We start from the raw sequence: 115,343 nt of genomic DNA on the forward strand, positions 1-115,343 counted from the left end.
TCGGCAGGCCGTAGATCACCATCATCCGCACGCCCATCACACGGCCGCGCAGATGCGCACTGGCCGTCCGCATCAGGATCACGGCGGCCGAGATCATCGACATGCTCTGCGCGATACCGGCGAGTACGAGGCAGGCCATCGCCACCGGCATGGTCCTGATTTCGACGAACACCAGCAGCATGGCGTACCAGGCCAGTGTCGCGCCGATCAGAAGCCGGGCAATGCGCACTCCGCTGACGAGGCTGAGCGTGATGGAGCCGATCAGCGAGCCAACGGCGAAGCTCGCCGAGAGGTAACCAAGGCCGGTCTGGTCGGTGTGAAAGATCTCGCGGGCGATGTAGGGCAACAGTCCGCCAGTGAAGGGAAATGCAGTGAGATTGGCCAGGAAGGCGACGCACAGCGCCGCACGCATTCCCGGGCCATTCCAGGCGTAAACGATGCCTTCCTTGAGGTCGCCCAATAGTCGCGACACCGCATGGCTGTTTGCCGGAAGATCGCTCGTGATGACGGTCCTCTTGGGGCGGGTCAGGCAGAGCATGAGAAGCGCGGCCACGAAGTAGAGGCAGGCGATCGCCACATAGACGAGGCCGATGCCGAGGACGGCGAACAAGCCGGCGCCGGTCAACGCGCCGGCGATGCGCGCGCTGTCCTGCGTGGTGCGCGCCACGCTGATGGCGCCCACCAATTGCTCGGCCGGCATGATCTCGGCGAGCAGCGCGCCCCGGACGCCGAGATCGGAGGGACGAATCAGGCCCATGATCGCGACGATGATCATGACACTCAGCGGCGACAGATGACCGGTCAGCGCCAGAACCATGATGGTCGACGACAGCACCGTATAAGCAAGACGCATCACGACCAGGAGATCGCGATGGCCCATGCGATCGCCGATCATGCCGAACACCGGCGCGACCAACGTCCCGACGAACTGGAGCGAAGCAAGCACGGTGAGCAGCAGCACCGAGCCGGTCTCGACCAAAATGTACCAGCCGAGCACCAGCGTCTCCACCTCGAACGCCCAGGAGGTGAGCAGATCGGACGGCCACTGAAAGCGATAGTTGCGGATGCGGAATGGCGCCAGCGCGGAAGGTCGTGCGGCTGTGCTCAAGGCGCGATGGCTCGTATCACGGCGATTCCCTGCCTTGTTATTGTTCTTTGCAAGCGTAGCGCTGGCGGCGTTCATGTCAATTGAAGCTGCCGCATGGCGTCATGCTCGACGACAACGGGCGATTCGCCGTGCGCCAGCGACACTGTCGGCCCGGCTGCAGGCCCGTTGTTGCGGCCCTCGATCTGCCGGCGAGGTCACACAGTTTTCATTTTGCTGTGGCCCTAGGAGACGGTGGGCGGGCGGACGGAGCAATTGCGGCATGTTGGTATTTCGGCATGGTTTGACTGCGCGGCTGTTGGGTTTCTTGCTTCTCGTGGGCATGGTCGTATCGCCCTGCCGGGCGGGTCCGCAGGACATGCTGGCGTTGATGCAGCGCATTACGTCGCTGGCGAAGGAGGGCCGCTACGGCGAGGCGGTGGGGCTTGCGCGAAAGCTCGTCGGTGAGGCCGAGAAGAGCGCGGGCCGGCAGTCGCCGCTGACGGCAACCACGCTGGTGGTGCTGGGTCAGTCGCTCCAGGCGCAAGGTGAGACGACGGAGGCTGAAGCCGTGCTGCGGCGGGCTCTTGCGATTCGCGAGAAGAGCCTCGGGCCCAATCATCCAGACGTCGCCGCCGTGCTCGGCACGCTCGGCCAGATCGAGCTCGGCCTGAACCGGCTGAGTGAGGCCGAGCGGGATATGTCACGCGCCATCGCCATCAACGAGAGCGTGCTGGGCTCCGACCATCTCACGACGGCCCTTGCGCGCATGCAACTCGGCAATCTCCGTCACCGTCAGATGAAGGAGACCGAGGCGCTCGACATGTTCAGTCGCGCGCTCGTGGTCTTCAGGAAGACTTCGGGGCAGGCTGACATCATGATCCCGGTGACGCTGAACAACATCGCGGAGGTCAATCGCGCGCAAGGCCGGTTGCAGCAGGCCGAAGCGAGTTTCGCCGAAGCGCTCGCGCTTCAGGAGAAGCAGCACGGCGCGGACAGCATCTATCTGACCGCGACGCTGAGCAATCTCGGCGAGCTCCGGCGTGCGCAGGGCCGGCTTCAGGACGCCGAGCAATTGGCCCGGCGGGCTCTGGCCATCAGGGAGAAGACGCTCGGGCCCGATCATTCCGACGTCGCGGCGAGCCTCAACAATCTCGCTTTGGTGTTTTCGCGAGAAGGCCGGGACGCCGAGGCCGAGGGGCTGTTGACGCGGGCGCTCGCCATCCAGGAAAAGGCTTTCGGAGCGGCGCATCCGAACGTGGCGACGGCTCTGAACAATCTTGCCGAGGCCTGGGCCCATCTCAATCGCAAGCAGGAGGCCGAGCAGATCTTGCGCAAATCGCTCGCCATACGCGAGAAGGCGCTCGGTCCCGGGCATCTCGACGTTGCCATCGCTCTCGACAATCTGGTGACCTTGCTGAGCGACGGTGATCGGTACGCCGAGGCTGAGCCGTTCGCGCGCCGCTCGCTTGCGCTGCGCGAAGCCGCCCTCGGCGCCTCTCACCCGCTGGTCGCGAACAGCCTGAACAATCTCGCCGTCATCCTGGACAGCACCGGCCGGGCGCAGGAGGCCGAGCCGCTCCTGAAACGCGCGCTGGATATCCGACTGCACGCGCTCGGCGAGACGCATCCGGACGTCGCCTCTAGCTTGGCCAATCTCGGCGCCCATTTTCTCGATTTGCAGGACTGGCCGCAGGCGCGCGCCGCATTTGCGCGGGCGGTGGCGATCCAGAGCGCTCGCCGCGTCGCGGAGTTCGGTGAAGAGGGTCGCAGCGACCTCAAGGCCCGTGAAGACACCAATCCATATCCGGGATTGATCACCGCCGCCTACAATCTCGCGCGCGCCGCCAGTGACGAGCAGAGGAGCGCCTTGCGATCGCAGGCGTTCGAGGCGGCGCAGTGGATCGGTGACGAGCAGGCCGCGCGCGCGATTACCGCGATGTCGGCCCGCATTGCCGATGGGCGCAATGATCTGGCGGCCCGCGTCCGGGAGCGGCAGGACCTCGGCACGCAGGCGGCGGCGACCGACAAGCTGCTGGTGGCGGCGATCTCGCAAGCCAATGTCGCGCGCGATGCGGCCGCAGAACAGGCGCTTCGTGCCCGGGCCTCGGCCCTCGCGGATCAGATTCGGGAATTGGATCGTATGATCGCCATCCAGTTTCCGGACTATGCGGCGCTGGTGACCAGGACGCCGATCGCGATCGAGGACGTCCAGAGGCAGCTTCGTCCCAATGAGGCGGTGCTGCTGTTTGCGACGACCTCGCGCGCGACGTTCGTCTGGACCGTGACGCGCTCGGATGTGCGCTGGCATGCCGCCGATCTCGGCGAGAGCCAGCTCAAGGAGACCGTCGGCGCGCTGCGCTGTGGTCTCGACGCGGAGGCATGGCTGGACAAGGCATCCATGTGCCCGCAGAAGCTCGGCCGCAATGCTCCACTGGGCGCAGACGAGCCGCTGCCGTTTGACCAGGAGCGCGCCTTTGCGCTTTACCAGGCCCTGCTTGGTCCGGTTGCGCGCGACATCGACGGCAAGGAACTGATCCTGGTGCCGTCGGGCCCACTGGCGACGCTGCCTTTCCAGGTCCTGCTGACGGACAAGCCCGTGACGGGTGGAGACCTCGCGAAGGCCTCCTGGCTGGTCAAGCGATTTGCGACCACGGTCTTGCCGTCCGTCTCGAGCCTCAAGGCCCTGCGCCAGGTCGCCCGCAGGAGCACGGCATCGAAGCCGTTCCTCGGCGTCGGCAATCCCACGCTGGATGGCGATGGCCGCAGCGAGCTTTCGATCTCGCGCGCCACGCTGGCGCGCCAGATCCAGAGCTGCGCCGTCATCCCGACGCAGGCTACCAAGGTCGCACAACGGAGCCTGCGCGCCGTCGACGCGCTGTCGGGTGCCACGGCGGACATTGCGCAGCTCCGGCGCCAGATGCCGCTGCCGGAAACCGCGGTCGAATTATGCGCCGTGGCCGACAGCTTCGCGCCGGTCAAAGGCGATGTCGTGCTCGCCAATGATGCATCCGAGACGAGGATGAAGACGCTCAGCCAGAGCGGCGATCTCGCGAAATACCGCATCCTGCATTTTGCGACGCATGGCGCGCTGGCGGGGCAGGTGCGCGGCTCGATCGAGCCCGGGTTGATCCTGAGCCCGCCGGCGACCGCGACGCAAGCCGATGACGGCTATCTCTCCTCGTCGGAGATTTCGGGCCTCAGGCTCGATGCCGACTGGGTGATCCTGTCGGCGTGCAACACCGCCGGCGGCCAGGCTGCTAATTCCGAGGCCTTCTCCGGTCTCGCGCGAACCTTCTTCTATGCGGGCACGCGTGCGCTGCTGGTCTCGCACTGGGCGGTCAACTCGGATGCCGCGGTTGTCATCACCACCGGCACGATCGATGCCATCAACGCCCATCCCGACATCGGCCGCGCCGAGGCGCTGCGCCGCTCGATCTCCGTCTTGATTGCGAGGGGTGGCGCGAATGCGCATCCCGGCATCTGGGCGCCGTTCGTGCTGGTGGGCAATACCTCGATGTAGCGGCCCGATGGATCAGCGCGTCGGGGCCGGCTTGCGCTCTGCCAGCGCCGTGGCCATCGCCGAGATCAGCGGACGCATGAAATAGGCGTCTTCGGCCGGCGAAACGTCGGTGCGCAGGCCGTGAGCGGCGAGCTCGCCCGACACCGCCGGGCCGACCGACGCGATCAGCGTCCGTTCGAGACCGGCGCGCAGCTTGGCCTCGCTGCCATGCGCCTTTGCCGCCTCGATCAGGCGGCGGACCTGGCCGAGATTGGTCAGTGCGAGCGCATCGATCCGCCCCGCGGCCATGTCGTCGACGGCGGCGACGATGTTAGCATCGGCTGCGCTGGAATCGTAGACATACGGCAGCACCGTATCGATCGCGGCGCCTTGCGCGGCGATCGCGCCGGTCAGCGCGCTGTGGTCCTTGTCCGGATAGAGCTGCAGGCCGAGACGCCGTCCACTGAGGTCGAGCTTGCCCAGCATCTCGATCACGCCGTCGGTGGTCGGTTTCTCCGTGGTCTGCTGCGCCTCCAGACCGACCTCGCGCAGCGCCTTGCCGGGCTTTGGGCCCCGCGTGAATTTCCGCGTCTTGGCGAGCGCCGCAACGAGCGCGGAATCGAGCCCGCGGGCGCGGGCAAGCTTCATGATCCGCCGCAGGCCTTCGCCGGTCATCAGCACGAGGTCGTCAAGCGGCTTTTCGATGGCGCGGCGGATCCAGGCCTCGACCGGGGCCGGGTCCGGCGCATCGTGGATGGCGAACATCGGGCATTGCACGATCTCGGCGCCTTGCTCGGCCAGCAGCTTTGAAAACTGCGCCTCTTCGCGCGTTTCCAGGATCAGGATGCGGGTGCCGTTCAAACGGTCGGCCATGGGGATTCTCCGGTGGTCATTCGCAATCGTCCGTTCATCCTGACTCCGCGGTTGGGATTGGCGCAAGGGCAGGGTCGGTGCTAGAGCAGGGCGCAACTCGCGGATCGTTCCGCTGCACAATCCTTCATCAAGAGCCAAGCCCGTCCATCAACATGCCCGATCATCAATATGTTCTGACCTTGTCCTGTCCGGATCGACCCGGCATCGTCTCGGCGGTGTCGACGTTCCTCGCCCACAACGGACAGAACATTCTCGACGCCCAGCAGTTCGACGACATCGAGACCAAGAAGTTCTTCATGCGCGTCGTGTTCACTGCGGCCGATCTCGCCGTGGAACTGTCGGCACTGCAGACCGGCTTTGCGGCGATCGCCGAGCGGTTCGGCATGGAATGGCAGATGCGCGACCGGGCCGCGCATCGCAAGGTGATGCTGCTGGTGTCGAAGTCCGACCACTGCCTGGTCGACATCCTCTATCGCTGGCGCACCGGCGAATTGCCGATGGTTCCGACTGCGATCGTGTCCAACCATCCGCGCGAGGTCTATGCCGGGCTCGATTTCGGCGGCATCCCGTTTCACCATTTGCCGGTCACCAAGGAAACCAAGCGCGAGCAGGAGGCGCAGGTCCTCGATCTCGTCGCCAAGACCGGCACCGATCTCGTCGTGCTCGCCCGCTACATGCAGATCCTGTCGGACGATCTGTCGGCGAAGCTTTCGGGGCGCTGCATCAACATCCACCACTCGTTCCTGCCGGGCTTCAAGGGCGCAAAGCCGTATCACCAGGCCCATGAGCGTGGCGTCAAGCTGATCGGCGCCACGGCCCATTACGTCACGCGCGATCTCGACGAGGGCCCGATCATCGACCAGGACGTCGAACGCATCAGTCATCGCGACACGCCGGAAGATCTCGTCCGCAAGGGCCGCGACATCGAGCGCCGCGTGCTCGCCCGCGCGATCCGCTACCATCTCGACGATCGCGTCATCCTCAACGGCCGCAAGACCGTGGTGTTCGTCGATTAGCGGATAGTGAGTGGCGAGTAGCGAATAGAAGGGATGGCCATTTCGCCACTCACTATTCGCCATTCGCTCCTTAACGCACCGCGCCAGCCGACGTCGTCGCTGCCGCGCCCTTCTGCGCCTGCTCTTCCTTCTCGCGGTCCGCTGCCGGCAGCAGCCGCTTGCGTTCGCGCTCTTTCATGTAGGCGTCGTATTGCGGGGTGCCCGGACGCGGCGGGGCGTCGGCCGGCAGGCCGCCGGCCCATTGCGGGATGGAGTCGCCCATGCCGGCGGAGAGCCTCTCGTTGACCGTGCCGCAGCCTGCAAGGGTGGAAGCGAGCAGGGCGACTGCAGCGATCGAAAGCGGACGGGTGCGCATGGACATCTTTTGGGTCGTGCCCGATCGGGCCTGGATGCTGAGCGCCGGATGGCGTCAGCGGCAAACCATAGCTCTCAACCAGTAAAATTGGCCTATTCAGCGGTAGGCGAGAATGTATACATGATAGGTATTATAATACGCAAATTTTGACCTTGAAGCCCGCGTTTCAGCTGATACGGTATACATTACGTGCTTACGTTTAGTGGTTTGGGGGCAGCGTAACGAGGGGCCTCACCGCGCAGTCGTGAGATGTCCAGATTCTGCAAGTGAGAGGCGGAATCCTCCATCCACTGCATCCTGCGGCCTCCTTAGAGTGGCGCGTCAACGAGCCATCGCCACCCGGTCAGGGGCTTTTTTGTTGACAGGACCATCTTCTTTGTACAATCGTACAAATCTCTCCCGCCGACGTCGAGAGCGGATCACGCGGCTTGCGCCGAATGGTCGCCCAACGTCCGATTGACAACGGGGTTGCAGAGGACGCCATGTGGCCGCACGGCATGGCTTGTCCGTAAGTAAAGAGCGGCAAGGACCGGGCACTCGGTCCGGCTCACAAGAACGCAGGAATGAAGGGGAGGGACATTTGATGTTCGAACGCAAGATCTTTTCGCGCGCCGCGGCAGCGGCCGCCATCGCAAGCTTCGCGGCCGTCGCGCCGGCCAAGGCCGAGGACACCGTCAAGGTCGGCCTGATCCTGCCGATGACAGGCGGCCAGGCATCGACCGGCAAGCAGATCGAGAACGCGATCAAGCTCTACATGCAGCAGAAGGGCGACACGGTCGCCGGCAAGAAGATCGAGATCATCCTCAAGGACGACGCTGCGATTCCGGACAAGACCAAGACCGCGGCGCAGGAGCTGATCGTCAACGACAAGGTCAACTTCATCGCCGGCTTCGGCGTGACGCCGGCCGCCCTCGCGGCCGCGCCGCTCGCAACGCAGGCCAGGATCCCGGAAGTCGTGATGGCGGCCGGCACCTCGATCATCACCGAGCGTTCGCCCTATATCGTGCGCACCAGCTTCACGCTGGCGCAGTCCTCGACCATCATCGGCGACTGGGCCGTGAAGAACGGCATCAAGAAGGTTGCGACGCTGACCTCGGACTATGCGCCGGGCAATGACGCGCTCAATTTCTTCAAGCAGAACTTCACCGCGGGTGGCGGCGAGGTCGTCGAAGAAGTCAAGACGCCGCTCGCCAATCCCGACTTCGCGCCGTTCCTGCAGCGCATGAAGGACGCCAAGCCCGATGCGATCTTCGTGTTCGTGCCGGCCGGCCAGGGCGGCAACTTCATGAAGCAGTATGCCGAGCGTGGCCTCGACAAGGCCGGCATCAAGGTGATCGGGCCGGGCGACGTCACCGACGATGACCTGCTCAACAACATGGGCGACGCCGTGCTCGGCACGGTCACCGCGCATCTCTACTCCGCGGCGCACCCCTCGCAGATGAACAAGGATTTCGTCGCAGCCTACAAGAAGGCGTTCGGCAATCGTCCGGGCTTCATGGCAGTCAGCGGCTACGACGGCATCCACCTGATCTACGAAGCGCTGAAGAAGACGAATGGCGACACCGACGGCACCAAGCTGGTCGAAGCCATGAAGGGCCAGAAGTGGGAGAGCCCGCGCGGCCCGATCTCGATCGACCCCGAGACCCGCGACATCGTGCAGAACATCTACATCCGCAAGGTCGAGAAGGTTGACGGCGAACTTTACAACGTCGAGTTCGCGACCTTCGAGGCGGTCAAGGATCTCGGCAAGACCAAGAAGTGACGCGCGAAAGCGCGTCGTCCCGGAGCGCGCTTCGCGCGCATCCGGGATCTCGCCCCACTCCAGCGTCGTGCCCGGGCTTGTTCCGGGCATCCACGCAAAGCCCAAGAAGAGAACGGCCAGACAACAACGTGGATGGCCGGGACAAGCCCGGCCATGACGAGACGAGCAACTCCAAGCTGACGCGATGACCTCCATCCTCACCAACCTGTTCGATGGCGTTGCCTACGGCATGCTGCTGTTCGTGCTCGCTTGCGGGCTTGCGGTCACGCTCGGCCTGATGAACTTCGTCAACCTCGCGCACGGCGCCTTCGCCATGGCCGGCGGCTATGTCTGCATGGTGCTCGTCAACCGGATGGGCTGGCCGTTCTTCGCCGCGCTGCCGCTTGCCTTCGTCTCGTCGGCGGCAATCGGCATCGCGCTCGAGCGCACGCTCTACCGCCACCTCTATACGCGCAGCCATCTCGACCAGGTGCTGTTCACCATTGGTCTTACGTTCATGTCGGTCGCCGCCGTCGACTACATCCAGGGATCATCGCGCGTCTTCATCAACCTGCCGGCAGCGCTGCAGGGCCAGTTCGACCTGTTCGGCGTCGGCATCGGCCGCTACCGGCTGATGATCATCGTGATCTGCGGCCTGCTCACCATCGCTCTGCAGATGGTGCTGGCCAAGACGCGCTTCGGCAGCCGGTTGCGCGCCGCGGTCGATGATCCGCGCGCCGCGAGCGGCCTCGGCATCAACGTGCCGCAGGTGTTCGCCTTCACCTTTGCCTTTGGCTGCGGACTCGCCGGTCTCGGCGGTGCGCTGAGCGCCGAGATCCTTGGCCTCGATCCGTATTTCCCGCTGAAGTTCATGATCTACTTCCTGATCGTGGTGACCGTCGGCGGCTCCTCCTCGATAACAGGCCCGTTCCTGGCCTCGCTGCTGCTCGGCATTGGCGACGTCGCCGGCAAATATTACGTGCCGAAGATGGGCCCCTTCGTGATCTACACCATGATGATCGTGATCCTGATCTGGCGCCCGAACGGCCTGTTCGGCCGCACGGCCGCGCGTTGAGTTTGCCGATGAGCGCTGCTTCCGACGTCGGATATCACGCCCAGCGCCAGGCACGCTGGACTTACGGAGAAGCCGCCTTCTGGCTGATCGTGCTGGCCTGTGGCTTCGTCTTTCCCACGCGCTATCTGATCATGACCGACATCCTGCGGCTCGCGTTGTTCGCGATGTCGCTCGATCTCATCCTCGGCTATGCCGGCATTGTCTCGCTCGGCCACGCCGCCTTCTTCGGCGTCGGTGCCTATGCGGCGGGGCTTCTCGCGCTGCACGGGATCATCAACGAGCCCGTGCTCGCGTTGATCGTCGCCGGCCTTGCCGCAATGGTGCTCGGCTTTGCCACCAGCTTCCTTGTGATCCGCGGTGTCGACCTGACGCGCCTGATGGTGACACTCGGCATTGCGTTGCTGCTGGAAGCACTCGCCGAACGCTTCTCCAACATCACCGGTGGCACCGACGGCCTGCAGGGCATCGAGATGCAGCCGATCTTCGGCCAGATTCCGTTCGACATGTTCGGCAAGGCCGGCTTCTTCTATTCGCTGGCTGTCCTGTTCCTGTTGTTCCTGTTCGCCCGCCGCGTCGTGTATTCGCCGTTCGGCCTGTCTCTGCGCGCGATCAAGAACAACCCTCTGCGCGCGGCGGCGATCGGCATCCCCGTCAACCGCCGCCTGATCGCCATCTACACGCTGGCGGCCTTCTATGCCGGCATTGCCGGCGCGCTGTTCACCCAGACCACGGCGATCGCCTCGCTCGACGTCTTCGCCTTCGAACGTTCGGCCGACCTGATGCTGGTGCTGGTCATCGGCGGCACCGGGTATCTTTATGGCGGGCTGATCGGCGCGGTGATCTTCCGCATGCTCCAGGAATTGTTCTCCACCATCACCCCGCAATATTGGCAGTTCTGGATCGGCCTCGTGCTGGTCCTGATCGTGCTGATCGGCCGCCAGCGCCTGCATCGTTGGGTGCTGTATGTGCCCAACCTGGTCATCAGGCAGGTTGTGGGACGTAAAGCGGTCGTTGCCGTGCCGGAGAGCGATTCATGACCATCGCGCTCGAAACCCAAAATCTCGAAAAGCAGTTCGGCGGCCTGCGCGTCACTCGCGATCTGTCCTTGAGGATCGAGCAGGGTGCCCGCCACGCGCTGATCGGTCCGAACGGCGCCGGCAAGACCACGGTGATCAACCAGCTCACCGGCGTACTCAAGCCGAACTCGGGGCGCATCCTGCTCGAAGGCCAGGACATCACCGATCTGCCCGTACACAAGCGCGTGCTGCGCGGCCTGTCGCGTACCTTCCAGATCAACCAGCTCTATCCCGACCTGACCCCGCTCGAAACCATCGGCCTTGCCGTCTCCGAACGTCTCGGCCATGGCGGCGACTGGTGGCGGCGGATGGGGACGCGCAGCGACGTCAACGGCGAGATCGCCGATCTGCTCTCGCGCTTCCACTTGCTCGACGTCATGAACGAGCAGACCCTGACGTTGCCATACGGCAAGCAGCGCCTGCTCGAGATCGCGGTCGCGATTGCGGCCAAGCCCCGCGTGTTGTTGCTCGACGAGCCCGCTGCCGGCGTGCCCGAGAGCGAGCGTCACGATATTCTCGCCGTGGTCGGCGCGCTGCCGCGCGACGTCACCGTGCTCTTGATCGAGCACGACATGGACCTCGTCTTCTCCTTCGCCGACCGCATCTCGGTGCTGGTCTCTGGCGCGCTGCTGACCGAAGGCCCGCCCGAGCAGGTCGCGCGCGATCCGCAGGTCAAGGCGGTCTATCTCGGCGAGGAGGCGGTCAATGTCTGACCTGCTCGCGATCGAGGCATTGCGCGCCGGCTATGGCGAGGCGGTGGTGCTGCCCAACATGTCCTTGCGACTCGCCGAGGGGCAGGTGCTGGCGCTGCTCGGCCGCAACGGCACCGGCAAGACCACGCTGATTAACTCCATCGTCGGCGTCACGCGCCGCTTCTCCGGCTCGGTCGCGCTCGCCGGCACCGACGTCACGAGCCTGCGGCCCGACCAGCGCGCGCGCGCCGGCATCGGCTGGGTGCCGCAGGAGCGCAATATCTTTCGTTCCCTCACGGTCGAGGAGAACATGACCGCGGTGGCGCAGCCTGGCCCCTGGACGGTCGAGAGGGTCTACGAGATGTTCCCGCGGCTGAAGGAGCGGCGGAGTAATTTTGGCAACCAGCTCTCCGGCGGCGAGCAGCAGATGCTGGCGATCGGCCGCGCGCTGACCTTGAACCCGAAAGTGCTGCTGCTTGACGAGCCGACCGAAGGCCTTGCCCCGATCATCGTCGAGGAGCTCTTGAAGGCGATCGGGACCATCACCCGGGCGGGCGGCATCTGTTCGATCATCGTCGAGCAGAATGCCCAAAAGATTCTGGGGCTCGCCGACCGCGTTGTGATATTGGAGCGCGGAACGATCGTCCACGACGCTCCGAGCGCCGCGCTGAAGGCCGACCCTTCGGTCCTGGAACGCCATCTCGGCGTCGCCGGGGCGGCGGCCCACTAAACTAAAATGTCCAGGGAGTAAGACATGCAGCGAACCAAAGCCCCCTTCCGCGCCGACGAGGTCGGCAGCCTCCTGCGTCCGGCCAAGATCAAGGAAGCCCGTAGCCGGCTCGAGAAGGGCGAGATCTCGGCTGACGATCTGCGCAAGATCGAGGACATGGAGATCGAGAAGGTCGTGCACAAGCAAGCCTCGGTCGGCTTGAAGCTCGCGACCGACGGCGAATTCCGCCGCTCCTGGTGGCATTTCGACTTCCTGGCCAAGCTCACGGGATGCGAGCTGTTCCATCCCGACGCCGGCATCCAGTTCGCGGGCGTGCAGACCCGTCACGATGCGGTGCGCGTGATCGACAAGCTCGACTTCCCCGCCGATCACCCGATGCTCGACCACTTCCGCTTCCTGAAGAAGGTCGCCGATCAGGCCCACGTCACCGCCAAGATGACGATCCCGTCGCCCGCGGTGCTGCACTTCCGCGGCGGCCGCAAGTCGATCTCCAAGGACGTCTATCCCGATCTCGAGGCCTTCTACGAGGATCTCGGCAAGACTTATCGCAAAGCCGTCAAGGCGTTCTACGACGCTGGCTGCCGCTACCTGCAGTTCGACGACACCGTGTGGGCATACCTCTGCTCGCAGGAGGAATTGCAGAAGGCGCGCGAGCGCGGCGACAATCCGGACGGCCTGCAGCAGATCTATGCACGCATCATCAACTACGCGCTGGCCGAGAAGCCCGCCGACATGGTGGTGACGACGCATGTGTGTCGCGGCAATTTCCGTTCGACCTGGATTTCCTCGGGCGGCTACGAGCCGGTGGCCGAAACCATGCTCGCCGGCACCAATTACGACGGCTACTTCCTGGAATATGACAGCGATCGTGCCGGCGGCTTCGAGCCGTTGCGCTTCCTGCCCAGGGGCGACAAGGTCGTCGTGGTCGGCGTCATCACCTCGAAGTTCGGCGAGCTCGAGAAGAAGGACGACATCAAGCGCCGCCTCGAGGAAGCCGCCAAGTTCGCGCCGCTGGAGCAGCTCGCGCTCTCCCCGCAATGCGGCTTCGCCTCGACGGAGGAGGGCAACATCCTCTCCGAGGAAGAGCAGTGGGCCAAGCTCAGCCTGGCGGTGGAGATCGCCAAGGAAGTGTGGGGCAATTAAGTCTCGCACTGTCGGTTGCGTAGGTAGAGGCGAGGCCTCTCCACACACTCACTGTCATTCCCCGCGAAGGCGGGGGATCCAGTACGCCGCGGCCGTTCGATAGGCCGCGGCCCTCGCGGAGTACTGGATCGCCCGATCAAAGTCGGGCGACACCGGGCATGTGGCTGATAGCTCCGCGATCCTGACGTCACGACGCAAAAGCCCGCCCTCACTTCTCCGCCAGATACACCTCGCCCAGCAGCGACGAGTTCGACCACGGCACCTGCTTGTTCTTCGTGGACGAGACCACCTCCGCTCGCACCCGCGTCAGCATCTGCTGCACCTCCAGCCCTGGCGTGCCGATATGGCGGGACAACGCGGCGGAGAACGGTGAGTTGGCGCCTTCGCCGTCGAGTGCGACCTGGCCCGGCGCGGTCGCGAAGGCGATCAGCGTGCCGGCTCCCAATGTCGCGCCGCTGCCGAGGCTGGTCGGTGCTGCGAGACCGGAGGCGCCTTCGATGCCGCGATTGGCGCCGGCGCTCGCTACCTGCTGTGCCATCGGATTGTTGCGGCAGGCATCGAAGATCAAAATGTTGGTGCGCACCTGGTCGTCGAGGCCGGCCATGATCGTGTCCATGTCGATCATCGCGTCCGTCATGGCCGTGCCCGGCTTGAGCGCGACGTCGACTGGAATGAGATAGTTGTGGCCGTCGACCTGCACGCCATGGCCGGCATAATAGACCACCGCGACCTGCGCCCGGGCCGCCTCGCGCAGGAAGTCGCGCGTCATCTTCTGCATCGCGGGACGGTCCAGATCGATACCCTCCGACACGGTGAAGCCGATGTCGCGCAGGCTCCTGGCGACGGCGCGCGCGTCGTTGGCGGGATTGGGCAGCGCCTTGACATGCGCATAGGCGCCATTGCCGATGATCAGCGCCATGCGGGCGCCGCGAATGGCCGGAGTGGGCGAGGCGGCCGGTGCCGCGCCGGTCTGCTGCGCGGCAGGAGTCATCGCCGGTTGCGGCGTCGGTGAGGGCGCATCGCGCGGGATCGGGGCGCTCGCGTCCGTCACCAGCGACAGCCGCACCTTGGCGGTGGCCTGGTTGGCCTTGCTGCCGGCGTCGGACGCCACGATCGCCAGCGTCGCGTTGTAGTCGTCCCGCGCGCGGGCGTAGTCACCCTTGGCTTCATAGGCCAGCGCGCGGTGTGTGTAGCCTGAGATCAGCACGCTGTTCGGCGGCGTCATGATGTTGGCCGGCAACTTGTCCCTGGCGAGCCGGATCGCCTCGCTGCCATCGGCGATGGCGCGATCGAGATCGCCCTTGGCGCGCCAGATCGCGGTGCGGTTGATCAGCGGCTGCGGCAGCGACGGATCAAGCCGGATCGCCTGGTTGATGTCGGCGAGCGCACCGTCGAGATCGCCGAGTGCCTGCTTCGAGATGCCGCGGTTCTGGAACGAGAACGCCGATTTCGGATCGGCCTTGATCGCCATGTCGTAGTCAGCAATGGCCTTGGCGTAGTCGTGCTTGCCACGCCAGGCGTTGCCGCGATTGTGGAAGATGGTGCCGCTGGGCGGTCCGAGCTTCAGCGCGTCGTCGAAATCGCTGATCGCGATCTCGTAGTCGCCCTTGTCGTAATAGGCCGACCCCCTGAGATTGTAGGTTGCCTGGCTCGGATGGAGCCGGATCGCTTCGGTGGCGTCCGTGATGACCTTGGAATAGTCGCCCTTCTTGTTCCAGGCGACCGCACGCCAGAAATGGATCGTCGCCAGCTGCTCGCCCCGAAACACCTTCAGCGCGACGATCTTGTTGCAGGCATCGATCATCTTGTTCGCCGGCGTCGTGTCGGTGGTGCAGAGCGGCCCAAGCTGGTTGCGCGCCTGCGCGCCCGCGGGCGCGGACCACAGGAATGCTGTGAGGAGAGTGAGCGCGACGAGCAGGCGGCGCATGGCGATGGCTCCGTCAGAGGAGAAGCGCCTGTTTGTTGCCCGGCGGGCCGGCGGGGTTCATCCGCCCGGGTGCGCGAACAGGACGGGGAAGCCCAGATCCGCTATTCCCTCGGTGGGCAGAGTTTGCTAGGGAATGCGTCCCACTCCGTCTGCCCACCGCATCCCATCCATGAAGAACGACGAAATCCTGAGCCAGATCACGGAGTTCTGCCGCACGGCGGACATGGCGGAATCGACGTTCGGCCGGCGCGCGGTGAACGATGGCAAGCTGGTGCATCGCCTGCGCGAGGGCAAGCGCATCACCATCGACACGCTGGAGCGGATCCAGGCCTATATTGCGGCATCGACGACCGGTGGCCTGCCGCCGCCGCGGGGGCTTCAGGTGCCCCCGGAAAAGCGGGATCCGCGCGGCAATTTCCGCTTCTTCGAAAACCGGCAGAAATACCTGCTGTTCGTCCACACCTGCAGCGAGAAACGGGTGGTCGCGGACCGGGTGGCGCTGGAGCTCGCCTCGATCCATCCGCGCCCGCCGGCCCTGCGCATCTTCGACGCCGGCGTCGGCGACGGCACGGTGCTGGCGCGGGTGCTGCGCGCCACGCACCAGCGCTATCCTCACATGCCGTTCTACGTCGCCGGCAAGGAGCTCAGCCTCGAGGACCTGCGCCTGACGCTGGAGAAGGTGCCGGACCGCATTTTCGAGCATCCGGCGTCGGTGTTCGTCTTCACCAACATGTTCTACTCGGAAGCGCCCTGGCTCACGCCGGCATCGCCCGCGGCGGCGGCAGCGACCGTCTGGCACGAGGTCCCGCTGCGGGGCGCCTCGTCGGGCGTGTTCGAGCAGCAGATCGCAGAGCTTCGGCCCTTCCTGGAGCAGAACTGGCGCGCCGCGATCAGCCCGCGCACCGCCATGCCGCTGTACGAGCGGCCCGTCGTTCTGGTGCTGTATCGCGAGGATCACAGGTTCCTGCTGGATTCAACCATTCCACGACCGGGCCAGACCGAAGCCAATTTCGACCTCGTCATCGCGTCCCAGCCCTACCGCGCTTTGTCCTCGGTCAACTTCCGGGCCAAGCGGATCATCGCACCGCTGGCGCGGGCACTGCGGCCGGGCGGGCGGCTGATCGGGATCCACTCCCATGGCCAGGATCCAGGCATGGAAATGATCCAGGCGATCTGGCCCGGAGAAAATCCTTTCGCGGTGAGCCGTCATGAGCTATTGCGCGCCGTTAAGTATGAACTGGGATCGGTGGGCCGCGACTTAAATTTTAATGCATATGCGGATAACCGCTCGATCTTCAGGTATGATATGGAAGCGCTGCCCAACGAGGTGACCGGGACGATCGGAACCTCGACGGCCTTTGCAGCGTGGAATGCGGCGGTGTATGTCGCTCAGATTGAGGACGACCGGTTGACGGAAATGACTCAAAACGGCCGCACTCTGGATGCCGCCAGGGACGTGCTGCGAAAGTACAATGGGCTCTGGTTTCTCGACGAATCCTACGTCATCTCGCGCCGGCGTGATTGACATCTCCACAGGTAAACATCGCAAACGCCCGCCGGCTTAGCGGCGGAACAAGGGGTTACTGATGCGCGCGTCCTATCTCTTTACCAGCGAGTCCGTGTCCGAGGGTCATCCGGACAAGGTCTGCGACCGCATTTCCGACGAGATCGTCGATCTGTTCTACCGCGAAGGGCCGAAGGCCGGCATCGACCCCTGGCAGATCCGCGCCGCCTGCGAGACGCTCGCAACCACCAACAAGGTGGTGATCGCCGGCGAGACCCGCGGTCCGAAGTCGGTGACCAACGAGCAGATCGAAGGCGTCGTCCGCGGTGCGATCAAGGACATCGGCTACGAGCAGGAAGGCTTCCACTGGAAGACCTGCGACATCGAGATCCTGCTGCATCCGCAGTCGGCGGACATCGCCCAGGGCGTCGATGCGCTGCAGCCGGGCGAGGTCAAGGAAGAGGGCGCGGGCGACCAGGGCATCATGTTCGGTTACGCCACCAACGAGACGCCCGATCTGATGCCGGCGCCGATCTTCTACGCCCACAAGATCCTCCGCCTGATCTCCGAAGCGCGCCACTCCGGTAAGGAGAAGGTGCTCGGACCGGACTCCAAGAGCCAGGTCACCGTGCAGTACGAGAACGGCAAGCCGGTCGGCGTGCGCGAGATCGTGGTCTCGCACCAGCATCTGGTCGAGGACATCTCGTCCAAGCAGATCCGCGAGATCGTCGAGCCCTATGTGCGCGAGGCGCTGCCGAAGGACTGGATCACGCCGAAGACGATCTGGCACATCAACCCGACCGGCAAGTTCTTCATCGGCGGTCCCGACGGCGATTCCGGCCTGACTGGCCGCAAGATCATCGTCGACACCTATGGTGGCGCGGCCCCGCATGGCGGCGGCGCGTTCTCCGGCAAGGATCCGACCAAGGTCGACCGCTCGGCGGCTTATGCCGCGCGTTACGTCGCCAAGAACATCGTTGCCGCCGGCCTTGCCGACCGCTGCACGCTGCAGCTCGCCTACGCCATCGGCGTGGCCCGCCCGCTGTCGATCTACATCGATACCCACGGCACCGGTAAGGTGCCGGAGGAGCAGCTCGAGAAGGCCGCGGCGCAGGCGATGGATCTGACGCCCCGCGGCATCCGCACCCATCTCGACCTCAACCGTCCGATCTACGCGCGCACCTCGGCCTATGGCCATTTCGGCCGCACGCCCGACAATGAGGGTGGCTTCTCCTGGGAGAAGACCGACCTCGTCGAGCAGCTCAAGCGCGCGCTCTAAGTCACTTGCGTCATTCCGGGGCGCCGCGACGGCGGCGAGCCCGGAATGACGAGCCAAACAGACAGGAACCCCCTATGAACGCGAAGCCCGGCTTCACCGATTACATCGTCAAGGACATTTCGCTCGCCGATTTCGGCCGCAAGGAGCTCTCGCTGGCCGAGACCGAGATGCCCGGCCTGATGGCCACCCGCGAGGAGTACGGCCCGAAGCAGCCGCTGAAGGGCGCGCGCATCGCCGGCTCGCTGCACATGACGATCCAGACCGGCGTGCTGATCGAGACGCTGGCCGCGCTCGGCGCCGACATTCGCTGGGTCTCCTGCAACATCTATTCGACGCAGGACCATGCTGCCGCCGCGATCGCGGCCGCCGGCATTCCAGTCTTCGCTGTCAAGGGCGAGACGCTGACCGAATACTGGGACTACACCGCAAAGCTGTTCGACTGGCACGGCGGCGGTCACCCGAACATGATCCTCGACGACGGCGGCGACGCCACCATGTACGTCCATCTCGGTCTGCGCGCCGAGAAGGGCGATACCGCCTTCCTCGACAAGCCCGGTTCGGAAGAAGAGGAAGTCTTCTTCGCGCTGCTGAAGAAGCAGCTCAAGGAGAAGCCGAAGGGCTACTTCGCCGCGATTGCCGAGAGCATCAAGGGCGTGTCCGAAGAGACCACGACGGGCGTGCACCGTCTCTACGACATGCAGAAGGCGGGCACGCTGCTGTGGCCGGCGATCAACGTCAACGACAGCGTCACCAAGTCGAAGTTCGACAACCTCTATGGTTGCCGTGAATCGCTGGTCGACGGCATCCGCCGCGGCACCGACGTGATGATGTCGGGCAAGGTCGCGATGGTCGCCGGCTTCGGCGACGTCGGCAAGGGCTCGGCCGCATCGCTGCGCCAGGCCGGTTGCCGCGTGATGGTGTCGGAAGTCGATCCGATCTGCGCGCTGCAGGCGGCGATGGAAGGCTACGAGGTCGTGACCATGGAAGACGCCGCGCCCCGCGCCGACATCTTCGTCACCGCGACCGGCAACAAGGACATCATCACCATCGAGCACATGCGCGCGATGAAGGATCGTGCCATCGTCTGCAACATCGGCCACTTCGACAACGAGATCCAGATCGCGGGTCTGCGTAACCTGAAGTGGACCAACATCAAGCCGCAGGTCGACGAGATTGAATTCCCCGACAAGCACCGCATCATCATGCTGTCGGAAGGCCGCCTCGTGAACCTCGGCAACGCGATGGGCCATCCGTCCTTCGTGATGTCGGCGTCGTTCACCAACCAGACGCTGGCGCAGATCGAGCTGTTCGCCAACAACAAGGACGGCAAGTACAAGAAGGAAGTCTACGTGCTGCCCAAGACCCTCGACGAGAAGGTCGCCCGCCTGCACCTCGCCAAGATCGGCGTCAAGCTCACCGAGCTCCGCAAGGACCAGGCCGACTACATCGGCGTCAAGCAGGAAGGTCCGTACAAGTCGGATCATTACCGCTACTGAGACGCAGCGTCCTGAACGCTGACGAGACTGAAATCGTCGAATCGACAATGGCCGGGCGCAAGCCCGGCCATTGCTCTATGCGGGGCCCGCAGGCGGCAAGCCGGTCAAGATTGCTTCTTTTGGTCGGGCCCGGTGCCACGCAATTGCACGAATTTTTGCAGCGTATCGAACCAGAATGGCGCGCCGAACAGCGCGGCGATCGCGCTGATGAGCCATCCCGGGATGACGAAGGCCCAGTTCAGGCCCGTGAAGAAATTGCCAAGGGCGCCGTTGCTTCAGCCGAAAGGCAGCTTAAGCTGTTCCAATTGCGCAAGTGCCTGTTGCGCAGTCGCGCCAGGCTGAGGCGAAATACCCTTGAGCAACATCGGCTGATCCCAGAGCGTCGCGGCAATCTTGACCGTGTCGATATTCAACGCGACCGCGACAACGAAAGCGATGATGAGCGACCATAGTTGTGTCTTGCGCTTGTACGAGCCCGAGACCCGCTCCATGCTTTGATCGAACCAGGAGGCGATCTCATCGCGAACCTGACTGAAATTGCCGTTCGTGCGGTCGACGATTCCGTTGAGAACGTCCTTCAGTTGCTGATCCTGAACCGTGCTTATGCTCGCTTTCAGCTCGGTGAGCGTCTGGGCGGGGTTGAGGTTGACCACGTCGGTCAGGGCGGACGCAAACAGCTTCGGATCGATGTAGGACGGCTTGATCGGCGGACTGGTGCCAGCGGTTGCAGTGCCACTCGAAAGACTGTTCACCAGGCCGTGGTTGTAGATGTCCACTGCCAGCCCAGTGAAGTTCTGATCGTTCAAGAGTTTCTTGACGCCTTCGAACAGTGTGTTCGCCCGCCAGGACATGGCCGAGGACAGTGCCTCCGTGACCGTACTGGCGATCAGGCTGACGGTCAGAAAAGTGAAAATCAGGCCGATCGCGATATCCAACACGTTGCTGCCAAACATGAAGCCCCCCACCAGATTATGAATTGAAAATCAAAGACTGTGTGTAGGCAAAAGACCACCTATAGTAGTCGGCGCTACGGGACCGTCAACACTGCCTTCCCTTGCGTGGCTGCGCTATTATGTCATCTGATGTGCTATCGGCGCCGTCGAGGAGAAACGTCATGGCAAACCATTTCGACGTGCTGATCGTCGGTGCCGGCCTGTCCGGCATCGGCGCGGGCTATCATCTCCAGACCAAATGCCCGGGCAAAAGCTACGTCATTCTGGAGGGCCGCGACTGCATCGGCGGCACCTGGGACCTCTTCCGCTATCCCGGCATCCGCTCCGACAGCGACATGTTCACGCTCGGCTATTCCTTCAAGCCGTGGACCGATCCGAAGGCGATCGCGGACGGGCCGCAGATCCTGAACTATGTGCGCGAGACCGCGACCGAGAACGGCATCGACAAGCACATCCGCTTCCGCCATCGCGTCAAGCGCGCATCGTGGTCGACGCCGGACGCGCGCTGGACGGTGGAAGCCGAGCGCATCACGGGCGAGGGCGCGAGCGAGCTCGTGCGCTTCACCTGCAATTTCCTGTTCATGTGCTCGGGCTATTACAAATACGAGGCGGGCTATACGCCGGAGTTCAAGGGCGCCAGTGATTTCGCCGGCCGCATCGTGCATCCGCAGAAATGGACCGAGGACATCGACTATGCGGGAAAACGCGTCGTCGTGATCGGTTCGGGCGCCACCGCGGTGACGCTGGTGCCGGAGCTCGCCAAGAAGGCCGCGCAGGTCACCATGCTGCAGCGCTCGCCGACCTATGTGGTGTCGCGGCCGGCGCAGGATCCCGTCGCCGACAAATTGCGCCGCAATCTGCCGGCGCGGCTGGCCTATCATTTGATCCGCTGGCGCAACGTGATGTGGGGGATGTTCTTCTTCCAGCTCAGCCGGCGACGGCCGGACAAGGTGAAGAACCTGATCCTCGGTGGCGTCCGGATGGCGCTCGGCCCCGACTACGATGTCGCGACCCATTTCACGCCGCGCTACAATCCCTGGGACCAGCGGCTGTGCCTCGTGCCCGATGGCGACCTCTTCAAGGCGATCCGCGAGCAGCGCGCCAGCGTCGTGACCAACGAGATCGACACGTTCACGCATGACGGCATCCGCCTGAAGGACGGAAGCGAGCTTGCGGCCGACATCATCGTGACCGCGACCGGGCTGGTGCTCCAGGTCGTCGGCGGCCTCGAGGTCAGTGTCGACGGCCGGGTCGTCGATTTCGCCAAGACGTTGACCTACAAGGGCATGATGTATGCCGACGTGCCGAACATGGCCTCGGCCTTCGGCTACACCAACGCGTCCTGGACGCTGAAATGCGATCTCACCTGCGAATATGTCTGCCGTCTCATCAACTACATGGACCGGCACAATTTCCGCCAGTGCATGCCGCACAATGACGACCCCGCCATCACCGCGCAGCCTTCGCTCGATTTCACCTCGGGCTATGTGCAGCGCTCGGTGGCCAAGATGCCGAAGCAGGGCTCCAAGCAGCCGTGGCGGCTGTATCAGAACTACGCGCTCGACATCGTCACCTTGCGCTTCGGCCGCATCGACGATGGCGTGATGCGATACTCCTGACGGCTGTGACCCGGACGGTTAACGCCGGATTTACGGATCAGTCCTAGCCTGTCTCGGCCGGGGTTACTCGCAAGGCCGAGGTAAGCCCAATGGAAGCCCAGAGAATCGCAGTCGACGCCGTCGTCGCGCTGACCGATTGCGACCGCGACGCCGTCGTCGCCTTCATCCGCCGTCTCTATCAGGCTGGCGTCACCGACCCCAAGCGCCTGACCTTCAAGGGCCTCCAGGCGCTGTCCCGGACCTGATTTGGCTCGATCGGCCGACGCCAGGTTCCTTCGTCCGCTCTCTCCAGTGTGAACGCAACCCAACGGTGAGCATCTTGTCGCGCCCGTTCGGCCGGAGTAGATGACGTCCCGGCTGGGTTCACTGGGGAACGGGGAAATGTTGAAACAGCTTTTTGCGCCGCAACTCGTCATTCTTTATGTGCTTGCGGCCTCGACGATTTACGTCCACTTCCGCGGCAAGCAGCGGCTGCGCTTTGCGCGCCAGCTCGGCGATCACTCGACCTATCTGGCACCCTACAATGTGCTGATGTATGCGGGCTCGGCGGTGCCGAACAAGCCGGTGATCTCGGTCGGGCAGTTTCCGGAGCTGAAGCCGCTGAGCGAGAATTGGGAGACCATCCGCGACGAGGCCGTGCGCCTGTTCGACGAGGGTTTCATTCGCGCCGCCGCCAAGAATAACGACTGGGGCTTCTATTCGTTCTTCAAGAGCGGCTGGAAGCGGTTTTACCTGAAATGGTATGATGACTTCCTGCCCTCGGCGAACACGCTGTGCCCGAAGACGGTGGAGCTGCTCAAGTCGATCCCGAGCGTGCATGGCGCGATGTTCGCGATGCTGCCGCCGGGCGGCAAGCTCGGCGCGCACCGCGATCCCTTCGCCGGCTCGCTGCGCTATCACCTTGGCCTGGTCACGCCGAACTCGAACAAGTGCCGCATCCTGGTCGACGGCGTCGAATGCGTCTGGCGCGACGGCGAGGCCTTCATGTTCGACGAGACCTTCATCCACAGCGCCGAGAATGCGACCGACGTCAATCGCATCATCCTATTCTGCGACGTCGAGCGCCCGATGAAGTTCGGCTTCATGACCGCGATCAACCGCTGGGTCAGCCATCACATCGTCAAGGCGTCGGCGACCCAGAACGTCGAGGGTGAGAATGTCGGCGTGCTCAACAAGGTGTTCGGCAAGCTCTACGAGATCCATCTTGCGAGCCGCAAGGTCAAGGAGTGGAACCGCAACGTCTACTACACGCTGAAATACTCGCTGACGGCGCTGATCCTCGGCCTCATCGTATATTCGGCACTGAATTGAAACGCTGCAGGAGGGCGGATCAGCATAGCTTGGTTCGCCCTTGCATCGTGCCGATATGGAGTTCTTTGCCTATCCTGCCGTGATCGCCTGATCTCGATCGGCATTGTCTAATGATGGTGCTTGTGCCCTGCGTGGCTGTCGGGACGCTGATAGCCCCGTAACTCTGCATAGCGCTGCATCTGGCTCTGATCGAGCAAGGCAGCGGTCGACAAATGATATTTGAGGTGGCTCTCGCGGAGCTGCCCTTGCGTCTCGGCAATGGCTCCGATGCTCGCCTTGAGCGTTTCCGATGTGACCGCACGGGAGGCGAAAAGGTCTTCCAGCGCTCTTTCTTGTTCGACGAGCTTGTTACCCAGCGGAACGGTTTCATGTTTCATGGCATCGAACAACCGCCGGACCTCGGCGCGTTGATCGGCGGTCAAGGCGAGGCGATCGCCGAGCTCGAGCACGTGGCTGGGACCGGGATATCCATTAAGCTCCGCGGCAAGAGCCAGGCCCATGCCACGTCCGGCGCGAAGATCGTCGATCTGCTGCTGCGACAGCGTCTTGATGGAGCGCCCTTCCAGACCGGCATAGGGTTGGCTGGACTGTGCGCTGGCTGCGCTGCCGGTGAGGAGGAGAGCGGCAGCAAGCAGAAGGAGGCGGTTCATGACTCTGGCTCCATCAAATCGAGCCAGCCGATGTCGAAGCATCAGAGCCGGCTGCGAGTTACCCCTATCGCGATCGAGTGATCCCGGAGCTAAATCTTGCTGGATGGCCCGGCTCATGGCAACAAAGATTGCCGTGATTGAGTTGTCGAATGTGGAGCAGGTGATGGCCTCCTTGCCGACCGCGAATACCGAGATCGTGCAATTCTTCCGCGGCTGGCTTGAGACCTTCGCCGGCTATGTCCGCGAGGTCGACTACGCCTCGGCGCGGCCGCTTTTTCATCCGGACGTGCTGGCCTTCGGCACGCACAACGATGTCATCCCCGGCCTCGATCAATGGGTCTCGACGCAGTGGGACAATGTCTGGCCGAAGACGGCCGACTTCCGTTTCGTGCTCGACCAGACCTCGATCCTGGCATCGCCCGACGGCACGATGGCCACGGTGATCGCGCCGTGGACAAGCACGGGCTATCATCCCGATGGCAACCCATTTCCGCGCCCGGGCCGGGCGACGATGGTGTTTTCAAGAGAGGGCGATAATTGGCTGTGCGTGCATTCGCACATGTCGCTCAACCGCGGTGTGCCGCAGGCAAGCTATGCCAACCGGCCGGTGAAGGCCTGGTAGCGTGTAAGACGGACTAGCGCAGCGTAATCCGCCTTACAGTCGAACAGCAATCGGCGTTACCGATGGCCGCGAAGGTGGCGGATTACGCTGTCGCTAATCCGCCCTACGCTCCGAAATTACTCGGGCTGGCCGATGCTGACCTTCAGCGTGCCGACGCCGTCGACGCCGCATTCGAGCTTGTCGCCGGGCTGGAGCTGGGACACGCCGGCCGGGGTGCCGGTCATGATGATGTCGCCGGCGGCGAGCTTCACCTGCTGCGAGAGCTGCCAGATGATCTCTGGCACGTTCCAGATCAGCTCGGTGAGGTCGCCCTTCTGGGCTTCCTTGCCGTTGACCGTGAGCCAGATCTTGCCCTTGGCGGGATGGCCGATCTTGGAGGCCGGCTGGATCGCGGAGCACGGGGCGGAGCCGTCGAAAGACTTGCCGATCTCCCAGGGGCGCTCCTTCTTGCGCGAGGCGATCTGGAGGTCGCGGCGGGTGAGGTCGATGCCGACCGCGTAGCCGTAGACGTGATCGAGCGCCTTGTCGGCTGGGATGTTGAGGCCGCCGCTCTTCATCGCGACGATCAGCTCGACCTCGTGATGCAGATCCTTGGTCAGCGGCGGATAGGGAATCGTGGCGCCGTCGGGCACCAGCATGTCGGCATGCTTGGCGAAGAAGAACGGCGGGGCGCGCTCGTCATTGCCCATCTCGCGGATGTGCTCGAGATAGTTGCGGCCGACGCACCAGATGCGGCGCACCGGATAACGGCCGCTTTCCCCGACGACGGGAAGCGAAGCCTGGGGCGGAAGCGGGATGACGTAGGAGGCGGCGTTCATGAAGCGGGTCTCGCTGCTCTTGAGGTGGAACGAACTCTATGCGGTTGCGCTGATCGGCGCCAGGGCGCTGGAATCGTGGTGTTGCAGGCGGAAGAACGAGGCATAGCGGCCGCCGCGGCGGAGCAGCTCGTCATGCCGGCCCTGCTCGACGATCTCGCCGCCCTCGACCACCAGGATCCTGTCTGCGTGCATGATGGTGTGCAGGCGGTGCGCGATTACGATGGTGGTGCGGTTCTGGCAGAGATGCTCGATCGCCTCCTGCACCTGCCGCTCGGACTCCGAATCGAGCGCGGCGGTGGCTTCGTCCAGGAGGATGATCGGCGCGTTCTTGATCAGTGCACGCGCAACCGCAATGCGCTGGCGCTGCCCGCCCGACAGTTGCGTGCCGTGCTCGCCGACCGGTGTGTCGTAGCCGAGCGGGAAGCCCATGATGAAATCGTGCGCGCAGGCCGCCTTCGCCGCCTCGATGATCTCGTCCTCGCTCGCGCCCGGCTTGCCGAAGGCGATGTTGTTGCGGATGGTGTCGCGGAACAGATAGACGTCCTGGCCGACATAAGCGGTCTGCGACCGCAGCGACTTACGCGAGACCGCGCCGATCGATTGGCCGTCGATCACGATATCGCCCTGCGTCACCTCGTGGAAACGCAAGAGCAATGCCAGCACGGTCGACTTGCCGCCGCCAGACGGCCCGACCAGCGCCGTGACCTTGCCGGGCTCGGCCACGAAGCTCATGCGGTTGAGCACGGTCTCGCCGCTGCGATAGGCGAAGCTGACGTCGCGCAGCTCGATCCGCGCCTCGGTGAGCTTCAGCGGCGGCTTGTCGTCGTCGGAATGCTCGCTCGCCGGGCTGTCGACGATCTCGAGCAGCATGCGCGCGCCGACGAGCTGGCTGTTCAAATCGATGTTGAGCCGCGCCAGCCGCTTGGCCGGCTCGGTCGCCATCAGGAAGGCGGTCATGAAGGAGAAGAACGCGCCGGGCGTGGCGTTGAGCGCGACCACGCTGTAGCCGCCATACATCAGGCAGCCCGCGACCGCGAAGCCGCCGAGCATCTCCATCAACGGATTGGAGCGGTTGGCGACGCGCGCCATCTTGTTGGCATTGCGCTCGACGATCGCGATGTTCTCGTCGATGCGCTTCTGCATGGTGTCTTCGAGCGTGAACGCCTTCACGGTGCGGATGCCCTGCAGCGACTCCTGCATCGTCTCCATGATGTCGGCGGTGCCGGTGAACTGGTTGAAGGCGAGGCCCTTGATGCGCTTGACGAGCTTGCGCAGCACCAGCATCGCCGGCGGCACCACGACAAGACCGATGAACGACATGACGGGGTCCTGCCACACCATCACGCCGATCATGGCGAGCAGCATCAACAGGTCGCGCCCAATGGCGTTGACCAGCATGTTGAGCACGTCGGTGATCGACTTGGCGCCGGCGGTCAGCCGCGCCAGGAATTCGGAGGAATGGCGCTCGGAGAAGAAGCCGACGCTCTCGCGCATCAGTTTTGCGAACAGCTGGCGCTGGTTGGTGGCGAGGATGGCGTTCGAGATCTTGGTCAGGATCACCATGTGGCCGTAGGTCGCCACGCCCTTGATGAAGAGCAGCAGCACCGTGATCCCGGAGAACATCGCGATGCCCGGGATGTTCTTGTCGACATAGGCCTGGTTGATGACCTGGCCGAGCACGTAGGTCGCGCCCGCAGTCGCGCCCGCGGCCGCCGCCATCAGCGCGAAGGCAACGAGGTAGCGCCGCCAGTAGACGATCCCCTGTTCCGTGACCAGGCGGCGCACGAGGGCCATCGCCGCATAGGGATCGTCGGTGATTTTCTTTGGAAACTGGGCCATCCGGTGTCCATTGACGGCGCAGGACAAAGCCTGCCCGCGCGTCAGGGATCGATGGGCCTCTGTGCCCGCTCAAGCGGGGTTTTTCAAGCCCAATTAAGGGCTTGCGCTGGGGATGATTCTAGGCCGAGGCGGCGTGGCGAAGCTCGCCATGGCGCTCGTGGAACAGCTTGTCCTCCCACGCCAGAGCATGGGCGGCAATGGTCTCGAGGTCCTCGTATTGCGGCTTCCAGTCCAGGAGGCCACGGATGCGGCTGGTATCGGCGACCATGGTCATGATGTCGCCGGGGCGGCGCGGCGCGTATTGCACGGCGAAGCTGCGGCCCGATACCCGGCGCACGGCGTCGATGGTCTCCAGCACCGAATAGCCGCGGCCATAGCCGCAATTCAGCGTCGTCGAGGCGCCGCCATTGCGCAAATACGCAAGGGCCGAGCGATGCGCCTGCGAGAGATCCGTGACGTGGATGAAGTCGCGGATGCAGCTGCCGTCGGACGTCGGATAGTCGGTGCCGAACACGTCGATCTTGGCGCGCTGGCCGGTGGCGGCTTCCACCGCGATCTTGAGCAGATGCGTCGCGCCGACGGTGGCCAGCCCGATGCGGGCGTGCGGATCGGCGCCGGCGACGTTGAAATAGCGCAAGGTCACGTACTGCATGCCGTAGGCGGCGGCGACGTCGTGCAGCATGATCTCGGTCATCAGCTTCGACGAGCCGTACGGCGACAGCGGCCGCGTCGGCGCGTGCTCGGGCACCGGGACCTGGTCCGGATTGCCATAGACGGCGGCGGTCGAGGAGAAGATGAAGCGATTGATGCCGCGCTTGACCGCGACGTTGAGCAGGTTGCGCGCGGTCATAAAGTTGTTGCGGTAATAGCCGAGCGGGTCGCGCATCGAATCCGGCACGACGACGGAGCCGGCGAAATGGATGATGCTTTCGATGTTGTGCTGGGCGATCACGCCTTCGAGCAGGTTCTCGTCGCCTGCATCGCCAATGAACAGCGGCACGCCCTCAGGCAGGTACGCGGAAAATCCGGTCGAGAGATCGTCGATCACGACGACGTCTTCGCCGGCTTCCGCCAGCGCGAGGACCGTGTGACTTCCGATGTAGCCGGCGCCGCCGGTGACTAGCACAGTCATGATCTCACCCGTCTTCGATCAACGCCGCAAGCTAACGTCTGCGTGGTGAAGAGGGGGTATCGGGGCGGCCGAACTGGTCACTATGCTTAATGTTGCGTATAGGGGGCCTGTCAAACGGAGCGTGACGTGGCGAATTCCCCCGGCGATCTCGAAGTGATCGTGCCAAATCTGCACAGGCGCTATTCCGGGGTCACCGCGACCAACCGGATGGTGGCGCCGCGGCTGGCGAAATTGTATCGCGCCGCCTGGTTCGGCTCCGACGCGCCGGCGGGCATCGCGCGCCTCGGCGTTGCCGATTTTCTCAAGCTATGGCGCCGCAAGCAGCCATTGATCTGGCACGCACGGCGCAACAACGAGATGATCGCGGGCGTCGTGCTGCGCGCGCTCGGCTGGCCGCTGAAGCTCGTGTTCACCTCGGCGGCGCAGCGGCATCATAGCTGGATCACGCGCTGGCTGATCCGGCGCATGGACGCGATCATCGCGACGTCGGATCGCTCGGCTTCGTTCCTGAAGGTGAAGGCGACGGTGATCCCGCACGGCGTCGACACCGACGTCTACGCGCCGCCGGTCGATCGCGCGGCGGCCTTCGCGGAAGCCGCGCTGCCGGGCCGCTACGCCGTCGGCTGCTTCGGCCGCGTGCGTGCGCAGAAGGGCACCGATCTGTTCGTCGATGCGATGTGCCGCCTGTTGCCGCGCCATCCGGATTTCACCGCTGTCATCGTCGGTCAGGTCACTGCCGAGCAGACGCCCTTTGCCAACGATCTGAAAAAGCGGATCGAGGCCGCCGGCCTGCAATCGCGCATCGTCATCACCGGCGAGCTGCCGATCGAAGATGTGCAGCGCTGGTATCAGCGGCTGACGATCTACGCCTTCACCTCGCGCAACGAAGGTTTTGGCCTGACACTGATCGAGGCGATGGCGGCCGGCAGCGCGCTCGTCGCCGCGCGCGCCGGCGCGGCCGAGCTCGTGGTCGAGGATGGTGTCACCGGCGTGCTGGTTCCGACCGGCGATGCCGATGCATTGGCGGCGGCATTGGAGCCGCTGATGCGCGACGTTGCTGCGGCCACAGTGATGGGCGAGCGGGGGCGGGCGCGGGTGCTCGCAAAGTTCAGTCTCGATGCGGAAGCGGCTCGGATCGGGGAGGTCTATCGGCCGCTGCTCTGACCTGCCGCCCTCATCCGCAAACTAAAACTGTGAAAACAACCCCATGCACAGTAGGCGGCCATAAGGAAATCAATGGGTTGGCAACAGCACCTGGGGATTTATGTCGTTGGCGCCAGAGTTTTGTTCCCGTTTTGGGAATTTTGCGTTGATCCCGAATGGGGAACATGCTATGGCTATGAACGTAATAGCTCGAAGGGCGCTCAAGGTCTTTTGTGAGCGATACCCCCAAGCGGAAAAACCCTTGGGCACCTGGTACGAAATCGTTTCGAGGGGTGACTGGAGCGGCCCCGCAGACCTGAAGAGAGCGTTTGGAGACAACATCGACTTTGTTGGCGACAACAGAGCCGTCTTCGACATTGGCGGCAACAATTATCGCCTTGTGGTTCACTTCTCCTACAAGTTCAAAACAGCTCTCATCAAGTTTGTCGGCACGCATGCAGAGTACGACGGAATAGACGCGGAGACCGTGTGATGATGGACGTAAGGCCGCTTCGCAACGAACAGGATTACGATTGGGCTATCGGTGAAGTATCCCGCTATTTCGAGGCCGAGCCCGCTCCCGGCACGCCTGACGGTGATCGCTTCGAAGTTTTATCCTCACTCATCAAGGCGTACGAGGATAATCAATTCGCGACCACCCGGGGCGATCCCATCGACGTTCTCCATTTCGCAATTGAATCCATGGGGCGCTCGCAGACAGAATTGGCGGCTCTGATCGGACGCAATCGGGCGTCCGAAGTCTTGAATCGCATCCGTCCACTGACGCTGGATATGATCCGGACCATCAGCAAGGAATGGAGCATTCCCATTGGCGCTTTGACGGCTCAATATGAGCTGTCGCGTGCACATGCTTGATCGTGCTGGCGATGCGGATCGCGTTCGCCAGCGACGCTCAGTTCTCCGCCTTCGCCCCCGCCTCAGCCAGCACCCGCTGCGCAATCGCCACCACCTCGCTCGCTGCGATATTCCGCATGCATCTGTGGTCGTTCATCTTGCAGATCGTGCTCTGGCAGGGCTGGCAGGACAGCGCTTCCTTGTCCTGCACCACGGTCGCGGCGAGGCCGTTGAGGGGGGCCCAGAGATAGGGGCTGGTCGGGCCGAAGATGCCCATAGTGGGCGTGCCGAGCGCGGCCGCGATGTGCATCAGGCCGGAATCGTTGGAGATGGCGACGCCGGCGGCCGCCATGGCCAGCACGCCGTTGCGCAGGTCGTTGCCGGTGAGGTCCCGCACGCCCGCGCCGCCGGCCGCGACAATCTCCTGGGCGAGGGCCTTTTCCCCGGGGCCGCCGACCACCCAGACCTCCAGCCCGCGCTCGACCAGGAGCCGGGCGGCTTCCGGATAGTAGGTCCAGCGTTTTGAGGCCCCTACCGAGCCCGGGGCGAGCGCCACCGCGGCGCCCGTGCTGAGACCGTTGGCCTGCCGCCAGCGGACGATCTCCTCGGGGGAGACCCGCAATTGAGGTACCGGCCATTCCGGGGGCAGGGGGGCCCCGTCGGGCTGGGCCAGGGCGGCGTTCTTGTCGATGAAACGGGGCAGTTTCTTTTCGCCCCAGCGCCAGCGGTTGAGCAGGCCAAACCGGAACTCGCCGACGAAGCCGACCCGTTCAGGAATACCGGCCAGGGCAGGCGCGATGGCAGCCTTCCAGGTGCGCGGCAGCACTAGGGCGGTACCGTAGTTCCGCTCGCGCAGGAGCTTGGCCAAAGCCAGCTGCCGGCCCATGGCGAGGCGGCCGCGCGGCAGGTCCCAGACGATCCCCTCGCGCACGCCAGGCATGTAATCGACCAAGGGGGCGCACAGCGACGTGGTGAGGAGATCGACCGGCCGGTTCGGCCAGCGCTGCTTCAGGACCCGTACGACTGTGTGATTCCGGACGAAATCGCCGATCCACATATAGGGAATGATCAGAATCGGGCGGGTGCCGCTCCGGTCCGCATCTCCACTAAGTTGTGAATTTTGATTCATTCGTTAAATGAGGCCGCAATGATTTTGGCGGTTCGGTAGCCGCTCCCGACCGGCACGTAAAGCGGGCAAACCGCTCAATCCCAAAAGCGCTTACACTTTGGCGGCTCATGCGCTACGGCAGGACTGGGCCGCAAATAATCGGGCAGGGATTTCGGAATGTTGCTGGTGACCGGCGGGGCCGGTTTTATCGGGTCGAATGTCGTGGCCGCGCTCAATGATTCGGGCCGTAGCGACGTCGTGGTTTGCGATCTGCTGGGCGGCGATGGCAAGTGGCGGAACCTCGCCAAGCGCCAGCTTGTGGATATCGTCCCGCCGGCCGAGCTGATGGACTGGCTGAAGGGTCGCAAGCTCGATGCCGTGATCCATCTCGGGGCGATTTCCGCGACCACCGCGACCGACGGCGACCTCGTGTTCGAGACCAATTTCCGCTTGTCGATGCGCCTCCTCGACTGGTGCGCAGCGAACGCGGTGCCGTTCATCTACGCCTCTTCGGCGGCGACCTATGGCGACGGCGAGACGGGTTTTGACGACGACGCCTCGATCCCCGCATTGAAGAAGCTTCGGCCGATGAATCTCTACGGCTGGAGCAAGCACATGTTCGATCTTGCGGTCGCCGCACGCGGTGCGAACAGCGATCCGCTGCCGCCGCAATGTGTCGGCCTGAAATTCTTCAACGTGTTCGGCCCCAACGAATACCACAAGGGCTCGATGATGAGCGTGCTGGCGCGCCGCTTCGACGACGTCAAGGCCGGCCGCGTCGTGCAATTGTTCAAATCGCATCGCGAGGGCATCGCCGACGGCGATCAGCGCCGCGATTTCATCTATGTCGATGACGTCGTGCGCGTCGTGATGTGGCTGCTCGCGACGCCGTCGGTGTCCGGACTCTTCAACGTCGGAACCGGCAAGGCGCGCAGCTTCAGGGACCTGATGCTGGCTGCCTATGCGGCGCTCGGCACCAAGTCCAACATCGAATATATCGACATGCCCGAGCAGATCCGCGGGGCCTATCAGTATTTTACCCAGAGTGAGGTCGATCGGCTCCACCGCGCCGGCTATAACGGCGGCTTCACGACGCTCGAGGACGCGGTGAAGGCCTATGTCGGGGATTACCTCGACCGGCCGGACCGCTTCCGCTGAGGCCCAACGCCATGCCGACGCCCATTCTCGATTTCGACGCCCTCGCGCAAGCCATCTCAGGCCGCACGGTGCTGTGCATCGGCGACATCATGCTGGACGAGTTCGTCTATGGCGAGGTCTCGCGGATTTCGCCGGAAGCACCGACGCCTGTCATCACGGCCCAGCGCAGCGAGATCCATATCGGCGGCGCCGGCAACGTCGCGCGCAACGTCGCTTCTCTCGGCGCGCACTGCATTTTCGTCGGCCTCGTCGGCGAGGACGATGCCGGTGCACGGCTCAAGACGGCGCTGGACGAGCTCGCTGCAATCGAAAGCGTGCTGGTGTGCGATCCCTCGCGCCCGACCACGCGAAAAGTCCGCTTCGTCTCCGAGCATTTTTCCACGCACATGCTGCGTGCGGATTGGGAACAGGCGGCGCCTGTATCCGATGAGATCGAGACGAAGCTGATCGAGGCGATCCTGCCGGGAATCGCGCGCGCCGACCTCGTGCTGCTGTCGGACTACGCCAAGGGCGTGCTGACGGCGCGCGTCATCCGCCACACCATCGACGCCGCGCGAAAGCTCGGCAAGCCCGTGATCGTCGATCCCAAGAGCCTGAACTGGGCGATCTATCGCGGCGCCACGCTGCTCACGCCCAACCGCAAGGAATTTTCGGAGGCGACCCGCAGCCGCGCCGATACCCCGCAAAGCATCGTCGATGCCAGCGAGGACGTGATGCGGCTAGCCGATTGCGAGGCGATCCTGGTCACCCAGGGCGAGCACGGCATGACGCTGGTGCCGCGGAGCGGCGAGGCCGTTCACGTCCCGGCATTCCCGGTCAAGGTGCGCGACGTCTCCGGTGCCGGTGACACCGTCGCCGCCGCGCTCGCGGTGTCGCTTGCGGCCGGCGCGGACTGGGACACGGCGTTGCGCATCGCCAACGCCGCGGCCGCGGTCGCCGTCGGCAAGCAGGGCACTGCCAGCGTGAGTGCGGCCGAGCTGCGCCGAAAGATCCTGCCGCATGCCAGCCTCGCGGCCGAGGAAAAGATCGTGCTCGAGCTTGATACGCTCGACGCCCAGCTCGCCGAATGGAAGAGGCAGGGCCAGCGCGTCGGCTTCACCAATGGCTGTTTCGACATCCTGCATCCCGGCCACGTCAAAGTGCTGACCGCGGCGCGCGCCGCCTGCGATCGCCTGATCGTGGGCCTCAACAGCGACGCCTCGGTGCGGCGGCTCAAGGGCGCCGAGCGGCCGGTCCAGGACGAGCGCGCGCGTGCCGAGGTGCTCGCGGCGTTGGAGGCCGTCGATCTCATCGTCGTCTTCGAAGAGGACACCCCGATCGACCTGATCAAGCGCATCAAGCCCGGCGTGCTGGTGAAGGGCGGCGACTACACCCGCGAACAGGTGGTCGGCCACGAGGTCGTCGAGGAAGCGGGCGGGGTGGTCGTGCTGGTCGACATCCTCCAGGGCTTCAGCACGACGGCGCTGGTCCACCGCGCCCGGGGAGGGGGCAAGTGACGGTGCTCGCACGCGAGACGACCGGCGAAATGCTGCTTCGCCGTCTGCGCAGCCCGGCCGCCTGGCGCGAGACCGTCGATATATTCGCGGTCCTGACCGCAGCCTCGCTGCCCTGGTCGACCTCGCTTGCGGGGATCTTCAACGCGCTGATGCTGGTCTGCATGGTGCCGTTCCTCGACGTCCGCGCGTTCCTGCAATCCTTGAAGCGTCCGATCTGCGCGGCCCCGATCGCGCTGGTGTTGCTCGCGCTGGTAGGGGCACTCTGGTCGGACGCGACCTGGGGCGCGCGCTTCTATGCCGTCAATCCGACCATCAAGCTGCTCGTGCTGCCGGTCCTGCTCTATCATTTCGAGCGGTCGCCGCGCGCCCACTGGATCTTCATCGCCTTCCTGGTGTCCTGCGCCTTGTTGTCGGTGATGTCCTGGCTGGTCGCCTTCTACCCGGACCTCGCGCTCAAGACCGATCCCCCCGAACGGGGCATCTTCGTCAAGAACTACATCGACCAGAGCCAGGAATTCGCGCTTTGCGCCGTCGCGCTGGCCTATCCGGTCGTGATGCTGTTGCGTGAAAGGCGCTACCTGCTCGCGGGACTATTGACCGCGTTGGCGCTGAGCTTCTTCGTCAACATGGTTTTCGTCGTCGTGTCGCGCACCGCGCTCGTCACCGTTCCGATCATGTTCGGCGTGTTCGCGCTGCTCCACCTCAAATGGCGCAGCATCGTCGTCATCTCCGCGGTCCTGCTCGCCGGCGCCGCCATCGCCTGGCAGACCTCGCCGCAATTGCGCAGGACCGCTGACACCTTTGCCAGCGACTATACGCGCTATGTCGAGAAGGGCGAGGCCACCTCGGCGGGCCTGCGGCTCGAATTCTGGCGGAAATCGCTCGGCTTCTTTGCGGAGGCGCCGATCGCAGGGCACGGCACGGGCTCGACGCGCGGCCTGTTCGAAAGGGCCGCGGCGCCGGCCGGCCAGAACAAAGCCTCGGCCGAGGTGATCGGCAATCCGCATAACCAGACGCTCAACGTTGCCGTGCAATGGGGCGTGATCGGCGTCGCCGTTCTCTATGCGATCTGGATCCTGCACCTGCTGTTGTTTCGCGGCGACGGACTTGCCAACTGGATCGGGCTCCTGGTCGTGGTGCAGAACGTCTTCACCTCGCTGTTCAACTCCCATCTGTTCGACTTCCACGAGGGCTGGATGTACGTCATCGGCGTCGGCGTTGCCGGCGGCATGGTGATCCGGGCCGAACGGGGCGAGGCGAAGATGGGGGAAGCGGTTCCTGACCGGCCGCGCGGCTGGCAAGTCTGATCCAGATAGGCTATCAGCGCGGGCAGGTTGCATCTAACTGGGTTTTCATCGGTCGGCGGATGACGCGTCTTTCGCATCTCACTTTGCGCAATTTCCTGATCGCGCTCCACGATTTGCTGGCGACCACGGCAGCGCTCTTCGCCGCCTTTTACGTGCGATTCGAAGGGGGCGACGGCTTCTTCGACCGTTTGCCGCTGCTGTTCCAGATCCTGCCCTATTTTCTGGCCTTCAGCGTGGTCGTGTTCTTCGTCTTGAACCTGACCACGACGAAATGGCGCTTCATCTCGCTGCCGGACGCGCTGAACATCATCCGCGCTGCGACCGTGCTGACGGTTGGCCTGCTCGTCCTCGACTACATCTTCGTTGCTCCCAACGTTCGCGGCGCCTTCTTCCTCGGCAAAGTGACGATCGTCCTCTACTGGTTCCTGGAGATCTCCTTCCTCAGCGCGCTGCGCATGGCCTATCGCTATTTCCGCTATACGCGTGTGCGGCGTCATGCGCGGACCGATGAGGCCGCGCCGACGCTGCTGATCGGCCGCGCCGCGGATACGGAGGTGCTGCTGCGCGGTATCGAGAGCGGGGCCATCAAGCGCATCTGGCCGGTCGGCGTCTTGTCGCCGTCGCTTTCGGACCGAGGCCAGTTCATCCGCAACCTGCCGGTGCTGGGCGGCATCGACGATATCGAGGACGTCATTGCGGACTTCGCCAAGCGCAACAAGCCGATCGCGCGCCTTGTGATGACGCCGTCGGCGTTCGAGCCGGAGGCGCATCCGGAATCGATCCTGATGCGGGCGCGCAAGCTGGGTGTGATCGTCAACCGGATGCCTTCGCTCGAGAGCGGCGACACGCCGAGGCTCACGGCTGTCGCGGTCGAGGATCTCCTGCTGCGGCCGAGCGAGACGATCGACTATGCCCGCCTGGAGGCCCTGATCAACGGCAAGGCGGTGATCGTCACCGGCGGCGGCGGCTCGATCGGTTCGGAGATCTGCGAGCGCGTCGTCGCCTTCGGCGCCGCGCGGCTCCTGATCGTCGAGAACTCGGAGCCGGCGCTCTATGCGATCACGGAAGCGCTCGCCGCCCGGGGTGCGGTTGCCGAGATCGAGGGGCGGATCGCCGACATTCGGGATCGCGATCGCATCATGCGCCTGATGGCGGAGTTCAAGCCCGATATCGTGTTCCACGCCGCCGCGCTCAAGCATGTGCCGATCCTCGAGCGCGACTGGAGCGAGGGCGTCAAGACCAACATCTTCGGCTCGATCAATGTCGCCGATGCCGCGCACAGCGCCGGCGCCGAAGCCATGGTGATGATCTCGACCGACAAGGCGATCGAGCCGGTGTCGATGCTCGGCCTGACCAAGCGTTTCGCCGAGATGTACTGCCAGGCGCTCGATCACGACATCGCAGCGGCCAGCGGCGGTGCCAGGCCACCGATGCGATTGATCTCGGTCCGGTTCGGCAACGTGCTGGCGTCGAACGGCTCGGTGGTGCCGAAGTTCAAGGCCCAGATCGAGGCCGGTGGCCCCGTGACGGTGACGCATCCCGACATGGTCCGCTACTTCATGACCATCCGCGAGGCCTGCGATCTCGTCATCACCGCGGCCACGCACGCGCTCGGCACGCAGCGTCCCGACGTTGCGGTCTATGTGCTCAACATGGGTCAGCCGGTGAAGATCGTCGATCTCGCCGAGCGCATGATCCGTCTCTCGGGCCTGCAGCCCGGCTATGACATCGAGATCGTGTTCACGGGCATGCGACCGGGCGAACGGCTGCACGAGATCCTGTTCGCCTCCGAGGAGCCGACCCGCGAGATCGGCGTTGCCGGCATCATGGCCGCCCAGCCGAACGAGCCGCCGATGCAGACGCTGCGCAAATGGATCACCGCGCTGGAGCAGGCCGTCGCGCGCGAGGACCGTGCCACCATCAGGACCATCCTGAAAGATGCGGTGCCGGAATTCGGGTCGACCGCGGCCTGACCATGCAGCCTTCCGGCAAGATCGTGGTCGCGAGCCAGCATTATCCGCCGGATACCAGCACGACGGCGGCGATCATGGCCGAGATCGCCTGCCGTCTCGCCGCCGAGCACGAGGTCCTCGTGCTCTCGGGCTGGCCGGGCGCGTTGCCGGCCTCGCAAACCGGTCCCGGCATGCCGCGCGTCGTCGCCATCAAGAACCGCTTGGCCGGCAAGGCGGCGCTGGTGCGGCGCGCGATGTCCGAGCTCATGTTCGCGGCGCGCACGTTCTTCGCATTGACGCGGCAGCTGAGGCGAGGGGACGTCGTGCTCACGGTCACCGCGCCGTTCATGCTGCCCTACGCGGTGGCGGCGGCGGCCAGGCTCAAGGGCGCGCGCTCGGCGCTGATCATGCATGACCTCTTTCCCGACGTGCTGGTGATGGCGGGCCTGCTGAAGCCCGGCTCGTTCGTGACGCGGATGATGCGGGCCGCCAACGGCCTGATGTTCCGCGCGCTCAATGCGGTGATCACCATCGGTCGCGATGCGGAGCGGCCGCTCCTCAGCTATTCCGGAATGACGCGGAATAAGATCCGCTTCATCCCGAACTGGGCGACGCTGGCGCCCGGTGCCCGTCCGATCACACCGGAAAATCCGTTCCGCAAGACGCTGTCGGCGGGCTTCGTTGTCGGCCTGTCGGGCAATCTCGGCTTCACTCATGATCCCGAGATCGTATTCGAGGCGGCGCGCCTCTTGAAGGATCAGCCGGAGATCCATTTTCTGCTCTCGGGCTGGGGCATCGGCTTCGACCGGTTGAAGCAGTTGCAGGCCGAGACGAAGCTCGCCAATGTCACCTTCGTGGCGCGGGTCGAGGATGCCGAGCTCGAGGCGTTCCTGGCGGCGGCCAATCTCTGGATCATTCCGTACCGGAAGGACGTTGCGGGGGTGTCGGTGCCGAGCCGGTTCTACAATCTGCTGGCGGTTGGCCGTCCCGTGGCGCTGGTCTCCGAGCCGGAGGCCGAGGCCGCGCTGACGGTGGTGGAGAACGGACTCGGCTGGGTGGTGAAGCCCGGCCGCGCCGATCTTTTGGCGGACGCGATCCGTATGGCGTCCCGCTCCGACGCCGACGCCATGGCGGGACGCGCGGTGAAGGCGGCCGCACAGTTCGACCGGACCGTCGCGATGAACGCTTATGCCGGCCTGATCGGCGAATTGTTGCGCAACCCTGTTCTGGCGGAGCAAGGATGAGCGAGCGGAAACCAGTGGTGCTTGTGACGGGGGCGAACGGTTTCGTCGGCCGTCATGTCGTGCCCGCGCTCACGCGCGCGGGATGGTCGGTTCGCCGCGCGGTGCGCAGCCCCGAGGGGACCGGCGATGAGGTCGTGATCGAAACGATCGGCCCGGAGACCGATTGGACGGGCGCGCTCGACGGTGTCGATGCCGTCGTGCATCTTGCCGCGCGCGTGCATCACAAGCACGAGGAGCACGCGGTCCAGCTCTACCGCAACGTCAACATCGCCGGCACGTTGCATCTGGCGCGTTCTGCGGCGACGGCGGGCGTGCGCCAGTTCATTTTCGTCAGCACCGTTCTGGTGCACGGCCGTAGCAACGAGGGCCGCGCGCCGTTCAGCGAGAGCGACATCCTGACGCCGCGCGGTCTCTACGGCATGTCCAAGGCCGCGGCCGAGGAGGGCTTGAGGACATTGGCGCGCGACAGCGATATGAAGATCTCGGTGATCCGGCCACCGCTGGTCTATGGCGCGGGCGCCAAGGGCAATTTCGCGCTGCTGACGCGCGCGGTCGATCTCGGACTGCCGCTGCCCTTTGGCGCGATCCGCAATCACCGCGCCTTCCTTGCCGTGCAGAACCTGTCGTCGTTCATCCTGCGCCGGCTCACTCATCCCGATCCCGCCGGCAATTTCGATATCTTCCTCGTGGCCGACAGGGAGCAGGTCTCGACGCCCGAATTCATCACGCGTCTGGCCGATGCGTCCGGCAAGAGGCTGCGGCTGTTCGGCGTGCCGACGAGCCTGCTCACCGCGCTGCTCAACGTAACGGGCCGGCAAGACGCGCATGATAGCCTGATCGGCTCGCTCGAGCTCAACATCTCCAAGGCGATCGCGACCGGTTGGCAGCCGGAGGTCTCACTCGACGAGGGGTTGCGGCTGGCGCTGTCGGCTCAGGACGACTGAGCGCGGGAAAAGCGCCGCAGCACGACAGCGACGGCGGCCGCGCCTGCGAGCAAGGACACAATCGTGATCGTCGTCGAGCCGGCGCGAACGGTGACGATGCCAAGCAACGCCAGCACGAGATTGAGCGCGAACACCTCGCCGATCACCCGCGGGACCGTGAAGCCGTTGTCGGTCGCACGTTGATAGAAATGGCTGCGGTGCGCCGACCAGAACGGCTCGCGCCTGACGATGCGCCGAAACAGCGTGATGGTGGCATCGGCAAGGTAATAGGCCGGCAGCAGCAGCGCCGCGGCGGGTTGCCCGTGCCAGGCGAGCTCCAGCAGGCACCAGCCGAGCAGAAGTCCGATCGGCAGGCTGCCGACATCGCCGAGGAAAACTTTTGCGGCCGGGCGGTTGAACGGCGCAAAGCCGAGCATGGCCCCGCACAGGGCCGTGGCGAGCAGTCCGGCAGCCGGCGAGAGGTCGCCAAACCATCCGAGCAGTCCGAGCGCGGCGGTGACCGGCACCACCTCCGCCACCGTCATCAGGTCGAGGCCGTCCATGAAGTTGACGAGGTTCACGAACCAGATTCCGGCGAGCAGGATGAGGCCGCGCTCCAGCGCGAACGGCAGCGCCGGCACGATGCGCGCCGTCTCTGGCGCCGTGAAGACGATCGCGGCCACGGCTGCGGCCTGCAACACGAGGCGGACCAGGACGGGGAGGGGCCTGATGTCGTCGACGAGCCCGACCATTGCGATCAGGATTGCGGAGCCGATCACAGCCAGCGGAATTGCGCCGTAAGCAAAAGAGGCGGCGACCAGCAGCGTTGCCGCGATCACCGCGATGCCCGCGCCTTGCGGCGTTGGAATCTTGTGGGACGAGCGTGCGTTGGGACGCGCCAGCGCGTAACGTTGCAGCAGCGGCATGCTCTGCCAGGTGATGCAGGCGGAGATCAGTGCAGCCAGCACGACGGGCGCAAGCGCGAACAGCAGCAGTCCGGCCGCAAGGTCCGGGCCCGAGGCAAGCGTCGTCACTCCGGCACCCCGATCGGAGTGGCCCCCTGCGCGGCCTTTTCCGCGCTGAGGATCCAGACCAGGCCGCCGAACGCGCCGACGATGAAGAACACGGCGCCGTACAGCAGCGAGACGTTGACGCCCTCATTGGCGGCGAGTCCCGCGAAGCCGAATGCCAGGCCCATCGTGGCCTCGCGCACGCCCCAGCCGGCGATCGAGATCGGCATCATCGTGATCAGCATCACCGGCGGCACGAGCATGAAGACGTCGCTGAAGCGAACCGGGGCCGCGATCGACTGCACCACGCACCAGGCGATGACGACGGCGAGGACGTGAACGAGGATCGACAGGATCGCGATGATCGGCCCGCGGCTGCGGCTGAAGATCACGCGGTTTGCAATCACCGCGCAGGCGTGAAGATGGTGCGTGGCCCACCAGGTCTTCAGCCAGCGCCATTTCAGCGCACCGAAGATCAGGAAGCCGACGCCGCCGGCGAGCGCCAGCAGATCGACGAGCAACAGTGCCGAGCGTCCGTGCGGATCGGTGATGAGGGTGTAGCTCCAGGGCAGGCTCGCGACGATGAGGACCGCGAGCGCGATCAGGCCGATCGCGCGGTCGACGAAGATCGAGTAGGTGGCTGCACGCCAGCCGGCCCCGGCGCGTGCCACGAGCCACAGCCGGACCGCGTCGCCGCCGATCGCCGACGGCAGGGTCTGGTTGAAGAACGAGCCGATCACGTTGTAGCGCATGGCGCGGCCGAGCTCGAGCGGCGCGCCGCAGACCGCGCTGATCTCGCGCCAGCGCAGTACGCCGACGAAGATCTGAAGGAACGTGACCGCGATCGCCACGCCGATCCAGAACAGACTGCTCACGGTGAAGCGCGAAAACAGTTCGGACAGATCGACCTTGCGCAGCGCCAGATAGAGCAGCGCCGCGGAAATCAGGATTTTGGCCGCAGAAAGCAGGATTCGGCGCATCTCGCCCGCATGTACAGGGTTTGCGAAGATTTGAGGCAACCCGACGCGAGGCGCCGAATTCGGCCGCTTTGGTATGGTTTTGGCGCCGATCTTGCAATAGCCATCGTTAAGGATGCTGACCCTCGTTAAGGACGCTGAGAGGAGTCCTCATGACGCGCGGCGGGCCTATTGCGAGCCGATCGAGGTGGCGGCTAAACAGGGCCGGCTTGGATCCCCAGGGAACAGGATGACAGATCAGGCGATTTTGGTTACCGGCGCGGCTGGTTTCATTGGTTTTCACGTCGCCCGGCAGCTCCTGGGCGAAGGCCGCACCGTCGTCGGGCTCGACAATCTCAACCCCTATTACGATCCGGCACTGAAGCGGGCCCGCCTGGCGCTGTTGCAGAACGACTCCGGTTTCTCCTTCGTCGAGGCCGATCTTGCCGATCGCGAGACGATCGCGAGGCTGTTTGCGCAGCATCGTTTCACGGAGGTGGTGCATCTCGCGGCGCAGGCCGGCGTGCGCTACTCGATCGAGCAGCCGCACACCTACGCCGATTCCAACCTCGTCGGCTTTCTCAACGTGCTCGAGGGCTGCCGCAATAACGGCTGTCGCCATCTCGTCTACGCCTCGTCATCCTCCGTTTACGGCGCCAACACAAAAATGCCATTTGCGGTTGCGGACCGTACCGATCATCCCGTGAGCTTCTATGCCGCGACCAAGAAGGCGAACGAGGTGATGGCGCAGTCCTACAGCCATCTCTATCGCCTGCCGGTCACGGGCTTGCGCTTCTTTACCATCTACGGGCCATGGGGACGGCCCGACATGGCCATGTTTCTGTTCGTAAACGCCATCATGGCCGGCAAGCCGATCCGGCTCTTCAACCATGGGCAGATGCGCCGCGACTTCACCTATGTTGATGATGTGACGCGTGTCGTATCCAAGCTGATCGATCTTGTACCCTCGGACGATCCTTCTGCCGCAAATGCGCCGTTTAAGCTCTACAATGTCGGCAATCACCATCCGGAGGAACTGATGCACGTCGTCGGTCTTCTGGAGCGGGAGCTGGGCCGGACGGCGATCAAAGAATTGCTGCCGATGCAGCCGGGAGATGTGCTGGAAACGTTCGCGGATGTCGAGGATTTGATGCGCGACACCGGCTTTGCACCGTCAACGCCGATCGAGCATGGGGTCCACAATTTTGTCACCTGGTATCGGGACTACTTCAAGGTTTGAGATGACGATGGACAAACGCATAATCCCCCTGATCATGTGCGGCGGTGCCGGCACGCGGCTGTGGCCGGCGTCGCGCGAGGTGCGGCCCAAGCAGTTTCTTCCCCTGTTCGGCACGCGCTCGACCTTCCAGGACACGCTGCTGCGCGTCTCCGATCCCTCCCTGTTCGACCGGCCGATCGTCATCACCAACGCGTCCTATCGCTTCATGGTGCTGGAGCAGCTCGCCGAGATCGGCATCGAGGCCGACGTGATCCTCGAGCCGATGCGGCGCGATTCAGGGCCGGCGATCGCAGCCGGCGCGGTGTTCGCGCAGAACCGCGCCAGTGAGGCCATCGTGCTCGCGCTTGCCGCCGATCACGTGGTGCAGGACAATGCCGCTTTCGTCGCCGCCTGCCGCGAGGGGCTTACCGCCGCGAGCACCGGACGCATCGTCACCTTCGGCGTCAAGCCGGAGCGGCCGGCGACTGAATACGGCTACATCAATCCTGGCGAGGTGATCTCCGGCGAGGTGCATGCGGTCGCGCGCTTCGTCGAGAAACCCGACGCGGTGAAGGCCTCCGACTACGTCAATTCGGGCTATCTCTGGAACAGCGGCAACTTCATGTTCCCGGCGAGCGTGCTGCTCGACGAATACCGCAAGGTCGATGCGGCAAGCGTCGAGGCGGTCAGCAACGCGGTCAACAATGCCGGACGCGATCTCGGCTTCGTCACGCTGGAGCCGGAGGCGTTCGGCGCGGCGAAGGCGATCTCGATCGACTATGCCGTGATGGAGAAGACTTCGCGCGCTGCCGTGGTGCCGGTGTCGTGCGGCTGGTCGGACGTCGGCTCCTGGCACGCGGTGTGGGAATTGTCCGCGAAGGACGCGCAGGGCAATGCGGCGCACGGTGCCGCGGTGTTCGAGGATTCCCGCAACTGCAACGTCACGACCGACCAGGCGCTGGTCGCGCTCGAAGGCGTCGATGATCTCGTCGTGGTCGCAACCGCGGACGCGGTTCTGGTCTCGCGCCAGAAGGATGCCAACGGCCTGAAGCGTCTCGTCACCAAGCTGAAGGCGGTCGCGCCGAAGGTCACCGAGGAGCATCTCAAGGTGCATCGTCCCTGGGGCAGCTACCAGTCCGTCGACAATGGCGAGCGCCACCAGGTCAAGCGCATCGTGGTGAAGCCGGGCGGGCGGCTGTCGCTGCAGAAGCACCATCATCGGGCCGAGCACTGGATCGTGGTCCGCGGCACCGCGCAGGTGACGGTCGACGACACCGTGAAGATGGTGCACGAGAACGAGTCGATCTACATCCCGATGGGCGCCGTCCACCGCATGGAGAACCCCGGTAAAATCATGCTGGAACTGATCGAGGTCCAGACCGGCTCCTATCTCGGGGAAGACGACATCATCCGGATTGAAGACGACTACCAAAGGTCGTAACCAGCAAACTCCGAATCACGAGACCCGGGCCCAACAGGCGATATTTTTCGGCCTAAGGCCCGGGGAACGTGTAACTTTTTGAATCAAATCGTGTCCGGGCCGCGAGGGCGGCATTCGCCACAAATGTGGCGTCCGTGCTAGAAGCGCGCCGGGGATTTGCGTTGAATCGGGGTTTGCTCAGATGAGTTCCAAAGGATCTGCACCGGCCAAGGCCGGCTTGCGCGTCGGCGTCATTGGCGCGGGCGTGATGGGCAGCAACCATGCGCGCGTGCTCAGCGGCCTGCCCGGCGTCAGCCTCGTCGGCGTCGTCGATCCTTCACCGGCGCATCGCAGCCGCGCGACGGAACTTGCCAATTGCCCGAGCTTCGAGACGCTCGACGAATTGTTCGCGGCCGGCGTCGACGCCGTCACCATCGCTGCGCCGACCCATCTGCATCACGAGGTCGCGCTCGCCTGCATCGCCAAGAACATCCATGTCCTGGTCGAGAAGCCGATCGCCTCCACCGTCCAAGAGGGCCGCGAGATCGTCACCGCCGCGCAGAAGGCCGGCGTGACGCTGATGGTCGGCCATGTCGAGCGCTTCAATCCGGCCGTGGCCGCCGTCAAGCAGGCGATCGCGGGCGAGCACATTCTCTCCATCGCCATCACCCGCGTCGGTCCGTTCCCGCCGCGCATGTCCAATGTCGGCGTCGTCATCGACCTTGCCGTGCACGACATCGATCTGATTCGCTGGTTCACCGAATCCGACATCGTCGAGGTGCAGCCGCAATTGTCGAGCGCGGTTGCCGAGCGCGAGGACATCGCGCTCTTGCAGTTCCGCACCGAGAGCGGCGTGCTCGCCCACATCAACACCAACTGGCTGACGCCGTTCAAGGCGCGCAGCGTCACGGTCGCGACCCGCGGCAAATACGTGATGGGCGATCTCCTGACGCGCCAGGTCACCGAATGCTTCGGCTTCAAGCCTGACGGCAGCTATTCGATGCGGCATCTGCCGGTCGGCCATGACGAGCCCCTGCGCGCCGAACTGATCGCGTTCCTCAAGGCGGTACGTAACGGCGAGACGCCGGCGGTCACCGGCGACGAGGGTGTCGCCAGCCTCGAGATCGCGACCCAGTGCCTGGAGACGCCGTCGCGGCCCGCGGCCAAATCGTCCGCCCTCAAGGGGCCGCGCCGCGTCGCCGGCTGATCCCTTTCCATCTCGACTGCTCAACACCAGCAAGGCGCCAAGAACCAGACAATGAACCAGCATCTGCGTTCCGAACCCATTCCCTTCATCGACGTTGCCTCGCAGCGCCGCCGGCTCGGCGCCTCGCTCGATGAGGCCGTCAAGCGCGTGATGGACCATTGCCAGTTCGTCAACGGCCCTGAGGTGTTCGAGCTCGAGAAGCAGCTCGCAGCCTATAGCGGCGCCAAGCACGTGATCGGCTGCGCCAGCGGCACCGACGCCATTCTGATGGTGATGATGGCGAAGAATGTCGGGCCCGGCGATGCGGTGCTGTGTCCGTCCTTCACCTTCATCGCAACGGCCTCGCCGGTAGCGCGGACCGGCGCGACGCCCGTCTATGTCGACGTCGACGAAGCCACCTTCAACATGAGCCCGGAATCGCTCAAGCGCGGTATCGCGACCGCCCGCAAGGCCGGCCTCAAGCCGGTGGCGGTGATTCCGGTCGACCTGTTCGGCCAGCCCGCCGATCACGACGCCATCGCCGAGATCGCCAGGGCCGAGGGCCTGTTCGTGCTCGATGACGCAGCGCAAGGCTTTGGCGCCAGCTACAAGGGCCTCAAGCTCGGCACCTTCGGCCTCGCCACCGCGACCAGCTTCTTCCCGGCCAAGCCGCTCGGCTGCTTCGGCGACGGCGGCGCGATCTTCACCGATGACGACGAGCTCGCGGCGACCCTGCGCAGCATCCGCGTGCACGGGCAGGGCGTCGACAAATACGACAACGTCCGCCTCGGCCTGACCGGCCGGCTCGACACCATGCAGGCCGCGGTCCTGATCGAGAAGCTGAAGATCTTCGACGACGAGATCGCCGCCCGCAACAAGGTTGCGGAGCGCTACGCGCGTGGCCTCTCCAACGTCGTCACCGTGCCGCGCCTCGCGCCCGGCAACACCTCGGTCTGGGCGCAGTACACGATCCGCCTGCCCAAAGGTACCGACCGCGACGGCTTCGCTGCCGCGCTGAAGGCCCAGGGCGTGCCGACCGCGATCTATTACGGCAAGTCGATGCACCAGCAGACCGCCTACAAGCAGTATCCGGTCGCCGAGGGCGGCCTTCCGGGTTGCGAGAGCCTGTCGCAAGACGTCATCAGCCTGCCGATGCACGCCTATCTGACCGAAGCCGACCAGGAACGCGTGATCGCCGCCGTGCGCGGCGCGCTGGCGGGCTGATTTCTTTCCCTCTCCCCTTGTGGGAGAGGGTGGATCGCCGCGTAGCGGCGATTGAGCTTGCGTCTACCCTCGGCGCTGCCCTCTCCCACAAGGGGAGAGGGCACAGCAACGGGCATCGTCGCTGCAATCGACCTCTGTGGCCGCTTCCACCTAGACCTAATCGCGCCATGCTCTAAAACAGACGCATGCTCGGACGCATCTTCACGGTCGGTGGTTACACGCTGCTTTCGCGGCTGACGGGATTTGCCCGCGACATCATGCTCGCGGCGATCCTCGGCGCCGGCCCGGTGGCCGATGCCTTCTTCGTGGCGCTGCGCCTGCCCAATCATTTCCGCGCGATCTTCGCCGAGGGCGCCTTCAACGCCTCCTGGGTGCCGGCCTATGCCCATGTCCATGGCGAGAAGGGGGAGGCGGCGGCACATCTGTTCGCCGACCGTATCTTTACGTTGCTGCTGGCCTCGCAGGTGGTGCTGCTGCTCGTCGCCTGGCTGTTCATGCCGCAGGCCATGAGCATCCTGGCGCCAGGCTTTTCCGAGGACGCCGAGCAGCGCAGGCTCGCGATCGAACTGACCCGGATCACCTTTCCCTATCTGCTCCTGATCACGCTGGTGACGCTCTATGGCGGCATGCTCAACGTGATGCAGCGCTTTGCCAGCGCAGCGGCGGCGTCGATCTTCCTCAACGTCGCGATGATGATGACGCTGGCGGTTGCGGTCTGGTTTCCGACCGCGGGCCACGCCGCCGCGTGGGGCGTCCTCATCTCGGGCTTCCTGCAATATTTCCTGCTTGCTGGCGATCTCGCCCGCCATGGCGGCCTGCCGCGCTTTGCGCCATTGAAGCTCGACGAAGACGTCCGCGGCTTTTTCAAAGCGTTGGGACCTGCGACACTGGGCTCCATGGGGACGCAGGTCGCGCTGTTCGCCGACACCATCATCGCGACTTTCCTGCCCGCGGGCGCGCTGTCGGCGCTGTATTATGCCGACCGGCTCAACCAGCTTCCGATCGGCGTCATCGGCATCGCCATCGGCACCGTGCTGCTGCCGGAGATGTCGCGGCGGATCACGGCCAACGACCTCGACGGCGCGATGAAGGCGCAGCGCCGCGCCTTCGATTTCACGCTGCTGTTCTCGATCCCGTTCGTCGCGGCCTTCCTTACCGTGCCCGACGAGATCATGCGCGCGCTGTTCGCCCGCGGCGCGTTCTCCAAGGCCGATGCGGTCGCCGCGGGCAGCACGCTCGCGGCTTATGCGATCGGCCTGATCCCCTTCGTACTGATCCGTAGCGCGGTCGCGACCTTCTATGCGCGCAAGGACACCGCGACGCCGGTGCGGGCATCCCTGACCGGCATCGCCGTCAACGTTGCCCTCAAAGTCGCCTTGATGGGATCGCTCGCCCAGATCGGCCTTGCGCTCGCCACCGCCGTCGGCGTCTGGACCAATCTGCTGCTGGTGCTGTTCTTCGCCGTGCGGCGCGGTTTCCTCGTGCTGGACCGAGCCTGGCTGATGTCGCTCGGCAAATTCCTGCTGATTGGCATCATCCTCGCGATGGCGTTCTGGCTGATCGCGCGCTTCAGCGGTCCCTCGTTAGGCTCGATGCATTTCCGTGACGAGGTGACGCTGGTGTTGCTCGCCGCCGGCGGCACCATCGTCTATGCGCTCGCGATCCTTGCGCTGTTCGGCCGCAGCTGGCTGGTGTCGCTGGTGCGCGGCTAGGCGAGCAGCGCGCTCGCCTCCAGGATGCAAACAGCATCTGCACATCTCTTGATTTGGTGCGATCGCCGTGATATGTGCGGTGCATGATCAAACGCTCGCGCATCGTCAACCGCAACCACATGACCCGCTTCGGCTGGGCCGTGGGAGGAGTCGTGCGCTAGGAATTCGACGACATCTTTTCCACCAGGCCCCGCCGGCATCGGACGGGGCCTTTTTTGTGGCCACGCTCCCTGCCGGCTCAACAGCAGGAGCATCCGATGCCACCCCAACTGACGAACATCACAGCCACGGAGCCCGACGCCGCGAGACTTCGCTTCGATCTTTCCATCGTCCTGAGCTTGCTCAGGCGATATTGGCTTGCGTTTCAGGAGGGGCGGCCGCGCGCCCGGGTCGCCTTGCACGATCTCAGCGACAGGGAGCTGATGGATATCGGCCTGACGCGCGGTGAGATCGACAGACTAGCGCCTGAACGCGCCATCGACAGGTTGAGAGACAATGCGAGGACCCTGTGGGGCCGTGGTGGGATGTGACGACCACCAACCCCCCGCGACCTTCACTGTCGACAAAGAAGAGGAGGTGACCATGGCATCGCATGCTGCGCCTGCCCCTGCGGACCTGGACATCCGACGATTGACGGTCGATGATCTCGACCACTTTCACGACATTCGCGCGGAGGCGCTTCGGACACACCCTCAAACCTTTGGCTCTCGTGAAGAGGACGAGGGCGGCGAGGCGACGCTCGCGGCCTATCGACGTTGGCTGAGTGGAGTGATCCTTGGCGCTTTTGAGCGCGGAAATCTGATCGGGATAGCAGGCTTCTACGTGTCGCCAGATCGGCGATCGCGGCACAGGGGCCACATCTTCACGGTTTACGTGAGGGAGGGCGGCCGAGGTCGAGGCGTCGGCGATCGGCTCATCAAAGAGCTTCTTGCTCATGCCGAGGCATGTGTCGAACAGGTGCATCTCGAGTCCTGCTCGAAGCGACCGCTGCGATCAAGACCTACAAGCGCAAGGGTTCGGAGTATACGGTACGGATCCCCGAGCCGTCCGTGTAAGCGACGTCACGTATGACAAATACCTCATGGTCAGGACGTTCAGCCAATAGCGCCGGCCTGGTTTGGCCCATCGGGAATCCTGGTACGGCGGCGCAATGCGTGTCTCGGCGTCGAGACCGTCGCCTCGAAAGCGTCTGTCGTGGTCCCTGCCGCTCGGCTGGACTCCCCGACCGAGTCCATGGGACATTCCACTGAGCGGAGGGGGAAGGTGACATGATCCTGGTGACCGGCAGCGCAATCGCAAGGCTGGACTCGATCGATGAGGTCCGGAGACTAAGCCTGGAACACGTCCAACGCTCGCGCGCCGAGCCCGGTTGCATCTCGCATGCGGTGCATGTCGATTGCGAGAATCCCCTCAAGTTCGTATTCGTCGAGCAGTGGGCCGATCGCGCGGCGCTGCGTGCGCACTTCGCGGTTCCGGCCTCGCGCGACTTTGTCCGTGCGCTGCAGTCGCTCGTGTCGGAGGCGACGACCATCGAGATCTACGAGGCTGCTAGGATGGCCGGGCTTTGAAGCGCGCAGATTGGGACGCGACACGATATCGTTATCGGCGCAGCATCCCATATGTGCGGACCCGGGTAGCACGCCAGGCGAGGCCTCGCGATCCGCGAGAGGTGAGGACATCGATCTCGGCCTGCGATCAAGCCCACCTAAACCCATTTGCCTTGCCGGTTTTTCCACGGCAATATGCCCGCAAAACAACCATGAGAACGGGAAGATAAAATGGCGGCTCCCATCAAGTTCGGCGTTGGCCAAAGCGTGCTGCGCAAGGAGGATGACGCGCTCATCCGCGGCAAGGGCCGCTATACCGACGATTACGCGCCGCAGGCCGCGCTGCGCTGCCTGATGCTGCGCTCGCCGCACGCGCATGCCAAATACACCATCGATGCAAGCCGTGCCCGCGGCATGCCCGGCGTTGCGCTGATTTTGACCGCGGATGACGTCGCCGATCTCGGCAATCTGCCGTGCCTGTTCAATCTCGAGACCGATCCGTTCACCGGCCCGCCTTACCCGATCCTCGCCAAGGACGAGGTTCGCCATGTCGGCGATTCCATCGCCTTCGTGGTCGCCGAGACCATCGACCAGGCCCGCGACGCGATCGAGGCGATCGAGGTCAAATGGTCGCCGCTGCCGGCGGTCACCGGTGTCGTCAACGCCGTGAAGAAGGGCGCACCGCAAGTCTGGCCCGACAAGGCTGGTAACGTGCTGTTCGACGTCTCGATCGGCGACAAGGCGGCGACCGAAGCTGCCTTCGCCAAGGCGCATGCGGTCGCCGAAATCTCCATCGTCAATCCGCGCGTGGTCGCGAGCTTCATGGAGACGCGCGCCGCGGTCTGTGAATACGATTCCAAGCGCGACCATCTGACGCTGACGATCGGCAGCCAGGGCAGCCATCGCCTGCGCGACATCCTGTGCCAGAACGTGCTCAACATCCCCACCGACAAGATGCGGGTGATCTGCCCCGACGTCGGCGGCGGCTTCGGCACGAAATTGTTTCCGTATCGCGAATACGCCCTGATGGCGGTTGCGGCCAAGAAGCTCAAGAAGACGGTGAAATGGGCGGCCGACCGCACCGAGCATTTCATGGGGGACGCGCAGGGTCGCGACAACGTCACCACCGCCAAGATGGCGCTCGCCGAGGACGGCAAATTCCTCGCGATGGATTGCGACCTCATGGGCGACATGGGCGCGTATCTGTCGACCTTCGGGCCCTACATTCCGCACGGTGGTGCCGGCATGCTGCCGGGGCTCTACGACATCCAGGCCTTCCATTGCCGGGTGCGCACCATCTTCACCCACAGCGTGCCGGTGGACGCCTATCGCGGCGCAGGCCGGCCCGAGGCGGCCTATGTCATCGAGCGCCTCGTCGATGCCTGCGCGCGCAAACTCGACATGACGCCGGATGCCATCCGCCGCAAGAATTTCATTCCGCCGAAGGCGCTGCCGTACAAGACGGCCACGGGCAAGGTCTATGATTCCGGCGACTTCGCCGCGCATCTCAAGCGCGCGATGGAGATCGCGGAGTGGAAGGAATTTCCAAAGCGAGCCAAGGCGGCCAAGAAGGGCGGCTTGATCCGCGGCATTGGGCTTGCGAGCTATGTCGAGATTTGCGGCGTGATGGGTGAGGAGACAGCCAATGTCCGCCTCGATCCCAACGGCGACGTCACCGTGCTGATCGGCACGCAGTCGAGCGGGCAGGGCCACCAGACCGCCTATGCCCAGATCGTCGCCGAGCAGTTCGGCGTCGCGCCGGAACGGGTCCACGTCCGCCAGGGCGACACCGACGAGATTGCCACGGGCCTCGGCACCGGCGGCTCGGCCTCGATCCCCTCCGGCGGCGTCAGCGTCGAGCGTGCGACGCGGGAGCTTGGGCAAAAGCTCAAGGAGATCGCGGCGCAGGCGCTGGAGGCGGGCGCCGGCGACCTCGAGATTTCCGAAGGCGTGGTGCGTATCGCCGGCACCGACCGTTCGATCTCGTTCGCCGATCTCGCCAAGCGGCCCGGCGTCGATCCCTCGAAGCTGAACGGCAGCGCGACCTTTGCCAGCGCCGACGGCACCTATCCCAACGGCACCCATGTCGCGGAGGTCGAGATCGATCCGGCCACCGGCATCATCAAGATCGTCAACTACGTGATCGTCGATGATTTCGGCAAGACGCTCAATCCGCTGCTGCTGGCCGGCCAGGTCCATGGCGGCGCCATGCAGGGCATCGGCCAGGCCCTGATGGAGCAGGTGGTCTATGGCGCAACCGACGGCCAGCTCATCACCGCGACCTACATGGACTACGCGCTGCCCCGGGCGGCGGATGGTCCCGCCTTCGTGTTCGAGACGGCCAACGTCCCCTGCAAGACCAATCCGATGGGCGTGAAGGGGGCGGGCGAGGCCGGCGCGATCGGCTCCTGTCCGGCCGTCGTCAACGCCATCGTCGATGGGCTCTGGCGCGAATACAAGATCGACCACATCGACATGCCGGCGACCCCGGAGCGGGTATGGATCGCGATCAGCGAACACCATCGCCGTCACAGCCTGTAATACCAGGCAGACGCGCACGCGTTTGCTTAACCCATCAGCCGGAGTGCGACGATTTATCGTCGCACTCCCGATGGAATGAAATCTGCCAATCGGTGTTGGCCCATTCAGGGGTCGGCACGATCCTGCATCAGGGAAAGGGATTTTGCGAATGAAGCGAATGTTGGTTGTCGGGGGCGCGCTGCTGCTCGGGATGGGTGCCGTCTGGGCGCAACAGGATTCCGCCAAGGAAGCTCAGATGCTCATGAAGGGCAACGGCAAGAATGCCGGCGCGATGTCGGCGATGGTCAAGGGCGAGAAGCCCTACGACCAGGCCACGGTGGACAGCGCGCTGGCGCAGTTCGAGGATACCGCCAAGAAGCTGCCGACCCTGTTTCCGGCCAGCGCCAAAGGCGCCAAGCTCGACGGCGACTACTCGACCTCGCCGAAGGTCTGGGAGGACAAGGCCGGCTTCGACGCGAAGATCGCAAGCTTCGCCAAGGTCGTCAGCGAGGCCAAGGGCAAGATCAAGGATCTGGACTCGCTCAAGGCGAACATGCCTGCCATCGGCAAGGAATGTGGCGGCTGCCACGAGACCTACCGCGTGAAGAACAGCTGAGGCGGTACTTTCGTAGCCCGGATGAGCGAAGCGATATCCGGGGCTTCCAGCCAAGCTCAGTCTGTCCCGGATGTCGCTTCGCCTATCCGGGCTACAGACTCAATTTGAATGATGGAGGGCGGTTGCGAAAGCAGCCGCCCTTTTTCCGTCCGCAAGGTCTGACGGATCGCCGTCCGAGCGGTTATGTTCGCAGCAACGGCCGTGGCGTTGATGTGAGTCGGCTCGTCTGTTTCGACTGCCTCATGACATCAGGAGTTCCAGCGCGCGGCGAGGATCTCAATCAAAGCGAGTCAGGCCATGGTCAAACCGTTTCCGTCGAAGACGCACATCGGCAATCACATGCTGCACCCTGAAACGCTGATGCTGACCTACGGCTATGATCCGCAGCTGTCGGAAGGCGCCATCAAGCCGCCGGTGTTCCTGACCTCCACCTTCGTATTCAAGACGGCCGATGACGGGCAGGACTTTTTCGACTTCGTCGCCGGCCGGCGCGAGCCGCCGGAAGGCATGGGCGCGGGCCTCGTCTATTCGCGCTTCAATCATCCCAACAGCGAGATCGTCGAGGACAGGCTCTCGATCTACGAGCGCACCGAGAGCTGCGCGCTGTTCTCGTCCGGCATGGCGGCGATCTCGACCACGATCCTGGCTTTCGTCCGCCCCGGCGACGTCATCCTGCACTCGCAGCCGCTCTATGGCGGGACCGAAACGCTCCTGACCAACACGCTGGCGCGTCTGTCGATCGGCGCCGTCGGCTTCGCCGACGGGATTGACGAAGCCACCGTCAAGCAGGCCTCGGAAGAGGCGATGGCCAAGGGCCGCGTCTCGATGATCCTGATCGAGACCCCGGCCAACCCGACCAACGGCCTGGTCGATGTCGCCATGATCCGCCGCATCGCCGATGCCATCGGAAAGGCGCAGGGACACACGCCGATCATCACCTGCGACAACACGCTGCTCGGGCCGGTGTTTCAGCGGCCGATCGAGCACGGGGCGGACCTGTCGCTGTATTCGCTGACCAAATATGTCGGCGGTCACTCAGACCTGATCGCGGGGGCCGCGATGGGCTCGAAGGCGATCATGAAAGGCATCAAGGCGCTGCGCGGCGCCATCGGCACCCAGCTCGATCCACATTCCTGCTGGATGATCAACCGCTCGCTCGAGACGCTGAGCCTGCGCATGGAGAAGGCCAACGACAATGCGCGGCTCGTGGCGGATTATCTGCGCGATCATCCCAAGGTCGCCAAGGTCCACTACCTCGGCCACCACGAGGAATCCTCACCGGCCGGGCGGGTGTTCGCGCGGCAATGCCTGGGTGCGGGGTCGACCTTCTCGTTCGACATTGTCGGCGGCAAGGAGGCCGCCGTGAAATTCCTCAACGCGCTGCAGATCCTCAAGCTGGCGGTGAGCCTCGGCGGCACCGAGTCGCTTGCGAGCCTGCCCGCGACGATGACGCATTCCGGCGTTCCCGCCGACATCCGCCGCAAGATCGGCGTGCTGGATTCCACGATCCGGCTGTCGATCGGCATCGAGAACCCCTCGGACCTGATCGCCGATCTCGCGCAGGCGCTGAACGCGGCCTAGAGTGCAACGGAATCGAAAAGGCCGGGCGCCCCCTCCTGCGCCCGGCCTTCGTGCAACGAAGCAACCTTGAGGCTTACTTCGTCACCTGACCGCGGATCTCGCCGCCCGGGTTCGCCGCGGTGTGGATGTTGACGTAGAGCTTGCCGCCGAGCAGATCGGCAGCCTGCGCGTCGGTGAGCGTCGCTTCGCCCTTCACGGGGCTGGCGGTCGCATTCGGAATCGCGATCGCCACGCCGGCGTTCTTGCCGGCCTCGGCAGGTCCGTGGAAATGGGCGGCGGTGGCGGGGCCGGAGAGGCCGGAATAGGTGACGGTCCAGGACAGCTTCTTGCTGGCGGCATCATAGTTCAGGTCCGCTGTTCCGGTGCCGCTGCTGGTGGTTGCCGGCACCTCGGACTTGCCGTCGAGCGTTGCTTTGAGCTTTTCGGCGCTGGCCGGGCCGGCGAAGCTGATGGCACCGAGCGCTAAGGCGGCAATGATGGTCTTGTTCATGACACTCTCCCTGCTGAACCCATTCGGGCTGCCAAACTTCCAACAGCCGGCATTTCAGTTTATTCCCGTTTCCGGCAAGGGCGGGCTAAATTCTTCGTGGTTGGAGCCGCGACGACATCGGTCATAGGTTCGCCGCGACGAGTGAATGGATGGGCATGTTGCAACGAACAATTCTCGCAGGCCTGCTCGCCGCGGTCATTGCCGCGGGGGTCTATTGGTGGCTCAGCGCGCCGAAGGTGGCGGCCGCGGGCCATGCGCCGGCCCATGCGGCAAACCTTGCCAATGGCGAGGTGATGTTCAACGCCGGGGGCTGCGCGTCCTGCCATGCGACGCCGGACCAGCCCGATCGTGGCAGGCTCGGCGGCGGCGTCGCGATCAAGTCGCCGTTCGGAACGTTCTACGCGCCGAACATCTCGCCCGATCCGAACGACGGCATCGGCAAATGGACGGACACCGACTTCGTCAACGCGGTGATGCACGGCGTCTCTCCGGGCGGGCAGCATTATTTTCCCGCCTTTCCCTACACCTCCTACCGGCACGCCAGGCGCGAGGACGTGCTCGATCTCTTTGCCTATCTGAAGACACTGCCGCCCGTGGCCGGCAAGGTGCGCGACCATGACATGCGCTTTCCGTTCAACATCCGGCGCAATGTCGGCATCTGGAAATTCCTGTTCCTGGACGACAAGCCGCTCATCGCCGACGCCGGCAAGTCACCGCAATTCAATCGCGGCGCCTATCTCGTCAACAGCTTTGGCCATTGCGCCGAATGCCACAGCCCGCGCAACGCGCTGGGCGGGATCATCGCGGGCCAGCGCTTTGCCGGCGGGCCCAATCCGGAAGGCGAGGGCTGGGTGCCCAACATCACCCAGAAGCGCCTCGGCGAGTGGAGCGTGAAAGATATCGCCTATTTCCTCAAGAACGGCGAATTGCCCGACGGCGACAGTGTCGGCGGTGCGATGACGCGCGTGATCAAGAACACCTCGCAATTGCCCGACGAGGACATTGCGGCGATGGCGGACTATCTCAAATCGCTGCCGCCTGTGGAGGGCCCGCCGCGGCCGAAGCGCAAGGAAGCCGGCAAGGACGCCGGCTAATTGCGCGCCCTAGCTGGCGCCAAACGCCTTGAAGGTGATGATGGTGAGGGTGTCCTGGATGCCCGGCAGCACCTGCACCTTCTCGTTGACGAAATGGCCGATGTCGGTGTCCTTGTCGACGTAGAACTTCACGAGAAGGTCGTATTGGCCGGCCGTGGAGTAGATCTCGGAGGCGATCTCGGCTTCGGCAAGCGCATTGGCCACCGTGTAGGACTGGCCGAGCTTGCATTTGATCTGGACGAAAAAAGGAACCATCGCGGGCACTCCGAAAGCGTATCTGGCGGCTAATAGGCCAAAACCGGCACGGTTTAGCAAGCGAACTTGCCGGCCGCCAGATGCCGGCCCGAGGCTTTAGGAGGCCACGGCCGCCGCGGCGAAGGCGTCCCTGAGCCGCTGGGCGAGCTCGACCTTGCGATAGGGCTTGGTCAGCACGATGGCCTGCGCATGCGCGCGGCCTTGCTCGACCAGGGTCTCGAGCGCGTAGCCCGAGGTGAACAGGACCGGCAGCGAGGGACGAATCCGCCGCGCCTGATCGGCGAGCTCCCAGCCGCTCATGCCGCCGGGCATCACGATGTCGGTGAACAGCATGTCGATGCTGGGGTCGGTGCGCAGCTGCTGCAACGCCTCCTTGCCGTTGACCGCGGCGACGACGCGATATCCGAGCGCCTCAACCCTGCGAATGACGGAGGAGCGGACGAACGGATCGTCCTCTGCGATCAGGATGGTCTCGTATCCGCGCGGGGCCGCGTCCTCGCCGTCGGACAGGTCGGTCTGTGATTGTCCGGTGTCCGCGCGCGGCAGGTAGATCCGGACCGTCGTCCCAAGGCCTTTCTCGCTGTAGATCGAGACATGGCCGCCTGATTGCTTGGCGAAGCCATAGACCATGCTGAGGCCGAGACCGGAGCCCTTGCCGACCTCCTTGGTCGTGAAGAACGGCTCGAAGGCGCGCTGGGTGACCTCCGGCGTCATGCCTTCGCCGTCGTCGCTGATCGAGATCAACGCATAGGCCCCGGATGCGACTTCGGGGTGAGCGGTGCGATAGTCGTCGTCGAGCGCAGTCAACTCCGTGCTCAGGGTCAGGTGACCGCCGGCCGGCATGGCATCCTGCGCGTTGAGCGCAAGGTTCAGCACGGCGGATTCGAGCTGGGCGCGATCTGCGAAGGCCAGGATCGTGCCGGGCCGGGAGGCCGTCTTGATCTCGATGTCTTCGCGCAAGGTGCGCTTGAGCAGCTTGAACATGGATTCGAGCAGGCCCCGGCAATCGATCGTCTGGGGCTGCAGCAGCTGGCGGCGGCTGAACGCGAGCAGGCGCTGCGTCAGCTCGGCACCGCGCTCGCCCGACTGGGAGATGTCGTCGGCAAAGCGCCGCAGGTCGGGCCTCGCCTTGAGCTGCTCACTCAGATGCTCGGCGTTGCCTATGATGACGGTCAGGAGATTGTTGAAGTCGTGAGCGATGCCGCCCGAGAGTTGGCCGACCGTCTCCATCTTCTGCGCCTGCTGCAGCTGCCGCTCGGTCAGTTTGCGCGCGGTCAAATCGTGGACGATGCCGACGAAGATCAATTCGCCGTCCTGCCGCGCCTGGCCGACCGACACGTCCATCGGGAAGGTCGATCCGTCCTTGCGCAGGCCGGTGGCTTCGCCGGCGGTCGCGAATTGCCTCGCCTGGCCGTCGGGCGCAGCGCCGGCCTCGGGCATCAGCATCGTGACGTTCCGGCCCATCACCTGGTCGGCGGAGTAGCCGAACAAGCGCTCGCAGGCCGGATTGAACAGCAGGACACGGTCCTGCGCGTCGAACAGGATCACGCCGTCGACCGCGGTCTCGACGATAGCGGTGAGGCGCGTCACGCTCTCGCGCATTGCACGCTGCGCGTCGCTGACCTGCTGGAGCAGCAGCGTGGCGTCGCGGCTCTTGATCTCCTCCTCCTCGAGAGCGGCCTGGACCTGGCGCAGCTCGAACGGCGAGGGGATCGTCAGGATCTTCGGCAGCAGCGGCCACAGCGCGCCCGCCGTGACCACGGATGCCACCGCGGTCGCCGCTTTGACGATGCCCTCGATGCCGTAGATCGGGACCCACAGCGTGTAGATCGACAGCACATGGGTCAGGCCGCACGCCATGATGAAGATCGCGAAGGCCCAGTAGACCCAGCCGAATTTGAGGTCGCGCCGCTTGGTGACCAGAATGGCGAGCGCAAAGGGAATCGAAAAATAGGCGGCGGCGATGCAGGCGTCGGCCACGACGTGAAGCCAGATCAGCTCGGGTTCCCACAACAGGCAGATGCCGTGCGGCGAAAGCATGGACGAGTCGAGGAGACGTTCAAAAAAGGCCCACATCGTTCCACCCAAAGATTCCGTTCCGGACGGCTTGCGGGCCAGGGCGACCCGCGACATCGGTGTCGCCGGACAGTTCCACCATTGACGTCTCACGCATCGGCGAAGCAGTTCGTGACTATACCAAGGGTTCGCCGCGGGCGCATTTCCATGCCGCACGATTGCGGCGCCGAGGCCCCATACCCGCCGGCGCGCCGCGAATCACGGCCGGCCGCGGCGGGCGCTTGCCGGTGTTCCACGGTCGCGCTAGGACAGGCCATGGCGGTTTCACCATCCAGCAAATGTGTCCGGCGATGACGACCCCGGTCGCACTCACCATCGCGGGTTCCGACTCGGGCGGCGGCGCCGGGATCCAGGCTGACCTGAAGACCTTTGCCGCGCTCGGCGTCTACGGCGCGTCCGTCATCACGGCCTTGACCGCGCAGAACACGCGCGGCGTCACCGGCATCCACGCCGTGCCGGCGGCGTTCGTCACCGAGCAGATCGATGCAGTGTTCTCCGATCTCGACGTCGGCGCGGTGAAGATCGGCATGGTGGCCCAGGCCGCCAGCATCGATGCGATCGCGGCCGCGCTGTCGCGCTGGTCGCCGGGGCATGTCGTGCTCGATCCCGTGATGGTCGCGACGTCAGGGGACCGGCTGCTCGCCGCGGAAGCCGTCGATGCGCTGCGCACGAAACTGATGCCGTTGGCGTCGGTGATCACGCCAAACCTGCCGGAAGCCGCGGCCCTGCTCGACGAGCCGGTCGCGGCAAGCGAAGCGGAGATCGAAAGCCAGGGACGGCGCCTGCTGGCGCTCGGCTGCCGTGCGGTCCTGATCAAGGGCGGGCACGGCGAGGGCGCCGAGAGCATCGACTATCTCGTCAGGGGCGAAGCAACGATCGCGCTCGCCGCACCGCGCGTCGCCACCCGCAACACCCATGGCACCGGCTGCTCGCTATCCTCGGCGGTCGCGGCGGGGCTTGCCAAGGGCGAGGATCTGGAAACCGCCGTCCGCAACGCCAAGACCTGGATCAGCGCCGCGATCGCCGCCGCCGACCGCTTCAGCGTCGGCCACGGCCACGGGCCGGTCCATCATTTCCACGGATTCTACTGAGGCGGGCTTGCTGAACCTCTCCCAGTTGCGGGAGAGGTCGCGCCCAACGGGTCGCGCCGAAGGCGCGCCCCGATGACAGGCTCCGGCGCGGGTGAGAGCTCCCTCCTCTTGGGAAATCCCACTGGGGAAACACCCTCTCCCGCAAGCGGGGTGGGAGCGCACTCAACTAGGGGCTTCCAACGGCAATCTGATCTCTCAGTCCCCCTGCGGCGCCATGTCGCCTGATTGTCGCATGCGACTGATATTCGCGGGGAGGGCGAGGCAAGGCGTGATTCGTATCTGAAGGTGCCTCAAAAGTTCAATCGGTCATCCCCCTGTCACGGGACATTGTTACAGGCTGGCGCATGGGAAGTTACGATGTGAGTGACGAGAGCCCGGAGCGGCGCTTTCGCACGTTGTTCATCTCCGACGTTCATCTCGGAGCCCGCGGTTCTCAAGCCGATCTTCTGCTCGACTTCCTGCGTTACCACGATGCCGACACGATCTATCTGGTCGGCGACATCGTCGACGGCTGGGCGCTGAAATCGAGCTGGCACTGGCCGCAATCCCACAACGACCTCGTCCAGAAGCTTTTGCGCAAGGCGCGCAAGGGCGCCAAGGTCATCTACATCCCCGGTAATCACGACGAGTTCCTGCGCAATTATTACGGCACGCATTTCGGCGGCATCGACGTGGTCGAGAACACCGTCCACACCGGCGCCGACGGCAAGCGCTACCTCGTCATCCACGGCGACATCTTCGATCTCGTGGTGCAGAACGCGCGATGGCTCGCCCATCTCGGCGACAAGGCCTACGATTTCGCGATCCAGATGAATCGCTTCGTCAACTTCTTCCGTCGCCTGTTCAAGGTGCCCTATTGGTCGCTGTCGCAATGGGCCAAGCAGAAGGTCAAGAACGCGGTGAATTATATCGGCGCGTTCGAGCAGGCGCTCGCCGCCGAGGCGCGGCGTCACGATGCCGACGGCGTGATCTGCGGCCACATCCACTACGCCGTGATCCGCGACGAGGGAGGCATTCGCTACATGAATTGCGGCGACTGGGTCGAGAGCTGCACGGCGCTCGTCGAGCATGACGACGGTCATTTCGAGATCATCACTTGGGCGGATCATCTGCAGAAGCCGGCAGACGTTCCCCAGGTTGCAGCCAGAGCTGCATGACAGAGGCCGCCTGATGCGCATCCTGGTCGCGACCGACGCCTGGCACCCGCAAGTCAATGGTGTGGTTCGGACGCTGACCAAACTCGCTGACGCCGCGGAGGCGCTCGGCGTCCAGTTCACGTTCCTGACGCCGCAATCGTTCCGCACCTTTGCGATGCCGAGCTATCGCGACGTGCGGCTGGCCATGCCGCGCCCGGCACGGATTGCCAAGCTGATCGAGGAGGCGCGGCCGGATAGCATCCACATTGCGACGGAGGGGCCGATCGGCCTGATGGTCCGCCGCTATTGCCGCCAGCGCAGGCTGCCGTTCACGACCAGCTTCCACACCCGCTTTCCCGAATATGTCCGCGCCCGCGTGCCGGTGCCGGGCTCGCTGATCTGGCGCGCGCTGCGCCGTTTCCATGCCCCCAGCCGCGCCGTGATGGCGGCAACGCCGGCGCTCGCCCGCGAGCTGACCGAGCGCGGCTTCGACAATGTCGTGCTGTGGCCCCGCGGCGTCGACACCCATGTGTTCCATCCGCGCGCCATCGACCTCTGCCTGCCGGCACCGGTGTTCCTGTCGGTCGGCCGCGTCGCGGTGGAGAAGAATCTCGAAGCGTTCCTCGAGCTCGATCTGCCCGGCACCAAGGTGATCGTCGGCGACGGCCCGGCCCGCGCCGCGCTGGAAGAGGCCTATCCCGATGCGATCTTCCTCGGCGAGAAGCACGGCGAGGCCCTGGCGGAGATCTATGCGGCCGCCGATGTGTTCGTCTTCCCGAGCAAGACCGACACGTTCGGCCTGGTCCTGCTGGAGGCGCTGGCGAGCGGCCTGCCGGTCGCAGCCTTCCCGGTGAAGGGACCCCGCGACGTGATCGGCGACGCTCCGGTCGGCGCGCTCGATCACGACCTGCGCAGCGCCTGCTTCGCGGCGCTCGATGTCTCCCGGCAGGACTGTGTCGAATTCGCCGCCAACTACACCTGGGAAGCCTCGGCGAGGGCCTTTGTCGACAGTATCCGGGCGGTAGGGGCTGTGCTGCCGGGCCGGAACGGTGCGGAACAGCCGCGTTTCGTCGCCTAAGGGGAAGATTTCCTCGCGCGGAGGTGTCTTGCCCGCGGCTCGATGGCCGCGATAAGGTCAGCCATGACCGAACAGCTTCTCCCGATCGGCCCTGCCGACATCGATGCCGCCGCGCGTGTGATCGCGCCTTACGCCATCCGCACCCCGCTGCTGTCCTTTCCGGTGCTCAACGAGCGCGTTGGTGCGAAAGTGTTTTTGAAGCCGGAGATGCTCCAGCGCACCGGCTCCTTCAAGTTCCGCGGCGCCTTCAACAAAGTGTTCTCGATCCCGCAGGACAAGCGCGCCGGCGGCGTCGTCGCGTTCTCCTCCGGCAACCACGCCCAGGGCGTGGCGGCGGCGGCAAAAATCCTCGACATGCAGGCGACCATCGTGATGCCCGCGGATGCGCCGCTGTCCAAGCGCGAGCGCACCAAATCCTACGGCGCCGAAGTCGTGCTCTATGATCGCGACAAGGACGACCGCGAGGCGATCTCGCGCGGCATCGCCGAGAAGCGCGGTGCGACGCTGGTCAGGCCTTATGACGATCCCTTCGTGATCGCAGGGCAGGGCACTGCCGGCCGCGAGATCGCCGAGGACATGGCGGCTCTCGGCCTCAGCCCTGACATCGTGGTGGCGCCGGCCTCCGGCGGCGGCCTGATCGCGGGCGTCGCGACGGCCGTGAAGGCGCGCTATTCCCAAGCCGAGATCGTGGTGGCCGAGCCCGAGGCGTTCGACGATCACGGCATTTCGCTGACCGCAGGCCATCGCGAGCCGCATGGGCCCGCGGGCCGCACCATTTGCGATGCGCTGATGGCGCTGATCCCCGGCGAGATGACCTTTGCGATCAATAGCAAGCTGCTCGCGCGTGGCGTCACGGCGTCGGACAAGGAAGTCGGCGCTGCCGTCGCGTTCGCCTATCGCGAGCTGAAGCTGGTGGTCGAGCCCGGCGGCGCCGTCGGTCTTGCCGCACTGCTCGCCGGCCGCCTCGACGTCGCCGGCAAGAATGTCGTCATCGTGCTGTCCGGCGGCAATATCGACGCGGATCTGTTTGCCGAGCTGGTGGCTTAGTCGTCATTCCGGGGCGTGAGCGCGAACCCAAAATCCATTTCCCTACCGACTCCGCCGCACAATGGATTCCGGGTCCGCGCCTTTCGCGCATCCCGGAATGACGACCTCTAAGAGTCGACATGAAGAAGGGGCAGAACGCTTGCGCTCTGCCCCTTTGTCGTCTCGCTTGCGGCGATCAGTGCATGAAACCGCGGTGGTTGTTGCCGCCGCCCATGCTCGGGGCCTGGTTCATCGACTGGCGGAAATTGTTGCCACCGTTGTTGACCATGCGGTTGGTCGCATTGAACTGCGGGTGGTTGTTGTTCTGCACCTGCACCTTGTTCACCGGAGTGTTGTTGATCTTCACACCGTTGTTGACGCGGATCGGGTTGTTCTGGGTCTGAACGACCGGCTTGGTCTCGGCATTCGTGCCGCCCTTGCCGACATTCACCGGCATGCTCACGATCTTGCCAGGCTTGCCGTTGACGTTGCCGACGTCCGGCTTGTTGTTGGTCGCAGGCAAGGTCACGATCTTGCCGGTACCGCCATTGTTGGGCGTGTTGGTCGGCGCAGGCATGGTGACGATCTTGCCCGGGGTCTGCGACGGCGTGCCGTTCGGCTGGTTGTTGTTGCCCGCCGGCAGGTTGACGATCTGGCCGCCATTGCCGGGCTTGCCGATGACGTTTCCATCGACCGGCTTCTGCACGATGGGCAGGTTGCCATTGCTCTGGCCACCACCATTACCCTGCTGCAGCGGCATGTATTTGGGCTGGCCGAGATTGCCGATCTTGAAGGTCGGGGCAATGTTCTGCGGAGCCAGGAACTTGGTCGCCTGCATCAGGGGGATCTGCTTCGGCTGCACCTGCAGCTTCAGCGCCATTTGCGCATAGGGGCTGTTGCCGTAGCTGTCGTAGAAGCTCTTGTAGCCGAGCGGTGAGTTCACGAGCACCGCCTTGTGCCAGGCCTGCGAGAGCAGGATGTTGTTGAGCAGCCAGCGGACGTGGTCGCACAGCGGGTCGTGCGGATACATCTGGATGAACTCCTGATAATATTCCGGCCGGCCCTCGGACACGACGTAGTCATAGGCCTGGCGCGTCGAGCGGCTCGGCAGGTTGGCGGCCATCTGCACGACGGGCGCTTTGACCGGCGCGCGGTTGGCGGCGACCACGGTGTCACCGAAGAAGGTGAAGTCCGAGGTGAGCGAGGAGCTCTCCCACGGGATCTGCGCGCCGCTCGTGGTCTGGTTCACCTGCAGGCGGACGCGCTTGAACAGCTGCTCGATCGGCACGTTGGGCTCGCGCGCGACGTTCAGGAAGGCTTGCGTGTACGGGCTGTGACCACCGGTGCCGTCGAGCGCTTCGGCGCCCGGCGCGGTCGAGTAGCCGACGATCGATCCGTTCGGCGCATCGACGATGGCAAGGCCGCGGCCGGCATCATTGACGGTCGGGAACGGGTTGTTGCGGCAGGCATCGAGGATGACGATGCGCATGCGGCTCGGGATCGTCTCCAGCGTCGACATCACGTCGACGAGGCGCACCGAATTGTTGACGAGCTCAGTAGGGTTGGACACCTTCGCATCGACGGGAACGAGATAGTTCTCGCCGGCGAGCTGCACGCCGTGGCCGGCGTAGTAGACCATCGCCACCGTGTTCGGGCCGCGCGCGGAGACTTTTGCGGAGAAGTCCTGCACCACGCGCAGCATGTCGTTCTGGGTCAGGTCAGTTGCTGCAACCACCTCGAAGCCGGCGGAGTTCAGGAACTGCGCCATGGACTGCGCATCATTGTCGGGGTTTTGCAGCTGCGGGGCGTTCTGGTAGTTCGAATTGCCGATCACCAGGGCAACCCGCTGCTCCGGGCCCTGCAGCGCGGTGGGGGCCGGCTCGACCGGGGCAACTTGCGCGGAAACAGGGCCGCAGGCGAAGCCGAACAGGCTTCCCACAAGGCTGGCTGTCATCAGCAGAGGCTTTAGACGGAACATGGCGTGCTCCTTTGGCACTGATCTCGATACGAGATTGGTTGCGACGAAGCCTGACCGCGTTCGAGCTTGAGGTCCGTGATCCCAGTCACCATGATGGCCTCCGTGATCTGAATCACGCTTGGAACCTGCTATGGTGAACGATCGCTAAGAGGAACCGCCGTCACATGCTGAAATCGATCGATCCGATCCTGACGCCCGACCTGCTCTGGCTGCTGGCCTCCATGGGCCACGGCGACGATCTCGTGGTCGTCGATGCCAACCACCCGGCCACGCACATCGCCCGCTCGACATCGTCGCAGCGCCTGATCCAGCTCCCGGGCATGACGATGGAGACGGCCGTCCGCGCCATCATGTCGGTCTATCCGCTCGATGATTTCGATCCAGATCCGGTGCGCGTGATGACGCCGGTCGACGATCCCGATCGCGTGCCCGACGTGCAGCGCGCGGTGCTGGCCGAGATCGAACGCGCCAGCGGCGGCGCCATAGCTCCCGGCAAGCTCTCACGGGCGGATTTCTATCGCGCGGCGGCGGCGGGCTTCGGCGTCGTGCAGGTCGGCGACAGCAGGGGTTACGGCTGCTTCCTGATCAGGAAGGGCGTGATCAGCTAGCCGGCTTGGCGCATCAGCTCCGATGGCCAGCCGATGCGGACGAGGAGACCGTCGGGGCCGTTGATGCCGACCTCATACATGCCCCATTCACGGTGACGCAGCACGCCGCCGGGCCGGATGATGAGATCGTCCACGCGCGCGGCAATGGCCTCGACATCGGGCGTGCGAATGAACACGCCGAAGGGATTGTGTTCCGGCACGCGCCACGGGCCGTCGCCGGCTTGCGTGAGATGCACCTCGCAACCCCAGCCCCTCATGATGACGTAACCGGCATCGCCGCCCGTGCGCGCGAAGCCGAGACGTTCCCAGAAGGGAATCGCAGCGGGAAGATCGTTGCTGGGAACGATCGCAAATGCGCCGACGTGCGGGCTCTCAGGCATTCGGTCACTCCGGAACATTCAAGCTGTCCGCACAGCGTTCACGCTGCGCGTTGCAAGTCTATCCGCAGCGGCTGATCGGCAGAAGCGGCGAAACGTCCCGCACTCGAATTTGAATGGCGCGCTTGCACCTGACTGTCTATGTTCGCGCCATGTCTCGCCTTATGTGTCTATTTGTTGCCATCGTCCTGTCGCTACTGCCGGTCGTCGCGTCCGCTGCGTCAACGCAAAAGCGCCCAAAGCAGGCCTGGCAGGGCTACGGCTTCCTGCCGGGCTATCGCCAGCCCTTGAGCAACAGCATTCCGCTCTACAAGCAGAAGGACGCGATGCGCCGAATGTCGCGCGCCGATCGGCGTCACTGGTACATCGATCCGGTTCCGCAATATTACCGCTGGGACGGCGAGTGGCACTATTTCGGCCGCCCCGGCTTCAACGGCGGCCGCTACAACGGCGGCAGCTTCGGCCCGTGCTGGACGCGCACGCCGATCGGAGCGGTGTGGAATTGCGGGTGATTAAGTAACCCTCGCTACGCTCGCAATGACGATGCGGAAAGAGCGCGCATCAATACTCACTCCTGTGCCCCGGACGCAGCACAGCGCTAACCCGGCGATGTGAAACATCGTCCGGTCGGCGGTGCGCTGCAGAGCCGGGGCCTATGCTGCCGAGGAGTTCGTGGCCTCTGGGTCCCGGATCTGCGCTTCGCTTGTCCGGGACAAGAAAGTGCGCGGCCCCTTTACGAGAAGAACGCGATCTTCTCGGCCTGGGTCATGCGGCGGATCGGAGCGAGCGGGTCATTTGCCGGCGCGCGGGGCTTTTGCAGGATGCCGCTGGCGAGGATGGTGGCGCCGAGCGAGGGCTCCGGGGCCGGCGAGGGCGTCGGCAGTGATGTGGCCGGCGCCGCGGCGAAGATGGCGGTGGCTGCCATCGCCGGGGCCTGCTGCTCCATCACTTCGGCGGCGGCCTCCGCAATGGCGTCGGTGAGGCGCGCGAGCGAGTCCAACGCGATCGGTGCGTCCGCCGGGTGTTCTTCCACGACAGGGGCGGCGACAGGCTCTGGTGCGACCGGCTCGGCAAGCTCGGCGGCGACGGGTGCTGCGGTCTCCGCTTGCATCGGCTCCGGAACAGCCGCGTCCAACTCGACCGGGGCGATGATCTCGTCGAACTCCGGATCGGGCGCGGCCATCTCGAGCGCAATGGCCTCGAGCACGGCGTCGTCCTCGGCCTGCGCGGCCGCATCGAGCGCGAAGGCGTCAGCGGCATCGACGGCAGGCTCGGTCGCCGGCGCCTCAAACGAGATCTCTTCATGCGCGGCAGCTTCGGGCGTGACGGTCTCCGGCGCGACCTGGTCGAGCGCGATGTCTTGAACGGCGATCTGGCTTTCGGCCGCAATCTTCGTCGCGGCGGCCGTATCCACTGCCTGCTCGTCGAGTGCCTGCTCGTGCAGTGCCTGCTCAGCCGCGGCGGATGCTTCTGCGGTGCCGGTCGCTGCTATGGCGGCTTCGGGCTCGACACTTGCTGCGACGTCCTGCGGCGGCTCCGTAAAAGCCACGGGTGCTTCGCTGGTCATCGCCGCAGGCGCGGTCTCGACGGGTGCTTCGGCGACGGATGACGGCACGTCCTGCATCGGAGCCGGGGGCGCCGCCTGCGGCGTTGCGCCGCCCTCGGTCTGGTCGACCCGATCCTTGAGGAGATCGAAGGCGATCTTGAGCTCGACACGGGGATCGATGGTCGAGGCCTGTCCGCAGGCGGACTCGATCGAGGCGAGCTGCGAATCAATGAGGTCGCAGATTCGCCCGTCGGCGCCGATCTCGCGCCAGCGCCAGGAGATCTCCTTGATGATGCGCACCCCGCGCGGGATCGGCGCGAGGCTCGCCTCGATCGCCGCAGGGTCGAAGGCAGCAAGCGCAATGGTCTCGGCCTCGCGGATCGCGCGGCGGATCTCGATCAGCGCCTCGGGCAGGCGGTCCTCGACGACGGGTTGCCGCTGCGCCGCAAGGGTTTCCTCGATCTTCGCGACCGCGTCGAGCACCATGCGCGTGTCGGCATTGCGGTTGCGCTTGGCGTATTCGCCGAGGAACCAGCGGCCGCGCGCCGTCTCCATGAAGGCTTCGCGGATCGCGTCGTAATCCTGCTCGTTCGGCTCCGCTGCGCGGGCAGACATAGGCGAGAGTGCGAATGCTTCGTTGGCCATGGCGATCTCGTCGCGCAAATCAGTGCGCGTTAATGTAACGATCACCACGATATCGACCGAATCGCAATTGGTTTGATGCAGTCCGAATCACAAATCCCCACCGCGGCAGCCAGGAAGCGGCGATTCGCCGTCAGTCTCGCCCTGTTCTACTCGGCCGTCTTCGCGGTCTCGGGCACGCATCTGCCGTTCTTCCCGGTATGGCTGAAGGCGATCGGCATCGACGCGGCCTGGATCGGGCTCATCAACGCGCTGCCGGCGATCACGCGTTTCACCACCTTGCCGCAGGTGACCGCCTTTGCCGAAAAGCGACACGCCATCCGCGCCGCCATGATGCTGTCGGTGCTGGCGACCGCGATCGGATTTGCGGCGGTCGGCCTGCAGCAGCAACCCTTGGCGCTGTTCCTGATCTACGCGCTGACCTGCATGATGTGGACGCCGACGATGCCGCTGACCGATGCCTATGCGCTGCGCGGCGTCGCTCGCTACGGGCTCGATTACGGACCGTTGCGGCTGTGGGGCTCGGCGGCCTTCGCCGCCGGCTCGCTCGCCTGCGGCTATCTCATCGACGTCATCGCGCCGCGCGACCTGATCTGGATCATCGTCGCCTGGGCCGTCGTTGCTGTCGCAGCCAGCCTGCTGCTGCAGCCGCTCGACGATGTCAGGCGCAAGACGGCGGAGAGGCATGCCGGCAAGGCGCTGCTGCGCGATGCCGGCTTCTGGGCGATCATCGTCTCGGCGGCGCTGATCCAGGGCAGCCACGTCGCCTATTACACCTTCTCGGCCATCAACTGGCAGCTCCATGGCATCAGCGGGCTGACGATCGCGGGCCTGTGGACGCTGGGCGTGATCGCGGAGATCGTCGTCTTCGCACTGTCGCCGCGCTTCTCGCTGCATCCCTCCACCATGATCGCGATCGGAGGCTTGAGCGCAGTGGTGCGCTGGATCGTCACCGCGAGCGAGCCGCCGCTGGCGCTGCTCGCGATCGTGCAGCTCGGCCACGGCCTCACCTTCGGCATGACCATCGTCGGCACGATGAACCTCCTGGTGCAGCGCGTGCCCTCGCATCAGATCGCGCGCGGTCAGGGCTATTATGCCGCGTGCAACGGTCTCCTGGGTGCCACGACCTCGATCGCGTCAGGCGCGATCTACGCCCGCATCGGCGACGGCCTGTATTACGTCATGGCGGCGATGGCCGCCGGTGGCGCGCTGCTGATCTGGTCGGCGCGGCACCGGCTCATGGCTCAGCCCCAGAGCGAGACGTCCGGCGGATAGACCAGGCTGTCGTCGTAACGCAGCCCATGGTCGCGGTCGCGGGCCAGCAGCAGCGGGCCGTCGAGATCGACGAAGCGTGCCTGCGGCGTCACCAGCATGGCGGGGGCCATCGACAGCGACGTCGCGACCATGCAGCCGATCATGATCTCGAAGCCGAGCGCCTGCGCCGCATCGGCCATCGCCAGCGCCTCGGTGAGGCCGCCGGTCTTGTCGAGCTTGATGTTCACGGCGTCGTAGCGGTCGCGCAAGGGCGCAAGCGAGGAGCGGTCGTGAACGCTCTCGTCGGCGCAGACCGCGAGCGGCCGCTTGATCCGTGCCAGCACCGCGTCCTTGCCCGCCGGCAGCGGCTGCTCCACCAGCGTGACGCCGACGGCGGCGCAGGCGGCGAGGTTGGCTTCCAGATTGGCCTCAGTCCAGGCCTCGTTGGCATCGACGATCAGCTCGGATTCGGGCGCGGCCTTGCGCACCGCCGCGATCCGCTCCGGATCGCCGTCGCCGCCGAGCTTGATCTTGAGCAGCGGCCGGTGCGCCGCTTTGGCGGTCGCGGCGGCCATGGCCTCGGGGGTCCCTAACGAGATCGTGTACGCCGTGGTGCGCTCGCCCGGCACCGGGCGCTCGAGCAGGTTCCAGGCCCGCTGGCCCGCCGCCTTGGCCTCGAGGTCGATCAGGGCGCAATCCAGGGCGTTGCGGGCCGCACCCGGCGCCATGGCGGCCTGCAGAGCCTGCCGCGAGATACCATCGGCAACGGCCTGCTGCATGGCCTGGATGGCCGCCAGCGTCGCCTCGGGCGTCTCGCCATAGCGGGGATAGGGCACGCACTCGCCGCGGCCGGTCAGCCCGTCCCGGCTGACCTCGGCCATGACGGTCACGGCCTCGGTCTTGGGCCCGCGGCTGATGGTAAAGCTGCCCGCGATCGGGAAGCGCTCGATTCGCGCCGCCAGGGACGCAAATTTCATGGAAGTCATTTTGAACTCTGGCGAAATTTGAACCTGCTAGTTACCTCTAGCAACTAACATTTACCCCTTGGGGATACCTTCTCTGGGTAAGGGCGCGTGCGCAACTCTCTGATTTTCTCCGCCCCAGTACGGGAGCGGACATCTTGAACAGCGATCCGAAGCTGGAACGGATTGCCAAGGGCAACGCGCTGGCACTTTGCGCCACTGGGACCTGGACCGCGAGCTTCGCGCCGGTCCTGGAACGGATGGTGGCCGACGCCGAGAAGCTCGCCGGCACCCCCCAAAGCATCTTCATCGACGTGTCCGAAGTCGCCAAGCTCGACACCTTCGGGGCCTGGCTGATCGAGCGGCTGCGCCGCAGCCTCACCAAGGGGCCGGTCGAGGCGCAGATCGCCGGGCTGTCCGCCAATTATTCCAGCCTCGTGGACGAGGTGCGGCGGGTCCGGGCGGGCGCCGTAATCGACAACAGTCCGATCACCATCGCCGGCATGCTGGAGCAGATCGGCCGGGCCGTGGCCGGCGTCGGCGGGACGATCGCGGGGCTCGTCGACATGCTGGGCGCCGTGCTCGCGGCATGGTTTCGCGTCCTGATCCATCCGCGCTCGTTCCGCCTGACCTCGACCGTGCATCACATGGAGCAGGTCTGCTGGCGCGCGGTGCCGATCATCGTGCTGATCACCTTCCTGATCGGCTGCATCATCGCGCAACAAGGCATCTTCCATTTCCGAAGATTCGGCGCCGACATCTTCGTGGTCGACATGCTCGGCGTGCTGGTGCTGCGCGAGATCGGCGTCTTGCTGGTCGCGATCATGGTCGCGGGGCGCTCGGGCAGCGCCTACACCGCCGAGCTCGGCTCGATGAAGATGCGCGAGGAGATCGACGCGCTGCGCACCATGGGCTTCGATCCGATCGAGGTGCTGGTGCTACCGCGCATGATGGCGCTGGTGCTGGCGCTGCCGATCCTGGCTTTCCTCGGCGCGATGGCTGCGCTCTATGGCGGCGGGCTCGTGGCCTGGCTCTATGGCGGGGTCGAGCCCGAGGCCTTCCTGCTGCGTTTGCGCGACGCCATCTCGATCGACCATTTCATCGTCGGCATCGTCAAGGCCCCGGTCATGGCCGCGGTGATCGGCATCGTTGCCTGCGTCGAAGGGCTTGCCGTGCAGGGCAGTGCGGAATCGCTGGGCCAGCACACGACGTCATCCGTCGTCAAAGGCATCTTCTTCGTCATCGTCATGGACGGCGTGTTCGCCATCTTCTTCGCCGCGATCGGAATGTGACGATGGCGACAGTAGCTCAAAGCGAAATTCAAAACCCCATCATCCGCGTCCGTGACGTCACCGTGCAGTTCGGCTCAACGCGCGTGCTCGACGGCCTCGACCTCGACGTCAAGCGCGGCGAGATCCTTGGCTTCGTCGGTCCATCAGGCGCAGGCAAATCGGTGCTGACGCGAACCATCATCGGCCTCGTGCCGAAGGTCGCGGGCTCCATTGAAGTATTCGGCGTCGATCTGGATTCCTCCAACACCTCGCAGCGGCGCAACGTCGAACGGCGCTGGGGCGTCCTGTTCCAGCAGGGCGCGCTGTTCTCCTCGCTGACCGTGCGGCAGAACATCCAGTTTCCGATGCGCGAATATCTCCGCGTCTCGCAGCGGCTGATGGACGAGATCACCATGGCCAAGCTGGCCATGGTCGGCCTCAAGCCGGAGGTTGCCGAGCGATTTCCCTCGGAGCTGTCGGGCGGCATGATCAAGCGCGTGGCGCTGGCGCGCGCACTGTCGCTCGATCCCGACCTCGTCTTCCTGGACGAGCCGACCTCGGGCCTCGATCCGATCGGCGCCGGCGACTTCGACGAGCTGGTCAGGACGCTCCAGCGCACTTTGGGGCTGACGGTTTTCATGGTAACCCACGATCTCGACAGCCTTTACACCGCATGCGACCGCATCGCCGTTTTAGGGAACGGTAAGATCATTGCGGCAGGGTCGATCGCCGACATGCAGGCCTCGCAGCATCCCTGGTTGAGACAGTATTTCCATGGCAAGCGCGCCCGCGCGGTCATGGGGTGAGTGCCTTGGGTTGAGTGGCTGGGTTGACTAGCTGGGATGAGTAGCCGGAGCACCTGATGGAAACGCGGGCGAACTACGTCTTGATCGGGTCGTTCACGCTGGCGGTGATCGCCGCGGCGATCGGCTTCGTGCTCTGGTTCCAGTCGTTGCACACCACCAAGCAGCGCAGCCCCTTGCGCGTGGTGTTCGAGGGCCCGGCGGCGGGCCTGCGCAACGGCGGCAGCGTCAACTTCAACGGTATCCGGGTGGGCGAGGTGGTCTCGGTGAAGCTCGACAACCCGCGGCGGGTTGTCGCACTCGCCATGATCGAGAACAACGCCCCGATCCGCAAGGACACGCTGGTCGGCCTCGAATTCCAGGGCCTCACCGGCGTTGCCGCGATCTCGCTCAAGGGTGGCGACGAAGCCGCGGCTCCGCCGCCGCTCGACCAGGACGGCATCCCGACGCTGACGGCCGACCCCAACAAGCTGCAGGACGTCACCGAGGCGATCCGCGGCACGCTGCAGAACATCAACAAGATCGTCGCCGACAACCAGGAGTCCGTGAAGAACTCGCTGAAGAATCTCGAGACCTTCACCAACTCGCTCGCGCGCAATTCCGAGAAGATCGACGGCGTGATGGCCAAGGTCGACGGCGTCATGCTCAAGGCCGACAATCTCATGCTCGGCCTCAACACGCTCGCCGGCGGCAAGGACGGCGGCGAGCTGTTCCAGGCGGTGAAGTCGATCCGCGAGCTCGCCGACGATTTCGACAAGCGCTCCGGCGCATTGATGGCCGACGGCCGCCGTACCCTCGGCGACATCAGCCGCGCCGTGAACAATTTCGACCGCAACCCGACCCGCGTGCTGTTCGGCGCCAGCAACAGCGCGCCGGCCGCCCCGCCGCCCGAACCGCCGAAACCGGCCGCAGCGCCGAGCGGCAGGCGATAGCGCCGCAAGTTCGCGCGAGACGAGGGAGGCGTGCTCTCTCAGCCGACATTGCGAGCGTAGCGACGTGTCCGTCGTAGCCTTGGCGAAGGCGGAAGCAATCCAGGCTGTCTCTGCGAAAGGCAGTCTGGATTGCTTCGTCGCCAGCGCAAAATTGCTTCGCAATTTTGTCGCGGGCTCCAAGCAATGACGGGACGATACGAAAGTATGGGGGTCTGGCCGAGCCAAGGTAGGGGGAGGGGCTGCCGGTCGTTGTCAGCTATATCGCGCTCAAGGCGTGCCCACGACAAGGCGCGTCGACTTCACTCACAGGGGAGGAGAGCGCATGGTACGCCTGCTGCTGTTGTTGCCGTTCATCGGCCTGATGATCGTGCCGTTCTACAATATCCGGGAGCCCTATCTGTTCGGCTTCCCGTTCTTCTACTGGTACCAGCTCGCCTGGGTGCCGCTCACCTCGCTGCTTACCTGGATCGTCTACAGGAGCGTGCGTCGTGCTGGCTGATGTCGATAGCGCGGCGTTCGCCGTATTCCTCGCACTGTTCATCCTCGTCACCGGCATGGGCTTCGTCGCCTCGCGCTGGCGCAAGCCGGAGACGCTCGCCCATCTCGACGAGTGGGGCCTCGGCGGCCGCAAGTTCGGGACCTGGATCACCTGGTTCCTGGTCGGCGGCGACTTCTACACCGCCTACACCGTGATCGCCGTTCCGGCACTGGTCTATGCGGTCGGCGCCTACGGCTTCTTCGCGCTGCCCTACACCATCATCGTCTATCCCTTCGTGTTCGCGGTGATGCCGGTGCTGTGGAAGGTCGCCAAGGAGCGTGGCTATGTCACCGCCGGCGACGTGGTGCGCGGCGCTTACGGCTCGCGCGGGCTCGAGCTTGCGGTCGCAGCCACCGGCGTGCTGGCGACGATGCCCTACATCGCGCTCCAGCTCATCGGCATGGAGGTCGCGATCAAGGCGCTCGGCCTGCACGGCGAGGTGCCGCTCGTGCTCGCCTTCCTGGTGCTGGCGCTCTACACCTATTCGTCGGGCCTGCGCGCCCCGGCGCTGATCGCCTTCGTCAAGGACATCATGATCTACATCGTGGTGATCGCAGCGATCGCGATCGTGCCCTCGAAGCTCGGCGGCTACGGTGCGATCTTCACCGCGGCGGACGCGGCGTTCGCGGCGAAAGGCGCAGGCGGCACCTTGCTGTCGCCGGCGCAGATCGTGCCCTACGCCTCGCTGGCGCTCGGCTCGGCGCTCGCCGCCTTCATGTACCCGCATACGCTGACTGGCATCTTCGCGTCTTCGGGCGGCAACACCATTCGCAAGAATGCGATGCTGCTGCCGGCCTACACGCTGCTGCTCGGCCTGCTCGCGCTGCTGGGCTACATGGGCCACGCGGCGGGATTGAAGCTCGCGAGCAACAACGACGTCGTGCCCGAGCTGTTCAAGATGCTGTTCCCGAGCTGGTTCGCGGGCTTCGCCTTCGCCGCGATCGCGATCGGCGCGCTGGTGCCGGCCGCCGTCATGAGCATCGGCGCGGCCAACCTGTTCACCCGCAATTTCTGGAAGGTGTGGGTCGATCCGAAGGTGACGCCGGCCGGCGAGGCGAAGGTCGCCAAGATCACCTCCATGCTGGTGAAGGTCGGCGCGCTGCTCGCGATCCTGCTGATGCCGACGCAGTTCGCGCTCGACCTGCAACTGCTCGGAGGCCTCTGGATCCTGCAGACGCTGCCGGCGCTGGTGTTCGGTCTCTACCTGAACTGGTTCTCGAGCACGGCACTGCTTGCCGGCTGGGCCGTCGGTCTCGTCGGAGGATCGTGGCTGGCCTGGTCCGACGGGCTGAAGCCGCTGCACAGCATCGACTTCGGCGCCGGCAAGGTCGCGATCTACACCGGTCTGCTCGCGCTCGCGCTCAACATCGCGGTGGCCGTCGCGGTCAACCTGGCGCTCAAGCGCGTACCGCAGCAACGGCTGTCCCGCGAGGCAGCTGAATGACTGCCGTCGGCGGCCGGAGATCTTCCGGCCGCCGCTCTCTCCGGCATGAATAGCCTTCCATGCGATTGAAAACGCCTTAGTATCCGCCGGCGATCCGGCCCCGCTCGTCGCCGGCGGATCGGAGGTCTCGGGTGAGGATGTCGTGCAGGCGTGGTTCGTTCTTGCGGTCGCTGCCGGCTATGTGACCACGCTGTTCCTGGTGGCCTGGTGGGGCGACCGGCGGAGCGCCGCTGGGCCGCTGGTGTCGCCAAACTCCTGGGCGGCCGCGATCAGCTATTGCCTGACGCTCGCGGTCTACAATACGTCGTGGAGCTTCTACGGATCGGTCGGGCGCGCCGCCACCAGCGGGCTGGACTTCGCCACGATCTATATCGGCCCGACGCTGGTGCTGCTGTTCGGCCAGAGGCTGCTGTCCAAGGTGATTGCGATCGCCAAGGCGCAGAACGTCACCTCGATCGCGGACTTCATCGCCGCACGCTACGGCAAGAGCCAGGTGCTCGCGGCCTTCGTGACGCTCGCATCGCTGCTGGGCGTGCTTCCCTACATTGCGCTCCAGCTCAAGGCCGTGGGCAAGAGCTTCGACTACCTCATCCTCCAGCCCGAGCGGGCCGGCGGCGAGGGCTTGCGTTTCTGGCAGGATTCCGCGTTCGGCGTCGCCGCGTCGATGGCGCTGTTCGCGATCGTGTTCGGCGTCCGGCACGTCCACGCCAGCGAGCATCATCGCGGCCTGATGCTCGCGATCGCCTTTGAGAGCGTCGTCAAGCTGCTCGCATTCCTGATCGTCGCGCTGTTCGTGCTGTTCGGACTATCAGGCGGGCCGGCCGCTCTGCTGTCGCAATTCCGGTCGGAGCCGCAGCTCGCGGGAATCCTGAGCTTCGATCCGACGCAGCCGGTGTGGCCCGCGACCATCATCATCTCAGGAATCGCCTTCCTGTGCCTGCCGCAGGCCTTCCATGTCGCGGTCGTCGAGAATGAAAGTCCGAGCCACACGCGCACCGCGGCCTGGCTTTACCCGGCCTACCTTGCGCTGTTCAGCCTGCTGATCCTGCCGATCGCCGCAGCCGGGCTCAACCGGTTCGGCGCGATGATGGACCCCGACACCTATGTCATCTCGCTGCCGATCGCGGCCGACGCGGGCACCATCAGCCTGATCGCGTTCCTGGGCGGACTGTCGGCCGCCACCGGTATGGTGATCATGACGTCGGTCGCACTCAGCACCATGCTGTGCAACGACGTCATCATGCCGCTGCTGCTGCGCTCGCGCGTCTTCGGCCTGCGCGCGCAGAGCCGGCCGATGACCTCGGTGCTGGTGACGGTGCGCCGGCTGTCGATTCTCGGAATCCTGCTGCTCGCCTATCTGATGCACCGCCTGGTCAATCAGTCCTATCCGCTCACCGTGATTGGCCTCTTGTCGTTCGTCGCGGTCGCGCAATTCGGTCCGGCGTTCGTCGGCGGGCTGTTCTGGCCGCGGGCCAACAAGGCCGGCGCCTCGCTCGGGATCGCGGTCGGCTTCTTCATCTGGGCTTACACGCTGCTGCTGCCCTCGGCCGCGCCTCTGTGGCCTGGGATCGAGGAGATCGTCCGCCACGGCCCGTGGCAACTCGCCTGGCTCAAGCCCAATGCGCTGTTGGGCCTCGAAGGCGTTGATCCGATTTCGCACGCCACGCTATGGAGCCTTGGCGCGAATCTCGTCTGCTTTCTCATCGTCTCGGCGCTCGGACGGCAATCGACCGTCGAGCGCAACCAGGCGGCCGCGTTCGCCGACGGTGTCGTTCGTGAATCCATCCCGAAATTGTCGTCGCGCGTGTTGGTCCGGCTCGACGATCTCCGCGCGCTGGCGCTGCGTTTCGTCGGCGTCGAGCGCGGCGCGGCAGCTTTTGACGCTTATCTGGCGGCCCGTGTCGCGGGGATGGGGTCGCGCCTCGATCCGTCGGGACTGGTCGATCTCGACTCGATCCGATTCACCGAGAACCTGCTTGCCGGCGCGATCGGGGCGGCATCGGCGCGCGTGGTGATTGCAGCGTCGCTGGAGGGCCACTCGCTGTCGCGGCGGGAGGCGATGGCGATGCTCGACGAGGCCTCGGAGGCGTTGCGCTTCAACCGCAGCCTGTTGCAAAGCACGCTGGAGAGCGTGCCGCAGGGCATCTGCGCCTTCGATGCCGATTTCAACATCACGGCCTGGAACGGACGTTTCATCGCGCTGTTGGACCTGCCGCCGGATTTCGTGCGCGTCGGGCTTCCACTGGCGGATCTCATCGCCTTCAATGTCGAGCGCGGCGAATATGCCGCCTCCGAATTCGCCGCCCTCCTGGTCAACCGTGACGTCGCCACGCAGAGCTGGCCCTATCTCTACGAGCGCAAGCGGCCGGACGGCACGGTGCTCGAGATCGTCTATGACCGCGCCGCCGAGGGCGGCTACGTCTCGACCTACACCGACGTCACCGAGCGTCATCGGGCCGCGGAAGCGTTGCGACGCGCCAATGAAGGACTCGAGCTGCGCGTCCGCGAGCGCACCGAGGCGCTCGAGCAGGCCAAGGCGGAGGCCGAGCAGGCCAATCTCGGCAAGACCCGTTTCCTGGCGGCGGCGAGCCATGATCTGCTGCAGCCGCTGAACGCGGCGCGTCTGTTTCTGTCCGCGCTCGACGAAAGCCTGCATGCCGCGCCGCGATCCGGCGCGGCCGAGAAGGAGCGAACCCTCACCGGCAGCGCCATCACGGCGCTGCGCTCAACCGAGCATGTGCTCGACCGGCTGCTCGACATCTCCTCCTACGATGCCGGCGCCGTTCGGGCCGAGATATCCGACTTTCCGATCGCTGATCTCTTCGTGCAGTTGAACGTCGAATTCTCCGCGATGGCGCGCGAATGCGGCCTGGTCCTCCGCGTCGTCGATTGCCGCCACGCCGTGCGCAGCGATCCGCATCTGCTGCGCCGGATCCTGCAGAACCTGCTGTCCAATGCGCTTCGCTACACACCGAGGGGACGCATCCTGCTCGGCTGCCGGCGGCGCGGCAACGCACTGCGCATCGAAGTCTGGGACACCGGCGTCGGCATCGCCGCGGCGGACCAGAAGCGCATCTTCGAGGAATTCCAGCGTCTGGCGCAAGGATCGGAGAAGGGGCTGGGCCTCGGGCTCGCGATCGTCGATCGCGTCTCACGGCTGCTGGGTCATCCCGTCGATGTTCGTTCGCGGCCGGGTCACGGTTCGTGCTTTGCCGTCACGGTGCCGCTCGCCGAGGGGCCGGGAATGCCGCTCCAGCGCCAGATTGCGACTGCGGCTCCAGCGGTGGCGGAGCGGCCGCTGACGATCCTGTGCCTCGACAATGATGCGACGATCCTGGAAGGCCTCTCCGCGCTGCTCGGCGGCTGGGGGCATCGCGTGCTGGTCGCAACCGACGCGGCCGCGGCGAAGGAGACGGCCGCGGCCGTCCCGCCCGACATCGTGCTGCTCGATTACCATCTCGACGGCGGCCGCAACGGCTTGGACTTTCTCGACGATCTCAGGCAGAAGTCGGGCCGCGCCGTCCGCGCGCTGGTCGTCACCGGTGATCGCAGCGAGGCGGTGCGCAACGAGGCGAGGGCACGTGGCTGCGAGATCCTGTCGAAGCCGGTCAAGCCGGCGGCCCTTCGGCGCTTTCTCGGTGGTGAGGCATTGAGCCGACAGTTCGGGACGGAACCGGAGACTCCCTGACGATGCGCATCCTGATCGGCGACGACCATCCGCTGGTGCAGGCTGCGCTACGCAGCGCGCTGTCGAGCGTGCTGCCCGATCTCGACATCGTCGCCTGCCAATCGCTGGATGAGGCGATCGGCGTCTTGACGGTCCAGTCCGGCGACATCGACCTGATCCTCTGGGATCTGACGATGCCGGGCATCCAGGGCTTTGCCGCGCTGTTCATCCTGTCGGCGCAATTCCCGACCGTGCCGGTGGCGATCATCTCCGCGCGGCAGGACGCGGCCACGATCCGCCGCGCCATCGCCTATGGCGCATCCGGCTACATCCCGAAATCGCTCGGCCTGCCCGAGATGGCCGAGGCGATCACGAAGATCCTCGCCGGCGAGATCTGGATGCCGCCCAATGTCGGCGGCCGCGGCTCGATCCAGAGCGCCGATGTGGAGCTGGCCGCGCGCATGGCCACCCTTTCGGCGCAGCAGCTGCGCATTCTCGCGATGATCGTGGAGGGCAAGCTCAACAAGCAGATCGCGGGCGAGCTCGACATCGCCGAGCAGACGGTCAAGGGCCACGTCTCGACCATCCTGCGCAAGCTCGGCGTCGGCTCGCGCACCCAGGCCGCCGTGCTCGCCGAGCGGCTGTCGTTCGGCCAGCCCGGCGGCAATTGAGCCCGGCACCTTCAAACTAAAAACGGAGGCCGCAAGGCCTCCGTTTTCTCATTCGCGGTTGGTTGGCCGCTTACCCCAGCCGGCCCGCCGCATGCGCCAGCAGCGTGTACACCAGACCCGTCTCCGAGGTCAGGTGGCTGCGCAGCTCCTGCGGGCCGCGGCCGTCGCGGGCGACTTCGTCGAGCAGGCGCTCGAATTCGGCGACGTAGCGGTCGACCGTGCCCTTGAAGTTGCGGTCGGCGCGGTACTTGCGGGCGACCTCGTCGAAGGCCTTCTGGCCGGCGGGCGTGTAGAGGCGCTTGGTGAACGCCTTGTTCTCGCCGCGCTGGTAGCGGTCCCACATCTCGGCCGCGAGGTTGCGGTCCATCAACCGGCCGATGTCGAGCGACAGCGATTCCAGCGGATTGCTGCTGGCCTGTGGGGCCTGCGGCTGCGGCGCGGTTGCGGCGCGGCCACGGGGAGCCTCACGTCCGGTCGGTGCACCCTGGTTGGCGTCGGTCCGGTTGAGCAGGTCCGACAGCCAGCCGTCACGGCCCTGGTCGTTGCCAACAGGGGCGACCGGCGGCGCTTCGGTGCGGCGCGAGGGCGCCGGCATGCCGAGGTCCGGCGGCGGCAGCGTGGACGCGCTGCCGGTGTCGCGCATGCGGGTCTCGGCGGCGCGAGCGCCCGCAACGGCCATCATCGGCTCTTCCTGGCGCTGGACGGCGACGGAGGCGCGGCCCGCCGTGGTGACGTCGAGGCCACGGCCGTGCTGGGCCACGATGCGGTTGAGCTCGGCGAGCGCCTCGATCTGGTCGACGATCACCTTGCGCATCTGCGCCGTGCTCTCGGCGGCCTCCTGCGGCATCTCGAGCACGCCGCGGCGCAGCTCGTTGCGGGTGGCTTCGAGCTCGTTGTGCATCTCGAAGGCCATCTGCTTCATGCTCGACACGAGGTTGGTGAACTTCTCGGTCGACTGCTTGAACATCGCATCCGCCTCGTCGGTGGTCTGGCGGTAGATGTCGTGCATGGCATCGATGGTCTGCCGGTGCTCCTCTTCCGACGCCGCGCGCACCGCCTCGAACTGGCGGGTGATCGCGGCGGAGCCGGCGCCGGCGGTCTCGGCGACGACGCGGGCGATGTCGCGGGCACGCTCTTCGGCCGCGGCCAGCGATTCATCGAGCAGGCCGGTGAAGCGCGACAGCCGCTGGTCGAGATCGGCGGTACGCAGGTCGATCGTGGTGACCAGCGATTCCAGCGCCTGCTTGCGCTCGGCGAGCGAGGCGGTGGTGTTCTTGTTGCTCTGCTCGACGACCTGCGCGGCTTCGACCAGCGCCTTGCCGTGCGCGTCGAACTGGGTCGACAACTCGCCGAGGTCCTGGAGTGCCTTGGTGGTCTTGCTGTTGAAGACGTTGAGCTGCTCTTCCAGGTTCTGCGTCGCCGCACCGTTGCGCGAGGTGACGTCGTTCATCGCCGAGACGAAGTCGGCGACGCGCGTCACCAGCGCCCGCTCGAGCGAGTTGAGGTTGTCGTGCGCACCGGTCAGCACCTCCTGGAGCAGGATGTTGCCTTCGCGCAGACGTTCGAACAGCGCCACCGTGTCGGTGCGCAGGATCTTGCTGGTCTCCTGCATCTCGGTGACGGCCGCGATCGAGACCTGGCGCGACTGGTCGATCGCCGAACGCGAGGCCTGCTCGAGGTCCTTGAGCGACTTGCCGACCGCGCTGGTGGCGATCTCGCTCGCCGCGTTGATGGTGCGGGCGACTTCCGAGCCGTTGCCCATCATGGTCTGCGAGAAGGCCTGGCCGCGCGTCTCGATCGACTTCAGCGCGTCCGAGGTGACGCGGTCGATGTCGAGGGTCAGCTGGCTGGTCTTCGAGCCGATCGCGTCGACCAGCGCGCCGCGCTTGGCGTCGATCATGTTCGACAGGCGGTCGGCCTGCTGCTGCACGTAGGTGACGATCTCGTCGGTCTTGCCGGTCATGGCCTGGCCGAAGCTCGAGCTGGCGGCGAGCACCGAACGCTCGACGTCGGAGGAGCTCGACTTGACCCGCGAGCTCGCCTCGTTGGAGGCCGAGATCAGCGCGTTCTGGGCGTTGAGCGCGCTGGTCTGGATGTCGTTGGTCGCATTCGCGGTGGCCGAGCTCAGCGTACGCTCGATCTCGGTCGAGATCGCGCGGATCTGGCTTGCGGCGTCCGCCGAGGTCGAGGTCAGCGAGGTCTGGGCCTCGCGGGCGCTGTTGAGGATGGTCGAGGCGGTGTCGGCGCCGACCGCGGTCAGCGTACGCTCGATGTCCGTGGTCAGCGACTTGATCTGGCTCGCCGCGTCGGTCGACGCGGAGATCAGCGAGCCCTGGGCCTCGCGCACGCCGCTGGTGAGCGCCTCGATGGTGGCGCCGCCGGCGGTCGCCAGCGCGCGCTGCATCTCGGCCGCGAGCGAACGGACCTGGCTGGTCTGCTCGGCCGAGACCGTGAGCAGGGTGCTCTGGGCGTCGCGGGCGCTGGTGGTGATCGTCTCGGCGGTCGACTGGCCGACCTGCGAGAGCGAACGGTGCACTTCGGCCGCGAGCGACTTGACCTGGTTGGCTGCCTCGGAAGACGCCGTGACCAGCATGTTCTGCGCTTCGCGCGCGCCGGCCGTGATGGTTTCAGCGGTCGAAGTGCCGGCCATCGTCAGCGAGCGCTGCACGTCGGCCGTGAGCGACTTGACCTGGCCCGCCGCGTCCGCGGTTCCGGCAACCAGGGTGTTCTGGGCCTCACGCGCGCCGCTGGTGAGGATCTCGGCGGTCGAGGTGCCGGCCATCGTCAGCGAACGCTGCACGTCGGAGGACAGCGCCTTGATCTGGTTGGCGGTCTCGCTCGAGGCCGCGATCAACGCGCTCTGGGCGTCGCGCGCCCCGGCGGTGATCGATTCCGCGGTGGTGGTGCCGGCCAGCGACAGCGAACGCTGCACATCGGCGGTGAGCGTCTTGACATGGTTGGCGGCGTCCGAGGACGCCGTGACGAGGGTGGTCTGCACCTCGCGGGCGCCGGCCAGGATCGAGGCCGCGGTGGCAGAACCTGCCGCCGACAGCGTGCGTTCGACGTCGGCCGCGAGCCCCTTGATCTGGTTGGAGGCGTCGCCCGACGCCGCGATGAGAGTCGACTGCGCATCGCGGGCGCTGGTCAGGATCGAGTTCGCTGCACCGGTGCCGACCGCGGTCAGTGCCTGTTCGACCTCGGCTGAGGTCATCTTGAGCTGGGCGTTGACGTCGGAGGAGACCGTCATCAGCGACTGCTGGGCGGTGCGCGCGCCGGTCTGGATCGTCTCGCTGGTGTTGACGACGAGGTTGGTGAGCGAGCGCTCGGCGTCCTCGACATGCGAGCGGATCGCGGTCGAGATCATCTCGGCGCGAGACATCATGTCCTCGCTGGCCTGGCGGCCGCTGCTCTCGATGCGGCCAGCGACGGCTTCGACGCGCGAGCCGAGCAGGTCCTCGAACTGCGCCACGCGCACGTCGATGTCGCTCGCGACCGAGCCGACCTTGGTCTCGATGGCCCGCTGGATGTCCTGGAACCGTGCCGTGACCGTGTCGGTTAGATGCGTGGTGCGGCCGTCGATGACCTCGGTGACGCCGGTGATGCGGCGGTCCACCGCCTCGATCGCCTGGGCGGTGCCGTCGGTGAGGGTCGAGGTCAGCAGCGTCAGACGCGTGTCGATCGACTGCACGGCCTGCGAGGCGCCGTTGGTCACCGTGGTGGTGAGGTAGGTGAGGCGGCTATCGATGGATTCGAGCGCCTGCGAGGCGCCGCCGGTGAGCGTCGTCGTGAGGTGGGTCAGACGGGTGTCGATCGACTGGATGGTCTGCGACGCGCCGTCGGTCAGCGTGCTCGTGAGGTGGTTGAGGCGCGCGTCGATGGTTTCGACGGCCTGCGATGCACCTGAGGTCAGCGAGGTCGTGAGGTGGGTGAGGCGGCTGTCGATCGACTGGATCGCCTGCGCGGCGCCGTCGGTCAGCGACGAGGCGAGCGTGTCGATGCGCCCGTCGATCGTCTCGGTCATCGACTTCGCACGGCTGTCGAACGACTGTTCGAGCGCGGTGACGCGGCCGCCGAGCTGCTCGTCGAAGGTCTTGATGTGGCCTTCGATCGTGGAGTCGAGGCCGGCGATCTTGCCGTTCAGCGAGGCGTCGAAATTGCTGACGCGGTCGCCGATGGTGGTCTCGAACTGCATCAGGCGCTGGTCGAGGATCGCGGTGATCTCGCCGCCGTTGGCGGTGAAGCGGGTGTCGAAATTCTCGACATAGGTCTTCAGCGACTCATGGATGTCCTGCGTGCGCTGGCCCATGCGCTCGACGATCTCGCCGCCGAAGGTCTTCACGGTGCGGTCGAACTCGGAGATGTGGCGCGTGATCAGGGCGCCCAGCGTGCCGGAGTCGCGGGCGAACTTCTCGACCAGCTCGGTGCCCTGGTTCCTGACCAGCTCGTCGAACGCGCTCATCTGCAGCGACAGCGAGTCGTGCGCGGTCTCGGTCTGGCTGACGACCTTGGCGACGAGGGTGTTGACGGTGGCGTCGAGCGCCTCGCTCGCCTTGTCGCCGCTCGTCATGATCTGGCCGGCGAGGCGGTTGCCGGCGTCGTCGATCTTGGCGGAAAGGTCGTTGGAGCGCAGCTCGAGCTCGAGCAGCAGCGAGTCCGAGGAATTCTTCAGGCTGTCGTGCACCTGCTCGGTGCGCTCGGAGATGCCGTCGACGATCGCGGCGGAGCGCTGCTCGAATTCGCCGGTGATGCGGTCGATGCGCTCGTTCAGCATCTCGTGGACGCGGTCGGCGAGATCGACGAACTCGTCGTGGACGTGGCCGGTCTTGAAGTTGAGGCTGGTGGTCAGCCGCTCGCTGGCGTCGAGCACGGCGCGCGTGGTCTCGTTGCTGGCCTCCTCGAGGCGGTCGAGCAGGTCGCCGCCGCGCTCGCCGAGCGCCAGGATCATGTTGTCGCCGGCATTGCTCAGCGCGCTGGTGATGTGGGCGCCGCGCTCCTCGAGCGCGCCGGTGATGGACTTGGCGACCTCGTCGACGCGCGAGGCGATCGCGTCGGAGATCAGTGCGATGTCGTGGCGCAGATCGATCTGCACGCCGGAGATGGCGCTGCGGACCTGCTCGGCTTGGCCGACCAGATTGTCGCGCTGATGCGCGATGTCCTGGAGCAGGGCGCGGATGCGCACTTCGTTGTCGGAATAGGCGCGCTCCAGCGCGGCGACCTCGTTGGCCACCAGCGTCTCGAGTTCGCCGGCGCGCGCGATCGCGCGCTCGATGCCGTCGCCCATCGCCGCGACTTCGCGGCGGATGGCCTGGCCGACGGTGACCATGGAATCGGAGGCCGAGCCCTCGGGCTCGGAGAAGCGGATCGCGACCTGCGCCATCGCTTGCGCGATCATGCGCATTTCCTGGCCGCGCCAGACGAGGCTTGCGAGGAAATAGAACAGCATGATCGGCGCGAAGAACATCGCGATCAGGCCGGCAATGACGAGCACGCCGCCGCTCTGGCCCATGGCGGCCTGGATCGAGGGCAGGAAGCCGAAGGTCAGCGCGGCGCAGGCCGCGAGCCAGACGCCGGCGAAGATGGTGGCGAAGGTATAGACGCTGCGGGCAGGGCGGCCCTTCTGAAGCGCCTGGAGCAGCTGGCCGATGGTCTCGCGGTCGTCATTGGCGGCGCGGCGCGAAGAGCGGGGCTCCTCGACCGGGTCGAACACGGTCGACCGCTCGTTGGCGGCAGGGCGCGGCTCGAAGCTCGGCTCGTCGAAGATCGGGGGCGGCGCCACAGAGGGCGCGGGCTCGTTGCGCATCGAGGCGTTGCGGCTGGTGTCCGCGGCCGTGTCGCTGATGTTCAGGGCTTCCTGGATCGCAGAAAGCGCAACTTCTGTGGGGTCTTTGACCTTTTTCGGAGTGTTCGCCATGTTCAGTCCGAGCCCTCGTTACTTGTACGCGTCCCCCCGCGAGCCCTGCGCGCTACGCAAGCCCACAGACCGGATCATGCCGCTTAAGCGGATCTCCGAGCCGTCCCCACCCGGACGGCTTGTCCGCCAATTTCTGCAACATCCTATTGGCAGAGCGTCGCGAATGAAATGCCCGCGATTAAGACAATCTTAATCATCGTTAACAGGATCGCGCCGTAACGCCTTAGCAATAAATGCAATTCTCCACTGAACTTGGTCGATTGCGGCAACTTTTCGTCAATAAGCTGGCAGAACTGCGTCGCCGACCCCCAACATTTCGTTAACCATTTCCATGCTTGGGTGAGGCGAACGCACCGCCGGACCGGCGGAACCGTCGCGCGATGCCGGGGCCTTTCGCCATGACGCCTGAACTGCAACGGATGGACTGGATGCCCTCGCCCCCGCTTGCACCTATCGACAGCCCGCTCGACCTCGACCACCTCTCCCGGATGACGCTCGGCGATGCAGAGCTGGAGCAGGAAGTGCTGGCCATGTTCGCCGAGCAGGCGGTCCGCCTGATGGCGGCGATGGCGGGACTGCCGGCCGAGGCCGGCGCACTTGCCCACAAGCTCAAGGGGGCGGCCCGCGGGATCGGCGCCTTTGCGGTAGCCGATGCCGCAGCGAGCCTGGAGACCGCGATCCAGACCGGCCATAACGAGCGCCACGCCTTCGCGGCGTTGAAGGAGGCGGTGACCGAGGCCCGCGCCGCCATCGAGGCGATCCTGAAGTCTTGAGGCCACGCGGCCGAGCCGGATTCTAGTCTCTTGTTTTGACGCATTTTCTTGCCGCAAAGCGGCATTTACTTCGTCGCAAAACCCTATGGCGCCGGGCTGATCGACCCGTTATAGGACAGCCCGGACCCTCCTTCATTCCCAGCACCGCGGCAGCACGAGCACACATGGCCAAGATTCACTTTGTCGACCACAAGGGCGAAACCCGCACGGTGGAAATCGAGAACGGCGCAACCGTGATGGAAGCCGCGATCCGCAACAGCATTCCCGGCGTCGAGGCCGAATGCGGCGGCGCCTGCGCCTGCGCGACCTGCCATGTCTATGTCGACGAAGCCTGGCGCGAGAAGGTCGGCAGCCCGACGCCGATGGAAGAGGACATGCTCGACTTCGGCTTCGACGTGCGCCCGAATTCGCGCCTGTCCTGCCAGATCAAGGTCAGCGACGATCTCGACGGTCTCGTCGTGTCGACGCCGGAACGTCAGGCCTGATTGGGTCGGCCTGACAGGCCTGATCATGCCCTTTCTGAGTTGAACTAGAGGGTCGGCGGCGCGACCTCGATGCCGCGCTTGTGCCAGGGTCTGAGCTTCTCGACGACCTCCGCGCTGAGCGGCGCGGGCCGCCGTGTCGCCTCGTCGAGCATGACGCCGACCGACATCGCCGAGGCGATGCATTTGCCTTCCGAGAACACGACCTGCTCGAAGGTCACGGACGTCCGTCCCAGCTTCACGACGCCGAGGCCGAGCTCGATCGTGTTCGGCCAGTGCAGTTCGGCGCGGAAATGGATGTCGAGCCGCACCATGATCCAGGCGAGCCCCGGCGGCGTCAGCCCATATTCGGGGCTCTTCATCAGCGTAACACGGCCGGTCTCGAAATAGGTGGCGTAGACGGCGTTGTTGACGTGCTGGTTGGGATCGAGATCGCCGAAGCGGACGTTGTCGCTGAGGCGATAGGGAAAGTCCTCCAGGCGCGGCGTCGTATCGAGGCGACTAGGTGCGTTCACCGATTGATCTCCGTCATATCCTTGCTGGTTACAGCCCAGTTATCCTGCCCCGGCAAGTGGGCGCGGCCGCGGGGCGCTCCCGCTTTTATGCCTTCCCTGATCCATCCCCGTTGGCTAGACAGGCGGGGTCACCTCTGCCCAAAGGGCGCCGTCCAACAGATAACGACAGACAAAGAGACGACATGAGCGACGCGATCAAAACCGATGTGCTGATTATTGGCGCCGGCCCCTGCGGTCTGTTCGCCGCCTTCGAGCTTGGCCTTCTCGACATGAAGACGCATTTCGTCGACATCCTCGACAAGGTCGGCGGCCAGTGTGCCGAGCTCTATCCGGAAAAGCCGATCTACGACATTCCCGGCATTCCGCAGGTTTCGGGGCAGGGCCTCACCGAAGCGCTGATGGAGCAGATCAAGCCCTTCCATCCGACCTTCCATCTCGGCGAGATGGTCGAGACCGTGGAGAAGATCGGCGATCCCTTGTTTCGCTGCACCACGGATGCGGGCAAGGTGTTCGAATGCAAGGTGCTGGTGATCGCGGCCGGCGGCGGCTCGTTCCAGCCCAAGCGTCCGCCGGTGCCGGGCATCGAGGCCTATGAAGGCACCTCGGTGCATTACGCCGTGCGCAAGATGGAAACGTTCCGCGACAAGAACGTGCTGATCGTCGGCGGCGGCGATTCCGCGCTCGACTGGACGCTCAATCTGCATCCGATCGCCAAGCGCATCACGCTGCTGCACCGGCGCGACGAGTTTCGCGCCGCGCCTCACAGCGTCGAGCAGATGCGGGCGCTGGTTGCCGGCGGCAAGATGGATCTGCGGCTCGGCCAGGTCACCGCGCTCTCCGGTGCCGAGGGCAAGCTCAGCGGTGCTACCGTCAAGGGCAACGATAACAGCATCAGCGAAGTCGTCTGCGACACCATGCTGCCGTTCTTCGGACTGACCATGAAGCTCGGTCCGGTCGCGAATTGGGGCATTGCGCTGGAGAACAATCTGGTGCCGGTCGAGACCTCCGCGTTCGAGACCAACGTGCCCGGCATCTTCGCGATCGGCGACATCAACACCTATCCCGGCAAGATCAAGCTGATCCTGTGCGGCTTCCACGAGGGCGCGCTGATGTCGCAAAAAGCCCATCGTTACGTCTATCCGGAGAAGCGGCTCGTGTTCCAGTACACGACCTCGTCCTCCAGCCTGCAAAAGAAGCTCGGTGTCAACTGACGGCAACGGGCGGCAAGGGGGCGCCCCATGTTTCTGGTGCTGGAACCGTTCGCGAAATCGCCGTAGTCTGCGGCCATTCCGGTCGTGGACTAACAAGGTGATCTAATGCGGAATTTTTCCAGCTTTCGGCTGCTCCCCTTCCTCGCGCTCGCATTGTCGCTCGCGACGGTGACACCGTCTGCGGCGCAGACCGCCGAGCCCACGGCGGCGGGCCTGTGGCAGAAGGTCGAAGACGGCAAGACGGTCGGATGGTTTCTCTTCATCGACCGCAACGGCATCTTCGAAGGCGTGATCGCAAAGACCTTCCCGCGCCCCGGCGACGATCCGAACGAGATCTGCAGCAAGTGCACCGACGACCGCAAGAACGCGCCTGTGCTCGGCATCTCCTTCGTCCGCAACATGAAGCGCGAAGGCTTGAAGTACGAAGGCGGCAACGTGCTCAATCCGCGCGATGGCCAGATCTGGAAGGCGAACATGAAGGTCAGTCCCGACGGTCAGACCTTGACGCTGCGCGGCTATCTCGGGATTTCGCTGCTCGGCAAGGACGAGGCCTGGACGCGCCTGCCTGACGCCAACATCGCCCAGGTCGATCCCGCCATCGTGGCAAAATATCTGCCCGCGCAGGCGGCGGCGACCAAGCCGCCGGCACCCGCGCCCAAGAAGGGCGGCGGCATGATGATGGCACCGGCGAAGCAGTAGGCCGGTTGCGGTCTTCTTGAGCGTCGTCGTCTCGGCGTCGGATTTTGATCCTAGGCCGCATCCGTCGAAAGGCGGATGCCTTTGCGCCTTGCGGCAGTAGTTCCCCGGAATGCGCGCTGGCAGCGGATTTGCATAGTTGTCGTCAGCTGCTGGGGGAACGAGTCGCCGGTGCCGCGCCGGATTCAAGGCGCGGACAACGGATGGCGTTGTCGTCCCCCGCACGGATCATTTTGATCGCGGGACGACGAGATGAAATTTTCAAGCTTGTGCGCAGCGACGCTGCTGGGCGTGACGTCGCTTCTGACATTCCCGGCCCAGGCGCGTGACGACGGGCGCTACGCCAACTCGCCGCTGAAACCCTGGTTCGAAAGCCTGCACAGCGAATTCGGCCAGTGCTGCACCGACGCCGACGGCTACGTCATTGCCGACGTCGATTGGGAGTCCGATCGCGGCCGCTACCGCGTCCGCATCGACGATGAATGGGTCGTGGTGCCCGACGGTGCCGTGATTACCGTGCCGAACAAGATCGGCCGCACCATGGTGTGGAAGCACTATATCGACGGTCATCCGCGCGTGCGCTGCTTCATGCCGGGCAGCATGACCTGAAAACGCTGACGGCGCCCGCACCGGATGCAGGCGCCGCAAGCGATGCGGTAGGTTTAGCGCGCCTCGCTTTCCGAATTTGCACTCGCAAGCCGCTTGACGCGCGGCGACAACACCGAGACCTGTGCGGGCGAGGCGGGCATGCCGGCGACGATCATGGTGGGCGCGGTCGACTGCTCCTCGACGCCGGCACCGCCGAGCACCTGCACCTGGGTCGCCGAGATCGGTAACGACTTCACTTCGTAAGAGGGAAGCTCTCCGGCGAACGCGCAGGTCGAGCTCGCAATCACGGCGCTGGCGAGGGCAATCATTGTGAGAACACGCATTGGAAAATCTCCGTTGAAGATGTCAATCGGAGGTTTGGTCGTGACGATGCCGGAACAGGTTCGCTCCTGTGCGAACATTCATGTGTCCATTGACGAACTTCTTGATTGCGTCAGGCGACAGCACGAAATGGCGACGAAGTTTTCCGCGCCAATGTTTCCGGACGGTTTCGCGGAGACCCAAGTCGGCGCTTCAGGTCACCGGCGCCGGATTGAACAGCGTGAGATCGTTGTGGATGCCCCAGCGGTCCGACCATGGCTTGGTGCGGCCGGAGGCGACATCGAGGATCAGGCGGAACAGGTCCCAGCCGCATTCCTCGATGGTCTTCTCGCCGGTGGCGATGCTGCCTGAATCGAAGTCGATCAGGTCCTTCCAGCGCCGCGCGAGCTCGCTGCGGGTCGCGACCTTGATCACGGGCGCCGCTGCAAGGCCATAGGGCGTGCCGCGGCCGGTGGTGAACACCTGCAGCGTCATGCCGGAGGCGAGCTGGAGCGTGCCGCAGATGAAGTCGCTTGCCGGCGTTGCCGCGAACAGCATGCCCTTCTGCGTCGCCTTCTCGCCCGGCGAGAGCACGCCGGTGATCGCGGATGATCCGGACTTGACGATCGAGCCGAGCGATTTCTCGACGATGTTGGCGAGGCCGCCCTTCTTGTTGCCGGGCGTGGTGTTGGCGCTGCGGTCGGCGCCGCCGCGGGCCAGATAAGAATCGTACCAGGCCATCTCGCGCACCAGCGCACGGCCGACATCCTCGTTGATCGCGCGCCGCGTGAGGAGCTGGATGGCGTCGCGCACCTCGGTGACCTCCGAGAACATCACGGTGGCGCCGGCGCGCACCAGGAGGTCCGCGGCAAAGCCGACGGCGGGATTCGCGGTGACGCCGGAGAAGGCGTCGCTGCCGCCGCATTGCAGGCCGATGACGAGATCGGAGGCCGGGCAGGTCTCGCGTGTACGCTTGTTGAGGATCTTCAGGCGGGCTTCCGCCTGGGTCATGATGGCATCGACGATCGCGCCAAAGCCGTCGAAGGCTTCGTCCTGCATCCGCACGATGGCATCGCTGACGCCCTCCGGCACCAGCCGCTCGGGCGCGAGTTTTTCGCAGCCGAGGCCGACCACCAGAATTTCGCCGCCGAAATTCGGGTTGAGCGCGAGGTTCTGCAGCGTGCGGATCGGCACGACAGCGTCGGGCGCGGTGATGGCGACGCCGCAGCCATAGGCGTGGGTCAGCGGCACGACGTCGTCGACGTTGGGGTACTTCGGCAGCAGCTCGGCGCGGATGCGCTTCACCGCATATTCCATCGTGCCCTTGACGCATTGCACGGAGGAGGAGATGCCCAGAATGTTTTTCGTGCCGACCGAGCCGTCCGGATTGCGGTAGCCCTCGAACGTAAAACCTTCGAGCGGCGGCAACGGGGCGGGGACGGCGGTGGAGATCTCGAGCTTGTCGAGGTCGGGGGCCTCCGGCATGCGGATGCGCGCCTCGTCCACCCATTCTCCGGCCAGGATCGGCGACAACGCATAGCCGATGATCTCGCCGTAGCGGATGATCGGCGCGCCTTCCGCGATGTCGACCAGCGCCGTCTTGTGCCCCTGCGGCACGAAGGCGCGCAGCGTCAGCCCGCTGGCGAAGCGGGAGCCGGCGGGAAGCCCGAAATCATTGACCACGATCGCGACATTGTCGCGCTCGTTGAGCTTGATGTAGCGGGGCTGCTCTTTCGCTGCGACGTCCTGGTCCATGGGAGGACTCCGTCTTGTAGGGCGGGTTAGTCGAAGGCGTAACCCGCCACTTCTCTCGATGCTGGAAGATAGGAGGCGGGTTGCGCCAGCGCACTGCGCTTTGCGCAGCCGCCGGCTAACCCGCCCTACGAACGTGCATCAGCCCGGGAACGTATAGGCCGTCTTCACCGTGGTGTAGAACTCGCGGGCATAGGAGCCCTGCTCGCGGGCGCCGTAGCTCGAGCCCTTCCGGCCGCCGAACGGCACGTGATAGTCGACGCCGGCGGTCGGCAGATTGACCATCACCATGCCGGACTCGCTGTTGCGCTTGTAGTGCGAAGCGTATTTCAGGCTGGTGGTGCAGATGCCGGAGGCAAGGCCGAACTCGGTGTCGTTGGAGATGGCGAGGGCCTCTTCGTAGTTCTTGGCGCGGATGACGGCGGCGACCGGGCCGAAGATCTCCTCACGCGCGATGCGCATGTTGTTGTTGGCTTCGGTGAACAGAGCCGGCGCGAGGTAATGGCCGGGGTTCTCGCGCTTGAGCAGCTCGCCGCCGAAGGCGAGCTTGGCGCCCTCGTCCTGGCCGATCTTGATGTAGCGCAGGTCCTGGTCGAGCTGGCTCTGGTCGACCACGGGACCGATGTGCACGCCGGCCTTGAGCGCGTCGTCGACCGACAGGCTGTTCAGGCGCTCAGCCACCGCCGCGACGAAGCGGTCGTGAATGCCTTCGGTGACGATCAGGCGGGAGGAGGCGGTGCAGCGCTGACCGGTCGAGAAATAGGCGCCGTTGACGGCGACCTCGACGGCGGTCTTGAGGTCGGCGTCGTCGAGCACGACCAGCGGATTCTTGCCGCCCATCTCGAGCTGGAATTTCTTCATGGGGTTCGAGAGCACGCAGGCCTGCGCGATCTTGCGCCCCGTCTGCACCGAGCCGGTGAAGGAGATCGCGGCGACGTCCGGGTGCTCGAGCAGGGTCTGGCCGACCACCGAGCCTGAGCCGACCACGAGGTTGAACACGCCGGCGGGAATGCCGGAGCGGGTGATGATCTCGGCGAGCGCGTGCCCGGAGCCGGGCACCAGCTCGGCCGGCTTGAACACGACGGTGTTGCCGTAGCAGAGCGCCGGCGCGATCTTCCAGGCGGGGATCGCAATCGGGAAATTCCAGGGCGTGATCATGCCGACGACGCCGACGGGCTCACGCGTGAGCTCGACGTCGAGGCCGGGGCGAACCGAGGCGCCCTTCTCGCCGATCAGGCGCAGCGCCTCGCCGGCGAAAAACGCGAAGATCTGGCCGGCGCGGGCGACTTCGCCGATGCCCTCGGGGAGGGTCTTGCCTTCTTCGCGGGCGAGCAGGCGGCCGAGCTCTTCCTTGCGGGCGAGAATTTCCAGCGAAATCTTGTTCAGCGCGTCGAAGCGCGCCTGCGGCGTCGACTGCGCCCAGGCGGGGAAGGCGGCCTTGGCGGCGGCGATCGCCTTCTCGGTCTGCGCCTTGTCGGCCTTGGCGTATTCGCCGACAACGTCGTTGGTGTTGGAGGGGTTGATGTTCCTGGTGACGCCCGAGCCGTCGACCCATTCGCCGCCGATGAAGTTCTTAAGGATCGCAGTCATCGTTTCCTCCATATTCAAGGGGCATGATCCTGATCGGAAACCGGTGTCCACTTTTCCGGGATCAGGCCTGAGTGTTTTACCGTACCAAGCACGGACGCTTGTCGTCGAAGGTCCAGCCGGGGATCCGGTCCTGCATGGCAATAGCGTCATCCCGGGCGCCAAGTCCATGCTGCTTGTAGAGGTCATGCGCGGCGTCGATAGCGGCCCTGTCGATTTCGACGCCCAGGCCCGGCCTGTCAGGCACGGCGATCTTGCCGCCCTTGATCTGAAGCGGCTCCCTGGTCAGCGCCTGGCCGTCCTGCCAGATCCAGTGGGTGTCGATCGCGGTGACCTTGCCGGGGGCGGCGGCGCCGACATGGGTGAACATGGCCAGCGAAATGTCGAAATGGTTGTTGGAATGCGAGCCCCAGGTCAGGCCGTTGTCGCGGCAGGTCTGGGCGACGCGCACCGAGCCTTGCATGGTCCAGAAATGGGGATCGGCCAAGGGGATGTCTACCGCCCCCAGGCGCAGCGCATGGGAGAGCTGCCGCCAGTCGGTCGCGATCATGTTGGTCGCGGTGGGCAGCCCGGTGGCGCGGCGGAACTCGGCCATGATCTCGCGGCCGGAGAAGCCGGCCTCCGCGCCGCAGGGGTCCTCGGCATAGGCGAGGATGCCGTGCATGCCCTTGCAAAGCTTGATCGCCTCGTCGAGCGACCAGGCGCCGTTGGGGTCGAGCGTCACGCGTGCGTTGGGAAAACGCTTTGCGATGGCGGTGACGGCCTCGATCTCCCGCTCGCCGCGCAGCACGCCGCCCTTCAGCTTGAAGTCGGCGAAGCCGTAATGGTCGTGGGTGGCTTCCGCGAGCCGCACCACGGCCTCCGGCGTCATCGCCTCCTGGTGGCGGAGGTTGAACCATTCGGGTTTGCCGGTCTCGCCGCTGACGTAGTTGAGCTTGCTCTTGCGCCGATCGCCGACGAAGAAGAGATAACCGAGCGTCTCGACGCTGCTGCGCTGCTGGCCTTCGCCGAGCAGGGCTGCGACCGGCAGGTTGAGGTGCTGACCCAGCAGATCAAGCAGCGCGGATTCGATCGCGGTGACCGCGTGGATCATCACGCGCAGATCGAAGGTCTGCTTGCCGCGGCCGCCGGCATCGCGGTCGGCGAAAGCCGTGCGGACGTCGGCGAGGATGTTGTTCATCGCGCCGACGGTCTTCCCGATTACGAGGTCGCGCGCGTCCTGCAGGGTCTGCCAGATTTTCTGCCCGCCCGGCACCTCGCCGACGCCGGTGTGGCCGGCATTGTCGGTGAGGATGACGATGTTGCGGGTGAAGAACGGCGCGTGCGCGCCGCTCAGATTGAGGAGCATGCTGTCGCGGCCGGCGACCGGTATCACCTGCATCGCCATGACGATTGGTGCGCCGGAAATCTCGGTCAGGGCCATCGCTCGCTCCTCGTTGTGGTCGGCCTATTCTGCCGCCTGTTGTGTCGATCGGATGGCGGGCAGATTCTTCACCAGCGCGGTCACTTCCGCAATCTCCTGCTCGGTGAGGTCGGTGAGCGGCGGGCGGACCGGGCCGGAATCGCGGCCGATCACCTTCATGCCGGCTTTGATGATCGAGACCGCATAGCCCTTCTTGCGGTTGCGGATCGCGATCAGCGGCAGGATGAAGTCCTTCAAGCCGGCCTGGATCGTGGCGTGGTCGCGCTTGCGCACGGCCGCGTAGAAATTGGTGGCGAATTCCGGCACGAAGTTGAACACGGCCGAGGAATAGGTCGTCACGCCCATGTCGAGATAGGGCAGCGCGAAGGTCTCCGCGGTCGGCAGGCCGCCGACATAGGTCAGGCGGTCGCCGAGCTTGGTGTAGACGCGGGTCATCAGCTCGATGTCGCCGATGCCGTCCTTGTAGCCGACGAGGTTCGGGCAGCGCTCGGCAAGGCGGGCGAGCGTGTCGGGCTGCAGGATGGCGTTGTCGCGGTTGTAGACGATGACGCCGATCTTCACGGCGGCGCAGACTGCCTCGACATGGGCGGCAAGGCCCTCCTGCTCGGCATGGGTGAGATAGGGCGGCAGCAGCAACAAACCGTCGGCGCCGGCCTTTTCCGCGCCGATCGCGATCTCGCGCGCGATCGCCGTGCCGTAGCCGGTGCCGGCGAGCACGGGCACGCGGCCCTTGGTCTCGTCGACGGCAACCTTCACGACTTCAGGAACTTCGGTCGGCGTCAGCGAGAAGAATTCGCCGGTGCCGCCGGCGGCGAACAGGCCCGCGACGTCGTAGCCGCACAGCCAGTCCATGTTGGCGCGGTAGGTCGCCTCGTCGAAGGAGTAGTCAGCCTTGAATGGCGTGACGGGAAAGGACAGGAGGCCGGATCCGATCTTCTGGGCCATTTCCTGCGGGGTCATCTTGCTCACGGGCGCTGTTCCCTTCGTGCGTGTTGTGGAGGACGCGGGCCTCGATGCCTGCGCGTCCATGCGCCGTGGTTTAGGAGACCGTTCGATGCGGGTCCAAGCTAAAGCCTATATCGACCGATGCGGATTGAGCATCAATCCTCCGCCACCTCCGCGGAGGACAATTCACCGGCGATTTTGACCAGTGCCGAGAGCAGCGGATTCTCATCGTCGCGGCGCCAGACCATGAACAACTCGACCGGCACGCGGCCCCGCAGCTTGAGCGGACGCAGCCGGACGTCGGAAATCTTCAGGCCCGCAGCCGCGGCCGGCACGATGGCAAGGCCGAGTCCGGCGCGGACCATGGCGAGGATCGAGTGGATCTGGCTGAGATGCTGGACATAGCGCGGCAGCACGTCGGCGCGGGTGAATTGCGCCACCAGGAGATCGTGGAAGTAGCGGCTCTCATAGGGCGAATACATCACGAAGGGCTGGTCGTCGAAATCCTTGATGGTGATGCTGTCGGCGCTCGCCAGCGGATGCTTCTTCGGGATCGCGGCGAGCAGGGGCTCGGCGACGACGCGGCGGCTGGTGAGCTCGGGCCGCGCGATCGGCGGCCGGAGCAGGCCGGCGTCGATCTGGCCCGAAGTCAGCGCCTCGAACTGGTCGCCCGACACCATCTCCTTCAGCGAGAAATCCACCTCGGGCAATTTTGCGCGGCAGGCTGCGACCAGTTCCGGCAGGAAGCCGTAGGCGGCGGCCGCGGTGAAGCCGATCTTCAGCGAGCCGGTCTTGCCGAGCGCGATGCGGCGGGCGACCTGCGAGGCGCTTTCCGCCAGCTTCAGGATGCGCCGCGCCTCCGGCAGGAAGCTGCGCCCGGCAGGGGTGAGGCGGACCGAGCGGCTGGTGCGCTCCAGCAGCGGCGCATCGATGATGTGCTCGAGCACCTGGATCTGCCGGGACAGCGGCGGCTGGGTCATGTTCAGCCGCGCGGCGGCGCGGCCGAAATGCAGTTCTTCGGCCACCGTGACGAAACAGCGGAGCTGGTTGAGGTCGAACATCGATACATGCCTTAGATGAATAAGGCGTTTCCCCGGGACTTCTAGCATCGATCACCCCCAAAAACAAAGACGGCGGCTTCTGAGGGCCGCCGTTGAGTTGCCTGGTCAAGCTCCCATGGGAGCCCTCAGGAGGAACGTTTGAGCGTCACCCGCTCGATCTTGCCGACGATGACGAGGTAGGCGAACGCCGCCACCAACGCGTTGAGGCCGACGAACACCAGTGCGCCGTTGAACGAGCCGGTCGCGGCCAGGATGTAACCGATCACGATCGGCGTGGTGATCGAGGAGAGGTTGCCGAAGGTGTTGAACAGGCCGCCGGAGACGCCGCCGGCTTCCTTCGGCGAGGTGTCGGAGACGACGGCCCAGCCGAGCGCACCGATGCCCTTGCCGAAGAAGGCGAGCGCCATGAAACCGACCACCAGTGCCTGTCCGTCGACATAGTTGCAGGCGATGATCGACATCGACAGCAGCATGCCGCCGACGATCGGGATCTTGCGCGCCATGGTCAGCGAGCCGGTCCGGCGCAGGATCGCGTCCGAGATGATACCGCCGAGCACGCCGCCGATGAAGCCGCACAGCGCCGGCAGGGTCGCGACGAAGCCGGCCTGCAGGATCGACAGGCCGCGCTCCTTGACGAGGTAGACCGGAAACCAGGTCAGGAAGAAATAGGTCAGCGTGTTGATGCAGTACTGGCCGAGATAGACGCCGAGCATCATGCGGTTGGAGAGCAGCTGGCGGATGTGGTCCCAGCCGGAGCCGGCCTCGGGCGACCGCGCGCGCGGCAGGTCGTCCTTGGGCGCGTCGAGATCGACCAGCGCGCCGCCGTCCTTGATGTAGTCGAACTCGGCCTCGTTGATCGAGGGATGCTCCTTCGGGCCGTAGATGGTCTTGAGCCAGGCGAAGCCCATGACGATGCCGAGCGCGCCCATCACGAAGAACACGAAGCGCCAGCCGTACGAGTGGGCGATCCAGCCCATCAGCGGCGCGAAGATCACGGTCGCGAAATATTGTCCGGAGTTGAAGAAGGCCGACGCAGTGCCGCGCTCATTGCCCGGAAACCAAGCGGCGACGATGCGGGCATTCGCGGGAAAGGACGGCGCTTCCGCGACGCCGACCAGGAGGCGGAGCGCGAACAGCACCACGACGGCCGTGCCGGCGCTGAGGAAGCCGACCCAGCCTTGCATCAGCGTGAACAGCGACCAGATGATGATGCTGAAGGCATAGACGAGGCGCGAGCCGTAACGGTCGAGCAGCCAGCCGCCCGGTACCTGCGCCACGACATACGACCAGCCGAACGCCGAGAAGATCCAGCCCATGGCGACGGGATCGAGATGCAGCTCCTTGGAGAGCGCGGGACCTGCGATCGACAGCGTGGCGCGGTCGGCATAATTCACGGTCGTGACCAGGAACAACATGGTCACGATAAACAGCCTGACGCGAGATCGCCTCACGTCCGCTGCGGACACCACTGCGCTCATCAGGCGCCTCCTTGAAACTCGAACATTTCCTCCAGGCGACTCCTAGAGGCGCGTGCGGCGGAGTGTCCAAGTTCAAGGCAGTATCGATCGATGCCGTTTTTGGATTGATGGAACGGCAGATGAGGGGAACGATTGCGTGGAGATGGCGAATGCGCTCACAGCGCACTCCATGGTCATTCCCCGCGCAGGCGGGGAATTCAGCATGCCGCAGCGTCTCGATTCAATTGCAGCTGTTACGGATTATTGGATCGTCCGGCTGCGCGGACGATGACATTGAGTTTGCGAAGGCAGCGTTGCTTACTGCTGCGCGCTCGGCAACAGCTGCGGCAGCACCCCGCGCGTCACGCCCGGCGGCACGGCATCCAGTCCGAGCACGGCACTCGCGGCCGGCAATGCCGCATCCGCCATCGCCGCATGCCCCTCGGCGCTCGGGTGCACCGCGCCGCCATAGACGGCGGAGAGCACGCCCCATGTGGCGTCGTGGATGTCGGTCGGCTGGCTCGCCGCCGGCAGCCCTTGCGGATAGGTCATCGCGGCGAAGTAGCTGTCGTTGGCGTCGCGGATCCAGCGCCCGCGGGGCAGGTAGGCGCGGTATTCCGAGGCGCCGCGGCCGCACAGCATCGGCTGGCTCGCTGCGCTCACGATATCAGGATTGAAGCTCTGGCCGTTCTCGGCAAAGCAGGCGCGGTCGAATTCGGGATCGTTGCCCGAATGCGCGCAAAAGCCGTGGTCGGCGAAGGCGGCCTGATGCGCATCGACGAAGGTCATGCGGTCGGCCTCGGGATCGCGGCACAGCGCGCCGCGGGTGCAGGTGGCGAGCGCCTTCAATTGCGGCAAGAACTCAGTGTCGACGAAAGTCGAGACGCGGGCGAGGCGCTGCGGGTCGGCGTTGAAGGACGGATGGATGTCGAACCCGGCGCGGCCGCCGCGGCAGGGCACGCCGCCATCGGCAAGCGCGGGATTGGCGTAGGAGACATAGACGACGTGGGAGAGATCGCCGCCGACCAGCGGCTTCAAGGCCTCGCGCAGCTTGACGAAGTTCTGCGGCAGCTCGCGGGCCAGCGCATCCCGGGAATCGTCGACGCTCGCCATCACGCCGGAGCGGCGGAACAGCGCCCGCTCGGTCGCGGTGTCGACGATGACGTCGGCGACCAGGCCGGAGAAATAGACGTCGTTGGCGCCGGCCGAGATCAGCACGAGGTCGAGCGTGCGATCGGGCTGGCGCTTCTTCGCCGCGGTCAGCGCCTCGCGCAGCTCGGCGACCTGGGCGTTCACGCTGGTGTTGCAGACCCCGGTCTTGCCGGGCGGGCATTCGCGGGCGCGCTGCGAGCCGAGCAGCCCGTCGCTGATGCTGGCACCGGTGCAGGCGAGCGGCAGATAGGTCACGGCAATGTGGGTGTAGCGCACCGCGAGGGCCAGCGCGGTGCGCGTCTGGTAGCTGTACAGCGAGCGGTGGCAGGGCGCGTTGAACCAGAGCGCACTGTAGCGTTGCCAGTTGGCGAGCGTATCCGGCGCCTCGCAGGCGCGGCCGCCCTTGTAGCCGTGGCGGCTCGGCCGATAGTACTGCCCGCCGGCCGTGCCGAGATAGGAGCGGAAGCAGAAACCTTCGTCGGACAGCGCCAGCGGCCGGTCCGGATTGCCCTCGCCCGAGGCGATGCTGTCGCCGAGGCCGGCGACGAAGACGTCGCGGACCTGGATCTCGGTCTGGACCTTCTGGGTCGGATCGGAGCCGGAGGAGACATCGACGGTCGCGACCGTCGGCTTGCCGTAGCGGACACGCAAATTGATCGGCTCGGCGCAATCGAAGGTCGATTGTTGCGGGCCGTCGCCGTCGTCGAACGACCAGGCGCAGATGGCGCCGACCGGCACCGCGCCGACGAGGCGTACGGTGACGGGATGGTCGATCGGGGTGAGGTAGTTTTCCTTGGTGTTGTCGCGGGTGCAGGGCTGGTTGACGCGGCCCTGAAGGTCGATGCAGAGGCGGTTGACCATGTTGCGGGCCCAGCCGCGGCCCTCGCTCTGCTGCTCCAGCGATTGTTCTGCGGCGAGGATGTTGCGGTTACGCGCATTCTCGACATGGAGCAGGAAGTCGCGCTCCTCGCGGAACAGCCGGAAGCGATTACGTACCTCCCAACTGATCTGCAGCGTGCCGGCATCCTGGGCGGCGGCGCGTTCGGCCGGCAAAACGGTCAAAAGCCCGGCCAGCAGCAGGGCGCAGGCGGACAGGGTACGAAGGAATACAGGGATCATGGCCCGCGTCTTCAACGGCAAAGTTGAGGCGGAAATAAGAGAGCATTGCGCCGCCGCCCGCAACCCTTTGGTCCGGGCCGACCATTTCAGCGCTTGTTGGCCTGCCGCAGCAACCGCTCGCGCTCCATGGGCGTCACCTCCTTGGGCAGATTGGCCTGGGCACAGGCCTCCGCCAGCCGCCGCCGCTCCTGCCAGGGCTCCACCACGTTCATCCAGAGCTCGCGGGTGCCCATGATGGAGATGGCAAGGCCGAACGGGATCACGAAATAGAGAATGCGAAACACCAGGAGCGTCGCCAGGAGCTGCTCGCGGCCGAATTCGGGCAGCGCCAGCAGCATGGCGGCGTCGAACACCCCGATCGAGCCGGGCGCATGGCTGGCGAAGCCGAGCAGCGTCGCCAGGATGAACACTACGGCGAGCGACATGAAGTCGATCGGCGGGTTGGCCGGCATCAGGAGGTACATCGCCGTGGCACAGAAGCCGAGATCGACCACCCCGATCAGGATCTGGACCAGGGTCAGCGGCGCGGAAGGCAGCACCACCTTCCAGCCCTTCTGGCCGAGCTCGCGTCGCTTTTCGCCCATGCAGAGCCAGACCAGATAGGCGCCGATCGAGGCGAGGCCGCCAAGCGCGATCAGCCGGTTGATCGACGACGGCAGCTGATCCATCGAGGACGCCGCATCCGGATGGATCGCCATGCCGATCGAGAGCACGAAGATGTTACCGAGCCAGAAGGTCAGGCCCGACAAGAAGCAGATCTTGGCGACGTCGATCGCGTTCAAGCCATAGTCCGAATAGATCCGGAAGCGGATCGCGCCGCCGGTGAACACGGTGGCGCCGATGTTGTGGCCGATCGAATAGGACGTGAAGCTGGAGAGCGCCGCGATGCGATAGGGCACGTGCTTCTTGCCGATCGTTCGCAGTGCAAAAAAATCGTAGAAGGTCAGCGTACAGAACGCGAAAAACACGCAGATCGCCGCCAGCCCGATGCTGCCGCGGGGGATCTCGGTTAACGCAGTCAGGATGACCCCGGTATCGATGCCCTTGAGGGTCCGCACCAGCGTGGTGATCGCGAAAGCGATGATGAAGATGCTCGCGGCAACGCCAAGGCGTCGCCAGCCGATCCATCTCTTGAAGCCGCGTTTCAGCGCGGGCAGCAGTCCGTGCATTCATCCTCCCGGCGGGGGGCAAGACCGACCGGGCCAGGCATTGGCCAGTCGGGTGTGATCATGGCCAAAGGCAGGCATCGATCGCTCGACATGATCCAGCTCATTTAAGGCAAAAACAGCGGCTTGTGCAGCCCTTGACAACAAGAGGTTCTGCGCTGGACCGGCCACTTTGTCATACGTGGTTCACATCGAAGGCGCGTTAAGCATATGAGTCGTGAAACCGGCCGGCTCGTGCGTTCGTATGGGCCCTATGATTTCAGGTCCCGGCGCCGGCCGCATTGTTCCAGCGCAAGCCTTACGGGTCTTTTTTGGAACGTCGATGCCGGGCGCTCGTTGGGCCCCATCAGCAACCGAGCATGGCGGAATAAGCGGCTTTTCGTGCAGGCCGCGGCCTTCGTGTTCCAAGAACCGGAAGAGGACGGAACGATGGGACTGTTCACAAAAGACATCAAGACCATGAATGACCTGTTCGTGCACCAGCTCCAGGACATCTATTACGCCGAGCAGCAATTGACCAAGGCGCTGCCGAAGATGGCGAGCAAGGCCACGGATCCACAGCTGAAACAGGGCTTTTTGACGCACCTCGAGGAGACCAAGGAGCACGTCAAGCGGCTCGAGGAAGTGTTCAAGATGCATGGCGTCCCCGTGAAGGCGGTCGACTGTCCGGCGATCGACGGCATCATCGAGGAAGCCGACGAGACCGCCGGCGAAGTCGCCGACAAGGCGGTGCTCGATGCCGCGCTGATCAACGCGGCGCAGGCCGCCGAACATTACGAGATCGTGCGCTACGGCAGCCTGATCGCCTGGGCCAAGCAGCTCGGTCGCAACGATTGCGCCAGCGTGCTCGCCAAGACGCTCGAGGAGGAAAAGGCGACCGACAAGAAGCTGACGACGCTCGCCGAGAGCAAGGTGAATTTGCGCGCGGCGAGCTGATGCAAGGCCAATCATGATTGGCGCCGCGCGGTGGTCCGCGCGGCGCTTTCACGCTTAACATCATTATTCGGTCGTTCTCGAAGCATGACGGCGGGTTAAAGGCGTACATGTCGCATGGGGCTGCAATCGAGGTGCAGCATGCGAGCCAACACGATCAAATATGAAACCTTCGACGGCAGGGCCGACACGCCACGCGCGGGCTCGGCTCTTGCGACTTCTCTCACGCTGGCCGCAATGAGTCTCGGCTATGGCGTGGTGCAGCTCGACGTCACCATCGTCAACACGGCACTCGATGCGATGGGCCGGGCGCTCGGCGGCGGCGTCGCCGAGCTGCAATGGGTGGTCAGCGCCTACACCATCGCGTTTGCCGCCTTCATCCTGACGGCTGGCGCTCTCGGCGACCGCATCGGCGCCAAGCGCGTCTTCATGGCGGGGTTCGCCATCTTCACCGCGGCCTCGCTCGCCTGCGCGCTGTCGCCCAATGCGGCCGTGCTGATCGGCGCCCGGCTGGTCCAGGGGCTGGCGGCGGCGATCCTGGTGCCGAACTCACTTGCGCTGCTCAATCATGCCTATGCGGACGACCGCGCACGCGGCCGCGCCGTTGCGGTCTGGGCAGCCGGAGCCAGCCTTGCTCTCACCGCCGGCCCCTTCGTCGGCGGCGCGCTGATCACGCTGGTCGGATGGCGCGCCATCTTCCTGGTCAATCTGCCGATCGGGCTCGCCGGCCTGTGGCTGAGCTGGCGCTATGCCCGCGAGACCACACGGGCGCGCTCGCGCGAGGTCGATCTGCCCGGCCAGCTTGCCGCGATCGGCGCGCTGGGGGCGCTGGCCGGCGCCATTATCGAAGGCGGTGCGCTGGGTTGGGGACATCCGGCGGTGATCGCAGGCTTTGCCGGCTCTGCCATTCTCGCTGCGCTCTTCATCTGGCGCGAGCGGCGCGCGGCGCAGCCGATGCTGCCGTTGTCGCTGTTCGGCCACAGGCTGTTCGCGCTCACCTCGCTCGTCGGCCTGCTCGTCAACATCGCCATCTACGGCCTGATCTTCGTGCTCAGCCTGTACTTCCAGCGGATCAACGGGCTGTCGGCGTGGTGGACCGGGCTTGCTTTCGTGCCGATGATGGCGGCGGTGCTGCCGATCAATCTGCTGGCGCCGCGCCTCGCCGAGCGCATCGGCGCGTGCCCGACCATCGTCGTCGGTGCCTGCGTGTCGGCGCTCGGCTGTCTCGGTCTGCTGTGGATCGCGGCCGACACGAGCTATTGGATGATCTGCGGGCAGATGATCGCGATCAGCGGCGGCCTAGGGCTATTGGTACCGCCGCTGACCTCGACCTTGCTGGGCAGCGTCGACAAAGCGCGCTCCGGCATCGCGGCGGGCGTCCTCAACGCGACGCGGCAGACCGGCAGCGTCCTCGGCGTTGCCTTGTTTGGATCGCTGATCGCGGGAACAGGCGCCTTCATGGAAGGCCTGCATGTGTCGTTGATTATTTCAGCGGCGGTCTTGTTGCTGGCGGCGGCGGCGATCGGCTTCGGTGCACCGGCGCGAGAATGACAATGTGAACGAATCCGGACATCCGCCATTTACCATTCGCGGACCGGTCATGTAGCCGGTTACCGATCGTCCACCTCTGTTGGTTCAAGTGCGAGTCCATAGGGACGGGGCCCGCAATGTATCAAGTTCTCTACTGTCTTACCGAGGAGCACGATCTGCGCCTCGTCGCGCTCGGCGGTGCGGTGTGCCTGCTCGCCAGCGCCGCGGCGATCAGCCTGTTCCATCGCGCGCGTGCGACGCACGGGCTCGAACGTCTTGCCTGGATCGGCCTCGATGCCGCCGTCAGCGGCTGCGGCATCTGGGCGACGCATTTCATCGCGATGCTCGCCTATGGGCCGGGAGGCGCGGGCGCCTACAACATCCCGGTGACGATCATGTCGCTGATCTTTGCGATCGCCGTGACCTTCGTCGGGCTGAGCATCGCCGTATCGTCCTCGCGCGCGGCGTGGGTCGCCCTTGGCGGCGCCATCGTCGGCACCGGTGTCGCGGCGATGCATTACACCGGCATGGCGGCGCTGGAGATACCCGCGCGGGTGGGCTGGATCGGAAGCACGGTTGCTATCTCGATCCTGTCCGGAATTCTCTTTGCGGCGCTTGCCCTGTTCGTGGCGGCGCGACGCGATGACCTCTTCCATGCGCTGACGGCGACTGCGCTGCTGACGGTCGCCATCGTGGCACATCATTTCACGGCCATGAGCGCGGTGCTGCTGACGCCGGATCCGACGCTCGCGATCAGCGGCCTGTCGATCCCGCCGGCCTCGCTGTCCTTCCTCACTGCCAGCGCCGCGGTCGCGATCATCGCGATCGCCCTCGTGGCCGCGCTGCTCGACCGCCGCACCAAAGGCGAACTGGGGGCCCAGCAAATGGTGTTGGACACGGCGCTCGAGAACATGTCGCAGGGGCTGTGCATGTTCGACGCCGACGGCAAGATCATTCTGTTCAACGAGCGCTATGCGGCGATGCTTCGCCGCACCGACATCGCGCTGACCGGCCGCCGGCTGGTCGACATCTTGCGGGACGAGCAGGCCAAGGGCCAATGGCAGGGCGATGCCGATGAATTCTTCGCCCGCCTCGTCGCCGACGCGCGCGAGGGCCGCACCACGACTGACGTGGTCAACCGGTTCGGCCGCTCCATCCGGGTGGTCAACCAGCCGATGCACGGCGGCGGCTGGGTCGCGACCTTCGAGGACATCACCGAATGGCTGGAGGCGCAGGCCAAGATCTCGCACATGGCGCGCCATGACGCGCTGACCAGCCTGCCGAACCGCGTGCTGTTCCACGAGCAGCTCGAGCAGGGGCTGCGCCGGACAAGGTCGGGCGAGCAGCTCGCGGTGCTCTGTCTCGATCTCGATCACTTCAAGGACATCAACGACTCGCTCGGCCATCCCATCGGCGATGCGCTGCTGAAGGAGGTCGGCCGCAGGCTGAAGGCCGTCGTCGACGAAAGCGACACCGTGGCGCGGCTGGGCGGCGACGAGTTCGCGGTGGTCCAGATCGGACGCTCCGAGGAAACCGCCGCGAGATCGCTCGCCCGCCGTCTCGTCGAGGTCATCTCGGCACCGTACGAGATCGACGATCATCAGATCGTGATCGGCGTCTCGATCGGCATCTCGCTGTCGCCGCAGGACGGCAGCGACCCGGACGAATTGCTGAAGAATGCCGACCTCGCGCTCTACCGCGCCAAGGCGGACGGCCGCGGCACCTATCGCTTCTTCGAGACCGGGATGGATGCCCGCGCGCAGGCGCGGCGGCTCCTGGAAATGGATCTGCGCGCGGCGCTGCAACGTGGCGAGTTCGAGCCGTACTACCAGCCGATCCGCGACGTCATCAGCGGTCGCGTCGTCGCTTTCGAGGCGCTGCTGCGCTGGAACCATCCGCACCGCGGCCTGATCGCACCCATCGACTTCATCCCGCTGGCCGAGGAGACCGGACTGATCGTCCAGCTCGGCGAATTCGTGCTGCGCTCCGCTTGCATCGACGCGGCGAGCTGGCCTGACGACGTCGACCTCGCCGTCAATCTGTCGCCGGTGCAGTTCAAGAATCCGAACCTGATCGCGTCCGTGACCGAGGCGCTGGCCGCTTCGGGGCTCGATGCGCGACGCCTCGAGCTCGAGATCACCGAATCGGTGCTGCTGCAGAACAGCGAGGCGACGCTGACCACCCTGCACGAGCTGCGCGGCATGGGGGTGCGGATCTCGCTCGACGATTTCGGCACCGGCTATTCGTCGCTCAGCTATCTGCGCAGCTTCCCGTTCGACAAGATCAAGATCGACCGCTCGTTCGTGTCGGAGCTGGCGACGCGCGAGGATTCCATGGCGATCATCCGCGCCGTGACCGGCCTCGGCCGCAGCCTCGGCATCGTCACCACCGCGGAAGGCGTCGAGAATGATGCGCAGCTCGAGCTGCTCAGGCGCGAGGGCTGCAATCAGGCGCAGGGCTATCTGTTCAGCAAGCCGCGGCCGGCCTCCGACGTGACGATCATGCTGGACCGCCCGCGGCTGCTGGCGTCGGCGTGAGGTTCAGCCGCGGCGCAGCGCGAAATGGGCGCCGCAGAACGCCATGACGGCGCCAAGGCATAGCGCGGCGAGCCCGGCGAGCACGCCCGAGACGGTTGGGATCGGGCTCGGCGCCGAGGCCACCTGACCCGCGCCCGCGAGCAGGAGCACGCCGACCGCGATCAGGAACTGGCGCATCCGCTGCGGGATCTGGCCGGACACGGCGCTCTGCATCAAGCTCGCGGTGAAATAGCCGCCGGAGAATCCGACCGTGGCGATCAGCCACCAGGCAATCGCCGCGCCCGCGGGGATGAACTCGGCCGTGTCGGAGCGCCAGAGCCCGCCGAGGTCGAGCCCGTAGCGCGCGCCCAGCATGTGCACCGCGAGCGCCAGCAGCACGCCGGAGATCATTGCGGCGCCGAGAATCAGACGGCGCGGAAAAAAGGTCGTCTCAACCATGCCTCGCTTGTAGGATGGGCGAGGGCGATCGCGCAAGCGGATCGCCGGCGGGATGGCGCGGACGGGATCGCGCGGACGGGATCGGTTGTCGGGATGCAGGGTTCGGAGGCCGAGGCCGCGCCAGTTGTGAGCTATGCCTACAAGGCGTCGCTGATCGGCTCGGCGCATCGCTTCGAGCTGACGGAGCAGGGGCTGTCCTGGCACATCTCCGGCCGCTCGGGCCTGTGGCCTTATGACGAGATCAGCGCAATCCGGCTGTCGTTCCGCCCGGTGTCGATGCAGCAGCACCGCTTTCGCGCCGATGTCACGCACAGGAGCGGCCGCCGCATCGCGATCCTGTCGACGAGCTGGCAGACCGCGGCGCTGATGGCGCCGCAGGACAACGGCTTTCGCGCGTTCATCGTCGAATTGCATGCGCGGATGGCCGAGGCCGGCAGCCACCCGGCGCTGACCGCCGGGCTCGGCCGCACCGCCTATGCGATCGTGCTGGCATTCCTGGCGGCGCTGACGGTGGTGATGGCGGGCCTGTTGATCCGTGCGCTGATGATCGGCGAGCTCGCCGGCGCGATGTTCATCGTCGGCTTTGCCGCGCTGTTCGCCTGGCAGGTCGGCGGCTTCGTGCGGCGCAACCAGCCACGCGCCTATACCCTGGCGCGCCTGCCGCAATCGCTGCTGCCGTAGCCTTGCAACCGGCCGCTGATCGATTGTCAGCGGGGCCTGCCGTAGGGCTCGGAGCAATCCGAATAAACGCCGATGAGCGGCCATGGTCCGAGCGGACATCCCGGCGGAACTTGTACTCGGCTGGAGGCGCGTCGGCGCAAGGGCCCCCGCGATCTACTCCGTGGAGTCGAAATCCTCTTCCTTGGTGCCGAGCAGCGACACGATGGTGCGCAGGCCGGAATCGAGCTGCTCGAAGGTGGGCGGGGCGAGTGCGAGGCGCACCGCGTTCGGGGCATGACCGTGTGCGATGGCGAAGGTGGAGGACGGCGTCAGTGCAATGCCGCGCCGGGCCGCAGCGGCAACAAAGGTCTGCGAGCGCCAGTGCGGCGGCAGCGTCAGCCACAGATGATAGGAGCGCGGGTCGGCGGCGAGCTGGTAGCCGGCGAGCAGCCGTGCCGCGGTCTGCTGACGCCGCGAGGCGTCGATGCGTTTCAGGCGCGTGAGCTCGGCGACGGTGCCGTCGGCCATCAGCCGCTGCCCGGACGCCAGCGCATGGCCGGAGGCGATCCAGCCGCCGGTGCGGACCGCGCTCATCACGCTCTCGCGCAGTTGCGGCGGTGCCACGAGGATGCCGAGCGCAAGGCCCGGCGCGACCTTCTTCGACAGGCTGTCGATCACGATACAGCGGTCCGGCCCGAGAGCTGCCAGCGGCGTGTCGTCGGCGAGGAAGCCGTACACGGCGTCCTCGATGATGGTGAGGTCGAGCTTTTCGGCGACGCGCATGATGTCGGCGCGCCGCGTCGCGTTCATGGTGACGCCGAGCGGGTTCTGGATGATGGGCTGCAGATACAGCGCCGACAGATGCGCCTCGCGATGCGCCTTCTGAATGGCATCGGGCCGCGCGCCGTACTCGTCCATCGGAATCGGGACCAGCGTGATGCCGAGCCGCGCCGCGATGCTCTTGACGTAGGGATAGGTGAGCGCCTCGACGCCGCAGCGGCCGCCGGTGGGCACGAGCGCCGCGAGCGCGGCCGCAAGCGATTGCTTGCCATTGGCCGTGAAGACGATCTGCTCGGCCTGCGGCGCGAAATCCTTGCGCGCGAGATAGGCGGCGGCCGCATTGCGCGCGCTCTTGGTGCCGGTGCTGGTGGAGGCGCGCAGCGCTGATTCGAGCGCATCGACGCGCTCCAGTCCCGCAAGGCTCTTGGCGATCATCGCCCATTGCTGCGGCAATAGCGGGTAATTGACCTCGAAATCGATCCGCGCCTCGCGCGGCTCGCTCAACGCCTCGACCTCGCGCCTGATGTCGCCGGAGATGAAAGTACCGCGGCCGACCTCGCCGACCACGAGCCCACGGCGGAGCAACTCCGTATAAACCCGGCTCGCGGTCGAGACCGCAATGCCACGGTCATAGGCAAAATTGCGCTGCGGCGGCAGCCGATCGCCGGGCCTTAACGTGCCGTTAGAGATATCCGAGGCAATGGCATCGGCAAGCTTCACGTACTCGAACTTGGACATTATTGCACCGAGAGCAATGTTTTACTTGCTCCGAGTAGTGTACTGAAGCATTTAAGTTCCATCAAGGTCCGCGATTGAGCCGAGGAGAGCGAGAGCAATCCGACGGCAAATGAGGTGCAGACGCCCAGTGCGTCCGCGCCAACGGCATTTGCTTTCGCCGCGCGGAACGACAGGCCGGAGAAGAAAATGACCACGATCTCGCAAACTGCCGGGCGGAGTTTACGCCCATCCTCGACGGGCGGATTTTTCACCACGCTCGCCCACGCCGCTTATGCGCTGTTCGATCGCCTCGAGCGCCGTACCGCCGTCAAGACGCTGAACGAGCTCGACGACCGCGCCCTGCGCGACATCGGGATCACGCGCAGCCAGATCGAGGACGCCGTCTACGGGCAGTTCAAGTCCGAGCTGACGCGGTATCTGTAAGCCATCACTGTCGCGTCCCGGACGCGCAGCAACGCGTTGCTGCGCAGAGCCGGGACCCAGGGGCCGCGCACACGCTGCAACATGGGCCCCGGCTCTGCATCGCACCGCTTCGGGCTGCGCTGCGTCCGGGGCACAAAAGCGGAGTTTGTCGCGCGACTGCTTCCAGTTCGTCATTGTGGACACAGCATCTTCATTGCGGACACAGTCCGTATGATGGGTCGAGCACTTGCGAAACCCATGATGCTTCCCCGCACAAGAATGATGGGTTTCGCTTCGCTCTGCCCATCCTGCAATTCTGCAGACGCGGCTTCGCATTCTCGCGGCGCGTTTCGCCCGAGCTTTGCTTGATCTCTTCGCCCTCATCGAAAGAGGGCGCAGGGAAGGCCAGGAGCCGGTTGGCTCCCGTGGACCGCCATGCCAAGGGCAGACTGCGTGTGCTGCTGCATAGCGGAGAACAGGGCAACCGGGGACATCCCGGCCTTCCCTGCGCAGTGGTTTGAACGGCTTATGTCGTGCTCTCCCCGGGGAGCGTTGCACTATTGCCCCCGTCGCCTTGCGGATGGCTGACGCGCGAACCCGGTCGGGCCGCCACATCACCACAAGACTTGACGCACAGACTGCGGGCGCCAGGACCACACGATTTTGCCGTACGCTGATGGCACCGGTCGTGTGCGCGATGGCCTTGCTCACGGTTGCCCGCCCTGCAAAAGCCCTTCGCGCCGGTATCATCAGCGCCCACCGCCGCCCGGCCCGCGTTCGTGACGATCGCGATACGCCCCTTGTGCTTGGGCCGGGTTGCCGCGACACATGCGCGATTTCCGAATTTCGGTAAAGCGGAATATTTTCCGCGGCGCGCGTTGACCCATAGCTCGGGTGTTTTGCCCGGCGGCAGCGCAAGGGATTGTGGCTGCGCAGCCCTCTTGCTGGGGAACAGTCCCGGAGAAGGGCTCGCCATCGCAAGCAAAAACGCCGCCCGCTTGAAATGAAGCGCAGGCGGCGGCTGATCAGCCCCGGGAGGGTGAGAGTAAAATCCCGATACCAATAGGTCTTTACGCAGAGGGCGTAGGTTCAGCCCACTGGAGATTGAGACCTAAAGCGGCGCCAACAGGCCCGGCGAGGTCAACCACTTGTTGACCTCTCCGGCAACATCGATCTGCCGGGCTTTTCGCATAAGCTCCGAGCGGCGGATACCAGCGGGCATCCCTTTGGCCTGCTGGCGAAGGTTGAGTGCCTCTTGCGCCAGACGATATTCGAATGTCGATGATGGTTCTGGGAATCGTCGAGCCAAGATTTTCATGCTCCGCTGCGGGGTAAAGCGGGAGCGCAACTCGCGTTCACACCACCGATAGATGCTACGGGCCGCTCGGCGGTGGCGAGACAATGCGACTCTATCTGCTGGATAGCGAGTGCTTTATTTCGCTTCCGCGCGGGAACTATCTGTGAAACTCAGCAGCCGCGGCAAATATTCTTCAGCTTCGCGGCGGTTCGTGCGTCTTCCGCAAGAAACGGATCCTTGTCACCTGACGATGAGCTGATGCTCGCTTGGGCGGGTCTCGCTGTTCTCGGAGGAAATGCCGCATCGTAACACGACAGGCGCGCGTTGGTGCTTTCGATCGCACGGCAGTTTGGCTCCGCCGCCACAGCTGCGGTCGTGGATGTGCCCACCACCGCCGCCAGCAAGAGCGCTCTGGTCCATGTGCTCGTTCGGGCCGGCGTCATGCTGAACACTCCATATTACTTGGTTGTACTCGCCCAAATGGGCCGCTCGCCGGTCCAGGCCGGCAGGGCATCCCATTCGGACCAGCGCATCCTGCGCTCCTCGTTTCCGACCCTCACGAACACGAAGGGAGCATCGTCCCGACCCGTCTTCGAACCCGTGAAAACCGCCGGAACGCCGTAGGCATCTCTGATGATTGCTGTGTTTGCCATTGCCGCCTCCTGTCTCGGCTCGCGTGCTCGCGAGTTGGCTGAAGCGCCGCGCTTGCATTTTGGCGCGGGTCATTGACGGACCGCCCGCCGCTAGAGACCGGCCACGATCGCGATCAGCAGCACGAGGAAGATAGGCACCAGTAAAGGTGGCACGAGCCACTCACGAATGTCGAATTTGACCGAATCGGACATCTGACCGCCTTCTGTCGGGTGGAGGCGGGAGCGCGATGCTCTCAGTCACCGATAACAGCCAAGAAGCGCGCGGTGATGCCAGCCTTGTAGCACTCGCCTTGCCAATTAGCGAGATCAATCTCGTCGATCTTGCGTGCAATGACCCGGACGAGCGGCTCATACCAGTTCATCAGTCCACACCTTGAAGCTGATGAGCTCGCCTGGTCCGAAAATATGAACAATCGGAACATCCGCCGCATCGCGGCCTTGGGCGATCAGGACACGGCCGATGCGCGGGGTGTTGTTGCGTGCATCGAAGGTGTACCAGCGACCGCCAAGGTAGGCATCGAACCAACCCGCAAAGTCGCCGGGGGCATGCGGCGGCGGAATGCCGATGTCGCCGAGATAGCCGGTGCAGTAGCGCGCTGGAATGTTCATGCAGCGGCAGAACGCAATGGCGAGATGCGCATAGTCCCGGCAGACGCCCTTCTGCTCGTTGAAGACCTCCCACGCCGTCATGGTCGCCCGCGCGTGCTCGTATCCGAACGCGATGTGATGGTGGACGAAATCGCAGATCGCCTGGACGCGCGCCCAGCCGGGCGCCGTTTTCTCGAACAGCTTCCACGCGATGTCGGAAAGCCGATCTGTTTCGCAATACCTGCTGCCGAGCAGATAGAGCAGGGTGTCCGATGGAAGATCCTCGACCGCGTGCTGCGTGGCTGAAGGCACGATCACATCGGGCAAGCCGCTGTCGCGCACCGTTCCGTCGGCAGTAAGGCGCATGCGGCCGCGGGGCGCAACCATCCGGCTGCACCAGTTCCCGAAGCTGTCGCGGTAAGGCGTGATCGGAACGGAAGGCGAGGTGATGAGGTGATCCGGTACGACAACATCGGATGCCCGCGTGAAATGCGTTCCGACCATCGCGATCAATGGCGTGACTTGCGGGAAGTCGTAGACCATTTCGAAGCCGACCCGAATCTGCATGCTTAGGCCTCGGCTCCAACTGCGCTGACTGGAATTGGCCGGCGGATGAGTCGGGTTGGCTCGAACTCAGGTCGGCATCGCTGCGACAGTCCGGTCTGCGGCGTCGCTGAAGAGGAAATGGCTATGCAGCTGACCGAGCGCAATGCCAAGTGCGGCAACGCCAAGGCACGTCCCATCACCATGCCGTGTCCGACCATCCCGAGCGGAGGGCGCGGTGCTCGCCAGCATTCGCGGCGGCCATTGTCTAGTGCAATGTCGCGGCAGCGGCTTCGTCGATGGCCGCCATCAAATCGGGCGTCGCAGATTGATGGACCATATGACCGACGCCGGCGATCCGGTGCAGTTTGCTTTGCTTGATCTCTTCGTGGAGCCTGACCGAATGCGTTTCGATGTCGATCAGACGGTCGTCCTCACCCCCGATGATGATCGTGGGCATCCTGAGCTCACTATAGGTCTTCGCAGCGACAAAAGCCGCCGGGACCATCAAGGCCGCTTCTGCGGCACTGGCACGCATCTGTGCTGGCCGTACAGCCATTGCCTTGGGAAAGTCGGCGAATTTCTCGGGCACTGTGCGCGGGCCGAATAGCTTGCGCAACATCACAGGCCACATCAGCCGCCCGAAGATCGGGGATATTGTGTAACTGATGATATCGCCGAGTCCAGGGATTGCAGGTGCCAAAGAGGCCGTGGCGTCGGTGCGGGCGGTCGGGAAATAATATCCCGACGCCAGCACTAATGCTTCGACCAGCGATGGATGCCTGATCGCTAGCGCCACTGCGAGCGACGCTCCCCATGAGTGTCCCAGCACAATCGCGCGCTGAACGCCCAGACGGCCGAGTGCTTCCCCGAAAAGATCTGCCTGGGTCTCAGGGGTCCAAACCGCATTGCGGGGCCGCAAGCTATGTCCGAATCCCGGGCGGTCGAAGACGATAACCCGGTAGTTTTTGGCGGCCAGATCAATCAAGCCGCTCGACTCGAAGTCCTGGATCATGCTGCCGTTGCCATGAAAGAGCACCAGTGGCCGGCCGTTGCCGCGCTCTACATAGTGCAGACGCACGCCATTGACCTCGATGAACCGCCCCTGTGGCGGATTATCGCGTTGTGCCTTCCTGGCAAGCTGGCGATTGATGAGAGCTGTCCCCAGAAGCACCGCTCCAACTCCAGCAACAGCGGCGACCGCGGGATATTGCCTTGCGGCACTGAGCCAGTTGGAGACGAGCGAAGGGGAGCGTGTGCGCAGCAAGGTCATGGCAGTACCTCAGTGGGTCTGCACGATGCCTCAGGGCAGAATGAGAAATGTTGCAGGTAGTTCAAACGAGGGCGTCGTCCGTTGGTTCCTGTGCGGCGCCCAAATCTGATCGTTCTTCTTGTAACCGCATTCACTCTTAGGCAAAGCGCCGCACCTGCACGCGGGCAGGTTAGCGCCAGTCTGTTGCGGGCCCAGATGCCTAGCCTGGGCCCGGCGTCTCGTCCTTCTTCGGCGATCGCAACGCCGGAGAGGAGAGCCAATCATCCATATGTGCCGCCATCTCGGCCTGCCGGGCCCTTTTCGTTGCAGCTTCCCGCAACGGGCCATGCGGTAGCAGCTTCGCTTCCTCTCTTAGCTTTGTAGCCTCTTCGAGGAGGCGCTCATTGAGCGATTTTGTGTGTTTGAACCGGTGACGCTGCATCTGGCGTTCCTTTCCGTGAGGGCGGGAGCGCGATCAGGCGTTCTCATCACCGATGATAGCCGAGAGCCGGGCGGCGATGACGGTGAACGTTCCAACCGAGAAACTGTTCCATCCTATCATGCTCTACGAACTCGCCGCTGGTGTAGCGCACGACGTGGCCGGCGCTGGAGCCGAGGAAATAGGTGCGCATCGCCGATTCGAGGTCATCCCAGGGACAGCCATAAGCTCGATCATCTTCGGACCTCTCGGGCTTGCGGCGAGGCCGTGTCGCGGCGCCGTGCTGGCGCCGGTGCCGGATGTCGAGCCGTCGCAAGCGCGAGATGACGCGGCCGCCGAGCAGGGTGATGCGCGCCGCGGCCCGTTTGACGATGAACAGGATCGTCGCGACGCGGCTCAGCATGCCGACCAGGATGAGGACAGAGAAGATGTCGATATAGGCGAGGAAATCGCCGATCAGCATCAGTTCCGGTGGAATCGGAATCCTGTGATAGTAGGCCACGACGATGATCGCGATGGGGATCAAGGCTATGACCTTGCGGATCGTCAGTCGATCCATCTGCGCCGCCAGTTGGACGACCAGCACCTCCCACAGCGCATCACCGATCGCGAGCGGGACCTCGTAGGTCCATCGTCGCCACCATCGCTTCATGGCGCTGCGCTCCATCCGGGCTCCGACCGCGTTTGCTCTGAGCTAGTGCCTCACCACCAGCACCGAGCATTTTGCGTAGCGCACGACGTGGCCGGCGTTGGAGCCGAGGAAATAGGTGCGCATCGCCGGCCGGTGCGAGGTCATCACGATCAGATCGGCCTTCATGTGCACGGCTTCCTCCAGGATCTC

At 65.2% G+C, this 115,343-nt stretch carries 98 protein-coding genes (2 of these 98 cut by a window edge); 60 read left to right on the forward strand and 38 right to left on the reverse strand.

Features of this window, described 5'->3' with window-relative positions:
- A protein-coding gene (locus RPS27_RS23815) for an MFS transporter (protein ID WP_211419818.1) crosses the window boundary here: on the reverse strand, positions 1–1,108 show its 5' portion. It extends 155 nt beyond the left edge of the window; 1,108 of the gene's 1,263 nt are visible here — the first part of the coding sequence; its start codon is at positions 1,106–1,108; its stop codon lies beyond the left edge, outside the window.
- 367 nt (positions 1,109–1,475) lie between these two features.
- Between RPS27_RS23815 and RPS27_RS23820 the strand changes: the two genes are divergently transcribed.
- Positions 1,476–4,607, forward strand: a complete 3,132-nt coding sequence (locus tag RPS27_RS23820; protein WP_313754624.1) for a CHAT domain-containing tetratricopeptide repeat protein — start codon at positions 1,476–1,478, stop codon at positions 4,605–4,607.
- A gap of 12 nt (positions 4,608–4,619) precedes the next feature.
- On the opposite strand, the gene RPS27_RS23825 is transcribed toward RPS27_RS23820, so the two are convergent.
- Positions 4,620–5,459, reverse strand: a complete 840-nt coding sequence (locus tag RPS27_RS23825) for a uroporphyrinogen-III synthase (RefSeq protein ID WP_313754625.1) — start codon at positions 5,457–5,459, stop codon at positions 4,620–4,622.
- A gap of 152 nt (positions 5,460–5,611) precedes the next feature.
- On the opposite strand from RPS27_RS23825, the gene purU reads away from it, so the two are divergent.
- Complete coding sequence (gene purU / locus RPS27_RS23830) at positions 5,612–6,475, forward strand: formyltetrahydrofolate deformylase (protein ID WP_313754626.1); 864 nt, start codon at positions 5,612–5,614, stop codon at positions 6,473–6,475.
- Between the two features lie 70 nt (positions 6,476–6,545).
- On the opposite strand, the gene RPS27_RS23835 is transcribed toward purU, so the two are convergent.
- On the reverse strand, positions 6,546–6,836 hold the full coding sequence (locus tag RPS27_RS23835; RefSeq protein ID WP_313754627.1) for a hypothetical protein: 291 nt from the start codon (positions 6,834–6,836) through the stop codon (positions 6,546–6,548).
- Positions 6,837–7,413: 577 nt separating this feature from the next.
- On the opposite strand from RPS27_RS23835, the gene RPS27_RS23840 reads away from it, so the two are divergent.
- The 6 genes from RPS27_RS23840 (at position 7,414) to RPS27_RS23865 (ending at position 13,287) form a co-directional block, all read left to right on the forward strand.
- On the forward strand, positions 7,414–8,592 hold the full coding sequence (locus tag RPS27_RS23840) for an ABC transporter substrate-binding protein (RefSeq protein WP_313754628.1): 1,179 nt from the start codon (positions 7,414–7,416) through the stop codon (positions 8,590–8,592).
- A gap of 184 nt (positions 8,593–8,776) precedes the next feature.
- Positions 8,777–9,646 (forward strand): branched-chain amino acid ABC transporter permease, encoded by an 870-nt coding sequence (locus RPS27_RS23845; protein WP_028143352.1) that lies wholly within the window; start codon positions 8,777–8,779, stop codon positions 9,644–9,646.
- A gap of 8 nt (positions 9,647–9,654) precedes the next feature.
- Entirely contained in the window at positions 9,655–10,683 is a 1,029-nt protein-coding gene (locus tag RPS27_RS23850) for a branched-chain amino acid ABC transporter permease (RefSeq protein ID WP_313754629.1), read from the forward strand.
- Entirely contained in the window at positions 10,680–11,435 is a 756-nt protein-coding gene (locus tag RPS27_RS23855; RefSeq protein WP_313754630.1) for an ABC transporter ATP-binding protein, read from the forward strand. Before RPS27_RS23850 ends, RPS27_RS23855 begins: the two co-directional genes overlap by 4 nt.
- Entirely contained in the window at positions 11,428–12,144 is a 717-nt protein-coding gene (locus tag RPS27_RS23860) for an ABC transporter ATP-binding protein (RefSeq protein WP_194403340.1), read from the forward strand. The genes RPS27_RS23855 and RPS27_RS23860 overlap by 8 nt, the downstream gene beginning before the upstream one ends.
- A gap of 24 nt (positions 12,145–12,168) precedes the next feature.
- Positions 12,169–13,287 carry a cobalamin-independent methionine synthase II family protein gene (locus tag RPS27_RS23865; RefSeq protein WP_313754631.1) on the forward strand — a complete coding sequence of 373 codons (1,119 nt, stop codon included), beginning with the start codon at positions 12,169–12,171 and terminating at the stop codon, positions 13,285–13,287.
- A gap of 208 nt (positions 13,288–13,495) precedes the next feature.
- Here the strand turns inward: RPS27_RS23865 and RPS27_RS23870 are convergent, their stop codons facing one another.
- Entirely contained in the window at positions 13,496–15,214 is a 1,719-nt protein-coding gene (locus RPS27_RS23870) for a caspase family protein (protein WP_313754632.1), read from the reverse strand.
- Positions 15,215–15,383: 169 nt separating this feature from the next.
- Here RPS27_RS23870 and RPS27_RS23875 point away from each other — a divergent pair, with 169 nt between their 5' ends.
- From RPS27_RS23875 to ahcY, 3 genes are all read left to right on the forward strand, one after another.
- Entirely contained in the window at positions 15,384–16,739 is a 1,356-nt protein-coding gene (locus RPS27_RS23875; RefSeq protein WP_313754633.1) for a hypothetical protein, read from the forward strand.
- A gap of 61 nt (positions 16,740–16,800) precedes the next feature.
- Entirely contained in the window at positions 16,801–17,997 is a 1,197-nt protein-coding gene (gene metK / locus RPS27_RS23880; RefSeq protein ID WP_313754634.1) for a methionine adenosyltransferase, read from the forward strand.
- Positions 17,998–18,071: 74 nt separating this feature from the next.
- Positions 18,072–19,493 (forward strand): adenosylhomocysteinase, encoded by a 1,422-nt coding sequence (ahcY, locus tag RPS27_RS23885; protein WP_211419808.1) that lies wholly within the window; start codon positions 18,072–18,074, stop codon positions 19,491–19,493.
- Positions 19,494–19,768: 275 nt separating this feature from the next.
- On the opposite strand, the gene RPS27_RS23890 is transcribed toward ahcY, so the two are convergent.
- Positions 19,769–20,446, reverse strand: a complete 678-nt coding sequence (locus tag RPS27_RS23890; protein WP_313754635.1) for a hypothetical protein — start codon at positions 20,444–20,446, stop codon at positions 19,769–19,771.
- 161 nt (positions 20,447–20,607) lie between these two features.
- On the opposite strand from RPS27_RS23890, the gene RPS27_RS23895 reads away from it, so the two are divergent.
- The 3 genes from RPS27_RS23895 to RPS27_RS23905 all read left to right on the forward strand — a co-directional run bounded on the left by RPS27_RS23895 (position 20,608) and on the right by RPS27_RS23905 (position 23,376).
- Positions 20,608–22,065: an NAD(P)/FAD-dependent oxidoreductase gene (locus tag RPS27_RS23895; RefSeq protein WP_313754636.1), complete on the forward strand. Its 1,458-nt coding sequence runs from the start codon at positions 20,608–20,610 to the stop codon at positions 22,063–22,065.
- Between the two features lie 89 nt (positions 22,066–22,154).
- Complete coding sequence (locus tag RPS27_RS23900) at positions 22,155–22,310, forward strand: hypothetical protein (RefSeq protein WP_194403332.1); 156 nt, start codon at positions 22,155–22,157, stop codon at positions 22,308–22,310.
- Between the two features lie 136 nt (positions 22,311–22,446).
- Positions 22,447–23,376: an aspartyl/asparaginyl beta-hydroxylase domain-containing protein gene (locus tag RPS27_RS23905; protein WP_313754637.1), complete on the forward strand. Its 930-nt coding sequence runs from the start codon at positions 22,447–22,449 to the stop codon at positions 23,374–23,376.
- Between the two features lie 107 nt (positions 23,377–23,483).
- Here the strand turns inward: RPS27_RS23905 and RPS27_RS23910 are convergent, their stop codons facing one another.
- On the reverse strand, positions 23,484–24,026 hold the full coding sequence (locus RPS27_RS23910; protein ID WP_313754638.1) for a periplasmic heavy metal sensor: 543 nt from the start codon (positions 24,024–24,026) through the stop codon (positions 23,484–23,486).
- Positions 24,027–24,189: 163 nt separating this feature from the next.
- Here RPS27_RS23910 and RPS27_RS23915 point away from each other — a divergent pair, with 163 nt between their 5' ends.
- Entirely contained in the window at positions 24,190–24,648 is a 459-nt protein-coding gene (locus RPS27_RS23915) for a YybH family protein (RefSeq protein WP_285812729.1), read from the forward strand.
- A gap of 116 nt (positions 24,649–24,764) precedes the next feature.
- Here RPS27_RS23915 and RPS27_RS23920 read toward each other — a convergent pair whose 3' ends face one another.
- The 3 genes from RPS27_RS23920 to galE form a co-directional block, all read right to left on the reverse strand.
- On the reverse strand, positions 24,765–25,466 hold the full coding sequence (locus tag RPS27_RS23920) for a fumarylacetoacetate hydrolase family protein (protein WP_028137558.1): 702 nt from the start codon (positions 25,464–25,466) through the stop codon (positions 24,765–24,767).
- A 36-nt stretch (positions 25,467–25,502) separates the two neighbouring features.
- Complete coding sequence (locus RPS27_RS23925) at positions 25,503–27,305, reverse strand: ABC transporter ATP-binding protein (protein WP_313754639.1); 1,803 nt, start codon at positions 27,303–27,305, stop codon at positions 25,503–25,505.
- A gap of 118 nt (positions 27,306–27,423) precedes the next feature.
- On the reverse strand, positions 27,424–28,437 hold the full coding sequence (galE, locus tag RPS27_RS23930) for a UDP-glucose 4-epimerase GalE (RefSeq protein ID WP_313754640.1): 1,014 nt from the start codon (positions 28,435–28,437) through the stop codon (positions 27,424–27,426).
- A gap of 126 nt (positions 28,438–28,563) precedes the next feature.
- On the opposite strand from galE, the gene RPS27_RS23935 reads away from it, so the two are divergent.
- The 3 genes from RPS27_RS23935 (at position 28,564) to RPS27_RS23945 (ending at position 30,456) form a co-directional block, all read left to right on the forward strand.
- Complete coding sequence (locus RPS27_RS23935; RefSeq protein WP_313754641.1) at positions 28,564–29,601, forward strand: glycosyltransferase family 4 protein; 1,038 nt, start codon at positions 28,564–28,566, stop codon at positions 29,599–29,601.
- A 175-nt stretch (positions 29,602–29,776) separates the two neighbouring features.
- Entirely contained in the window at positions 29,777–30,073 is a 297-nt protein-coding gene (locus RPS27_RS23940; RefSeq protein WP_313754687.1) for a type II toxin-antitoxin system HigB family toxin, read from the forward strand.
- On the forward strand, positions 30,073–30,456 hold the full coding sequence (locus tag RPS27_RS23945) for an XRE family transcriptional regulator (protein ID WP_313754642.1): 384 nt from the start codon (positions 30,073–30,075) through the stop codon (positions 30,454–30,456). The genes RPS27_RS23940 and RPS27_RS23945 overlap by 1 nt, the downstream gene beginning before the upstream one ends.
- A gap of 37 nt (positions 30,457–30,493) precedes the next feature.
- On the opposite strand, the gene waaF is transcribed toward RPS27_RS23945, so the two are convergent.
- The gene (waaF, locus tag RPS27_RS23950) at positions 30,494–31,564 is read right to left on the reverse strand and encodes a lipopolysaccharide heptosyltransferase II (RefSeq protein ID WP_313754643.1); all 1,071 of its coding nucleotides are present in this window, start codon (positions 31,562–31,564) and stop codon (positions 30,494–30,496) included.
- Positions 31,565–31,720: 156 nt separating this feature from the next.
- Between waaF and rfaD the strand changes: the two genes are divergently transcribed.
- The 6 genes from rfaD to RPS27_RS23980 are packed head-to-tail and all read left to right on the forward strand — an operon-like array spanning position 31,721 to position 39,644.
- Positions 31,721–32,701 (forward strand): ADP-glyceromanno-heptose 6-epimerase, encoded by a 981-nt coding sequence (gene rfaD, locus RPS27_RS23955; protein WP_313754644.1) that lies wholly within the window; start codon positions 31,721–31,723, stop codon positions 32,699–32,701.
- Positions 32,702–32,712: 11 nt separating this feature from the next.
- Positions 32,713–34,197, forward strand: coding sequence for a D-glycero-beta-D-manno-heptose-7-phosphate kinase (gene rfaE1, locus RPS27_RS23960; RefSeq protein ID WP_313754645.1), 1,485 nt, complete (start codon positions 32,713–32,715; stop codon positions 34,195–34,197).
- The gene (locus RPS27_RS23965; RefSeq protein ID WP_313754646.1) at positions 34,194–35,504 is read left to right on the forward strand and encodes an O-antigen ligase family protein; all 1,311 of its coding nucleotides are present in this window, start codon (positions 34,194–34,196) and stop codon (positions 35,502–35,504) included. The genes rfaE1 and RPS27_RS23965 overlap by 4 nt, the downstream gene beginning before the upstream one ends.
- A gap of 59 nt (positions 35,505–35,563) precedes the next feature.
- Complete coding sequence (locus RPS27_RS23970) at positions 35,564–37,477, forward strand: nucleoside-diphosphate sugar epimerase/dehydratase (protein WP_313754647.1); 1,914 nt, start codon at positions 35,564–35,566, stop codon at positions 37,475–37,477.
- 2 nt (positions 37,478–37,479) lie between these two features.
- The gene (locus RPS27_RS23975; RefSeq protein ID WP_313754648.1) at positions 37,480–38,700 is read left to right on the forward strand and encodes a glycosyltransferase family 4 protein; all 1,221 of its coding nucleotides are present in this window, start codon (positions 37,480–37,482) and stop codon (positions 38,698–38,700) included.
- Entirely contained in the window at positions 38,697–39,644 is a 948-nt protein-coding gene (locus tag RPS27_RS23980; RefSeq protein ID WP_211419794.1) for an NAD-dependent epimerase/dehydratase family protein, read from the forward strand. Before RPS27_RS23975 ends, RPS27_RS23980 begins: the two co-directional genes overlap by 4 nt.
- Here RPS27_RS23980 and RPS27_RS23985 read toward each other — a convergent pair.
- Entirely contained in the window at positions 39,632–40,618 is a 987-nt protein-coding gene (locus RPS27_RS23985; RefSeq protein WP_409517568.1) for an MraY family glycosyltransferase, read from the reverse strand. The two genes, RPS27_RS23980 and RPS27_RS23985, sit on opposite strands and share 13 nt — an antisense overlap.
- A gap of 35 nt (positions 40,619–40,653) precedes the next feature.
- Complete coding sequence (locus RPS27_RS23990) at positions 40,654–41,613, reverse strand: lysylphosphatidylglycerol synthase transmembrane domain-containing protein (protein ID WP_194403319.1); 960 nt, start codon at positions 41,611–41,613, stop codon at positions 40,654–40,656.
- Positions 41,614–41,839: 226 nt separating this feature from the next.
- Here RPS27_RS23990 and RPS27_RS23995 point away from each other — a divergent pair, with 226 nt between their 5' ends.
- The 11 genes from RPS27_RS23995 (at position 41,840) to RPS27_RS24040 (ending at position 54,614) form a co-directional block, all read left to right on the forward strand.
- On the forward strand, positions 41,840–42,829 hold the full coding sequence (locus tag RPS27_RS23995; RefSeq protein WP_313754649.1) for an NAD-dependent epimerase: 990 nt from the start codon (positions 41,840–41,842) through the stop codon (positions 42,827–42,829).
- Between the two features lie 7 nt (positions 42,830–42,836).
- Positions 42,837–44,249 carry a mannose-1-phosphate guanylyltransferase/mannose-6-phosphate isomerase gene (locus tag RPS27_RS24000; RefSeq protein ID WP_211419792.1) on the forward strand — a complete coding sequence of 471 codons (1,413 nt, stop codon included), beginning with the start codon at positions 42,837–42,839 and terminating at the stop codon, positions 44,247–44,249.
- 181 nt (positions 44,250–44,430) lie between these two features.
- Positions 44,431–45,435 (forward strand): Gfo/Idh/MocA family oxidoreductase, encoded by a 1,005-nt coding sequence (locus RPS27_RS24005; protein ID WP_313754650.1) that lies wholly within the window; start codon positions 44,431–44,433, stop codon positions 45,433–45,435.
- A gap of 51 nt (positions 45,436–45,486) precedes the next feature.
- Complete coding sequence (locus RPS27_RS24010; protein ID WP_313754651.1) at positions 45,487–46,638, forward strand: DegT/DnrJ/EryC1/StrS family aminotransferase; 1,152 nt, start codon at positions 45,487–45,489, stop codon at positions 46,636–46,638.
- Positions 46,639–46,823: 185 nt separating this feature from the next.
- Complete coding sequence (murJ, locus tag RPS27_RS24015; protein WP_313754652.1) at positions 46,824–48,350, forward strand: murein biosynthesis integral membrane protein MurJ; 1,527 nt, start codon at positions 46,824–46,826, stop codon at positions 48,348–48,350.
- A gap of 257 nt (positions 48,351–48,607) precedes the next feature.
- Positions 48,608–48,880 carry a DUF1127 domain-containing protein gene (locus tag RPS27_RS24020; RefSeq protein WP_313754653.1) on the forward strand — a complete coding sequence of 91 codons (273 nt, stop codon included), beginning with the start codon at positions 48,608–48,610 and terminating at the stop codon, positions 48,878–48,880.
- Between the two features lie 52 nt (positions 48,881–48,932).
- Positions 48,933–49,421: a GNAT family N-acetyltransferase gene (locus RPS27_RS39765; RefSeq protein WP_409517567.1), complete on the forward strand. Its 489-nt coding sequence runs from the start codon at positions 48,933–48,935 to the stop codon at positions 49,419–49,421.
- Between the two features lie 197 nt (positions 49,422–49,618).
- A complete protein-coding gene (locus tag RPS27_RS24025) occupies positions 49,619–49,918 on the forward strand; it encodes a putative quinol monooxygenase (protein WP_313754654.1) in 300 nt (99 codons plus the stop codon).
- 210 nt (positions 49,919–50,128) lie between these two features.
- Positions 50,129–52,438, forward strand: coding sequence for a xanthine dehydrogenase family protein molybdopterin-binding subunit (locus RPS27_RS24030; RefSeq protein ID WP_313754655.1), 2,310 nt, complete (start codon positions 50,129–50,131; stop codon positions 52,436–52,438).
- 148 nt (positions 52,439–52,586) lie between these two features.
- Entirely contained in the window at positions 52,587–53,033 is a 447-nt protein-coding gene (locus RPS27_RS24035) for a cytochrome c (RefSeq protein WP_313754656.1), read from the forward strand.
- A 297-nt stretch (positions 53,034–53,330) separates the two neighbouring features.
- Positions 53,331–54,614, forward strand: a complete 1,284-nt coding sequence (locus tag RPS27_RS24040) for a cystathionine gamma-synthase family protein (protein WP_313754657.1) — start codon at positions 53,331–53,333, stop codon at positions 54,612–54,614.
- Between the two features lie 73 nt (positions 54,615–54,687).
- Here the strand turns inward: RPS27_RS24040 and RPS27_RS24045 are convergent, their stop codons facing one another.
- On the reverse strand, positions 54,688–55,104 hold the full coding sequence (locus RPS27_RS24045) for a CHRD domain-containing protein (protein ID WP_194403308.1): 417 nt from the start codon (positions 55,102–55,104) through the stop codon (positions 54,688–54,690).
- Between the two features lie 155 nt (positions 55,105–55,259).
- On the opposite strand from RPS27_RS24045, the gene RPS27_RS24050 reads away from it, so the two are divergent.
- Positions 55,260–56,198, forward strand: coding sequence for a cytochrome c (locus tag RPS27_RS24050; RefSeq protein WP_313754658.1), 939 nt, complete (start codon positions 55,260–55,262; stop codon positions 56,196–56,198).
- A 9-nt stretch (positions 56,199–56,207) separates the two neighbouring features.
- Here RPS27_RS24050 and RPS27_RS24055 read toward each other — a convergent pair whose 3' ends face one another.
- Both RPS27_RS24055 and RPS27_RS24060 read right to left on the reverse strand, forming a co-directional pair.
- A complete protein-coding gene (locus tag RPS27_RS24055) occupies positions 56,208–56,453 on the reverse strand; it encodes an Lrp/AsnC ligand binding domain-containing protein (RefSeq protein ID WP_018317369.1) in 246 nt (81 codons plus the stop codon).
- Positions 56,454–56,549: 96 nt separating this feature from the next.
- Positions 56,550–58,493 (reverse strand): PAS domain S-box protein, encoded by a 1,944-nt coding sequence (locus tag RPS27_RS24060; protein WP_313754659.1) that lies wholly within the window; start codon positions 58,491–58,493, stop codon positions 56,550–56,552.
- Between the two features lie 326 nt (positions 58,494–58,819).
- Here RPS27_RS24060 and thiD point away from each other — a divergent pair, with 326 nt between their 5' ends.
- The 4 genes from thiD to RPS27_RS24080 all read left to right on the forward strand — a co-directional run bounded on the left by thiD (position 58,820) and on the right by RPS27_RS24080 (position 62,881).
- Positions 58,820–59,620, forward strand: a complete 801-nt coding sequence (thiD, locus tag RPS27_RS24065; protein ID WP_259214345.1) for a bifunctional hydroxymethylpyrimidine kinase/phosphomethylpyrimidine kinase — start codon at positions 58,820–58,822, stop codon at positions 59,618–59,620.
- A 344-nt stretch (positions 59,621–59,964) separates the two neighbouring features.
- The gene (locus RPS27_RS24070; protein ID WP_194403304.1) at positions 59,965–60,777 is read left to right on the forward strand and encodes a UDP-2,3-diacylglucosamine diphosphatase; all 813 of its coding nucleotides are present in this window, start codon (positions 59,965–59,967) and stop codon (positions 60,775–60,777) included.
- Between the two features lie 13 nt (positions 60,778–60,790).
- Entirely contained in the window at positions 60,791–61,834 is a 1,044-nt protein-coding gene (locus RPS27_RS24075) for a glycosyltransferase family 1 protein (protein WP_313754660.1), read from the forward strand.
- 63 nt (positions 61,835–61,897) lie between these two features.
- Positions 61,898–62,881, forward strand: coding sequence for a threonine/serine dehydratase (locus RPS27_RS24080; protein ID WP_313754661.1), 984 nt, complete (start codon positions 61,898–61,900; stop codon positions 62,879–62,881).
- Between the two features lie 175 nt (positions 62,882–63,056).
- Here RPS27_RS24080 and RPS27_RS24085 read toward each other — a convergent pair whose 3' ends face one another.
- The gene (locus RPS27_RS24085) at positions 63,057–64,838 is read right to left on the reverse strand and encodes a caspase family protein (RefSeq protein WP_313754662.1); all 1,782 of its coding nucleotides are present in this window, start codon (positions 64,836–64,838) and stop codon (positions 63,057–63,059) included.
- Positions 64,839–65,002: 164 nt separating this feature from the next.
- Here RPS27_RS24085 and RPS27_RS24090 point away from each other — a divergent pair, with 164 nt between their 5' ends.
- A complete protein-coding gene (locus RPS27_RS24090) occupies positions 65,003–65,446 on the forward strand; it encodes an RbsD/FucU domain-containing protein (RefSeq protein ID WP_313754663.1) in 444 nt (147 codons plus the stop codon).
- On the opposite strand, the gene RPS27_RS24095 is transcribed toward RPS27_RS24090, so the two are convergent.
- Positions 65,443–65,826 carry a VOC family protein gene (locus RPS27_RS24095; protein ID WP_211419777.1) on the reverse strand — a complete coding sequence of 128 codons (384 nt, stop codon included), beginning with the start codon at positions 65,824–65,826 and terminating at the stop codon, positions 65,443–65,445. The genes RPS27_RS24090 and RPS27_RS24095 overlap by 4 nt on opposite strands.
- A gap of 149 nt (positions 65,827–65,975) precedes the next feature.
- On the opposite strand from RPS27_RS24095, the gene RPS27_RS24100 reads away from it, so the two are divergent.
- On the forward strand, positions 65,976–66,335 hold the full coding sequence (locus RPS27_RS24100) for a hypothetical protein (protein WP_211419776.1): 360 nt from the start codon (positions 65,976–65,978) through the stop codon (positions 66,333–66,335).
- A gap of 221 nt (positions 66,336–66,556) precedes the next feature.
- On the opposite strand, the gene RPS27_RS24105 is transcribed toward RPS27_RS24100, so the two are convergent.
- Positions 66,557–68,014 (reverse strand): hypothetical protein, encoded by a 1,458-nt coding sequence (locus RPS27_RS24105; RefSeq protein WP_313754664.1) that lies wholly within the window; start codon positions 68,012–68,014, stop codon positions 66,557–66,559.
- Between the two features lie 75 nt (positions 68,015–68,089).
- On the opposite strand from RPS27_RS24105, the gene RPS27_RS24110 reads away from it, so the two are divergent.
- Positions 68,090–69,286 carry a major facilitator superfamily domain-containing protein 6 gene (locus tag RPS27_RS24110; protein ID WP_285807092.1) on the forward strand — a complete coding sequence of 399 codons (1,197 nt, stop codon included), beginning with the start codon at positions 68,090–68,092 and terminating at the stop codon, positions 69,284–69,286.
- Here the strand turns inward: RPS27_RS24110 and dgcA are convergent.
- Positions 69,256–70,251 carry an N-acetyl-D-Glu racemase DgcA gene (dgcA, locus tag RPS27_RS24115; RefSeq protein ID WP_313754665.1) on the reverse strand — a complete coding sequence of 332 codons (996 nt, stop codon included), beginning with the start codon at positions 70,249–70,251 and terminating at the stop codon, positions 69,256–69,258. The two genes, RPS27_RS24110 and dgcA, sit on opposite strands and share 31 nt — an antisense overlap.
- 134 nt (positions 70,252–70,385) lie before the next feature.
- Between dgcA and RPS27_RS24120 the strand changes: the two genes are divergently transcribed.
- The 7 genes from RPS27_RS24120 (at position 70,386) to RPS27_RS24150 (ending at position 79,553) form a co-directional block, all read left to right on the forward strand.
- Positions 70,386–71,519, forward strand: coding sequence for an MlaE family ABC transporter permease (locus tag RPS27_RS24120; protein ID WP_194403294.1), 1,134 nt, complete (start codon positions 70,386–70,388; stop codon positions 71,517–71,519).
- A gap of 2 nt (positions 71,520–71,521) precedes the next feature.
- Positions 71,522–72,304, forward strand: coding sequence for an ABC transporter ATP-binding protein (locus RPS27_RS24125; protein ID WP_259214328.1), 783 nt, complete (start codon positions 71,522–71,524; stop codon positions 72,302–72,304).
- A gap of 56 nt (positions 72,305–72,360) precedes the next feature.
- Entirely contained in the window at positions 72,361–73,233 is an 873-nt protein-coding gene (locus tag RPS27_RS24130) for an MlaD family protein (RefSeq protein ID WP_194403292.1), read from the forward strand.
- Positions 73,234–73,555: 322 nt separating this feature from the next.
- Positions 73,556–73,732: a DUF3311 domain-containing protein gene (locus RPS27_RS24135; protein ID WP_194403291.1), complete on the forward strand. Its 177-nt coding sequence runs from the start codon at positions 73,556–73,558 to the stop codon at positions 73,730–73,732.
- Positions 73,722–75,215 carry a monocarboxylate uptake permease MctP gene (mctP, locus tag RPS27_RS24140; protein WP_259214323.1) on the forward strand — a complete coding sequence of 498 codons (1,494 nt, stop codon included), beginning with the start codon at positions 73,722–73,724 and terminating at the stop codon, positions 75,213–75,215. Before RPS27_RS24135 ends, mctP begins: the two co-directional genes overlap by 11 nt.
- A 142-nt stretch (positions 75,216–75,357) precedes the next feature.
- Positions 75,358–78,903, forward strand: coding sequence for a NahK/ErcS family hybrid sensor histidine kinase/response regulator (locus tag RPS27_RS24145; RefSeq protein WP_313754666.1), 3,546 nt, complete (start codon positions 75,358–75,360; stop codon positions 78,901–78,903).
- Positions 78,900–79,553 carry a response regulator gene (locus tag RPS27_RS24150; protein WP_194408388.1) on the forward strand — a complete coding sequence of 218 codons (654 nt, stop codon included), beginning with the start codon at positions 78,900–78,902 and terminating at the stop codon, positions 79,551–79,553. Before RPS27_RS24145 ends, RPS27_RS24150 begins: the two co-directional genes overlap by 4 nt.
- A gap of 70 nt (positions 79,554–79,623) precedes the next feature.
- Here RPS27_RS24150 and RPS27_RS24155 read toward each other — a convergent pair whose 3' ends face one another.
- Complete coding sequence (locus RPS27_RS24155; RefSeq protein ID WP_313754667.1) at positions 79,624–85,464, reverse strand: negative regulator of septation ring formation; 5,841 nt, start codon at positions 85,462–85,464, stop codon at positions 79,624–79,626.
- 398 nt (positions 85,465–85,862) lie between these two features.
- Here RPS27_RS24155 and RPS27_RS24160 point away from each other — a divergent pair, with 398 nt between their 5' ends.
- Together RPS27_RS24160 and RPS27_RS24165 are read left to right on the forward strand one after the other, a co-directional pair.
- On the forward strand, positions 85,863–86,237 hold the full coding sequence (locus tag RPS27_RS24160) for an Hpt domain-containing protein (protein WP_313754668.1): 375 nt from the start codon (positions 85,863–85,865) through the stop codon (positions 86,235–86,237).
- A 164-nt stretch (positions 86,238–86,401) separates the two neighbouring features.
- On the forward strand, positions 86,402–86,722 hold the full coding sequence (locus tag RPS27_RS24165; protein ID WP_194403286.1) for a 2Fe-2S iron-sulfur cluster-binding protein: 321 nt from the start codon (positions 86,402–86,404) through the stop codon (positions 86,720–86,722).
- Between the two features lie 44 nt (positions 86,723–86,766).
- Here RPS27_RS24165 and RPS27_RS24170 read toward each other — a convergent pair whose 3' ends face one another.
- Positions 86,767–87,234 carry an acyl-CoA thioesterase gene (locus RPS27_RS24170; protein WP_259214315.1) on the reverse strand — a complete coding sequence of 156 codons (468 nt, stop codon included), beginning with the start codon at positions 87,232–87,234 and terminating at the stop codon, positions 86,767–86,769.
- Between the two features lie 182 nt (positions 87,235–87,416).
- On the opposite strand from RPS27_RS24170, the gene RPS27_RS24175 reads away from it, so the two are divergent.
- From RPS27_RS24175 to RPS27_RS24185, 3 genes are all read left to right on the forward strand, one after another.
- The gene (locus RPS27_RS24175; protein WP_285807085.1) at positions 87,417–88,445 is read left to right on the forward strand and encodes an NAD(P)/FAD-dependent oxidoreductase; all 1,029 of its coding nucleotides are present in this window, start codon (positions 87,417–87,419) and stop codon (positions 88,443–88,445) included.
- 105 nt (positions 88,446–88,550) lie between these two features.
- Entirely contained in the window at positions 88,551–89,144 is a 594-nt protein-coding gene (locus RPS27_RS24180; protein ID WP_194403283.1) for a DUF2147 domain-containing protein, read from the forward strand.
- Between the two features lie 249 nt (positions 89,145–89,393).
- Positions 89,394–89,750, forward strand: coding sequence for a hypothetical protein (locus tag RPS27_RS24185; RefSeq protein ID WP_313754669.1), 357 nt, complete (start codon positions 89,394–89,396; stop codon positions 89,748–89,750).
- Positions 89,751–89,803: 53 nt separating this feature from the next.
- Here RPS27_RS24185 and RPS27_RS24190 read toward each other — a convergent pair whose 3' ends face one another.
- The 9 genes from RPS27_RS24190 to RPS27_RS24230 form a co-directional block, all read right to left on the reverse strand.
- A complete protein-coding gene (locus RPS27_RS24190) occupies positions 89,804–90,073 on the reverse strand; it encodes a hypothetical protein (protein WP_285807083.1) in 270 nt (89 codons plus the stop codon).
- 190 nt (positions 90,074–90,263) lie between these two features.
- On the reverse strand, positions 90,264–91,805 hold the full coding sequence (gene garD, locus RPS27_RS24195; protein WP_212068750.1) for a galactarate dehydratase: 1,542 nt from the start codon (positions 91,803–91,805) through the stop codon (positions 90,264–90,266).
- Positions 91,806–91,943: 138 nt separating this feature from the next.
- On the reverse strand, positions 91,944–93,392 hold the full coding sequence (locus tag RPS27_RS24200; protein WP_194403279.1) for an aldehyde dehydrogenase family protein: 1,449 nt from the start codon (positions 93,390–93,392) through the stop codon (positions 91,944–91,946).
- 76 nt (positions 93,393–93,468) lie between these two features.
- Positions 93,469–94,812, reverse strand: coding sequence for a glucarate dehydratase (gene gudD / locus RPS27_RS24205; RefSeq protein WP_313754670.1), 1,344 nt, complete (start codon positions 94,810–94,812; stop codon positions 93,469–93,471).
- Between the two features lie 24 nt (positions 94,813–94,836).
- Positions 94,837–95,781, reverse strand: coding sequence for a 5-dehydro-4-deoxyglucarate dehydratase (gene kdgD / locus RPS27_RS24210; RefSeq protein ID WP_259214290.1), 945 nt, complete (start codon positions 95,779–95,781; stop codon positions 94,837–94,839).
- A gap of 131 nt (positions 95,782–95,912) precedes the next feature.
- On the reverse strand, positions 95,913–96,818 hold the full coding sequence (locus RPS27_RS24215) for a LysR substrate-binding domain-containing protein (RefSeq protein ID WP_194403276.1): 906 nt from the start codon (positions 96,816–96,818) through the stop codon (positions 95,913–95,915).
- Between the two features lie 125 nt (positions 96,819–96,943).
- Entirely contained in the window at positions 96,944–98,296 is a 1,353-nt protein-coding gene (locus tag RPS27_RS24220; protein ID WP_211419759.1) for an MFS transporter, read from the reverse strand.
- Between the two features lie 297 nt (positions 98,297–98,593).
- Positions 98,594–100,546 carry a hypothetical protein gene (locus RPS27_RS24225; protein WP_313754671.1) on the reverse strand — a complete coding sequence of 651 codons (1,953 nt, stop codon included), beginning with the start codon at positions 100,544–100,546 and terminating at the stop codon, positions 98,594–98,596.
- An 86-nt stretch (positions 100,547–100,632) separates the two neighbouring features.
- Positions 100,633–101,715 carry a YbhN family protein gene (locus RPS27_RS24230; RefSeq protein WP_194403273.1) on the reverse strand — a complete coding sequence of 361 codons (1,083 nt, stop codon included), beginning with the start codon at positions 101,713–101,715 and terminating at the stop codon, positions 100,633–100,635.
- Positions 101,716–102,141: 426 nt separating this feature from the next.
- On the opposite strand from RPS27_RS24230, the gene RPS27_RS24235 reads away from it, so the two are divergent.
- The 3 genes from RPS27_RS24235 (at position 102,142) to RPS27_RS24245 (ending at position 106,712) form a co-directional block, all read left to right on the forward strand.
- Positions 102,142–102,648 (forward strand): ferritin-like domain-containing protein, encoded by a 507-nt coding sequence (locus RPS27_RS24235; RefSeq protein WP_194403272.1) that lies wholly within the window; start codon positions 102,142–102,144, stop codon positions 102,646–102,648.
- 138 nt (positions 102,649–102,786) lie between these two features.
- Entirely contained in the window at positions 102,787–104,196 is a 1,410-nt protein-coding gene (locus RPS27_RS24240) for an MFS transporter (protein ID WP_313754672.1), read from the forward strand.
- A 116-nt stretch (positions 104,197–104,312) separates the two neighbouring features.
- Complete coding sequence (locus RPS27_RS24245; RefSeq protein WP_313754673.1) at positions 104,313–106,712, forward strand: EAL domain-containing protein; 2,400 nt, start codon at positions 104,313–104,315, stop codon at positions 106,710–106,712.
- Positions 106,713–106,715: 3 nt separating this feature from the next.
- On the opposite strand, the gene RPS27_RS24250 is transcribed toward RPS27_RS24245, so the two are convergent.
- Positions 106,716–107,150 (reverse strand): hypothetical protein, encoded by a 435-nt coding sequence (locus RPS27_RS24250; RefSeq protein WP_211419755.1) that lies wholly within the window; start codon positions 107,148–107,150, stop codon positions 106,716–106,718.
- Between the two features lie 93 nt (positions 107,151–107,243).
- Between RPS27_RS24250 and RPS27_RS24255 the strand changes: the two genes are divergently transcribed.
- The gene (locus RPS27_RS24255) at positions 107,244–107,831 is read left to right on the forward strand and encodes a hypothetical protein (RefSeq protein WP_313754674.1); all 588 of its coding nucleotides are present in this window, start codon (positions 107,244–107,246) and stop codon (positions 107,829–107,831) included.
- 153 nt (positions 107,832–107,984) lie between these two features.
- Here RPS27_RS24255 and RPS27_RS24260 read toward each other — a convergent pair whose 3' ends face one another.
- On the reverse strand, positions 107,985–109,328 hold the full coding sequence (locus RPS27_RS24260; protein WP_313754675.1) for a PLP-dependent aminotransferase family protein: 1,344 nt from the start codon (positions 109,326–109,328) through the stop codon (positions 107,985–107,987).
- A 186-nt stretch (positions 109,329–109,514) separates the two neighbouring features.
- Between RPS27_RS24260 and RPS27_RS24265 the strand changes: the two genes are divergently transcribed.
- Entirely contained in the window at positions 109,515–109,751 is a 237-nt protein-coding gene (locus tag RPS27_RS24265) for a DUF1127 domain-containing protein (RefSeq protein WP_212068756.1), read from the forward strand.
- A gap of 1,090 nt (positions 109,752–110,841) precedes the next feature.
- Here the strand turns inward: RPS27_RS24265 and RPS27_RS24270 are convergent.
- The 6 genes from RPS27_RS24270 to RPS27_RS24295 all read right to left on the reverse strand — a co-directional run.
- The gene (locus RPS27_RS24270) at positions 110,842–111,048 is read right to left on the reverse strand and encodes a hypothetical protein (protein WP_313754676.1); all 207 of its coding nucleotides are present in this window, start codon (positions 111,046–111,048) and stop codon (positions 110,842–110,844) included.
- A gap of 865 nt (positions 111,049–111,913) precedes the next feature.
- Positions 111,914–112,042, reverse strand: coding sequence for a hypothetical protein (locus tag RPS27_RS24275; protein WP_256438851.1), 129 nt, complete (start codon positions 112,040–112,042; stop codon positions 111,914–111,916).
- Positions 112,029–112,835: a transglutaminase family protein gene (locus tag RPS27_RS24280; RefSeq protein WP_313754677.1), complete on the reverse strand. Its 807-nt coding sequence runs from the start codon at positions 112,833–112,835 to the stop codon at positions 112,029–112,031. Before RPS27_RS24280 ends, RPS27_RS24275 begins: the two co-directional genes overlap by 14 nt.
- 244 nt (positions 112,836–113,079) lie before the next feature.
- Positions 113,080–114,084 carry an alpha/beta hydrolase gene (locus RPS27_RS24285; RefSeq protein WP_313754678.1) on the reverse strand — a complete coding sequence of 335 codons (1,005 nt, stop codon included), beginning with the start codon at positions 114,082–114,084 and terminating at the stop codon, positions 113,080–113,082.
- A gap of 467 nt (positions 114,085–114,551) precedes the next feature.
- Complete coding sequence (locus RPS27_RS24290; protein WP_313754679.1) at positions 114,552–115,154, reverse strand: hypothetical protein; 603 nt, start codon at positions 115,152–115,154, stop codon at positions 114,552–114,554.
- A gap of 42 nt (positions 115,155–115,196) precedes the next feature.
- Positions 115,197–115,343, reverse strand: the end of a protein-coding gene (locus RPS27_RS24295; RefSeq protein WP_194403262.1) for a universal stress protein. It continues 279 nt past the right edge of the window; the window shows 147 of its 426 coding nt (coding positions 280–426); the start codon falls outside the window, past its right edge; the stop codon is at positions 115,197–115,199.

It is taken from the genome of Bradyrhizobium sp. WYCCWR 12699, assembly GCF_032144035.1.
Taxonomy (GTDB): Bacteria; Pseudomonadota; Alphaproteobacteria; order Rhizobiales; family Xanthobacteraceae; genus Bradyrhizobium.

Coding starts and splice junctions, on each gene's coding strand:
- RPS27_RS23820 (WP_313754624.1), top strand. CDS start 1,476: ATGCAGCGCATTACGTCGCTGGCGAAGGAGGGCCGCTACGGCGAGGCG.
- RPS27_RS23825 (WP_313754625.1), bottom strand. CDS start 5,459: ATGGCCGACCGTTTGAACGGCACCCGCATCCTGATCCTGGAAACGCGC.
- purU (WP_313754626.1), top strand. CDS start 5,612: ATGCCCGATCATCAATATGTTCTGACCTTGTCCTGTCCGGATCGACCC.
- RPS27_RS23835 (WP_313754627.1), bottom strand. CDS start 6,836: ATGTCCATGCGCACCCGTCCGCTTTCGATCGCTGCAGTCGCCCTGCTC.
- RPS27_RS23840 (WP_313754628.1), top strand. CDS start 7,414: ATGTTCGAACGCAAGATCTTTTCGCGCGCCGCGGCAGCGGCCGCCATC.
- RPS27_RS23845 (WP_028143352.1), top strand. CDS start 8,777: ATGACCTCCATCCTCACCAACCTGTTCGATGGCGTTGCCTACGGCATG.
- RPS27_RS23850 (WP_313754629.1), top strand. CDS start 9,655: ATGAGCGCTGCTTCCGACGTCGGATATCACGCCCAGCGCCAGGCACGC.
- RPS27_RS23855 (WP_313754630.1), top strand. CDS start 10,680: ATGACCATCGCGCTCGAAACCCAAAATCTCGAAAAGCAGTTCGGCGGC.
- RPS27_RS23860 (WP_194403340.1), top strand. CDS start 11,428: ATGTCTGACCTGCTCGCGATCGAGGCATTGCGCGCCGGCTATGGCGAG.
- RPS27_RS23865 (WP_313754631.1), top strand. CDS start 12,169: ATGCAGCGAACCAAAGCCCCCTTCCGCGCCGACGAGGTCGGCAGCCTC.
- RPS27_RS23870 (WP_313754632.1), bottom strand. CDS start 15,214: ATGCGCCGCCTGCTCGTCGCGCTCACTCTCCTCACAGCATTCCTGTGG.
- RPS27_RS23875 (WP_313754633.1), top strand. CDS start 15,384: ATGAAGAACGACGAAATCCTGAGCCAGATCACGGAGTTCTGCCGCACG.
- metK (WP_313754634.1), top strand. CDS start 16,801: ATGCGCGCGTCCTATCTCTTTACCAGCGAGTCCGTGTCCGAGGGTCAT.
- ahcY (WP_211419808.1), top strand. CDS start 18,072: ATGAACGCGAAGCCCGGCTTCACCGATTACATCGTCAAGGACATTTCG.
- RPS27_RS23890 (WP_313754635.1), bottom strand. CDS start 20,446: ATGTTTGGCAGCAACGTGTTGGATATCGCGATCGGCCTGATTTTCACT.
- RPS27_RS23895 (WP_313754636.1), top strand. CDS start 20,608: ATGGCAAACCATTTCGACGTGCTGATCGTCGGTGCCGGCCTGTCCGGC.
- RPS27_RS23900 (WP_194403332.1), top strand. CDS start 22,155: ATGGAAGCCCAGAGAATCGCAGTCGACGCCGTCGTCGCGCTGACCGAT.
- RPS27_RS23905 (WP_313754637.1), top strand. CDS start 22,447: ATGTTGAAACAGCTTTTTGCGCCGCAACTCGTCATTCTTTATGTGCTT.
- RPS27_RS23910 (WP_313754638.1), bottom strand. CDS start 24,026: ATGAACCGCCTCCTTCTGCTTGCTGCCGCTCTCCTCCTCACCGGCAGC.
- RPS27_RS23915 (WP_285812729.1), top strand. CDS start 24,190: ATGGCCTCCTTGCCGACCGCGAATACCGAGATCGTGCAATTCTTCCGC.
- RPS27_RS23920 (WP_028137558.1), bottom strand. CDS start 25,466: ATGAACGCCGCCTCCTACGTCATCCCGCTTCCGCCCCAGGCTTCGCTT.
- RPS27_RS23925 (WP_313754639.1), bottom strand. CDS start 27,305: ATGGCCCAGTTTCCAAAGAAAATCACCGACGATCCCTATGCGGCGATG.
- galE (WP_313754640.1), bottom strand. CDS start 28,437: ATGACTGTGCTAGTCACCGGCGGCGCCGGCTACATCGGAAGTCACACG.
- RPS27_RS23940 (WP_313754687.1), top strand. CDS start 29,777: ATGAACGTAATAGCTCGAAGGGCGCTCAAGGTCTTTTGTGAGCGATAC.
- RPS27_RS23945 (WP_313754642.1), top strand. CDS start 30,073: ATGATGGACGTAAGGCCGCTTCGCAACGAACAGGATTACGATTGGGCT.
- waaF (WP_313754643.1), bottom strand. CDS start 31,564: ATGAATCAAAATTCACAACTTAGTGGAGATGCGGACCGGAGCGGCACC.
- rfaD (WP_313754644.1), top strand. CDS start 31,721: ATGTTGCTGGTGACCGGCGGGGCCGGTTTTATCGGGTCGAATGTCGTG.
- rfaE1 (WP_313754645.1), top strand. CDS start 32,713: ATGCCGACGCCCATTCTCGATTTCGACGCCCTCGCGCAAGCCATCTCA.
- RPS27_RS23970 (WP_313754647.1), top strand. CDS start 35,564: ATGACGCGTCTTTCGCATCTCACTTTGCGCAATTTCCTGATCGCGCTC.
- RPS27_RS23975 (WP_313754648.1), top strand. CDS start 37,480: ATGCAGCCTTCCGGCAAGATCGTGGTCGCGAGCCAGCATTATCCGCCG.
- RPS27_RS23980 (WP_211419794.1), top strand. CDS start 38,697: ATGAGCGAGCGGAAACCAGTGGTGCTTGTGACGGGGGCGAACGGTTTC.
- RPS27_RS23990 (WP_194403319.1), bottom strand. CDS start 41,613: ATGCGCCGAATCCTGCTTTCTGCGGCCAAAATCCTGATTTCCGCGGCG.
- RPS27_RS23995 (WP_313754649.1), top strand. CDS start 41,840: ATGACAGATCAGGCGATTTTGGTTACCGGCGCGGCTGGTTTCATTGGT.
- RPS27_RS24000 (WP_211419792.1), top strand. CDS start 42,837: ATGGACAAACGCATAATCCCCCTGATCATGTGCGGCGGTGCCGGCACG.
- RPS27_RS24005 (WP_313754650.1), top strand. CDS start 44,431: ATGAGTTCCAAAGGATCTGCACCGGCCAAGGCCGGCTTGCGCGTCGGC.
- RPS27_RS24010 (WP_313754651.1), top strand. CDS start 45,487: ATGAACCAGCATCTGCGTTCCGAACCCATTCCCTTCATCGACGTTGCC.
- murJ (WP_313754652.1), top strand. CDS start 46,824: ATGCTCGGACGCATCTTCACGGTCGGTGGTTACACGCTGCTTTCGCGG.
- RPS27_RS24020 (WP_313754653.1), top strand. CDS start 48,608: ATGCCACCCCAACTGACGAACATCACAGCCACGGAGCCCGACGCCGCG.
- RPS27_RS39765 (WP_409517567.1), top strand. CDS start 48,933: ATGGCATCGCATGCTGCGCCTGCCCCTGCGGACCTGGACATCCGACGA.
- RPS27_RS24025 (WP_313754654.1), top strand. CDS start 49,619: ATGATCCTGGTGACCGGCAGCGCAATCGCAAGGCTGGACTCGATCGAT.
- RPS27_RS24030 (WP_313754655.1), top strand. CDS start 50,129: ATGGCGGCTCCCATCAAGTTCGGCGTTGGCCAAAGCGTGCTGCGCAAG.
- RPS27_RS24035 (WP_313754656.1), top strand. CDS start 52,587: ATGAAGCGAATGTTGGTTGTCGGGGGCGCGCTGCTGCTCGGGATGGGT.
- RPS27_RS24040 (WP_313754657.1), top strand. CDS start 53,331: ATGGTCAAACCGTTTCCGTCGAAGACGCACATCGGCAATCACATGCTG.
- RPS27_RS24045 (WP_194403308.1), bottom strand. CDS start 55,104: ATGAACAAGACCATCATTGCCGCCTTAGCGCTCGGTGCCATCAGCTTC.
- RPS27_RS24050 (WP_313754658.1), top strand. CDS start 55,260: ATGTTGCAACGAACAATTCTCGCAGGCCTGCTCGCCGCGGTCATTGCC.
- RPS27_RS24055 (WP_018317369.1), bottom strand. CDS start 56,453: ATGGTTCCTTTTTTCGTCCAGATCAAATGCAAGCTCGGCCAGTCCTAC.
- RPS27_RS24060 (WP_313754659.1), bottom strand. CDS start 58,493: ATGCTTTCGCCGCACGGCATCTGCCTGTTGTGGGAACCCGAGCTGATC.
- thiD (WP_259214345.1), top strand. CDS start 58,820: ATGACGACCCCGGTCGCACTCACCATCGCGGGTTCCGACTCGGGCGGC.
- RPS27_RS24070 (WP_194403304.1), top strand. CDS start 59,965: ATGGGAAGTTACGATGTGAGTGACGAGAGCCCGGAGCGGCGCTTTCGC.
- RPS27_RS24075 (WP_313754660.1), top strand. CDS start 60,791: ATGCGCATCCTGGTCGCGACCGACGCCTGGCACCCGCAAGTCAATGGT.
- RPS27_RS24080 (WP_313754661.1), top strand. CDS start 61,898: ATGACCGAACAGCTTCTCCCGATCGGCCCTGCCGACATCGATGCCGCC.
- RPS27_RS24085 (WP_313754662.1), bottom strand. CDS start 64,838: ATGTTCCGTCTAAAGCCTCTGCTGATGACAGCCAGCCTTGTGGGAAGC.
- RPS27_RS24090 (WP_313754663.1), top strand. CDS start 65,003: ATGCTGAAATCGATCGATCCGATCCTGACGCCCGACCTGCTCTGGCTG.
- RPS27_RS24095 (WP_211419777.1), bottom strand. CDS start 65,826: ATGCCTGAGAGCCCGCACGTCGGCGCATTTGCGATCGTTCCCAGCAAC.
- RPS27_RS24100 (WP_211419776.1), top strand. CDS start 65,976: ATGTCTCGCCTTATGTGTCTATTTGTTGCCATCGTCCTGTCGCTACTG.
- RPS27_RS24105 (WP_313754664.1), bottom strand. CDS start 68,014: ATGGCCAACGAAGCATTCGCACTCTCGCCTATGTCTGCCCGCGCAGCG.
- RPS27_RS24110 (WP_285807092.1), top strand. CDS start 68,090: ATGCAGTCCGAATCACAAATCCCCACCGCGGCAGCCAGGAAGCGGCGA.
- dgcA (WP_313754665.1), bottom strand. CDS start 70,251: ATGACTTCCATGAAATTTGCGTCCCTGGCGGCGCGAATCGAGCGCTTC.
- RPS27_RS24125 (WP_259214328.1), top strand. CDS start 71,522: ATGGCGACAGTAGCTCAAAGCGAAATTCAAAACCCCATCATCCGCGTC.
- RPS27_RS24130 (WP_194403292.1), top strand. CDS start 72,361: ATGGAAACGCGGGCGAACTACGTCTTGATCGGGTCGTTCACGCTGGCG.
- RPS27_RS24135 (WP_194403291.1), top strand. CDS start 73,556: ATGGTACGCCTGCTGCTGTTGTTGCCGTTCATCGGCCTGATGATCGTG.
- RPS27_RS24155 (WP_313754667.1), bottom strand. CDS start 85,464: ATGGCGAACACTCCGAAAAAGGTCAAAGACCCCACAGAAGTTGCGCTT.
- RPS27_RS24160 (WP_313754668.1), top strand. CDS start 85,863: ATGACGCCTGAACTGCAACGGATGGACTGGATGCCCTCGCCCCCGCTT.
- RPS27_RS24165 (WP_194403286.1), top strand. CDS start 86,402: ATGGCCAAGATTCACTTTGTCGACCACAAGGGCGAAACCCGCACGGTG.
- RPS27_RS24175 (WP_285807085.1), top strand. CDS start 87,417: ATGAGCGACGCGATCAAAACCGATGTGCTGATTATTGGCGCCGGCCCC.
- RPS27_RS24180 (WP_194403283.1), top strand. CDS start 88,551: ATGCGGAATTTTTCCAGCTTTCGGCTGCTCCCCTTCCTCGCGCTCGCA.
- RPS27_RS24185 (WP_313754669.1), top strand. CDS start 89,394: ATGAAATTTTCAAGCTTGTGCGCAGCGACGCTGCTGGGCGTGACGTCG.
- RPS27_RS24190 (WP_285807083.1), bottom strand. CDS start 90,073: ATGCGTGTTCTCACAATGATTGCCCTCGCCAGCGCCGTGATTGCGAGC.
- garD (WP_212068750.1), bottom strand. CDS start 91,805: ATGGACCAGGACGTCGCAGCGAAAGAGCAGCCCCGCTACATCAAGCTC.
- RPS27_RS24200 (WP_194403279.1), bottom strand. CDS start 93,392: ATGACTGCGATCCTTAAGAACTTCATCGGCGGCGAATGGGTCGACGGC.
- gudD (WP_313754670.1), bottom strand. CDS start 94,812: ATGGCCCTGACCGAGATTTCCGGCGCACCAATCGTCATGGCGATGCAG.
- RPS27_RS24215 (WP_194403276.1), bottom strand. CDS start 96,818: ATGTTCGACCTCAACCAGCTCCGCTGTTTCGTCACGGTGGCCGAAGAA.
- RPS27_RS24220 (WP_211419759.1), bottom strand. CDS start 98,296: ATGAGCGCAGTGGTGTCCGCAGCGGACGTGAGGCGATCTCGCGTCAGG.
- RPS27_RS24225 (WP_313754671.1), bottom strand. CDS start 100,546: ATGATCCCTGTATTCCTTCGTACCCTGTCCGCCTGCGCCCTGCTGCTG.
- RPS27_RS24230 (WP_194403273.1), bottom strand. CDS start 101,715: ATGCACGGACTGCTGCCCGCGCTGAAACGCGGCTTCAAGAGATGGATC.
- RPS27_RS24235 (WP_194403272.1), top strand. CDS start 102,142: ATGGGACTGTTCACAAAAGACATCAAGACCATGAATGACCTGTTCGTG.
- RPS27_RS24240 (WP_313754672.1), top strand. CDS start 102,787: ATGCGAGCCAACACGATCAAATATGAAACCTTCGACGGCAGGGCCGAC.
- RPS27_RS24245 (WP_313754673.1), top strand. CDS start 104,313: ATGTATCAAGTTCTCTACTGTCTTACCGAGGAGCACGATCTGCGCCTC.
- RPS27_RS24250 (WP_211419755.1), bottom strand. CDS start 107,150: ATGGTTGAGACGACCTTTTTTCCGCGCCGTCTGATTCTCGGCGCCGCA.
- RPS27_RS24255 (WP_313754674.1), top strand. CDS start 107,244: ATGCAGGGTTCGGAGGCCGAGGCCGCGCCAGTTGTGAGCTATGCCTAC.
- RPS27_RS24260 (WP_313754675.1), bottom strand. CDS start 109,328: ATGTCCAAGTTCGAGTACGTGAAGCTTGCCGATGCCATTGCCTCGGAT.
- RPS27_RS24265 (WP_212068756.1), top strand. CDS start 109,515: ATGACCACGATCTCGCAAACTGCCGGGCGGAGTTTACGCCCATCCTCG.
- RPS27_RS24270 (WP_313754676.1), bottom strand. CDS start 111,048: ATGAAAATCTTGGCTCGACGATTCCCAGAACCATCATCGACATTCGAA.
- RPS27_RS24275 (WP_256438851.1), bottom strand. CDS start 112,042: ATGAACTGGTATGAGCCGCTCGTCCGGGTCATTGCACGCAAGATCGAC.
- RPS27_RS24280 (WP_313754677.1), bottom strand. CDS start 112,835: ATGCAGATTCGGGTCGGCTTCGAAATGGTCTACGACTTCCCGCAAGTC.
- RPS27_RS24285 (WP_313754678.1), bottom strand. CDS start 114,084: ATGACCTTGCTGCGCACACGCTCCCCTTCGCTCGTCTCCAACTGGCTC.
- RPS27_RS24290 (WP_313754679.1), bottom strand. CDS start 115,154: ATGAAGCGATGGTGGCGACGATGGACCTACGAGGTCCCGCTCGCGATC.